This window comes from Roseateles sp. AC306 (assembly GCF_979253795.1).
This window is the reverse complement of the sequence record NZ_CEEDEB010000001.1, coordinates 739530-852502: the sequence shown is the minus strand read 5'-3', so window position 1 is coordinate 852502 and position 112973 is coordinate 739530. Positions and strand designations below refer to the sequence as shown.

Genomic DNA, 112973 nt, shown 5'->3' with positions numbered 1-112973 from the left:
GTATGCCGACGCCATCAACCTCAACAACGAGCGCATGCATGAGTACGCGAACAACGAGTCGCAGTTCCTGACCTTGGAGGACGTCGGCCGCCGCTTCAACGTGGGCGTGCGGGTGGCGTTCTAGGAAGGCCGCGCGAGAGCCCTTCTCATCAATGACTCGATGTCTCTCCGGGCCGCGCTGAGCGCGTGCCTTTGCCCTGTCCCGCAGCCGCGGGGCAGGGTTTTTTCGATCAAGACCTCACGGAACCACCCATGACCGTTCTTCTCCCTCGTCGCCGACTGTTGGGCGCGGCAGCATCCGGCGCCACGCTGCTGCTGAACCCACCGTCAGCCAGCGCGGCCACGCCCCGCTTTGCCATCGGCGAGAACGACTTCCTGCTCGACGGTCAGCCGCTGCAGATCCGCTGCGGCGAGATGCACTTCGCCCGCGTGCCGCGCGAGTACTGGCGCCACCGCCTGCAGGCCATCAAGGCGATGGGCATGAACACGGTGTGCGCCTACCTGTTCTGGAACTATCACGAATGGCGCGAAGGCCAGTACCAATGGGAACGCCAGCGCGACGCTGTCGAGTTCTGCAAGCAGGCGCAGGCGGAAGGCCTGTGGGTCATCCTGCGTCCGGGCCCATATGCCTGCGCCGAATGGGAAATGGGCGGCCTGCCGTGGTGGCTGCTGAACAAGCATCCGGGCGACGCCTTCCTGCGCAGCCGCGACGACGCCTTTGTGCAGCCGGTGCGGCGCTGGATGAAGGAGGTCGGCCGCGTGCTGGGCGACCAGCAGATCAGCCGTGGCGGCCCCATCCTGATGGTGCAGGTGGAGAACGAGTACGGCTTCCTCAGCGACGACAAGGACTACATGCGCGTCATGCGCGGGGCCGTGCTGGGTGGTGGCTTCGACGTGCCGCTGTTCCAATGCAACCCGACCAATGCGGTCGGCAAGACGCACATTCCTGAGCTGTTCACGGTGGCCAACTTCGGCAGCGACCCGGTGACCGGCTTCAAGGCGCTGGCCGCCTTGCAGAAGGGGCCGCTGATGTGCGGCGAGTACTACTCCGGCTGGTTCGATACCTGGGGCTCACCACACAAGCGCGGCGACAACGCCCGCGCTATTTCAGACATCGACATGATGCTGAAGGCCAACGGTTCGTTCAGCCTCTACATGGCCCACGGCGGCACCACCTTCGGCCTGTGGGGCGGCTGCGACCGGCCCTTCCGCCCGGACACGACGAGCTACGACTACGACGCGCCGATCAGCGAAGCCGGCTGGGTCGGCGAGAAGTTCCGCACCTACCGCGACTGCCTCGCCAAGCACCTCAAACCCGGCGAAGTGCTGCCCGACCCGCCGGCCCCGCTGCCGGTCATGGCCATCCCCGCGTTCACGCTCGCCGAGACCGCGCCCGTGCTGGCCAACCTGCCCGCAAAAGCGATACAGGCCGAGTCGCCCAGGAACATCGAGCAGGACGACATCAGCCGTGGTCTGGTCGCCTATCGCGTCACGCTGCCGGCCGGCCCCGCCGGCAAGCTGGAGGCGGCCAATGCACGGGACCTGGCCTGGGTGTTCGTTCGCGGCCGCCTGGCTGGCACCATGGACACGCGGCACCGCCGTTTCAGCGTCAACATTCCGGCGCGCACACGGGACACCACCGTCGAGATCCTGCTCTACACGATTGCCCGCGTGAACTTCGGCATGGAGGTGCACGACCGCAAGGGCCTGCGAGGCCCGGTGCTGTTCCGCACGAAGGGTGGGGCGCAGGAACTCACCGGCTGGGAGATCCGCGCCATCGACTTCGGTGCCGACGGCGACCTGCCGCCGCTGCAATGGCAGGCCAGGAAAGCCGCCGGCCCCGCCTTCTGGCGCGGCAGCTTCGACGCGACGACCACGGCCGACACCTTCCTCGACATGTCGACCTGGGGCCAGGGCGTCGTCTGGATCAACGGCCGCTGCCTGGGCCGCTACTGGAGCATCGGCCCGACGCAGACGATGTTCCTGCCGGGGCCGTGGATCAACGCCGGCCGCAACGAGGTGGTGGTGCTGGACCTGACCGGGCCGCGCGCCAACCGCATCGTGGGCAAGACCGCACCCGTCCTCGACCGGCTGCGACCCGAGCTCGACCTGCCGCGCCCGCCCAGCACGGCCCGCCCGCGCCTGGCCGGTTTGACGCCGGTGCATGTCGGCCAGTTCGCCAGCGGCTCCGCGACCCAGGACGTGCGCTTCGCCGAACCGGCGCGCGGCCGCCAGCTCTGCATCGAGGTGCTCGATGCCTTCGACGGGAAACCGCACGCAGCCATCGCCGAGCTCGCCGTGCTCGACGCCCAGGGCAAGCCGCTGAACCAGACGGCGTGGACCATCGCCTATGCCAGCAGCGAGGAGGCACGCAAGGAAGACGGTGGCGCGCTGAACGCGATCAATGGCCAGGCGACGGACTACTGGCACACCGCCTACAGCGGCGCCGTCAAGCCTGCAGGCCCGCCGCGCCTCATCATCGACCTGGGCAGCCCGACCGACATCGCCGGCCTGCGCTACACGCCGCGCCAGGGGCCGGACGGCGTCACCGGCCGCATCCGGCGCTACCGCGTCTTCGTCGGTGACAAACTAGTCACCGACTGAACTCAGAACTCAACCATGAATCCACAAGTCATCGGCAAGTACAGATGGACCATCTGCGCGCTGCTGTTCTTCGCCACCACCGTCAACTACCTGGACCGCCAGGTGCTGAGCCTGCTGGCGCCGTCGCTGTCCAAGGAGTTCGGCTGGTCCAACACCGACTACGCCAACATCACCGCCGTCTTCCAGTTCGGCTACGCGATCTCGATGCTGTTCGCGGGCCGGTTCATCGACGCCATCGGCACCAAACGGGCCTTCACCATCGCCGTCGTCGTGTGGTCGCTCGGCGCCATGATGCATGCCTTCTCCGTGCCCATCGGCACCGTGCTGGTGGCGCTCGGCGTCGGGCTGCCGGTGTCGGTGATCGGCTTCATGGTGTCGCGCGCCGTGCTGGCGCTGGGTGAGGCCGGCAACTTCCCGGCCGCCATCAAGGCGACCGCGGAATACTTCCCCAAGAAGGAGCGCTCCTTCGCGACCGGCATCTTCAACTCGGGCGCCAACATCGGCGCCATCCTGGCACCGCTGACGGTGCCGTGGATCGCCGTCACCTGGGGCTGGCAGATGGCCTTCATCGCCATCGGCGCCATCGGCTTCCTGTGGGTCGCGCTGTGGCTCACCTTCTACGACGCGCCGTCCCGCCAGCGCCGTCTGGGCGCCGCCGAGCTGGCCTACATCAACAGCGACCGCGAGACGACCGAGCCCGCCGTCGACGGCGCCAAGGTGCCGTGGTTCCGCCTGCTCGCCCACCGCCAGACCTGGGCCTTCGTCGCCGGCAAGTTCCTGACCGACGGCGTCTGGTGGTTCTACCTGTTCTGGCTGCCCAAGTACCTCACCAGCCAGTACGGCATGAGCACGACGGACATCGCGCTGCCGCTGACCGTGCTGTACAGCATGACCATGATCGGCAGCATCGGCGGCGGCTGGTTCCCGACCTACTTCATGGAGCGCGGCTACAAGCCCTATGACGGCCGCATGCGCGCCATGCTTGTCATCGCCTTCTTCCCGCTGGTGGTGCTGCTGGCCCAGCCGCTCGGTGGCATCAGCTACTGGTTGCCCGTGCTGTTGATCGGCGTCGGCGCATCGGCGCACCAGGCCTGGTCGGCCAACCTGTTCACCACCGTGTCGGACATGTTCCCCAAGCGGGCCATCGGCTCGGTCGTCGGCATCGGCGGCATGGCCGGCGGGCTGGGCGGCGTGGCCGTGTCCAAGCTCGGCGGCTGGATCTTCGACGCCTACGGTGCGCGCGGTGACCTGACGACGGGCTACATGATCATGTTCTCCAGCTGCGCACTGGCCTACCTCGTCGCGTGGGGCGTCATGAAGGCGCTCGTGCCCCAGCACAAAGACATCACCGTGCTTTGAAATTCCTGGAGATGCCTGTGCAAGCAAGACGGATGGCGCGACTGATGGCGCTGTTGTTGGGCGCCGCAGCGGCGGTGGTGCAGGCGCAGGCGCCCCAGGTGCAGCCCGTGCAGGTGGACGCCTCGCGGCCCGACTGGGAGAACCCGGCGGTGTTCGCGCGCGGCAAGCTGCCGGCCGTGGCGACCCACTTCCCGTTCGAGAGCCGCGCGGCAGCGCTGGCCGGCGACAAGACCCGCTCGGTGCGCTACCAGTCGCTGGACGGCCCCTGGTCGTTCAGCTTCTCGCCGTCTGCGGACAACGTACCGACGGGCTTCGAGAAGCCGACCTACGACGTCTCCGGCTGGAAGACCATCAAGGTCCCCGCCATGTGGCAGGCCGAAGGCTATGACCAGGCCCGCTACAACAACATCACGTATCCCCACCCGGCCAACCGGCCGCTGATCCCGCACGCCACCAATCCGGTGGGCTCCTACCGGCGCACGGTCGAGGTGCCGGCGAGCTGGGCCGGACAGGACGTCATCCTGCACATCGGCGCGGCCGGCTCGGCCTACCGGGTCTGGGTGAACGGCGCGGAGGTGGGCTATTCGGAGGACTCCAAGCTGCCCAGCGAGTTCGACGTGACGGCGCTCCTCAAGCCCGCTCAGAAGAACGTCATCGCCGTCCAGATCCACCGCTGGTCCGACGGCTCCTACCTGGAAGACCAGGACTTCTGGCGCGTCTCCGGCATCGAGCGTTCGGTGTACCTGAAGGCAGTACCGAAGGCCCGGCTGACTGACCTGTTCGTCCACGCCGGCCTTGACAAGGACTATCGCCACGGCCTGCTGTCCACCGACGTGACGCTGACCGAGCGCGCCCAGCCGCTGCAACTGCGCATGACGCTGCTGGACGGCGACCAGGTGGTTGCCACGCAAGCCGGCACGGTCGCCGCCGGCGCGGCCCGCACCGAGACGCTCGTCGCGCCCGTGCCCAACGTGCGCCAATGGACGGCCGAAACGCCCAACCTCTACACGCTGCTGGTGGAACTGCTCGACGCCGACGGCAAGCTCATCCAGGCAACGCCGCAGCGCATCGGCTTCCGCACGGTCGAGATCAAGCGCGGCCTGGTCATGGTCAACGGCCGGCCCATCGTCATCCGCGGCGTCAACCGCCACGAGCATGACCCCGAGACCTTCCATGTCATGTCGGAAGCCTCCATGCGCCGCGACATCGAGCTGATGAAGCGCAACAACATCAACGCCGTGCGCACCTCGCACTACCCGAACGCCGAGCTCTGGTATGCGCTGGCCGACGAGTACGGCCTCTACGTCATGGACGAGGCCAACATCGAGAGCCATGCCTACATGGACTATGGCAACAGGTTTCCGGAGCTGCGGCAGAAATTGCAGCTCGGCTTCGACCCGGCGTGGGAGGCCGCGCACGTCAGCCGCGTCATGAACATGGTCGAGCGCGACAAGAACCACCCCTCAGTGATCTTCTGGTCGCTCGGCAACGAAGCGGGCATCGGCCCCACCTTCGAAAAGGCCGCCGCGGAAGCACGAAAGCGCGACCCCTCGCGGCTGATCTCCTATCTCGGCTGGGGCACGCTCGACTGGGAGCACGCACCCAACGCCTATGTCGACATCTACGCGCCGATGTACGACGACATCGAGAAGATGGTGGACTGGGCGACCGACCCGAGCCGCACCCAGCCCATGATCCAGTGCGAATACGCCCACACCCAGGGCAACTCGGGTGGCAACTTCAAGGACTACTGGGACACGATCTACCAGCACGAGAAGCTGCAGGGCGGCTTCATCTGGGACTGGGTCGACCAGTCGATGTATCGCACCACCAAGGACGGCAAACGCTACTGGGGCGACGGCGGCGAGTACGGCCCCAACCCGGGTGGCGACATCGAGTTCGGTGACGGCCTCATCCAGCCCGACCGCACGCCCAACCCGCACGTCTACGAGGTGCAGAAGGTCTACTCGCCGATCCAGTTCGAGGGCTTCGACGCCAAGGCGGGCACGGTCGTGGTGCGCAACCGCCATGACTTCCGCGACCTGTCGGGTTTTGCCTTTGAGTGGGTGCTGCTGGAGAACGGCATGAGCATTGCCACGGGCACCATGAAGGGATTCAAGACATCGGCGCGTGCGACGCAGACGCTGGCGGTGCCCGTCCACCTGCACAAGCGCAAGCCGGGTGCGGAGTACCTTGTCACCATCCGCGCCAGGACCCTCGCCGGCGCGGTACCGCTGGTGCCCGAAGGCCATGTGGTCGGCTGGGAGCAGTTCGCCGTCGAGCCGCACGCCATCACGCTGGCGCAGCCTGCAAGCGGCTCAGTCACGCTGACCGAGAGCGCCGACGCCACCACTTTGTCGGCCGCCGGCGTCACGCTGACGCTGGACCGCAAGACCGGCTTGCTGGCCGGTTATGGCAAGGCCGGCCAGCCGCTGCTGAGCGGTGGTCGGCCGAACTTCTTCCGCGCCGAGACTGACAACGACACGCTGACCGGCACGGTCCGCCAGCAGGCGCCCTGGAAGCTGATGACTGGCGAACGCCAGGTCCGCTCGGTGGTGAGCCGCCGCCTGGCGGGGGGCGGCGCGGAGGTGATGGTCGACCACCACCTCGGCGCCGGCGCGGCCCGCTTCACCACCACCTACACGATGGGCGGCGACGGCAGCGTCGACGTGGCAGCGCTGTTCACCCCACTCAAGAGCGACCTGCCGCCGCCGGTGCGCGTCGGCCTGTGGTTCGACATCCCGCTGACGATGGCCGATGTCGGCTGGTATGGCCGCGGCCCGCACGAGAGCTATGTTGACCGCAAGACCAGCGCGGCCGTCGGTCTGTGGCGCGGCGCCATTGCCGAGCAGAACCACGACTACATGCGTCCGCAGGACACCGGCAACAAGGTCGACGTGCGCTGGCTGGAGGTCTCCGGCGGCGGCCACGGCCTGCGCGTGGAGGGCAAGCAGCTTTTCATGGCCAACGCGCTGGCCTTCCCCTACACCGACCTCTATCGCCGCCCGCCCGGCACCTGGAAGAGCAGCGACATCGTCCCGCGCAGCCACGGCACGTTGCTGATCGACGGCGCGCAATGGGGCGTGGGCGGCGACAACTCCTGGAGCCCTGTCGGCCAGCCGCATATGCAGTACCGCACGAAGCTGGAACCCGTCCGCGTAGCCTTCCGCCTGCGGCCGTTCGACGGTATGGGCAGCACGGCGGAGCACGGCTTGCCTGCACAGGCGACGATGCCGCAATAGGAAGCTTCGCTCAACCGCTTGCGCGTTGTGGGCCGAGAGACCGGATAGCCTGCCGCAGCCTTGGCCCCTTCTTTCCTGGACCGCACCATGACCCTCAGCCGCCGCACGCTGGCATTTGCCGTTTCCGCCGCCGCCCTCTCTTTGGCTGCCCAGGCCGCGCAGGCCGCCGACAAAATCGCCCTCGTCGCCAAGAGTTCCGGCAACGGCTTCTTCCTCGCCGCCCACCAGGGCGCGCTGGAAGCGGCCAAGGCGCTGGGCGGCGTGGAGATCGTGCTCGCCAGCCCGTCCAAGGCCACCGCCGAGGGGCAGATCGAGGTCATCAACACGCTGATCGCGCAGAACGTGAAGGCGATCGTTGTGTCCGCCAACGACCCCGACGCGCTGGTGCCCGTGCTCAAGAAGGCCATGGCACGCGGCATCAAGGTCGTGTCCTTCGACTCGGCGGTGCGCAAGGACGGGCGCCTCGTGCACCTCGCGCCGTCGTCCAACGCGCTGATCGGCCAGAAGCTCGTCAGCCTGACGACCGATGCCATCGGCAGCAACGGCGAGATCGCGGTGCTGTCGGCCACGGCCCAGGCGACCAACCAGAACCTGTGGATCGCCGAGATGAAGAAGGCGCTGGCCCAGCCCGCGGCCAAGGGGCTGAAGCTGGTCAGCGTGGTCTACGGCGACGACCAGACCGACAAGAGCTATCGCGAGGCCCAGGGCCTGCTCAAGAGCTACCCCAACCTCAAGGCCATCGTCGCGCCGACGACGGTCGGCGTCGCCGCCGCCGCCAAGGCCGTGCAGGACGAGAAGAAGGTGGGCCAGGTCTTCGTCACCGGCCTGGGCCTGCCGTCCGAAATGGCCGGACATGTGCGCAGCGGCGCGGTGAAGAGCTTCGCCATCTGGAACCCCATCGACCTGGGCTACGCCGCCGTCACCATCGCCCACGGCCTTGTCACCGGCAAGGCCACGGCGAGCCCGGGCGCCAAGATCAGCGTCGGCCGCGTCGGCACGGTCACGCTGGACGCGAACACGGAAGGCGTGATGGCGGAGCCCTTCACCTACGACGCCGGCAATGTCGACAAGTTCGCCAAGTTCTTCTGATCCTGCCGCCGTGCTCAGCCTGCGCGGCATCCACAAGCGCTTCGGCCCGACGCATGCGCTGCGCGGCGTCGACCTTGAACTGAGACCCGGTCAGGCGCTGGCCGTCATTGGCGAGAACGGCGCGGGCAAGTCGACGCTGGTCAAGATCCTGACCGGCGTGCATCAGGCCGACCAAGGCGAGCTGTGGCTGGACGGCCAGCCGCTGCGCCTGCAAGACACGCATGCGGCGCAAGCGGCGGGCATCGTCGCCGTGCACCAGGAAACGGTGATGTTCGAGGAGCTGACGGCGGCCGAGAACATCTTCATCGGCCGGCAGCCCATGCGCGGGCCGGCGGGCCTGCGGGTGGTCGACTGGGCGACGATGAACCGGCTGGCCCAGCAGGTGCTGGACGAGGTGGGTGCGGGCTTTGCCGCCACCACGCCGGTCAGCCAGCTCAGCTTGGCGCAGCGCCACCTGATCGAGATCGCGCGGGCGCTGTCGCACCAGGCCCGCGTCGTCATCCTGGACGAACCGACCGCCGCGCTGTCGCAGGCCGAGATCCGCGATTTCTACGGCCTCGTGCGCGGCCTGCTGGCGCGTGGCGTGGCAGTGCTGTTCATCTCGCACAAGTTCGATGAGCTGTTCGCCGTCTGCGACAACTACGTGGTGCTGCGCGATGGCGCCTCGGTGGGCAGCGGCCGCATGCAGGAGGCCAGCGAGCCGGAGCTGCTGCGCCTGATGGCCGGCCGCAGCATCGAGCAGGTCTACCCGCGTGTCGACACGCTGCCGGGCGAGGTCGTGCTGGAGGCGCGCGACCTCAGCCACCCGACGGAGTTCGACGGCATCGGCTTTGCGCTGCGGCGCGGCGAGATCCTGGGCTTCTACGGCCTCGTCGGCGCGGGTCGCAGCGAGGTCATGCTGGCGCTGATGGGCCTCAAACCGCTGGCGCGGGGCAGCATCACCATCGATGGCCAAGTTAGGCGCATCCGTGATGCGGCCGACGCGATCTCTCTGGGCCTCGCCTATGTGCCCGAGGAGCGCCAGCGCCAGGGCGGCATCCTCGATTTCTCGGTGCGGCACAACCTCAGCCTCGCCGCGCTGGCCGGACCCCGGCATGCGGTGAACGGCCAGGTCTCGCGCGGCCCCTGGCTGTCTGCCGTGCGCGAGAGCGCGCTGGCGCAGCGGCTGATTGAGCGGCTGAAGATCAAGACCGAGAGCCAGGACACGCCGCTGGCCGGCCTCTCGGGCGGCAACCAGCAGAAGGTCGTCATCGGCAAGTGGCTGGGGCTGCACCCGCGCATCGTCATCCTGGACGAGCCCACCAAGGGCATCGACGTCGGCGCCAAGCAGGCCGTCTATCAACTGGTGGCGGAGATGGTGGCGCAGGGGCTGGCTGTCATTCTGGTGTCGTCCGAACTGCCCGAAGTGATGCACCTGGCCCATCGCGTGATCGTCATGCGGCGCGGCAGGCAGGTCGCCGAGTTCCAGCGCGGCGAGGCGGATGCAGAAGCCATCGTGGCGGCGGCTTCCGGCCTGAGCAGGCAAGCCGCATGACGCGGCGAGATTGGGCGCTGGCCGCCGTCATCGTGGCCATCACTCTGGCCGTGGGCTTGCGGGCCCCTGTGTTCCTCACGCCGCGCAATGCGCTGGACATCGCCAACGATTCGGCGCTGCTCGCCATCCTCGTCATCGGCCAGATGCCCGTTCTGCTCACGCGCGGTATCGACCTGTCCGTGGCGTCCAACCTGGCCCTGACAGGCATGCTGGTGGCGCTGGCCGGCAAGCTCTTACCCGGGGTAGGCGCGCCTGTGTTGATCCTGCTGGCGCTCGCACTCGGCGCAGGGCTCGGCGCTCTCAACGGCTGGCTGATCACGCGCTTCGAGCTGCCGCCCATCGTCGTCACGCTGGGCACGATGTCGGTGTATCGCGGCGCCATCCATCTCGTCAGCGGCGGCGCCTGGGTCAACGACCAGGACATCCACCCGGCCATCAAGGCGCTGCCTCGCGCGGAGCTGCTGGGGCTGCCGCTGCTGGTGTGGCTGGCGGCGGTGGTCGCAGCGCTGGGATGGTGGCTGCTGCGGTGGCGCCGGGAAGGACGTGACCTCTACGCCTGCGGCGGCAATCCCGCTGCGGCGCGGGTCGTCGGCATCCCGGTGGCGCAACGCGTTCGGCTGGCCTACACGCTGTCGGGCGCGCTGGCCGGGCTCGCCGGCGTGCTCTGGGTCGGGCGCTATGCGATTGCCTTCACCGAGCTGGCCGCCGGCTTCGAGCTGACCGTGATCGCAGCCTGCGTCATCGGCGGCGTCAGCATCGCAGGCGGGGTCGGCACGGTGGCTGGGGCGCTGCTGGGCGTGCTGTTCATCGGCGTCATCAATGCGGCGCTGCCGGTCATCCACGTCTCGCCGTTCTGGCAGCAGGCGATTGCCGGCGCGGTCATCCTGGTGTCGGTGCTGCTGAATTCGCGGGTGCAGCGCCAGCCGGGGCAGCAGATCCTGGAAAGGCGAACGCCATGAAAGCCTGGGGTTCCTGGGAAAGGGTGCTGATGGCGCTGATCGTCGCCGTCTACGTCGGCTTCGGGCTGGGCATCGACGGCTTCGCGTCGCCTTATGCCGTGGCCGACAGCACGACCAACATGTCGGAGAAAGCCTTGATCGCGCTCGCCATGGCGCTGCTGATCATCGCCGGCGAGATCGACCTGTCCATTGCCGCGACCATGGCGCTGTGCTCGCTGGCCATGGGCCATGCGATGCAGGCCGGTGCGGGCGCTGTCGGCATGCTGGCCGCCGCCCTGGGCTGCGGCATCGCCTGCGGCGCCCTCAACGGCTGGCTGGTCACGCGCTGGCAGCTGCCCTCCATCGTCGTCACCATCGGCACGCTGTCGCTGTACCGCGGGCTGGCGCTGGTGCTGCTGGGCGACCAGGCCATCACCGGCTATCCGGAGTGGCTGAGCCAGTGGGGCAACGGCACGCTGGGCGACCTGGCGGGCCTGCCCTGGCTGATCGTGCCGATCGAGTTTGGCGTCATGCTCGCCGTGGCCGTGGCCTTCATCCTGCTGCAACACCGCACGGTCCATGGCCGCCGCATCTACGCCATCGGCGCCAACCCCGTGGCGGCGCGCTTCTCGGGCATTGCGGTGCAGCGCTACCGGCTGGGGCTGTTCACGCTGGCGGGCGTGATGGCGTCGCTGGCGGCGGTGCAGCTGACCGGCCGCATCGGCAGCACCCGGCCCAACCTCGCCATGGGCTGGGAGCTGGAAGCCATCACCCTGGTCATCCTCGGCGGCGTGGCGATCAACGGCGGGCGCGGCAGCATCGTCGGCGTGCTGCTGGCGACCGTGCTGCTGGGCGGTTTCACCTTCGCGCTGGGCATGCTGAATGTGTCCGGCATGGTGATGACCCTCGTCGTCGGCGCGCTGCTTGTCGGCGCGATGGTGCTGCCGCAGTTGACCAGCAAGCGCGACAAGTCTGCCCGTCAGCGGTGAACTAGGCCAGCACGACCTCGATGCCGCGCCCGCGCAGCTGATCGACGATGGCCTGGTCGGCGCCGCTGTCGGTGATCAGCATGTCCAGCTGTTCCACCGGCGCGATGACGGAGAGGTTGCGCTTCATGAGCTTGGAGGCGTCGGCCACGGCCACCACCTGGCGGCTGATCTTCATCATCTGCGCGTTGAGCTGGGCCTCCAGCAGGTGCGGCGTCATCAGGCCGATGTCGGGGTCCAGGCTGTCGACGCCCAGGAAGAGGCGGTCGGCGTACAGGCCTTGCAGCGCGGCCACGGCCTGCGGGCCCGACAGCGAGTAGGAGTTGGGCCGCAGCTGGCCGCCCGGCATGATGAGGGTGACGTGCGGCACCGTGGCCAGCAGGCCGGCAATGTTCAGCGCGTTGGTGATGACGTTCAACGACGTCAGCTTCAGGCCGCGGATCTGCTTGGCGATCTCTTCAGTGGTGGAGCCCGAGTCGAGCAGGATGGTCTCGCCGTCGCGGATCAGGCGCACGGCCTCGGCGGCGATGCGCACCTTCTGCTCGTGGCGCAGCTTCTGCTTCACGCCGATGGGCACTTCCTCGGTGTCACGCTGGGCCAGCGCGCCGCCGTGGGTGCGCAGCACGGCGCCGGTGGACGCCAGTGAGTTCAGGTCGCTGCGGATGGTGACGACCGAAGTGCCGAAGCGCTCGGCCAGCTCTTCCACCGTGACGCGGCCCTGGCTCTGCACCAGCTCGCGGATGAGCCGGCGTCGCTCGTCGATGAGCAGCGGGCTTTCGGTTTTCGCGGGGGAGGTGGTGGGGGCGGGCATGAAGGGGTCGAGAGGCGGAGCCGACTTTCGAATGATATCGACGAGAAGCTCAGCCGAGCCTGGCCAATGCGGCGGGTGCAAGCGACTGGCCGGCCAGTCGCGCGGCGTACAGCGCGGCGCCAAGTTCGGGGCCGAAGCGCGGCGTCTTCAGCACGGCACCGGGCAGGCGGCGGGCGAGGGCTGCGCTGAGCGGGCCCAACACCAGTTCGCCCGCCGCGAACACGCCGCCCGAGTAGGACACGGGCACGGCCCGGATGCCCGTCACGCCGAGGTTGCGAGCCACGCCCGCCGCCAGCGCCGCCAGCTCGTCGCCTGCGCGCACGAGCAGTTGGCGGGCCTGCGTGTCACCGGCCTTGGCGGCGGCTGTGGCCAGGCGGGCAACCTGCGCGAACTGGCTGCGCGCGGCGCTGCCGTTGATGGCGGCGCAGACGTCGAGGTCGTGCTTCAGGCCGAAATGCGCGCGCACCAGGTCCATCAGCGCGCCGGGTTCGGCGCGGCCGTCGGCCATGCGTGAGAACAGCGCCAGCACCTCGCGCGCCAGCCAGTGGGCCGAGCCCTCGTCGCCGAAGACCTCGCCCCAGCCACCACAGCGCGCGCTGCGGCCCATCCATTCGCCATAGGCGATGGAACCCGTGCCGGCGACCAGGCTGATGCCGTCAGCACCCGCCAGCGAGCCGGCCCAGCTGCAGACCATGTCGTTGCCGACGGTGCTGCGCGGCAGCAGGCCGGCCAGCAGCGTGTCGAATGGCGCGAGCAGCGCGCTGTCCTCGCCGTGCGCGGGCAGGCCGGCGAAGGCATGGGCGATGTCAGACGCGGGCACGCCGGCCTGACCGAGCACAGTTTGAACACCGTCATGCAGCAGCGTGCGCAGCGCGTCGAAGCCAATCTCGAGGTAGTAGCTCGTCGTCGACTCGTGGCGCGCGAGCAGGCTGCCGTCCGCGCTGATGAGGACGAAGGCGGTCTTGGTGCCGCCGCCGTCTATGCCTAAAAACATCGCGCTCATCCTCGCTGATGTGGTTGCGTCAGGGGATGGATGGTGACACCGCTGACGACGCGGGTGACGGTGCCCGAGGCGCTGGGGTTGTCGGGCGTGATGCCGCGCTGCAGCGATGCGAGCAGGGCCAGGCATTGCGCGAAGACGAGGGCGACCGGCGCCAGGGCCAAGTCGGGTGCCGAGGTGGGCAGGGCGAGGGTCACGTCGTCGGCATGGCCGGCGGCGTCGGTGCGCAGCGCCAGCACGCGGGCGCGGCCTTCGCGGCGCAGTTCCTGCAGCAGGTCCAGGTCGTACTGGCGCGTGTAGGGGTCGTTGGACAGGAAGATGACGACGAGGGTGCTGTCGTTCAGGATGGTCTTGGGTCCGTGGCGAAAGCCCAGCGTGGAATCGGCCAGCGCCACGAGCCTGCCGTCGGTCAGCTCCAGCAGTTTCAGCGCGGCTTCGCGGGCCAGGCCCAGCAGCGTGTTGCTGCCGAGGTAGACGACGCGCTCAAACGGCTGCTCGGCCAGCGCATACAGGCGGTCCGTCTCGCGGTCCGCGAGCGACTGCGCGGCTTGCGCCAGCGAGGTGACCGACGGCAGTGCCAGGCTGAAGGCCCAGGCGGCGGCCAGCAGCATGCCGGTGAAGCTGGAGGTCATGGCGAAGGCGCGGTCATGCGTCTCGTCGGGCAACAGCAGCACATGGACATTGGGCTTGCCGGCCAGGCGCTGGTTCAGCGTGCCGGCGGCCGCGCAGGTCACGACGAGGTGGTGGCAGGTCTTGACGAGGCGGTCGGCCAGCTCCACGGCGGCCAGGCTCTCGGGGCTGTTGCCGGAGCGCGCGAAGGACACCAGCAGCGTCGGCACTTCGGGCTGCAGGCACTGCTCGGGGCTGGAGACGATGTCCGTCGTGGCCACCGCTTCGATGCGGATGCCGGCGCGCTGGCCGAAGTGGCGCAGCAGGGCCGGCGCAATGCACTGGCCGATGAAGGCAGAGCTGCCGGCGCCCGTCAGCACGATGCGCAGGTCGGGCAGGGCCAGCAGCGGCGCCAGGAAGGCATCGAGGGCAGGGCGCTCGGCCTGCAGTTGGGCGTGGACCGTCTGCCACACAGCTGGCTGATGAGCGATCTCGCGGGCGGTGTGGGCAGCGCCCCGGTGGTCGAGGTCGGTGGGGTCGAGATGGAGCAGGGTCATGTCGAGATCAATCAAGCTGCACAGGCATGGAGATAGGGGCGCAGGGCTTGGACGGTGCCGTCGCGCAGCAACGAGTCGGTGCCGGTGGTGATCCGGCCGTCGCGCACCGCTTCGTACTGGCGCGGCAGGTACTGGCTGAGAAGCGTCAGCGGCGGCGGCGTGGCGTCCAGGCGGGCCAGCATGGTTCGGCAGGCTTCGCGCACGGCGGGGTGGGCCCAGTAGTAGCGGATGCGGTCACTCAAGCTGTAGGCGAGGTCGACGGTAAGCCGGGCGGGGTCCTGGTAGTAGCCCTTCCAATGCTCGGGCTCTTCGCGCATGACGCCCAGCACCGTGGCCACCAGGCCTTCGCCCTTGCCCACCCACTCGCGCTCGACGGCGGCCAGTGCCCACAGCGTCTCGCGCAGCGCGAAGGTCACGCCGGGGCCGACCTTGAGGATGGCGAAATGGTCGCGGGCCAGCTGGGCCAGGCGCTCGGGCGTCTGGTAATCGGTCGAGTGGGCTTCAAAGATGAGGCCGGGCTGGCTTTCGATGAAGGCGCTCAAGGCCTGCGCCTTCTCGGGGCGGTAGTCGATGACCTTGTGGTGGTCGAACTCCACGCCGGGCTGCACCACCATGGCGACGACGCGTTCCCAGGCCAGGTCGAGCCCGGCGCGTGCGAAGGCGTGGCGGTGCAGTTCCAGCGTGGCGGCGGCGGCCTCGGGCGAGGTGACGGCCAGCTCGCCCAGGTCCTCGTGCGCGCCACCCGGCACGGGCACTTCGGTGCCGATGACGTAGACGGGCGGGTCACCGCGGTCCGGTGCATCCCGCCAGGCTTGCTCGGCCGCATGGCACAGGCGCACGGCGCGGGCGGCGATCTCGGGTTCGGGCAGCGGCACGGGATCGCCGGCGCAGCTCATGGAGCAGTCCAGGTGGATCTTGCGGAAACCGGCTGCCACGTACTGCGCCACCATCACTTCCGCCTTGGCCATGGCGGCATCGGCCGTCAGCTTGCGCCAGGCATTGGGGCCCAGGTGGTCGCCGCCCAGCAGCAGCAGTTCGGGCGCCAGCCCTTCCGCTGCGGCCATGTCCATCACGTAGCGGCGGAAGTCCATTGGCGTCATGCCCGTGTAGCCACCGTCCTGGTTGACCTGGTTGGACGTCGCCTCGATAAGGGCGGGCCGGCCTTGCGCGGCGCATTCGCGCAACGTGGCGGCGATGACGACGGGGTGGGCCGAGCAAACGGACGGGATGCCGATGGCGGCGTGTTCAGTGGGGCGTGCGCGCTTGTGGCGGCGCACGAGGTCGAGCATGAGCTTCATGCCGCTTCTCCTTGGGCAGATGGGGCGGGGGTTTCGGGTTGCAGCGCCAGCAGCAGCGCGGCGAGCAGGGCCAGCGCGATGCCGGCCAGCTTGGCGCCGCTGGGCGTGGTGCCGCTGAGGGCCATGGACAGCACGGCCGTCAACAGCGGCGCACCGGCGTTGACGAGAGGTGACACGACCATGGCCTTGCCGTAGCGGAAGGCATAGACCAAGGTGAGCGCGCCGATGGCGTTCAGCACCTGCGTCACGGCCGCGAGGCCGGGGCCTTGCCAGCCCCAGTTGATGGGCTGGCTGAAGTCGGTCATCGCCAGCGCCACCGGCACACAGGCCAGCGCGCCGACGGTCATGTAGAAGAAGATGCTCTCGGCGCTGCTGCCGGCGTTCGCCAGCTTGATGAAGTAGGCCTGCAGGCCCCATGCGGCCAGCACGACGAGAGCCAGCACGAACCACAAGCCCAGGCCTTGGCCACCCTCGCCGAGCTGCAGGTCGAACAGCGGCAGCGCGCACAGCGCCAACACGATGCCCACCACGCCCAGTTTGCCGGTGCGCTCGCCCAGCAGGCCGAAGCACAGCGCGATGGTGATGGCCGGCGACAGCGACACGATGGGGAAGATCAGATAGGCCGGGCCGGACTGCACCGCGCGGAACAGCAGCATCTGGCCGCCCGCGCCGAGCAGGCCGACGGTCAGGCCGAGCACTACGGAGCGCCGGTCGCGCTCGATGCGCCAGCCGCTGCGCGCCAGCACGATGACGGCGGGCGGGACCATCGTCAGCGCCCACACCACATAGATCAACGTATCGGGGAAACCGTGTCCGGCGGGCAGGCCGGCGAAGGCGCCCCACACGCCCCAGAGCAGGGTCGTGAAGAGGGCATGGAAGAGCCATTTGCTCTGCATGGGCAGCATCTTTCGGGTTGCAGGATGACCAGCGGCCAACTTTCGTGTGAAAGCATAAACGAACGAAAACGAAAACACAACGCCGTTGGTGTTTTCGTATACGAAATTTTGCAGGTCGGTCCTAAATGTCGATATAGCTCTGGGCGTCGCCTCTATGTCAGCGCGATGGAAGCCTTTCGTGGCATGATTCATCGAAAGCATTCGGCATCGGTGAAAACCATATACGAAATCAAACGAAAGAATTCGTAGACTTGCGGCAAGCCGGTTCGGGACAGTTTCCTGAGCCGGCAAGCCCAAACCGGGGAAGCGCTTCCCTGGCCCCTGCAAGCCGATTGCTTCTGGCTGCCCTGACGGCAGCCGCGCCACAAAAAGGAACCGTTCGATGAGTCCTCGACTGCACCCCCCCGCCATCGCAGCGCAAGCCCATGCCGGCTTTGCGCTGCACCCCCTGACCGTGGCCGGCCTGCTGGCCCTGGCGGCGTTCGGCGCCCCCGCCCTGGCCCAGGAGGCTGCTCCCAAGGCCGAGATCGACACGCTGGAGCGCGTGGAAGTCACCGGCACCCGTGCCAGCCTGCAGAAGTCGCTGGCCCTGAAGCGCAACGCCGCCGGCGTTCAGGACAGCATCAGCGCCACCGAGCTGGGCCGCTTCCCGGACAACAACGTCGCCGACTCGCTCAGCCACATCACCGGCGTGTCCATCTCGCGCACGGCGGGCGGTGAAGGCCAGAAGGTCAGCATCCGCGGCCTGGGCCCCGACTACACGCTGACAACCTTCAACAACCGCCTGCTGGGCACGGACAGCGCCGGCCGCTACTTCGCCTACGACGTGCTGCCCGCCGACGTCATCAACGGCGCGGACGTCATCAAATCCGCACAAGCATCCTTGACGGAAGGCGCCATCGGCGGCCTGGTGAACCTGCGCTCCGCCAGCCCGTTCGACCAGAAGGGCCAGCGCGGCCTGCTGCGGCTGGAGGCCGACCGCAACCAGATGAGCAGCCTCAACGGCACCAAGCTGTCGGGCACCTACAGCAACACCTTTGGCAACGACTGGGGCGTGCTGCTGGGCGTGGTCTACGCCAAGCGCGACGTGCGCACCGACACGGCCGGCAACGACGGCGGCTGGAGCCGCAACCCGGCGCCGAACAAGCCGGAACTCTTCTGGCCCTGGGGCAACACCTGGGGCGGCAACATCGACCCCAATGGCAATGGCCAGCTGGACCTGGATGAGGAAGGCCTGATTGCGCCGGGGCAGTTCCGCTTCGGCTCCATCATGGAGAAGAAGGAGCGCCTGGCGCTGTCGGGCAAGGTTGAGTGGCGGCCGAGCAGCGACCTGAAGGTCGTCGTCGACGGCTTCAAGACGCGGCTGGACTCGCCGCAGGTCGGCTACCAGCTGTCGTTCTACCCGCTGTACGCGCCGGGCCGCTGGTCCAACATGAAGATCAGCAACGGCGTGGTCACCGACTTCACGCTGGCCAACCCCGACCCGGAGCTGGCGCTCAACCCCGAGCTGCTGAACAAGACCGAGTACCGCGTGGTGGACACGGCGATGTACGGCGCCAACGCGGAATGGAAGCTCTCGCCGACGCTGACGTTGACGGGCGACATCTACGAGTCGACGTCGAAGCGCCACTCCGGCGGCAACGACAGCTACGTCGTGCTGCGCATGAACCAGCCCAACACGACGCGCATCCAGCTGACCGGCTCGGCGGTGCCTGACGTGAAGACCACCTTTGCCGACGGCCGAGACCTGCAGACCGGCCTTGAGCAAGGTTTGTTCAAGGCCAGCGACTTCAACACCCACTACTACAGCCGCGCCGGTGACAACATCGACGACAAGATCAGCGGCGCCACGGCCAACCTCGACTGGAAGCTGGACCGCTTCCACATCGACCAGCTGAAGTTCGGCCTGAGCCAGACCAACCGCAAGAAGTCGCGGGACATGATCAACAACGCCTTCAATGCCGGCGCCGATCACTACTCGGGCAACTACGCGATCAACGTCGGCACGCTGGGCGGCAACGTCATCAACCAGACGTTCAGCCCCGACGGCTTCCTGGGCGGCGTCAGCGGCAACTTCCCGCGCAGCTTCCTGGGCTTCGATATCGCCAACTACGCCGAGGCGCTGAAGGCCTACGACGGCAAGCCGCGCCCCGGTGGCGGCGTCTACAGCTCGACCGCGTCCGGACCGGCCTGGAACCCGCTGGAAAGCTACCGCGTGACGGAGAAGACGACGGCCGCCTTCGTGCAGGCCGACCTGTCGGGTGACGGCTGGAACGCGGACGTCGGCGTGCGCTTCGTGAAGACCAAGACCTCCTCGCAGGCCTGGGACGCCAAGCTGACCGACATCATCGAGAACGGCGCCTTCAACTACACCGCCGTCTATGCGACGCCGACCGTCCTGAACCAGGAGGCCAGCTACAACTTCGCGCTGCCGACGGTCAACTTCACCTGGCTGTTCACCGACAACCTGCAACTGCGCCTGGGTGCGGCGAAGACCATGGCGCGGCCGTCGGTCGACAAGCTCGCGCCGTCAAGCACGACGGCCAGCATTTCCTGGGGCGACTTCACGCAGATCTACAGCGGCAACGCCGAGCTCAAGCCCTACAGCGCCCGCCAGTACGACGCCTCGCTGGAGTGGTACTACAGCAAGGACTCGGCGCTGACCTTCGCCGTCTACCAGAAGAACATCAAGAACCAGATCACCAACCTCTGGCTGGCGGGCCAGGACATCGGTGCGCCGGGCGGCCGCTTGTTCAATGTGCAGCGGCCCGTCAACGGCGACAAGGCCACGGCGCGTGGCTTCGAGATCGGTTTCCAGCACCTGTTCGACAACGGCTTCGGCGTGCGGGCGCAGTACACCCGCAACAAGTCGCGGGCCTGGGTGGGCGGGGAGGAGCGTGCGCTGGAAGGCATCGCACCGGCGACCGCATCGTTCGGCGTCGTCTACGAGAAGGGCCCATGGAGCATGAGCGCCACGGCCGACCATACCGATGCCTTCGTCACCGCTACCAACGTGCTGGGTGCCAACTTCAACGAGACGGCCAATGCCACGACCTGGGTGACGGCGCAGGTGGCCTACGAGGTGAACAAGTGGCTGCGCATCAGCCTGGAAGGCAACAACCTGACGGACGCGGTGCAGGCACCCAAGCTGGGCAACGGCAGCATCAGCCTGCCCAATGGCTACTACCGCTACGGCCGCGCCTTCACCCTGGGCGCTAGTCTGAAGTTCTGATGCGGAACGAAGCGGGCCGGCTCAATGAGCGGCCCGCGCTTGGCCCCGATGTATCCGGAATTTGCTGATGCGAAACCTTGTCTCCTCCGTTGCCGCCCTGCTTGCCGGGGCGGCCTTTTTATCCTCCGCGCAGGCGGCCGAGACGAGCTACACGATGGCCGACTACGGCCGCGTCGCGAAGATCGACGTCCACCTGCACCTGCACAACCCGGCGCCGGCCTTCATGGAAGCCGCGAAGCGCCAGAACTTCAAGGTGCTGACGATCAACGTCGACTACCCGGACTTCCCGCCGCTCGCTGACCAGCAGCGCGTGGCGATCCAGTTGCAGAAGGCGTTCCCGCAGGACGTGGCCTGGGCCGCGAGCTTCTCGGTCGACGGCTCCGACCAGCCCGCCTGGCTGCCCGCCACGCGCCAGCGCATCGACGCGGCGCTGAAGGCCGGCGCCGTCGGCGTGAAGGTGTGGAAGAACATCGGCATGAGTCTCAAGGGCGCCGACAACAAGCTGGTCATGATCGACGATGCCCGCTTCGCGCCGCTGTTCGACGACTTCGCCAAGCGCGGCATTCCGCTGCTCGGCCACCAGGGCGAGCCGCACAACTGCTGGCTGCCGCTGGAGAAGATGACGGTCAACAATGACCGCGAGTACTACAAGGCCCATCCGCAGTACCACATGCACCTTCATCCCGAGATGCCCAGCTGGGAGGCGCAGATGGCCGCGCGCGACCGCATGGTGGCGGCCCACCCGGGCCTGCGCTTCATTGGCGTGCACCTCGCTTCGCAGGAGCGTGACGTGGGGGAGCTGGCCGCCTTCCTCGACAAGTTCCCCACCGCCGTGGTGGACGTGGCGGCGCGCATCGGCCAGCTGCAATACCAGAGCCAGAAGGACCGCGAGCGCGTGCGCCGCTTCTTCGTCAAGTACCAGGACCGCATCCTCTACGGCAGCGACATGGCCCAGGCGCCCGACCAGGACGGCGCTGAGCTGAGCAAGGAAGCCGAAGGCGTGTGGCGCATGCACTGGCGCTACTTCAACACGGCGGACAGCTTCAAGGTGAGCGACCTCGACAAGCCGGTGCAGGGCCTGGCGCTGCCGCGCGCGGTGGTGGACAAGCTCTACCGCACGAACGCCGAGCGCGCCTTCCCCGGCGCCTGGGGAGCGAAGCGATGACGGCTCGCCGTGCATTCCTCCAATGGCTGGGTGCCGCGCCGCTGGCGTCGCAGCTGCCGCTCGCCCAGGCCGCCGAAGGCAAGGGCCATGTGCGCGTGCAGGACGCTGCCCTGTCCCTGCAGTTCGACGAGCAGATGCGCTGCCGCGTCGTCAGCCTGTTGTTCAAGCAGCCCGTCACGCTGACCGGCTTCGACGCGAGCGAGCATCTCGTCGTGAAGGGCAGGGCGCTGAGCCGCTTCACGCTGCAGCAAGCCGAGCCGGGCAAGGCTGTCACGCCATTCGGCGCCGGTCAGACGCTGCGCCTCGTCGGCCGTTCGCAGGAAGGCATCGAGAAGCGCGTCACCGTCACGCTGCTGGACGAACACCCCGGCGTCGCGCTGCTGGACGTCAGCTACACGAACGCCGGCGACAAGCCGATCACCATCGACGCCTGGGTCAACGCCGCCCACCGCCTGGCCGCGCCGCCGCGCCACGCGGGTGGGTGGTGGACCTATTCCGGCGCCAGCCATGCCGACCGCCGCGACTGGGTGCAGCCCGTCAAGCGCGGCTTCGAGCAGCGCAACTTCATGGGCATGAATGCGTCCGACTATGGCGGCGGCACGCCGGTCGTGGATGTCTGGCGCCGCGATATCGGCATCGCCATCGGCCACCTGGCCCTTCAACCGCAGCTGGTTGCGCTGCCCGTGAAGGCCGCCGGTGATGCCGTTGACATCTCGCTGCGCAGCGATGCGCCGCAGACGCTGAAGCCCGGCGAGGTGCTCACCACGCCGCCCAGCTTCATCGCCGTGCACCGCGGCGACTTCTTCGTGCCGCTGGACCGCTACCGCCGCCTGATGGCCGCCCAGGGCCTGGCCGCGCCCGAGCCGCCCTCCAGCGCCTACGAGGCGCAATGGTGCGCCTGGGGCTATGAGCGCGACTTCTCGCTGGCGTTCGTCCGCGCCACGCTGCCCAAGGTGCAGGCCCTGGGCTTCAAGTGGGCCGTGCTGGACGACGGCTGGCAGGTGAAGACCGGCGACTGGACGCCCGACCTGGCCAAGTTCCCACGCGGTGCGGACGACATCAAGGCCTTGGTGGCCGACATCCACGCCCGCGGCATGAAGGCCCGCCTGTGGATCGCCCCGCTGGCCGTGGCGCCGGGCAGCGACGAGCTGCACGACCACACCGACCTGCTGCTGCTCGACAAGGACGGCGCGGCACAGGACGTGACGTGGTGGAACGCCTTCTACCTCTGTCCCGCCTATGAGAAGACGCAGGCGCGCCTGGCTGCCACGATCAAGATGATCATCGGCGACTGGGGCTTCGACGGCCTCAAGGTCGACGGCCAGCACCTCAACGGCGTGGCGCCGTGCTTCAACCCGGCGCACAAGCACGCGCGGCCGGAGGAGTCGGTCGAGGCCGTCTCGACCTTCTACAAGGTCATGCACGACACGGCCCACGTGGCCAACCCGGAGGCTGTCGTGGAGGTCTGCCCCTGCGGCACCAGCTATGCCTTCCACAACATGCCGTTCATGGACCAGGCGCCCGCGTCCGACCCGCTGTCCAGCTGGCAGGTGCGCCACAAGGGCAAGACGCTGAAGGCGCTGATGGGCCCGTGGTCCGCATACGCCGGCGACCACGTCGAGCTGAGTACCGGCGGGCAGGACTTCGCGTCCAGCGTCGGCATCGGCGCCGTGGTGGCCAGCAAGTTCACCTGGCCGGTGGACCCCAAGCCCAAGGACTCCTTCCTGCTGACGCCCGAGCGCGAAGCGCATTGGCGCCAGTGGGTCGACCTCTACAACCGCCAGCGCCTGGCCGAGGGCCGCTACCGCGGCGAGCTGTATGACCTGGGCTTTGACAAGCCGGAGACCCACGTCGTCGAGCAGGGTGGGGCGCTGCACTTTGCGTTCTATGCGGAGCAGTGGGACGGCCCGGTCACGCTGCGCGGTCTGGGACATGGCCGCTGGACCTTGCGTGATTCGCTGACCGGCAAGGCGCTTGGCGTGGTGAGTGCCGACAAGCCCACGCTGCCCCTGCGCTTCACGCACAGCCTGCTCATCGAGGCCCGGCCCGAGGCCGCTGACACGCTGCCCGTCGCCTTCGCCGGCAAGGTGTCCCGAGTGGGCGCCGACGGCTTCCCGATCGCCTCGCAGTGGGCCGACGCGCCCACCACCTTCTTCCGCCACGACTGGCAGGGCAAGGCGCTCGCCGGCCCGCAGTCCACCCGCGTGCAACTGTTGCGGACGCCAGGCCAGCTCTACCTGCGCTTCATCTGCAAGTACGAGGCGCTGACCACCTTCGAGCGCGCAGGGTCCGCGACAGACATCTGGCCGCTGTGGGAGCGCGATGTCGTCGAGGTCTTCCTGCAGGCGCCGGACCGTGCGGGGCTGAAGAGCTACCGCGAGGTGGAGGTGTCGCCCAACGGCCTGCTGCTGGAGATCGCCGTCGAGGCCTCTGGCAAGAAGCGCCTCGTCGGCGAGAGCCGTGCCAAGGCGGTTGTCGACGCCAAGCACAAGGTCTGGACGGCCGAGCTGGCTGTACCCATGCAGAGTGCGGGTGGCGCGGACGAGGGCTGGCGCCTGAACCTGTTCCGCGTGGAAGGGCAGGGAGCAGGCCGCGTCTATTCCTCCTGGAGCCCGACCAAGACCGCCAGCCCCGACTTCCACGTCCCCACGGCCTTTGGCCGCCTGCTGAACCTGAAGCCTGACACCGCCGCATGAAACTGCTTGCCCTCGCCCTTGCTGCCGCGACCTTCACCGCGCAAGCCCAGCAGCCGCTGGCAGCCACCGGCCGCTGGCAGCACCAGCCGGTCGGCAGTGCGCCGACGCCGCCCATGGGTTGGTCGAGCTGGAACGCCTTCCGCGTCGACATCACCGAGCAGAAGGTGCTGGACTCTGCCAAGGTCATCGTCGACTCCGGCCTCGCCAACGCCGGCTACCGCAGCATCAACGTCGACGACGGCTGGTGGCTGAAGCGCCGCACGAGCGACGGCCGGCTGCAGGTGCGCACGGGCCTGTTCCCGAGCGCCGCGACGGGTGGTGACAAGGGCTCGTCGCTGCGCCCCTTCACCGACAAGATCCACGCGATGGGCCTGAAGGCCGGCATCTACACCGACATCGGCCGCAACGCCTGCTCGCAGGCCTACGACGCCGACAGCCCCAACCTGCCCGAGGGCACACACGCCGAGCGCGAGGTGGGCCTGATGGGGTTCATGAAGCAGGACGTGGCCCTGTTCTTCGGCGAGTGGAATTTCGACTACCTGAAGGTGGACGGCTGCGGCCTGTCCTCCTATGGCCGCGACCGGCCGCACGTCGCCTCGGGCCAGTACCGCGAATACAAGCCGACCATCGTCGAAGGCAACATCAACCAGTCCGACATCGATGGCACCAAGGTGCTCTACGCCGGCCTCAAACAGGCTTTGCACGACGTACGACCGCGTGGCGACTACGTGCTGTCGGTCTGCCTGTGGGGCACCGTCAACGTGAGAAGTTGGGGCCAGGACTACGGCACCATGTGGCGCAGCAGCCGCGACATCGCCAACAGCTTTTCGCAGATGGTCCACAACTTCGACTCCGTGGCCACGCGCGAGTTCTACGCCGGCCCGGGCCGCTGGAACGACCCCGACATGCTGGAGATCGGCAACGGCGACTTCGATGGCAGTCACCTGCTGGAGGCCCGCACCCACATGGGCCTGTGGGCCATCGTCAGCGCGCCGCTGATGATCGGCACCGACCTGTCGAAGGCGTCGCCCGCGCTGATCGACGTGCTGAGGGCGCCCGAGGTGGTCGCCATCAACCAGGACCCGGCTGGCCATCAGGGCGTCATCGCCTATGCGGACAGCGACCGGCAGATCCTCGTGAAGGCGCTCGCCGATGGTCGCAAGGCGGTGCTGCTGTTCAACCGCACGGGCGCCGCCGCCAAGTTCACGCTGACCGCCGAGCACCTGAAGATGGACGCGACGGCGCCCATCGCGCTGCGCGATGCGTGGGCGCGTGCCGACGCTGGCACGCTCACGGGCCGGCGCGAGTTCGAGCTGCAACCGCGCGAGGCGCTGCTGTTCACGGCGACGGGCAAGCATGCGCTGCCACGCGGCTACTACCTGTCCGAGCGGCCGGGCAACGTCTACGTGGCGCGCGACGGCATCCGTGCGCTGGAGCAGGACCCCATCGGCTACCGCGCGCTGGCGTCCTGGTCCACCACCGACAACGGCGGCACCCGCCCGGCCTACGCCGGCTGGGGCGGCCCGCGCGCCGATTCGACGCCGTATGACCAGGGCTTGAGCGTGCAGCGCCAGGCGTTTCGCCATGGGCTCGGCGTGTTGGCCGACTCGCGGCTGCAAGTCAAGCTGCCTGCCGACCCGCAGCGCTTCACGGCCAAAGTGGGCGTGGACGACTCCACGCGCGGCAAGACGGCTGCGGTCAGCTTCGAGGTCTGGGGCGATGGCCGCAAGCTCGCTTCCACGGTGCCGATGAAATTCAACCAGCCGGCGCGCGAACTCAGCGCCGACTTGCGCGGCGTGAAGCTGATCGAGCTGATTGCGCGCCAGCACGGGGCCGACACCGCCGGCCCCCTCGTCGTGACCTGGGGCGAGGCTCGCATCGAGTAGCCCGGTCGCGCGGCACGTCCTTCTCTGCACTGTCTTTTGGCACCGGTCGCGCCGGTGCCCAGGCTGCGCTCGCGCTGACGCGGCCTGGTTCACGCTGTCCAGCGCACTGTGTGCCCAAACCTTCGGGCCTGACGCCCGATCCATCGAGGAGAACCAGATGCCTTCCATGAGCCCCTGCCCCCTGCCACGCAGCCGTCGCGTGTTGAAGCTTGGCGCCCCTCTCGCCGGCTGCCTCGGCTCGGCCCTGCTGGCCGCCTTGCCTGCCACCGCAACCGCGTCGCCGGTGGTCGCCAACGCGCTGAATGCCTGCATGGAGGCGAAGGTGGACACCTGGGACATCCGCCTGGCCACGTGCAACGCCGGCGCGCTTCAGGACTTCACGCTCGCGCCGGTCAGCACGGGCAGCGCCATCGTCACCCTCAAGAACGCCCAGGCCAACCTGTGCGTGGCTGCCACCGGCAGCAGCTCCGGTGCGTTCGTGGAGCTCAACACCTGCTCTTCCACCAACACGCGCCAACGTTTCCAGTCGGTGGCGCTGGCCGGCGGCTCGACGTCGCAGCTCAAGCTCGCGGCCAACAACCTCTGCCTGACCGCGCCAGTCCAGGTCGGCCAGGTCGGCTTTTCGGTGGCGACCTGCAACACCGGCAATGCAAGCCAGGCCTGGCGGTTCACGGCAGCCACACCCACCCCAACGCCGCCGCCGCCGCCCGCGCCCGGCCCCTCGCCAACGCCGGCACCCGCGCCGGTCGAAACGAGCTTCACCGTCAGCACCGCAGAGATCGCGAATCCCGAGCGCGGCATGTATGTGTGGGCGGCCGACAACCTGCTGCTGTGGACGCAGGCCGATGCCAACGCGCAGTTCCAGGCCGGCTACCGTGTCGTCTACGCCGCCGTGCGCCTGGACGCCTATGCCAACAGCGCGCTGCCGGCCAGCCTGCTCACGCAGCTCACGGAGCGTTTCGCGATGGCGCGCAATGCCGGCCTGAAGCTCGTGCCGCGCTTCCTCTACAACTACCCGGAGAACGAGACCGAGTACCAGAACGTGAAGGACGCGCCGCTCACGCGCGTGCTCGGTCACATCGACCAGCTCAAGCCCGTGCTGACGGCCAATGCGGACGTCATCGCCTATCTGCAGGCCGGCTTCATCGGCGCCTGGGGCGAGTGGCACACCTCGTCCAACAACCTCACGGCCGCCGGCCCGCGCACGCAGATCCGCGACGCGCTGCTCGCTGCGCTGCCGGCCGACCGGTTCCTGCAGCTGCGCTACCCGGCCTATCTGATGGAATGGGCGCCGCAGGTGCCGAGCTGGCGCGACGGCTCGGCGGCCTCGCGCATCGGCGCGCACAACGACTGCTTCCTGGCCTCGGCCACCGACGTCGGCACCTACAGCGAGAACGCCACGACCCGCCAGACCGAGCGCAACTACATCGCCGCGCTGTCGCGCGTGGCGCCTTTTGGCGGTGAGACCTGCAACCCCGCCGATGAGTCGAACGCGGTGCCGCGCTCCACCTGCAACGACATCCTGACCGAGGGTCGGCAGTTCGGCCTGAGCTACCTCAACAACGACTACTACCGCGAGCTGTTCCACACCAGGTGGGAGGCGCAGGGCTGCATGGCTGAAGTGAGGCGCAGCATCGGCTACCGCTTCGAGCTGGCCACGCTGCGGCACAGCGCGGCGGTAACGGCGGGGCAGTCGGGCGACATCCTCATGACGGTGCGCAACAGCGGCTGGGCGCGCGCCTTCAACCCGCGTGCGGTGCAGCTGCTGCTCAAGCACAAGACCACAGGTGCCGTCGTGCGCATCTCGCTGCCGGCGGTCGACCCGCGGACCTGGCTGCCCAACAGCACCAGCACCGTGTCGACGGCATTCACCGTGCCGGCAGGAACGCCAGCGGGTGCCTATGACCTGCTGCTCAGCCTGCCCGACGGCGCCGCATCGCTGAGCACCGACGTCCGCTACAGCGTGCGCCCGGCCAATGCGGACAACGCGGCCAAGGCCCAGGTCTGGGATGCGGCGTTGGGTGGCTTCCGCACCGGGACGACGTTGACCGTCCGTTGACACCAGGAGACCTGACCATGAAACCTTTGAAAACCCTCATCGCCACGCTGGCCCTCGCCACCGCAGCGCCTTTCGCGTCGGCCATCGAGATCATCGTGCCGGCCTATTTCTATCCGTCCTGGATGCCGTCGCTCAACGAGTGGCACCAGCTGACCGCCGCAGCACAACAGGGTGCGCAGGTCACGGCCATCATGAACCCGGGCAACGGGCCGGGCACGGCCTCCAACAGCGACTACGTGACAGCCGTCAACGGCTTTCGCGCGGCAGGCGGCAAGGTGCTGGGCTATGTCTACACCTGCTACGGCGTCAACCACTGCACGGCCGAAGTGCCGGCGACGCGGTCGACGGGCGAGGTGCTGGCCGATGCGCAGAAATATGCGAACTGGTACGGCGTCGACGGCGTCTTCCTCGACGAGATGGCCACCCAGCCGAACGCCTTGCCGTTCTATCAGACCGTCAGCAATGGCTTGAAAGCAGCGCACCCCGGCTGGGAGATCGTCGGCAACCCGGGCGTTGCGCCCACCGCCGGCTACACGGCGCTGGCCAACACGCTGATGAGCTTCGAGGGTTCGTACAGCGACTTCATCAACGGCTCTTTCCTGGGCGGCCTGACAAATGCGGCATCCACCGGGGCGATCGTCCACACCGTGATGACAGTGGCGCAGATGCAGGAGGTGATGGCCCTGGCCAGGCAGCACGGCCTGGGCGCCATCTACATCACGGACGGCACGATGGCGAGCGGCAACCCGTATCTGCACCTGCCGAGCTATTGGTCGGCGGAGGTGTCTGCGGCCGCCGTGCCTGAACCGGCATCGGCAGCCATGCTGGGCGCCGGCTTGCTGGCGCTGGTGGTCGGCGCGGCTCGGCGGCGTCGCATGTAGGCATCCGTCGGGCCGCTTCTGATTCACACTGCGTTTCTTAAGCAAGGAGTGAATCGATGGCAAAGGCAGGCAGGACGTTTTGGCGCGGCGGCATCGCTGCATGGTTTGTCGCGGGCTTCGCCTGTGCGGCGCAGGCTGGCCCGGTGACGGACTGCCCGCTCCGCGACGCACCTTTTTCCGTCGACAGCCCCCTCATCGATGTGCTGCTGTCGCCTCAGGCACTGGCCGTGTGGCCCGAGCGGTCGGTGCCTGAATGGATGGCGAAGACGGAGGTGCCCAGCTTCGCGGTCATCGTCACCGTGCGCTCCATGGCGAACCGCCCCGGCTTTTCAGTTGAAAAGCTGGACGCGGCACTCCGGTCCGTGGCCGTGACAGACGCCGACCGCATCGCCCGCTGCGCCCGCTACGACAACGACCTCCCGCAGGCCAGCGTGCCGCCCGGCTCACCCCGGCTGCTGATGTTCGAGAAGGTCAACGGCTTCCTGCACGGGCCGGCCGTGCAGGCGGCGCGCGAGGCCTTCCAGGCGATGGCGCAGCGGCGCGGCTGGTCGCTGACCGTCACCAACAAGGGCGGCGCAATGACGCCGGCCTTCCTGCGCCAGTTCGACGCCGTCATCTGGAACAACGTCAGCGGCGACGTGCTGACGCTGTCGCAGCGGGCGGCCTTTCGGGCCTATGTGGAAGGGGGCGGCGGCTTCGTCGGCATCCACGGCTCGGGCGGCGACCCGGAGACGTTCTGGGACTGGTATGTCGACACGCTGATCGGCGCGCGCTTCAAGGGCCATCCGATGGATCCGCAATTCCAGCAGGCGCAGGTCGTCGTCGAAGACACCGCCAGCCCGATTGCCGCCGGCCTGGGCAAAGGCTGGCAGATGAGCGACGAGTGGTATTCATTCAAGAACAACCCGCGGGCCAGCGGCGCGCGCGTGCTGGCCACGCTGGACGAGAAGACCTATGCGCCGGGCGACCTGACCATGGGCGACCATCCCATCGCCTGGACACGCTGCGTCGGCCGCGGGCGTTCGTTCTATTCGGCAATAGGCCACCGGCCCGAGGCCTACGCGGACCCGCTCCATCTGAGGCTGCTTGAGCAGGCCACCGAGTGGGCCGCCGGCAAGACGAAGGCCGCCTGCGAGCCTGGCCGGTAGGCCGCTGAAACGGCGTTTGTCCGACACCGTCGATGGCGCGCCCCGGATAGCGTTGCCCGCTGACTCATCTGAAGGACTTCCATGGCACTCACTCCACTGCTGCTTCTGCCCGGGCTGATGAACGATGGGCGCATGTGGGACCCGATCCTGCACGCGCTGTCGCGTGAGCGCCTGGTGGTCATCGGCCAGACGCACATCGCCGACAACATGGCGGACCTCGCGGCCGCCGCCATCGCCAACATGCCCGACGGGCCCTTCGCGGTCGCCGGCTTCTCGCTGGGCGGCTATGTCGCGCTGGAGCTGTGCCGCCAGGCGCCGGATCGCGTCGCCGGCCTGGCCCTGATCGACACCAGTGCACAGGCCGACAGCGCAGAGGCGAGGCAGAACCGCCAGCGCATCGTCGACGGCCTGGTCTCAGGCAGCAGCAGCTTTGCCGAGGCGATCGCGCCATTCCCGGCCAAGCTCTTCCACCCGGCGCATGCCGATGACCCCGGGCTGCGACGCCTGCTGGAGGGCATGGCGCGCAGCGTGGGGGAGGCCGGCTTCGTGCGCCAGCAGAAGGCGGCGATGGACAGGCAGGACCGGCGCGATGTGCTGGCCGCACTGCGCTGCCCGGCGCTGGTGGTCTGCGGCAGCGAAGACAAGGTCACGCCGCCGGAGCGAGCCGAGGAAATGGCACGGCTGTTGCCGGGCGATGTGGAGCTTGTGCTGGTGCCCGACTCGGGCCACATGACCACGCTGGAGCAGCCGGCCGCCGTCGTGGCGCCTTTCCAGCGCTGGTTGGCCAAGGTGGACAGCGCGCCGGCTTGATGGCCCGGGCTCAAGCCTGGCGCAGGTAGTCGACGAAAGTGAAGCTCAGCCCGTTCGCGCTGGTGCGCGGCTCGCGAGCGACTTCGCTGAACTGTTCGCGCGGCCAGGGCGGGAAATGCCGGTCCGCGTCGGGAAAGGCGGCGTCCACTTCGGTCAGGGCCAGTTTGTCGGCGAGCGGCAGCGCGAGGGCGTAGATCTCGCCGCCGCCGATGACGCAGACCTCGGGCTCGGCGCAGGCGGCCAGCGCAGCGTCCAGGCTGTCGAAGACCTCGGCGCCGGGCAGCTCGGTGGTCGAGCGGCTGACGACGAGGTTGCGCCGTCCCGGCAGCGGGCGGAACTTCGCGGGGATCGAATCCCAGGTCTTGCGGCCCATGACGACGGGCTTGCCCAGCGTGATGGCCTTGAAGCGCGCCATGTCCTCGGGGATGCGCCACAGCAGCGCGTTGTCGCGGCCGATGGCGCCGTCCTTCGCAACCGCAGCCACCAAAGTGATCGAGCTCATACCGCCACCGGCGCCTTGATCGCCGGATGCGGGTCGTAGCCGCTCAGCTCGAAGTCCTCGAACTCGTAGTCGAAGATCGATGCCGGCCGGCGCTTGATGGTCATCGTCGGCCAGGCACGCGGCTCGCGGGCGAGCTGGGTCTGCACCTGCTCCACATGGTTGTCATAGATGTGGCAGTCGCCGCCGGTCCAGATGAAGTCGCCGAGGGCCAGGTCGCATTGCTGGGCCAGCATCATGGTCAGCAGCGCATAGCTGGCGATATTGAAGGGGACGCCCAGGAAGATGTCTGCGCTGCGTTGATACAGCTGGCAGCTGAGTTTGCCGTCCGCCACATAGAACTGGAAGAAGGCATGGCAGGGCATCAGCGCCATCCTGGAGAGATCGGCCACGTTCCAGGCGCTGACGATGATGCGGCGGCTGTCGGGGTTGGTCTTGAGCGTCTTGACGACGTCGGCGATCTGGTCGATGTGACCGCCGTCCGGCGTGGGCCAGCTGCGCCATTGCACGCCGTAGACCGGCCCAAGGTCGCCGTCCTCGCGCGCCCATTCGTTCCAGATCGTCACGCCCCGTTCCTGCAGCCACCTGACGTTGCTGTCGCCGCGCAGGAACCACAGCAGCTCCAGCACGATGGATTTGAGGTGCACCTTCTTGGTCGTCACCAGCGGAAAGCCGGCGGCCAGGTCAAAGCGCATCTGGTGGCCGAACACGCTGCGCGTGCCGGTGCCGGTGCGGTCGCTTTTCTGCACGCCATGCTCGAACACATGGCGCATGAAATCTTCATAGGGCTGCGGAGGGCGGGGGGCGGTGCTCATGGGCGACATTCTCTCCGCTGAGGCACGGGCGGCACCCCTCAGCGGGTTCGGCCTGATCGCGGGCCGGTGCAGCTCAGCCCCCACAAACCGCGTTTCGTCACACCGACGCTGCGCGGCGAGCCGCAGATTTCTAGACTGCAAAGGTCTCGAAACTGAAGGTGTCTGGGGGAGTCATGCGCAAATCCGTGAAATTGGGTGGCATCGCAGCCGTTGTGCTGCTGGTGGGTGGTGCCGGCGTGGCGGTCATGGCGAGCAAGGGCGACGGCCCCAAGAAGCCCGGTGACGAAAAGGCCAAACCGGCGCTGGAGTTCGTGGCCAGCGAGGTCGTCAAGCCCGTGATCACCGCCATGCCGGGCCAGATCGAGTTCAGCGGCCCGCTGGTGGCACCTGGCTCGGTCGTCGTGCGGGCCAAGTCCAACGGCACGCTGCTGAACCTGGCGGTGGGCGAGGGCAGCCGCGTGAAGGCAGGGCAGGTGCTGGGCCAGGTCGACCTGGAGGAACTGCGTTACCGGATCGCCGAGCGCGGCGCGAGCGTCGAGGCGATGCGCGCCCAGATGGACCAGGCGGCCCGCACGCTCAAGACGAACGAAGACTTGGCGGCCAAGAATTTCATCGCTCAGACCGCGCTGGACAATTCCCGCGCCGCCTATGAATCCGCCCGCGCCAACTGGAACGCCGCCAAGGCCCAGCTCGACACCAGCCAGGTGACGATGCGCCAGGCGGCGCTCGTTTCGCCCATCAACGGCGTCGTCGCCAAGCGCCACGCGCTGCCTGGCGAGAAGCTGGCGGCGGAGCAGCAGATCCTGTCCATCGTCGACTTGGCCAAGCTGGAACTGGCCGGCCTGGTGGGCACGCATGAAGTGAGCCGCCTGCAGCCGGGCATGGCCGTGCAGGTGACGGTGGAGGGTGTGGACCAGCCGGTCGAGGCCAAGATCGCCCGCATCGCGCCGGCCGCCGAGCCGGGCACGCGCTCCATCGGCGTGACCCTGGTGCTGGACAACCCCAAGGAGCTCTACCGCGCCGGTCAGTACGCCGTCGCCAAGGTCGTGCTGCAGGACGACACCCAGCGCCTGACCGTGCCTATCGCCGCCATCAGCCGGAACTCCGGCCAGGAGCAGGTCTGGATGATCGAGAAGGGCGCGCTGGTGCGCCGTGTCGTGACGACCGGCCGGAGCGATGCCCGCGAGGGTCGCGTCGAGGTGCTGAACGGCCTCAAGCCCGAGGCCCAGGTGCTGGCCGCGCGCTTCGACAACCTGCGCGAGGGCGACGCCGCGCAGATCGTGGCCGCCAAGTCGGGCAAGGTCGCCAGCGCGGCCGCCTCGGCGCCGGCGCAGCAATAAGGAGCGCGCCATGTGGATGACCCGCGTTTCCATCCAGAACCCGGTCTTCGCGACCATGGTGATGGTGGCCCTGTGCGTGCTGGGCCTGTTTTCCTATTCCAAGCTGGGTGTCGAGCAGATGCCCGACATCTCCTTCCCCGGTGCTCAAGTGGACGTGCGCTATCCCGGCGCCTCACCCGAGGCTGTCGAGCGCGAGATTGCCAAGCCGCTGGAGGAGGCGCTGAACACGATTGCCGGCGTGGAGCGCATCCAGTCGCGCAGCTTCGAGGGCCGTGTGCAGGCGAGTGTCGAGTTTTCGCTGAACGCCGACATGGGCCGGGCGATGCAGGATTTGCGCGACCGCGTGGCCGCAGCGCAGGCGCGGTTCCCGCGTGACGCGAAGCCGCCGACAGTGCAGCGCTTCGAGAACGACAACTCGCAGCCCGTCGTCGTGATGGCGTTGCTGAGCCCGACGCGCGGCTCGCGAGAGCTTTCGATGATGGCCGACCTCATCGTCTCCAAGCGCCTGGGCCGCGTGGAAGGCGTGGCGAAGGTGGACGTGGGCGGCATGACCACCCGCGAGGTGCGCATCGACCTGGACCCGATGCGGCTGCGCGCCTACGGCGTGACGCCGGCCGAGATCGCCAAGGCGCTGGCCGAGGCCAACACCGACCAGCCCGTGGGCTTGCTGTCCGACCAGACCTCCGACGCCATCCTGCGTGTCGAGGGCCGCGTGAAGGACCCCAAGGCCTTCGGCCAGATGGTCGTCGCCCGCCGCGGCAACCTGGCGCTGACGCTGAACGACCTCGGCACCCTCGTCGAGCGCGAACGCGAGCAGGACAGCATCGCCCGCATCAACGGCCAGCCCGCCGTTAGCTTCAACATCTTCAAGCAGCAGGACGCCAACATCGTCAAGACCGGCGAGGCCGTCAAGGAGGCGATGGCGGAGCTGCGCAAGACGCTGCCCAAGGACGTGGAGCTGCGCATGATCTACGCCGCCAGCGACTTCGTGAAGGGCTCGCTGACCGGCCTGCAGCACACGCTGATCGAAGGCGCGCTCTTGACGGTCGCCATCGTCTTCCTGTTCCTGCACAGCTGGCGCTCCACCATCATCACGGGCCTGACGCTGCCCATCGCCGTCATCTCCAGCTTCATTGCCGTGCATGCCTTTGGGTTCACGTTGAACTTCATGACGATGATGGCGCTGAGCCTGTGCATCGGCCTGCTGATCGACGACGCCATCGTCGTGCGCGAGAACATCGTGCGCCACGTCGGCATGGGCAAGGACCATCGCCAGGCATCGTTCGACGGCACCAACGAGATCGGCCTGGCCGTCATGGCGACCACCTTTGCCATCTGCGCCGTGTTCGTGCCGGTCGCCTTCATGGGCGGCATCATCGGCAAGTTCTTCTATCCCTTCGGCATCACGGTGGCGGTGGCGGTGCTGGTCAGCCTGTTCGTCAGCTTCACGCTCGACCCGATGCTGTCCTCCGTCTGGCACGACCCGCCGAGCACGCGCATCAAGCACTGGCCCGTGATCGGCCATCTGATTCGCGGGACCGACTGGGGCATGGACCGCCTGCACGATCTGTACGCCAGGACCATCGACTGGGCGTTCTCCGGTCGCCGCTACCGCGTGTTCGTGCCGCCGGTTCCTGCGTACGGCCATCCCTTTGATGCCGAAGGCAAACGTGACAAGGCCGCCAAGCGCGTGTTCCGCTTCGCAACGCTGACACCGCGTGGCCTGGTGATGTGGGGCGCCGTCGCCAGCTTCGCCGCGGCGCTGATGCTGGCACCGCTGGTGGGCAGCGAGTTCGTGCCGCAGACGGACAACGGTTTCACGCAGGTCAACCTGCGCATGCCCGTGGCCAGCAGCATCGAGCGCGGCAGCGCCAAGGTCGCGCAGATCGAGGAGATCCTCAAGACCTACCCCGAGATCAAGACTGTGTCCTCCGTCGTGGGCAGCACCGGCGAAGGCCTGGCCACGGGCCGCAACCAGGCATCGCTGAACATCACGCTGACCGACCGCAGCGAACGCAAGCGCTCGCAGAAGGAGATCGAGGACGCCATCCGCGCCGACATCGCCAAGATCCCCGGCATCGAGGTCAGCGTGGGCTTTGATCGCCCGATCTGGATCACCCTGCTGGGCAACGACCCCGAGGTGCTGACGCAGGCGGCCAAGGACCTGGTCGAGCAGATCAAGAAGATCCCCGGTGCGGTGGACGTGGACACGACCGTCAAGCCCGGCCTGCCCGCCTTTGCCGTGCGCCTGAAGGACTCGGCCATCCGCGAACTGGGGCTGACGGCGCCGCAGGTGGCGTCCAGCCTGCGCGCCTACGTCAATGGCGAGATCGCGACCTACTGGACCACGCCGGACGGCAACCAGGTCGAGGTGCTGCTGCGCCTGCCGCGCGAACAGCGCGAGCGCATCGAGCAGATGGCCAAGCTGCCGGTGGCGTTCTCGGCCACGGGCGCGCCCATCACGCTGGACCAGGTCGCCACCATCGAGCCCGTGTTCAACCCCGAGGTCATCCGCCGCGAGAACCTGCAACGCCGCGAGGCCGTGTTCGCCGGCGTGCAGGGCCGCCCGGGCGGCGACGTGAACGCCGACGTGCAGAAGCTGATCAAGGCCACGCAGCTGCCCCCGGGCACCAGCTTCAAGGTGGACGGCGCCGGCAAACAGCAGGCGGAGGCTTTCAACGGCCTGCTGGCGGCCATGGCGCTGGCGGCCATCTTCATCTACATCGTGCTGGCCAGCCAGTTCGGCAGCTTCCTGCAACCCATCGCCATCATGGCGAGCCTGCCGCTCGCGTTGATCGGTGTGATGCTGGCGCTGCTGCTGTGGCGCTCGACACTGAACGTGTTCTCGATGATCGGCCTGGTCATGCTGATGGGCCTGGTGACGAAGAACGCGATTCTTCTCGTCGACTTCGCGAACCACGCCCGCAAGGCCGGCGCGACGGTGGCCGAGGCGCTGCGCGAGGCCGGCCTGATCCGCATGCGCCCGATCATCATGACGACGGCGGCCATGGTCTTCGGCATGCTGCCGATGGCCATCGCGCTGAACGACGGCGGCGAGATTCAAGCCCCCATGGGCCGCGCCATCATCGGCGGCGTCATCACATCGACGCTGCTGACGCTGGTGGTGGTGCCGGTGCTGTACAGCTATCTGGTGCGGGACAAGAAACCTGCGGCCAAGAAGGCGGAGCAGGGCGGTGCGAGTTCGCTGCCGCTGCACGGCATGCCTGGGGCAATGCCTGCCGACAAGGATTAAACGATCTCCCTCGAGCGCTTCAGCGCTTCGGGCCGGCTGCGCGAGTGGTCGGCTCTTTTTAATGACCGATGCCGAAATGCGTCGAATTACAATAGGCGGAAATGTAAGGAGAGGCCATGGCTGAATCCACCGTCACCGCCAAGGGCCAGACGACCGTTCCTGCGGACATTCGGGCCCTTATCGACGCCAAGCCGGGCACCCGTCTGGTGTGGTCCGCCATGCCGGACGGCACCATCATCGTCCGGGCCAAGACCAAGTCCATTCTGGACATGGCCGGCATGCTCAAGCCCCCCAAGGGCAAGCACGTCGGCGTCGACGACATGAATCCCTGGCGCTGAAGGGGGTCCGCGCGATGGCAGCGCTGGACACGAACGTGCTGGTTCGCTATCTCGTCGAAGACGACGCCGCGCAACTCGCCGCTGCGCGCCGGCTCATCAGTCGTTGCGTGGCCGAAGGCGTCACTCTGTTCGTGCCCGTCACCGTCGTGCTTGAGCTTGAATGGGTGCTTCGCAAGAGCTTCGGCTTTGCCAAGGATGACGTGCTGGTCGCGCTGTCGCATCTCTTTTCGGCAGCGGAACTAAGCATCGAATCGGAGCGTGCGCTGGAAGTGGCGCTGCAACTGTTCCGCCAGGGCTCGGCTGACTTTGCCGATTGCCTGCACATCGCCCTGGCCGCCCAGGCCAGCGAGCAGCCGCTTTGGACGTTCGACAAGGGCGCGGCCAAGGTGGATGGGGCGCAGCTACTGAAGGGATAAGTGCTGCGCTGCTGTTGGCCGTGACTGAACGAAGGTGCGATCGAGGCGCCCGGTGCTGCGCTGTCAATGGTGGCGTAGTCCCAGTGGGCTCGCGTTGATGCGAATCGCAGCGACCTTGAGTTCACCGCGAACAAGCCTCGCGCACGCATCCCCGCAACCAACGATGCGCCGCATCCCCGTCCATCCTCGGATGCCACAGCAGCGAGACGGTGAACGGCTCCCGCGCCAGCGGTAGATCGACAGTCAGCAGGCCATCGCGCAGATGGCCGGTGTGCCGCTCGGGCACCGTGGCAATCAGGTCCGTGGCGCGCGTCAGCGCCAATGCCTCGGAGAACCCCGCCACCGTGACGACGATGTCGCGGGCAAGGCCCAGGGCGGCCAGCGCCTCGTCGACAGGTCCTGACACCTTGCCGCGCCTTGAGATGGCGACGTGCCGGCCCGCCGCGTAGCGCTTCGCCGTTAGTTTGCCGCTCGCGAGCGCGTGACCTTGGCGGACGACGGCCACGAAGCGGTCGCGGAACAGCGCCTGGGCGCGCAGTTCCGGTCCCGTCGTCGAGCCGATGACGCCGGTCTCCAGATCCACGCTGCCGTCGCGCAGCGGCCCGCTGTCACGATCCGGCTTGGGTACGAAACGCAGGCGTACACCGGGCGCCTCGGCGGCGACGCGAGCGAGCAGGGCGGCGCCGAAGTTCTCGACAAATCCCTCGCGCGTGCGCAGCGTGAATTCGCGCTCCAGCCGGTCCAGCTTCAGCGCATCAGCCGGCCTCAATGCCGCCTGCGCTTCCAGCACCAGCGCCCCGATCCGCTCTCGCAACTCCAGCGCCCGCGGCGACGCCACCAGCCTACGCCCGGCGCGCACCAGCAGCGGGTCGCCGGTCGCCTCGCGCAGCCGGGCCAGCGACCGGCTCATGGCCGACGGGCTCAGTCGCAGCCGACGGGCGGCGCCGGCCACGCTGCCCTCGGCGAGCAGGGCGTCCAGCGTCAGCAGCAAATTGAGATCCGGATCTGACATGGCGTCTCGTGCAGGTATGAAGTGCAGATGATGCGTCTTCCGCCAGGCCCGGCCAATGTCTAAGGTCTGGGCATGAACACCACGACCCTCACCAATCCCGCTGAAACCGCCCCAGCGCGCCTCACTGGCGTGCTTGCCAGCCTCGCGCTGTGCACGTTGCTGCCGTCCCTGGCCATCAGCAGCGCCAACGTCGCCTTGCCGACGCTGGCGACGACCTTCCACGCCGGCCTGGCTCAGGTGCAGTGGGTCGTGCTGGCCTATCTGCTGGCTACGACGACGCTCATCGTCGGCGCCGGCCGGCTCGGCGACCTGATGGGCAAGCGCCGCCTGCTGCTGGCCGGCATCGCACTGTTCACGGTCGCTTCGGCACTCGGCGCACTGGCGCCCACGCTGCCGCTGCTGATCGCCGCCCGTGCGCTGCAGGGTGTGGGCGCCGCCGCCATGATGGCCTTGACGATGGCGATGGTGGGCGCGGCCCTGCCCAAGGCGCGCACAGGCAGCGCGATGGGGCTGCTGGGCACGATGTCAGCGGTCGGCACGGCGCTGGGGCCGTCGCTGGGCGGCGTGTTGATCGGCACGTTCGGCTGGCAGGCTGTCTTAGTCGTCAATCTGCCGCTCGGCTTGCTGGCCCTTGCCATGGCCTGGCGTTGCCTGCCGGCGGACCGGCAGGAGGGCGGTGCAGCGGGCTTCGACGTCCCCGGCACGCTGTGGCTCGCGCTGACTTTGGCGGCCTATGCGCTGGCAATGACACGCCATGTCGGCTGGCTCGCCGCCGCTGCGATGGGCGTGCTGATCTTCTTGCGCACCGAGGCGCGCGCCGCGTCGCCGCTGGTGCGGATGGACCGCCTGCGCGACCCGACCCTGAGCGCCGGCTTGGCCATGAACGCCCTCGTGTCCGCCGTCATGATGGCCACGCTCGTCGTCGGCCCCTTCCACCTGAGCGGCGCGTTAGGCCTGGGCGCGGTCACGGTCGGCGCGCTGATGTCCATCGGCCCCATCGTGTCAGCGCTCAGTGGCGTGCCGGCGGGACGCCTGGTCGACCGTCTCGGCGCGCGACGCATGACGCAGGCCGGTCTTGCGCTGATGGCGCTCGGCTGCCTTCTCATTGCCGTGCTGCCAGCATCGCTTGGTGCCATCGCCTACGTCGGCCCACTCGTCATCGTCACGCCGGGCTATGCGCTCTTCCAGGCCGCCAACAACACCGCCGTCATGGCCGATGTGGCGGCCGAGCAGCGTGGGGTCGTGGCTGGCCTGCTGACGTTGTCGCGCAACGTGGGCCTCATCACCGGCGCCTCGGCCATGGGCGCCGTGTTCGCTGCGGGTGGGCTGCGGTTGAGCTTCGTGGTGGGCACCGCGCTGGTCCTGCTCGCCCTCGTTTTGGCCAGTCGGCCATCAAACGAGAATCGTTCTTGTTAGCATGCGGCCTCTTCAATTCCTTGCCGAGCCCTGTCGATGCTGCGTCGTGCCCTGCTCTGTGTTTCCCTCTCCCTTGCGGGCCTGAGCGCCGTTGCCCAACCCGCCAAGGAGGCCGTGCTCAATGTCTACTCGGCGCGGCACTACCAGACGGACGAAGCGCTCTACGCCAATTTCACGAAGCAGACCGGCATCAAGATCAACCGGCTGGACGGCAAGGAGGACGAACTCGTCGAGCGCATCCGCAACGAGGGCACGGCCAGCCCGGCCGATGTGCTCATCACCGTGGATGCCGCGCGGCTCGAGGTGGCCGACAACCTCGGCCTGTTCCAGCCCGTCAAGTCCAAGCTGCTGGAAGAGCGCGTGCCCGCCGGGCTGCGCACGGCCACCTGGTTCTCGTTCTCGACCCGCGCCCGCGTCATCGTGCACAACAAGGCGGCCGTGAAGAGCGACTGGGTGCAGACCTATGAAGACCTCGCCGACCCACGCCTGAAGAGCCAGGTCTGCGTGCGTTCGGGCTCGCACCCCTACAACCTGTCGCTCGGCGCGGCGCTGATCGCCCACAACGGCGAAGCCAAGACCGAGGCCTGGGCCAAGGGCTTGGTCGCCAACTTCGCGCGCGCGCCCAAGGGCGGCGACACCGACCAGCTGCGCGCCGTGGCCGCCGGCGAATGCGGCGTGACCATCTCCAACAGCTACTACCTGGCGCGCCTGATGCGCTCCACCAAGCCGGAGGACCAGGAGGTCGTGAAGGCGTTGGGCATCGTCTGGCCCAACCAGAAGACTTGGGGTACGCATGTCAACGTCTCCGGCGCCGGCGTGCTCAAGCACGCGCCCAACAAGGAAGCGGCCGTCAAGTTCCTGGAGTACCTGGCCAGCGACGAGGCGCAGGGCTACTTCGCCAACGGCAACAACGAGTGGCCGGTCGTGAAGTCGGCGGTCATGAAGAACCCCGCGCTGGACGCGATGGGCAGCTTCAAGCCCGATGCGCTGCCCATCGGTGACCTGGCCAAGACGACCACTGCCGCGCAGAAGGTGTTCGACAGGGCGGGTTGGAAGTAAGTCAAGTCGATGGGTGGTGGGTGCCGCGCACGATGTGCCGGCACAGCACCACCATCGGCAGCAGGCCGACGGCGACGATGGCGAGCGCCGAGGTCGAGGCCTCGGCCAGGCGCTCGTCCGACGCCAGCGTGTAGGCCTGCGTGGCCAGCGTGTCGAAGTTAAAGGGGCGCATCACCAGCGTGGCGGGCAGCTCTTTCATCACGTCGATGAAGACCAGCAGCCCGGCCGTCAGCGCGCTGCCGCGCAGCAGTGGCAGGTGCACGCGCCACAGCGTCTGCGCGGGCGTGTGGCCCAGCGTGCGCGCCGCCTGCTCCATGCGCGGCGTGATGCGCGCCAGGCCCGCATCCATGGCCTGCAGCGCGGCGGTCAGGTAGCGCACGACGCAGGCGTAGACGAGGGCGGCGATCGTGCCGGTCATCAGCAGCCCGGCGTCGATACCGAAGCTGCGCAGCAGCGCGGCGAGCGCGTGGTCCAGCTGCGTCACCGGGATCAACACGCCCACCGCGATGACAGACCCCGGTAGCGCATAGCCCAGGCCGGCCACACGGTGCGCCCAGCGCGTCGGCGCGCCCTTGTCGACGCGCGCCGCATAGGCGATCAGCAACGCCAGCGCCGTGGCCAGCAGCGCCGTGGCGCCGGCGACGAGGATGCTGTTGCCGGCCAGCGTGAAGAAGCGGGCGCCCCATTGCGCATCGCCTTCGGTCAGCGCCATGTGCAGCATCACGCCCGCCGGCAGCAGGAAGCCGCCCGCCAGCGGCGCCGCACAAGCCAGCAGCGCCAGCACCGCACGTGGCCCGCGCAGCGGCACGCGCCCAACGCCCCGGCTGCGCAGCGTGCTGTCGGCAAACCGCGAGCCGCCGCGCGACAGCCGCTCCAGCGCCAGCACCGCGATGACGAAGGCCAGCAGCACCATCGCCAGCTGCGCTGCGGCCGTGCGGTCGCCGAGCGAAAACCAGGCGCGGTAGATACCGGTGGTGAAGGTCTGCACGGCGAAGTACGACACCGTGCCGTAGTCCGCCAGCGTCTCCATCAGCGCCAGCGCCACGCCGCCCGCAATGGCCGGCCGCGCCAGTGGCAGCGACAGGCGGCAAAAGGCCTGGAACGGCGACAGGCCCAGCGTGCGGCCCACCTCGATCATGCCGCCCGCGCGCTCCATGAAGGCCGTGCGAGCCAGCATGTAGACGTAGGGGTAGAGGACCAGCGAGAACATCGCCACGGCGCCGCCGAGCGAGCGCACATCGGGGAACCAGTAGTCGCCGCGCCGCCAGCCAAAGCTCTCGCGCAGCCAGCCCTGCACCGGGCCGACGAACTGCAGCAGGTCGGTGTAGGCATAGGCCATCACGTAGGCCGGCATGGCCAGCGGCAGCAGCAGCGCCCACTCGAAGGTCGCGCGTCCCGGGAACTCGTAGCGTGTCACCAGCCAGGCCGCGCCGACGCCCAGCGCCGCCACGCCCGCGCCGACGCCCACGCACAGCCACAGCGTTGCAACGACATAGTCCGGCAGCACCGTCGACAGCAGGTGCCGCCATGTGCCGGCGGTGCCGGGCGAGAAGACATTGACCGCCACCGACAGCAGCGGCGCGGCGATCAGCGCGGCGGCCACCAGGGCCAGTGCGCGCAGCGAGGGCAGGCGACGTCGGGGCGTTGTGGCGGGGAGGTTCAGGGCCGATTGCATTGCGGGCAATTATCATGACCGCGACCCGCTCGACATGACCCCATCTCCCGACACGCCGCCCTGGCTCGCCCTCGACAACATCGACATCGCCTATGGCGCGCGCACGGTCGTCGAGCGGCTGTCGCTCACGCTCAAGCGCGGCAGCATCGGCTGCCTGCTCGGCCCCTCGGGCTGTGGCAAAACCACCGTGCTGCGGGCCATCGCCGGCTTCGAGGCGGTGCATGCCGGCGAGATCAGGCTCGATGGCGAAAGCGTCAGCCGACCCGGCTACCAGCTGCCGCCCGAGCGACGCCGCATCGGCATGGTGTTCCAAGACCATGCGCTCTTTCCCCACCTGACCGTGGCCGAGAACGTCGGCTTCGGCCTGCGCGGCCTTCGCGGGCTGGGCGAGGCCAAGCTGCGCATCCAGCAGATGCTCGACACGGTCGGCCTCGCGCATGCGGCGGCGCGTTATCCGCACGAGCTGTCGGGTGGCCAGCAGCAGCGCGTTGCATTGGCTCGCGCGCTGGCGCCGCGGCCGCAGCTGCTGCTGCTCGACGAGCCCTTCGCCAACCTCGACGTGGAGCTGCGCGAACGGCTGGGCGCCGAGCTGCGGGGCCTGCTCGCGCCGTCTGGCACGACGGCGCTGCTGGTCACGCACGACCAGCACGAGGCCTTCGCGATTGCCGACGAGATCGGCGTCATGTCGGAAGGGCGCATTCAGCAATGGGACAGCGCCTACCAGCTCTACCACCGCCCGGCCAACCGCTTCGTGGCGGACTTCGTCGGCCAGGGCGCCTTCCTGCCGGCGCAGGTCGAGAGCGAACTCGAGTTGCGCGTGGAACTGGGCATCGTGCGCAGTGCGACGCCGCTGCACGGCAGCGCCGTTGACGTGCTGCTTCGCCCCGACGATGTCGTGCATGACGACGACAGCCCCATCACCGCCGAGGTGATCGCCAAGGCCTTCCGGGGTGCGGAGTTCCTGTACACGCTGCGCCTGCCCAGCGGCGCGACTGTGCTGTCTGTCGTGCCCTCGCATCACAACCACGCCATCGGCGAGCGCATCGGCATCCGGCTTGAGCTGGACCACGTCGTCACCTTCCCGCGTTGACAGCGCGGCCGGCGGGCCGCTACATTCGCCCCCGCTCCGGGGTGCTCGGGGTCTGGCCTGCCAGACCTCGACGCTGAGACAGTCAACGAAGACTGAACCCGTGAACTTGAACCGGTTAGTACCGGCGTAAGGAGAGCGCATGCCTCGCGGCGTGCGGGCGCGGCCACTTGATATGGCGGTGCCCTCGCACACCCACAGGCGGCCCCCCGGAGCACACCTTCAGCTGCCCCAGGAGACCGCCGTGAACGCCCCCGAACAAAACATCTCGCTCGACGAGCGCCTGTCGCTGACGCGCGCGCCTTTTCCGGCCTCATCCAAGATCTATGTGGCTGGCAGCCGGCCCGACGTGGCCGTGCCCATGCGCGAGATCGCGCTGACCAACGGCGAGCGCGTGGTGCTGCATGACACCTCCGGCCCCTACACCGACCCTAACGCCCAAGTTGACGTGCGCCGCGGCCTGCCGCCCATCCGCTCCAGCTGGGTGGCGGACCGCGCCGACACCGAGGCATACGCGGGCCGCACCCGCGTCGCGCTGGACGACGGCGGCAAGGAGGACAACGAGCGCATCGCCCAGCTGCGCGCCGAGGCCGCCGCGCTGCAACGCCAGCCCCGCCGCGCCCAGGCCGGCGCCAACGTGAGCCAGATGCACTACGCCCGCCGCGGCATCGTCACACCGGAGATGGAATACGTCGCGCTGCGGGAGAACGGCAGGCGCGAGTGGATGCGCGAGTACCTGTCGGATGCCGAACGCGAGCAGCGCCTGCGCGGCGACCCGCTGGGCGCCGCCATCCCGGAAATCATCACGCCGGAGTTCGTGCGCCAGGAGGTGGCCCGCGGCCGCGCCGTCATCCCGGCCAACATCAACCACACCGAGCTGGAGCCGACCATCATCGGCCGCAACTTCCTCGTCAAGGTCAATGCCAACATCGGCAACTCGGCCGTCACGTCCAGCATCGAGGAGGAGGTCGAGAAGCTGGTCTGGTCCATCCGCTGGGGCGCTGACACGGTGATGGACCTCTCCACCGGCCGCAACATTCACACGACGCGCGACTGGATCGTTCGCAACTCGCCGGTGCCCATCGGCACCGTGCCCATCTACCAGGCGCTGGAGAAGGTCGGCGGTGTGGCCGAAGACCTCTCCTGGGCCGTCTTCCGCGACACGCTCATCGAGCAGGCCGAGCAGGGGGTGGACTACTTCACCATCCACGCCGGCCTCCGCCTGCCGTTCATCCACCTGACGTCCAAGCGCCGCACCGGCATCGTGTCGCGCGGCGGCTCCATCCTCGCCAAGTGGTGCATCACCCATCACCGCGAGAACTTCCTGTACACGCACTTCGCAGAGATCTGCGAAATCATGAAGGCCTACGACGTGACCTTCTCGCTCGGCGACGGCCTGCGCCCCGGCAGCGGCGCCGATGCCAACGACGAGGCCCAATTTGCCGAGCTCAAGACACTGGGCGAACTGACCAAGGTGGCCTGGAAGCACGACGTGCAGACCATGATCGAAGGCCCGGGCCACGTGCCCATGCACCTCATCCAGGCCAACATGGCCGAGCAGCTGAAGCACTGCGACGAGGCGCCGTTTTACACGCTGGGCCCGCTGACCATCGACATCGCGCCGGGCTACGACCAAATCGCCTCGGCAATAGGCGCGGCCATGATCGGCTGGATGGGCACGGCCATGCTCTGCTATGTGACGCCCAAGGAGCACCTGGGCCTGCCGGACCGCAACGACGTGAAGCAGGGGCTCATCGCCTACAAGATCGCCGCCCATGCGGCGGACATTGCCAAGGGCCACCCCGGCGCCCGAGCGCGCGACGACGCGATGAGCAAGGCGCGCTTCGAGTTTCGCTGGCACGACCAGTTCGCATTGGGGCTGGACCCCGACACGGCACGCGACTATCACGACGAGACCTTGCCCAAGGACTCGTCCAAGGAGGCGCACTTCTGCTCGATGTGCGGGCCGAAGTTCTGCTCGATGAAGATCACGCAGGACGTGCGCGATTACGCCGCGACGCGCGGGCTCGAGGCGGCCGATGTGGTGGCCGACGGCATGGCGCGCAAGTCCGCCGAGTTCCGCAAGGGCGGCGGCGAGCTCTACATCCCCATCAAGCCGCAGGCGTGATGCAGATCGCCATTGCAGGCGCCGGCGTCATGGGCCGGCTGCTGGCCTGGCAGCTCGCGCGGGCCGGGCACCGTGTGACGGTTGTGGACCGCGCCGAAGGGCCGGCACAAGCCGGCGCGGCGGCCTTCACGGCGGCGGGCATGCTGAGCCCGCTGGCCGAGCAGGCGCATGCAGAGCCGGAGATCGCCACGCTGGGCTGGCGGTCTCTGGCGCTGTGGCCGGCCATTGCCGACGCGCTGGGCCAGCCCGGCCTCGTCAGGACCGACGGCAGCCTGCTGCTGACGCACGGCGGCGACGAGGGCGCCGCGCAGCGCGTGCTGGCGCGGCTGGGCGACGGCCCGGAGCCGCTGAACCGCGCCGCGCTCCACATGCTGGAGCCCGAACTGGCGCCCGGCCTCAAGGCCTGGTGGCTGCCGGGCGAAGGCCAGTTGCTGCCGCGCGAATTGCTGCTGGCGTTGGCGCAACAGGCGCCCGGCGTCGAATGGCTCTGGGGCCGCCGCGCGGTCGTGGTCCGTCCCCATGTGCTTGAACTGGACGATGGCCGTCGCCTGGATGCCGATCTCGTCATCGACACGCGCGGCCTCGGCGCCAAGCCCGACAGCCCGGACCTGCGCGGCGTGCGCGGCGAGATCCTGTGGCTGCATGCGCCGGGCGTCGTGCTGAACCGCCCCGTTCGCCTGCTGCACCCACGCCACCGCGTCTACCTCGTGCCCAGGCCGGGCGACGTCATCGTTGTCGGCGCGTCCGAGGTGGAGAGCGAGGACCGCTCTCCCGTCAGTCTGCGCAGCGCCGTCGAGCTGATGGCCGCGGCGCACAGCGTGCTGCCGGCGCTGGCCGAGGCGCGCATCGTCCACATGGACACCAACCTGCGCCCGGCGCTGCCGGATCACCGCCCGCGCATCAAGCATGAGCCGGGGCTGCTGCGCATCAACGGACTGTTCCGCCACGGCTGGCTGCTGGCGCCGGCTTTGTCTGAGGAGGCGCTTCGCCATGTCTGAATTCACCTTGAACCACCAACTCCAGCCCTGGCGCGAGGGCCTGAGCGTCGCGGTGCTGCTGGCCGAGCAGGGGAGGGCGCCGGATGCCGTCGCCACCGCGCTGAATGGCGCCTTCCTGCCTCGTGGCCAGCGCGGCACCACGCTGATCCAGCCCGGCGACGAGCTGACGCTGATCCAACCCATCACCGGAGGATGACGATGTCGTCCCTGACCCTCTACGGCCACGCGCTGGCCAGCCGCTTCCTGCTCGGCACGGCCGGCTACCCCTCACCCGACATCCTTCGCCAAGCCGTTCACGCCAGCGGTGCCCGCGTGCTGACCGTGGGCCTCAAGCGCACGCTGGCCGCAGCCGGCGACAACGGCTTTGTCGCCACCATCCGCGAGACGCTGCGCGAGACGGGCGGCCACCTGTTGCCCAACACCGCCGGCTGCTGCACCGCGCGCGAGGCCGTCACGCTGGCGCAGATGGCGCGTGAGCTGTATGACACGCGGTGGATCAAGCTCGAAGTCGTCGGTGACGAGCACACGCTGCAGCCCGACCCGTGGGAGCTGGTCACCGCAGCCGAAGCGTTAGTGAAGGACGGCTTCCAGGTCTTCCCCTACTGCACCGACGACCTCGTCACCTGCCGCCGCCTGCTGGACGCGGGCTGTGAGGTGCTGATGCCCTGGGGCGCGCCCATAGGCTCGGGGCAAGGCCTGCTCAACCCCTTCGCGCTGCGCACGTTGCGCGATCGTCTGCCCGGCGTGCCGCTGATCGTGGATGCCGGCATCGGCGCGCCGTCGCACGCGGCCCAGGCCATGGAGCTGGGCTACGACGGCGTGCTGCTGAATTCGGCCGTTGCGCAGGCCGGCGACCCCGTCCGCATGGCCGCTGCCTTCGGCCAGGCCATCGAAGCCGGGCGCCTGGGCTTCGAGGCCGGCGTGATGGCCCGGCAGGACATGGCCGTGCCCAGCACGCCGGTGGGTGGCAGGCCCTTTCTGATTTCATGACGAAACCCATCATCTGGAGCATTGCCGGGCTGGACAGCGGTGGCGGCGCGGGGCTGTCAGCCGACCAGCGAGCGGCGGACGCGATGGACGTTCATTTGTGCCCCGTCGCCGCCGCGTTGACGGCGCAGAACAGCGTGGCCGTGGAGGCCGTTTTCCCCGTACCGCCCGAGCAGTTGGATGCGCAGCTCGCGGCGCTGGCGCAGGACCTGCCCCCCGTGGCCATCAAGACCGGCCTGCTGGGCGGCGTCGAGCAGGTGCGCGTCGTCACGCGCTGGGTCGACCGGCTGCGCGAGCGTGGGCCCGTGGCCCTGGTCGTCGACCCCGTGCTGCGCGCCTCCACCGGCGCCAGCTTTGCAGATGATGACTTGCTGCGCGCCTACCGCGAGGAGCTGCTGCCGCGCGCCACGGTCGTCACGCCCAACCGGCGCGAAGCCGAGCGCTTGGTGGGCGAAGGCTGCCCGCAGCAGCAGGCGCCTGCATTGGGGGTGGAGACAGTCTGCATCACGGGCGGCGACGAGGTCGGCGCGTTGGCGGTGGACTGGCTGATGAGCCCGCAGGCCAGCGGCTGGCTCGCGCTGCCGTGGCGCGCCGCGCGCAATAACCACGGCACGGGCTGCTGCTTTGCAACCGCATTGGCCGCCGCGATTGCCAGGGGTTTTGTGCCCGCTGACGCAGCCGTGCTCGCCAAGATGCTGACGACGTCGGGCCTGTCGAAGGAATCGTCGCCCGGTGCCGGCGCGGGCCCCGTCCGGCCCGTGGCCGGCTTCATCACCGATGCCAGCCTGCTGCCGGCGCTGTTCGATCACCCGCCCACCGCCTGGCCCGCTCGGCCCGCTCGGCCCTTTGGCCCGCCGGCCGTCGAGGGCGTCTACGGCATCACCGCCAGCGGCGCCCATGCGGCCGATCTGTTCGATGCCGGCCTGGCCACCGTGCAACTGCGCCTGAAGCGCGCCGAAGGCGAAAGCGGCGCCGCCTGGCACACCCGCCTGGCCGCCGAAGTGCAGCCGGCCCGCGACGCCGCGCATCGCCACCGCGCGACCTTCATCGTCAACGACCATTGGCGCGCGGCGCTCGCCCTGGGCGTCGACTTCGTCCACCTCGGCCAGGAAGACCTGCTGGCGCTCGATGCCTCGGCCCGGTCCGACCTCGCCCAGGCCCGCGCGCGCGGCCTGCGCCTGGGCCTCAGCTCGCACAGCCTGTGGGAGCTGGCCCGCGCGATGGCCTGGGCGCCCGACTACATCGCCTGCGGCCCGGTCTGGCCGACGCTCACCAAGGCCATGCCCTGGCGGCCGCAGGGGCTGGACAACCTCGCCTGGTGGGCGGCGATGTCACCGGTGCCGGTCGTCGGCATCGGCGGCGTGCTGGCGCCCGAGCAGCTGATACAGATCGCGACCTGCGGCGCCAGCGCGGGCTGCGTGGTGCGCGGTTTGCTGGACCTGCCGGCTCGCGAGTGGCGGAACGCCTGGCGCAGCGGTGCGGGCATGCCGCTGACGGCGGAGGCCGGCTGGCCTCATCCCTCGCTCAAGGCCTTGTAGACCAGCAGCGACGCGTGAGCGTCGTTGGCGGCGTATTGCAGCTGCTGCGGCGTCAGCGTCCGGTTGGCCCAGTTGGATGTGGTCGCCTTCTTGGACTTGGCGAACCGCCGGCCCAGCACGACGGCCACGGCGACCTTCAATCCGACCGCGTCCTTGAAGCCCAGCCGCTTCACGAGCTGCGAAACATCGATGGACTGGCCCAGGTTCAAGCCCAGCTTGCGTTGGATCTGCGGCCGGTCCGAGGCCAGGCCGAAGCCGACCTTGACGACCTCGTCAGACTCGATCATGGCCTGCAGAAAATCGTGCACGCCCGGCGTGGCGGTCTGCACGATGAAGGCATCGGTCAGCGTGGCGAACTGGATGACCTCGGGGCCGGTCTGAGGCATGCCGGCGACGAAGGTCGGCTTGCTCTCGGTGTCGAAGCCGACATGCCCGGCCTGCCGCAGCGCGGCTTCAGCGAACGCCAGCTGCTCGGCGGTCTTCAGCACATGGATGCGGCTGGCCGGCAGCGCTGCGTAGGCCGGCATCGCCGCGATCTGCTCGAGGGTGGGGCGCTGCAGCGGTGAGGGTCTGTGCATGCAACAGTATGGCCGCGCCGGTTGGTCTCTTCAGTCCTTCAGCCCGCGCTGCCACAGCCGGTCCGCCGCCTCGAAGATCGTCTTGCCTTGAAGTGACTCGGGGTCGCGTGCCAGAGCGAGCCAGTCCAGCGTGTCGTGGTGGCTGCCCGGCACCAGCTCGGCCGAGCGCTCGGCCATCAACCAGGCGTGCAGCCGCGTGTACAGCTCGGGGTGGTGCTGGCGTGTCCAGGCCAGTCCGACGAGATCGCCGTAGCCTTCCTCGCGGCGGGTGGAGCGCATGTCGAGCCAGGCCTGCCGCATGTCGGGCGACAGCATGTCGGGCACCTGGGCGGCCATAAAGCCGGCCGGCAGGCGGTACCAGGCACCGTCGAGATAGCGACGGCAGTGGCCCAGTTCGTGCGCGGCCATCAGCTCCAGCGCGGCGGCACGCAGTTCGGGGTCGAGCCTGTCGATCTGGCGCTGGCCCTCGGGGTTGCCGCGCATCGAGAACACCAGCTTGCAGCGGCCGTCCGCATAGCCGAGCGACAGCGGCGCAGCGCCGGGAGCGTCCTGCGGCTGCACGACGAGGTCCAGCGGGAGTGCCAGGCTCTGCTTGGCATGCAGGACGACCGGCCAGACGCCCTGCAACCAGCGGGTTTCGAGCGAGGTGAGGTCGGCGGTGTGAGCGCTCTGCGACAGCGCGGCGGACAGCAGTGCGATGAGGATGGGCAGTCGGCGCGGCACGTCGGAGGCTCCTTTCAGAGCATCTTCGGCGGGCAGATGTGCCGCTTGACGGGGGCGCTGGAGGTGGGTCGTGAACTATGGAGACCAGTTCCTTACGAAGCTGTAACCGCAGCCCTGAGCGGATCGTCAATCCATCACGACCGGCGTGAGAACCCTGACGGATCAACTGCGTGAGCGTTCTCGGCAAGGCCCGGCGCCGGCCGCGTCTCGTCGCTAGCATCGTCCGCTTCGCAAGACAGCGCCTGCGGGCGGCCACGATGATGAATCCCTCGTTCCACCGCCGGCAGCTGCTTGCCGCCGCATTGCTGGGCGCCGCGCTGCCCGCCCTGTCGGCAGTTGCCCAGCCCGAGCCCACCAGCTGGCGCGATGCAGTCACCGGCCGGCGCATCGTGCGCGTGGACGACAGCCCCGGCAACTACGGGCTCTACTTCAACTACAACCCGTTCACGCCGCAGGGCGACCTGATGATCTACCTCACGGCCGAGGGGATACGCGTGGCCGACACGCGCAGCTGGCAGACGCGGCTGGTGCTCAAGGGTCCCGTGGACCGGCTGCTGTTCGCCGGGCCGAAGTCGCGTTCGGCCTACTACACGACGCGCGACGCGAGCGTGGAGGAGGGTGGCCCCTTCACCGTCTGGTCGGTGGACCTGGACAGCGGCAAGACGCGCCGGATTGCAGACCTGCCGGGCGGGCGCATCCAGACCATCAATGCCGACGAGACGCTGCTGGCCGGCGCCTACGAGACCGAGCCGCCGCCACCTGCGATCGCTGCCCAGGGCAAGCGTGACCCGGCAACGGGCTCGCCCTCGTATGCGGGCGTGGGCGCCGACGGCAAGCCGCTGTCCTTTGCCGCAGCCAAGGGCAAGTGGATGGCCGACCGCCTGGCTGCCCGCGTGCCGATGGAGATGTACAGCGTGGCCATCCGCAGCGGCGAGCGCAAGCCCATCCACCGTGCGACCGACTGGCTGAACCACCTGCTGTTCTCGCCCAGCGACCCGACGCTGCTGATGTTCTGCCACGAGGGCCCCTGGCACGAGGTCGACCGCATCTGGACCATCCGCAGCGACGGCAGCCAGCTCACCAAGATCCACACCCGCACGATGTCCGGCGAGATCGCCGGGCACGAGTTCTGGGGCAGCGACGGCAGGACGGTCTGGTACGACCTGCAGATGCCGCGCGGCGGCATGACCTGGCTGACCGGGCGCAACCTCGCCACCGGCGAACAGTGGCGTTATGAAGTGAGCAAGGACCAGGCTTCCTATCACTTCTCGCAGTCGCCCGACGGCCAGCTGTTCTCGGGCGATGGTGGCAATTCAGGCAAGTGGATCAGCCTGCTCAGGCCCGTGGTGCGCGAGAAGGTCGTGCCCGGCCTCATCACGCCGGGCCGCCTGGAGACGGTGCGCGTGGCGGACCTGAGCAAGCAGGACTACACGCTGGAGCCCAACCAGCACTTCACGCCAGACGGCAAATGGCTGGTCTATCGCGCCAACGTGGAAGGCAAGCCGGCCATCTACGCGGTGGAACTTGAGGCGCCTCGCCCGGACTCGGCGCGCTGAACGCCGGAGGGCCCCGGTCGTACCTGGCGCTGCCGTTGCGGCGCGCATGCCGTCATGGCTGCGTCTTGTCTGACGCAGCGTTGGCGGAGCCGCGCCTAGGCTCGCGCCATGACTCACTACATCGGCACGGCGGGCTGGTCCCTGCCGGCGGCGCATGCCGGCGCCTTTCCGACCGAAGGCTCGCAGCTGGAGCGTTATGCGGCGGTGCTGAACGGGGCGGAGATCAATTCCTCCTTCTACCGGCCGCACCGGCCGCAGACCTACGAGCGCTGGGCGGCCAGCACGCCGCCAGGCTTTCGGTTTGCAGTGAAGCTTCCAAAGACGATCTCGCACGAGGCGCGGCTGGAGGGCGCCGGCGAGGCCTTGGCGCGCTTTGTCGGCGAGGCCGGCGCGCTGGGCAGGAAATGGGCGGTGCTGCTGGTGCAGTTGCCGCCTTCCCTGAGTTTCGATGCTCGTGTGGCCGGCCGCTTCTTCGACGACGTGCATGCGGCTTTCAGCGGCGCCATCGTCTGCGAGCCGCGGCACGAGAGCTGGTTCAAGCCCGAGGCCGAGCAGTTGATGCGCACCAGCAAGGTGGCGCGCGCTGCGGCTGACCCGGCGAAATTTCCTGCTGCCGAAATGCCGGGCGGACATCCATCGGTCTTCTATTTCCGCTGGCACGGCTCGCCGCAGATGTACCGGTCGCCCTACGACGAGGCCTGGTTGCAGGAGCGGGCCAGTGTGTTGCAGGCACTGCCCAAACGCGTCGCGCGCTGGTGCATCTTCGACAACACGGCCTCGGGCGCGGCTTTGGGCAATGCGCTTCAGTTGCGCGAGATGCTGTGAGCGGTGCTCCGTGCGCCGGCGCACTTCACGAGCAAGGTCACTGAGACGGCTGGGTCGTCCGCAGTGACGTGGCTTCAGCTGCGTGCACCTTTCGAGCGGAGTCCCTTGCGATCTCTATCCTTTGCCGCTGTGCCCACGTCACCCGTCTTCGCGAAGTTCCTGCTGTGACAGCCAACAGTCGACAAACCATACTGTTCCAGCGCGGTCGTCCACCCGGCGCCGCAGGCGACATCTGCTATTGCTTCAAGCACCGTTCGCTCGCCATCACCAGTGGGCATCCGGACCAGAACACGACGAACGATGACTTGAGGCTCAGGAAACGCAAATGGCTTGAACTGCTGCGCGCAACGTACATGGGGTTGCGTTCCAGCGAGCTCGGACTTGCTGATGACGATGAAGTCGACGCGCCCCAGACACAGCTTGTGCAAGTTGCTGACGTGGTCCGCCGTGTCCTCGCGCTCCAGCTTGCCGGCCTCGATCGCGGGACCCAGCAGGCGGTAGATGTGCCCTGAGACGCCTCCGAGCTTCAGACCGTGCAGGTCATCCAGGGCAGCTACTTTCAACGGTCGCACGCTGACCAGCAGGTTTTCGTCGACCATCACCGGGACAGACCACGCGCCGCCGCGCTGGGCCGGCGCCGCCAGGAATTCGGGGGCGAGGAACAAGGCCACGCCTGAGAACGTCCGGTTTCCGAGCGCCATCTCCAAGCGACGCCGAGGGAGGATCTCCAGACGAAGCTCCGGGCGCCTGGCCAGTGCCTCGTTCAGCAGATCCACGAAGGTTCCTGCCAGGCCGGCGCCTCGTTCATTGCCAGCCGGAACATAGGGCGGCTGACCATAGCTATTCACAGCCGGCAGCGTCGGGCCAGCCAACGACTGTTGGGCAGCGATCACGAGAGCCAGTGCTGCCGCGCGCAATGCCACCTTGACCATGGACACACCCCCTGTTGGCATCGGTGCCTGGCTGCTCATGAGAGCGATTCCACACATTCAGAGCTGGATGGTGGATCTGCGGCGCGCCACGAGCTGCCAGAGCGCATGCGCCTACCGGGTAGGACATCGCGCGCCGTGCCTGCTGACGCTGGATGACCAGCTGCCGGGTCAGGGCTTGTTTACCAGTTGCAACCCTTGCCGCGTGCCGCGTCGACGGCCAGCGGCACGACGGCCAGGATGCCCGCGCCGCTGTAGGCCTTGCGGCAGTCCTTGTTGGCGGCGTCTTCCATCGCCTGCTCCAGCTTCGACTTCCGATCGGGCGGTGGCGGGATGAGGTCGATGACGCCGGTGCTGCGCTTGGCGGACATGTCGCCGCGGGGCAGCGACAGGTTCAGTGGCGTGCGCGCCGGCGTGCTGGCGGCGGCGGTGGGTGGCGAGGGCGGCGCGGGCAGGTCCGGTCCCAGGCGCGAGCCAGCATCCGGCGAGCCGGCCGAGGCCTTGGGTGCGGCATAGGGGTTGGCCGTGGGGTCACCGCGCGCCGGGCCTGCCGGTGCGTTGACCTGGCCGGGCAGGGCGCCCGTCAGCTCGGACAGCGTCGCCCCGGCCGGCGCGGCTACCGCCGCACGGGCGTTGGGGGCAGGCTGCAATGGCGCGACGGAACTGCCGCCTTCGGCCGCTTCCATGCGGCGTACCGGCGTGGGCAGGTCCTGCGTCGCTTGCAGTGCCGCCGTTGGCGCGGCCGGAGTGCTCGCACGCAGCTCGCTGGAGCGGGCCAGCGGTGTAACGGCGCCGTCATCGGCCGTCGCCGATTCGAGGCGCTGCACCGGGGACGGCAGCGGCGTCGCCGGCGTCAGCGAAGGCGTTGCGGCGGTGTTGGCGCGCAGCTCGGCCGGCCGGGGCAGCGGGGTGGCAGCACCGACGGCGGCAGGGGCTTCGAGCCGGTGAACCGGCGCCGGCAGTTCGGCGCCAGGTGCCAGGGTGGCCGTGGGGGCGGGCAGCATGCGCAGGTCGGCGGGTCGGGGCAGCGTGGCGGCGGCCGGCGTGGCGGGTGCGGCCTCCAGCCGGTTGACGGGCGCGGGCAGGTCGCTGGCCACCGGCGACCGTTCCGCCGCGCGGCTGGGCGTGCGCAGGTTGGCAGCGGGCTGCACCGGCGTCACTGCAGCCTCGGGCAGCGCCTCCAGCCGGCCGAGTGTGGCCGAGGGCAGCTCGGGCGTCGGCATCTGCGGTGGCGCGCTGCGCGGGGCCGGGCTCAGGTCCTGGCGCTCCACCGGGCGAAAGCCTTCGGGCAGGTCGAGGGTGGCGGTGTTGGGGGGCGCAGGGGATGCTTCGTCGGTGCGGGCGGCCTCGGGCGGCACCTCCTGCGGGTTGAAGCGGCCGACCTCGGCGGCGCCGGGCGCGGGGCCGGTCGGGCGCTGCGGGGTTCCGGCACCCGCCGTGCCGGCTTCAGGCGATTGGGCCGGCGGGGCGCTGGCATCACCGCCGCTCTTGCCGAGCAGCTTGACGGTCAGGCTGCCCCACACGCCCTGGCCGGGCGCGGCAGTGCCGGTGGCGTTGCCAAACATCAGCACCAGCCAGACGTGCAGCAGCACGGCCAGCAGCAGGCAGCGCTGCAGCTGGCGGGCGTCGGGCGGCGGGCGGCGGAGGGCTACAACAGTCACTGCGGGCGCATTGTGTGTCAGCCCGCCACCGCCTTCGTGAGAGGGGCATTGCCGATGTGTGACGGTCGACAACGTTGTCCAATGCCAAGAATTGCCTACCCGACGGACCGCCATGATTCGCTTCGCTTTCTCCGCCTTTTCCGTGCCCACGCTGGGCCGTGCGGCGCTGACCTTGGCGGTCGTGCTGGTGATGGCATGCGGCGGCGGCGGCGGCACGGCAGAGGCGGCTGGCGCCAGCCCCGTCACTCCGGCTACACCCGGCACGCCGGCCGCGACGACCTGCGCCAACCCGACGACGGTGATGCCCAACCAGAGCAGCAGTGCGCTGCCCTTCTGCGCCTCCCTGAGCGCCGACCCCGATGGTGATGGCCAGGGCAGCGAGGGCGGCAAGGCCTGCCAGATGCGCACCGGCTTCGACATCACCGCCGCAATGGGCAGCGGCTGGAACCTGGGCAACACGCTGGACGCGACGGGCCAGACCGCCGACACGCTGGCCGACGAAACGAACTGGGGCAACCCACGCACGACGCAGGCCATCGTTGACGCCGTCAAGAAGGCTGGCTTCAGCTCGCTGCGCCTGCCGGTGAGCTGGGACGACCATGTCTCCGGCAGCGGCTGGGCCATCCACAAGCCTTGGCTGGACCGCGTCGAGGAGGTCGCCGGCTATGCGCTGGCCAGCGGCATGACGGTCATCGTCAACATCCACCACAACGGCGGCTGGGAAGCGCCGACGCTGGCCAACGAGGCGCGCGCTGCCGACGTGCTCGGCAAGCTGTGGCCGCAGATCGCGCAGCGCTTCGAGAAGTACGACCACCGCGTCGTCTTCGAGACGATGAACGAGCCGCGCGTGTCGGTCGCCGGCGTGGACGACTGGTGGGGCAAGCCGGAGTACTACGCCGTGCTGAATCGCCTGAACGTGGTGGCACTGAACGCCATCCGCGCCACGGGGGGCAACAACCTGCGCCGCCTGGTCATGCTGCCGGGCTATGCGGCCACGGCCACGGCCGAGCAGACCAACGCCATCGTGCTGCCGAAAGACAAGAACATCGCGCTCTCGGTGCATGCCTATTCACCATACGACTTCGCGCTGAACCAGAAAGGCGGCTCGGTCTTCAGCGGCCAGGCCGAGCTGGACGAGATGTTCACGCGGCTGAACACCAAGTTCATCCAGAACGGCACGCCGGTCGTCATGGGCGAGTGGGCATCGACCGACAAGAACAACCTCGCCGAGCGCGTCAAGCACGCGGCCTACTTCGCGCGCGGTGCCCGCAAGGCCGGCATCCCGGCCTTCTGGTGGGACAACGGCAACATGGTCTGGAGCGCCACGTCCACCGACATCATGGGCGTCATCGACCGGCGCACGCTGGCGGTGACCCGGCCGGAGATCGTCGACGCCATCATGTGCGCGGGCCGCTGATCGGCCTCAGGGCCACGCGGCCATCGTGTGGGTGACCGGCGACAGCCAGCGCCCCTCCGCCGTGACGCTGCGTTCGACGATGTGCGTCGCGCCGCCGGCTTCGCGGATCAGCACCGTGGAGCAGCGCGTGCCGTAGCCGACATCAGGCATGCGGATGAAGCGCGGTGACAGCAGGCGCTCGCGAGCCAGGCCGACGCCGGTGTCGGGCAGGGCGGCATCGGGCGCGGGAGTGGGGTCGGCCAGCGCGGCGATAAGTCGCTCGATCAGGTCGGCGGCATCGGCCGCCCCTTCAAGCGCCTCGGCCATGCCGGCGCGCAGGCCGATGGTCTTGGGCCAGGGCGTGTCGAGTGCTGCATTGGACAGCGTGTGGATGCCGGCGCCGAGCGCCACGGGCGCAGGCGCGCGGTTGCTGAGCCAATGCCAGTCGTTGCGCGTCAGATCGGCGGTGACGAGATTGAAGCCGTTGAAACCGTCGGGCAGTTGCTGTGTGAAGGCGGGCACGGTTTCCTTGCTGTCGAGCCAGTCCACGACGAGGGCGCCGCGTGACGGTGCATCCGGGTTCTGCCGGCCCGGTTCGCGCACGTTCGTCAGCAGCGCCAGCCGGCCGGCACGCGTCAGGCCGAACCAGGTGCCGCCAGCGCTGAGGTCGCGGCCGGCGAGGATGTCCGGCTGGCCGGCCCACCAGGCCATCGGCGCCGCCGCGCGGGCGAAGAACTCGTCTCTGTTGGCCGCAATGACGAGAGGAAAGCGCGGATGGGCGTTCAGCGCGAAAGCGGCGAGACACATGGCTTGAGCCGCGTCAGCACTCGACGATGTTGACCGCCAGGCCGCCGCGCGCCGTTTCCTTGTACTTGGTCATCATGTCGGCGCCCGTGTCGCGCATGGTCTTGATGACCTTGTCCAGGCTGACGAAATGCGTGCCGTCGCCACGCAGCGCCATGCGCGCCGCGTTGATGGCCTTGACCGACGCGATCGCGTTGCGCTCGATGCAGGGGATCTGCACGAGGCCGCCGACCGGGTCGCAGGTCAGGCCCAGGTGGTGCTCCATGCCGATCTCGGCGGCGTTCTCGACCTGCTCCGGCGTGCCGCCCATGACGGCACAAAGCGCGCCCGCCGCCATTGAGCAGGCCACCCCCACCTCGCCCTGGCAGCCGACCTCGGCACCACTGATGGATGCGTTTTCCTTGTAGAGGATGCCGATGGCCGCAGCGGTCAGCAGGAAGTCGACGACGCCACGGTCCGTGGCGTGGTGGACGAAGCGCGTGTAGTAGTGCAGCACCGCCGGCACGATGCCCGCAGCGCCATTGGTGGGCGCCGTGACGACGCGGCCACCGGCGGCGTTCTCCTCGTTGACGGCCAGCGCGTAGAGGTTGACCCAGTCCATCACCATCAGCGGGTCGCGCAGCGCGGCCTCGGGGTTGGCGGTCAGGTCGCGGTGCAGCTGCGCGGCGCGGCGCTTGACCTTGAAGCCGCCCGGCAGGATGCCTTCGGTCTTGCAGCCGCGCGTGACGCAGGCCTGCATGACGCCCCAGATCTTCATCAGGCCGGCGTCGATCTCGGCCTCGCTGCGCCAGTGGCACTCGTTGCGGCGCATCAGTTCGGCGATGGAGATGCCGTGGCGCTGGGTCAGCACCAGCAGCTCGTCGCCGGACTTGAAGGGGTAGGGCAGCACGGTGGTGTCGGGCGCGATCACCTTCTGCTTGCTGCCGTCCGCGGCCACCTCGTCGCTGACGACAAAGCCGCCGCCGACGGAGTAGTAGACGCGGTTGGCGATCTCTGCGCCTTCGGAGTCGAAGGCGATGCAGCGCATGCCGTTGGCGTGGAAGGGCAGCGTCTCACGACGCTTGAAAATCAGGTCCTTGGCTTCGTCGAACTTGACGGCTTGCTGGCCAACCAGGTTCAGGTCGCCGGCACGGATCGTCTCCATCAAGGCCGGGATGGCCTCGATGTCGACGCTGTCGGGTTCATGCCCGGCCAGACCCAGCAGCACCGCCTTGTCGCTGCCGTGGCCCTTGCCGGTGGCGCCGAGCGAACCGTAGAGGATGACCTGCACCCGCGCGACGTTGGGCAGCAGGCCGTCGTGCTGCAGGCGCAGGCCGAACAGCCGCGCCGCGCGCATCGGCCCGACGGTGTGCGAACTGCTCGGGCCGATGCCGATCTTGAAGAGGTCGAAGACGGAAACGGCCATGTGTGCCTCGATTCAGTGGCGGGCGGCTTGTGGCCGCCCGAATCTGCGGAGATCAGAAACCGGTTCTGCCGGACTGATCTGAATGGAGCGGGTTGCTTCAGGCCTCTTCGTATTCGCTCAAAGGCACGCAGCTGCAGAACAGGTTGCGGTCACCCCAGACGTTGTCCACACGGCCCACTGGCGACCAGTATTTCTGGCGGCGCAGCGAGGGCAGCGGGAAGGCGGCGGCTTCGCGGCTGTAGCCATGCGTCCACTCGGTGGCGCTGACGACCATCGACGTGTGCGGCGCATTCACCAGCGGGTTGTCCTCGCGGCTGACCTTGCCCGACTCGACGTCCGCGATCTCATGGCGGATCTGGATCATCGCGTCGATGAAGCGATCCAGCTCGGCGCGGGACTCGCTTTCGGTCGGCTCGACCATCAGCGTGCCAGCGACCGGGAAGCTCAAGGTCGGTGCGTGGAAACCGTAGTCGATGAGGCGCTTGGCAACGTCTTCTGCACTGACGCCGCTCGTTTCCTTCAGCGGCCGCAGGTCCAGGATGCACTCGTGGGCGACGCCGCCGCCCTTGACGCCATCAATGCCGCCGCTGAAGTGGATGTCGTAGTGGTCGCTCAGTCGTGCCGCGACATAGTTGGCCGACAGGATGGCAACCTCGGTGGCCTTCTTGAGACCCTCGGCGCCCATCATTCGGATGTACATCCAGGAAATCGGCAGCACGGCCGCGTTGCCCAGCGGCGCGGCGCTCACCGCGCCGATGTTGGTCTCCTTGCCAAGGCCCGCCGTGCGGTGTGCCGGCAGGAAGGGCACGAGGTCGTCCACCACGCAGACCGGGCCGACGCCGGGGCCGCCGCCGCCGTGCGGGATGCAGAAGGTCTTGTGCAGGTTCAGGTGGCTCACGTCGCCGCCGAACTCCCCGGGTGCCGCCACGCCGACCAGCGCATTCATGTTGGCGCCGTCCACATAGACGCGGCCGCCGTGGGCCTTCACCATCGCGCAGATCTCCTTCACGTGCGTGTCGAACACGCCGTACGTGGAGGGGTAGGTGATCATGATCGCGGCGAGCTTGTCGGCGTGCTGCTCGCACTTCGCCTTCAGGTCGACGAGGTCAATGTTGCCTTCCTTGTCGCACTTGGTGACGACCACCTGCATGCCGCACATCTGCGCGGAAGCCGGGTTGGTGCCGTGGGCGCTCTCGGGGATCAGGCAGACGGTGCGATGCGCCTCGCCACGCGACTCGTGCCAAGCCTTGATGGCCAGCAGACCGGCGTATTCGCCCTGCGAGCCGGCGTTGGGCTGCAGGCTGATGCCGGCGTAGCCGGTGCACTCGGTCAGCCAGTTCTGCAGCAGCGTGTCCAGCTCGGTGTAGCCGGCCAGCTGGTCCTGCGGAGCGAAGGGGTGCACGCCCGCGAACTCGGGCCAGGTGATGGGGATCATCTCGGCCGTGGCGTTGAGCTTCATCGTGCAGGAGCCCAGCGGGATCATGCTGCGGTCCAGCGCCAGGTCCTTGTCCGACAGGCTGCGGATGTAGCGCAGCATCTCGGTTTCGCTGTGGTGGGTATTGAAGACCGGGTGGGTCAGGTAAGCGCTGCTGCGGCGCAGGTGTGTCGGGATCAGGCTTTCGACGCCGGCGGCGAACTCGTCGACCTTGGGCGTGGTGGCACCAGCGGGCGCCAACCAGCGCCAGATGGCTTCAATGTCGGCGCGCGAGGTCGTCTCGTCCAGCGCGATGCTGACGTGCTTGTCGCTGTGCCTGCGCAGATTGGCCTGAGCAGCGACGGCCTTGGCCGTGACGGCCGCGGCGTCGCACTCCACCAGCAGCGTGTCGAACACCTGTGGCGTCAGCACCTTGACGCCCATCCGGGTCAGGCCGGCATGCAGGATGGCCGCGTAGCTGGCCACGCGCTCGGCGATGCGCTTCAGGCCTTGCGGGCCGTGATAGACCGCGTACATGCTGGCCACGACGGCCGGCAGCACCTGGGCCGTGCAGATGTTGGACGTGGCCTTTTCGCGGCGGATGTGCTGCTCGCGGGTCTGTAGCGCCAGACGCATGGCGGGGTGGCCTTGCGCGTCCTTGGACACGCCAACCAGGCGGCCGGGCATTGAGCGCTTGAACTCGTCCTTGCAGGCCAGGAAAGCGGCGTGCGGGCCGCCAGCGCCCATCGGCATGCCGAAGCGCTGGCTGTTGCCGGCGACGATGTCGGCACCGAACTCGCCGGGCGAGACCAGCAGCGTGAGCGCGAGCAGGTCGGTGCAGACGATGAACGCGGCCTGCTTGGCGTGCGCCTGGTCGGCGAAAGCCTTCAGGTCATGGATGAGGCCGGTGGTGCTGGGGTACTGGCAGACGACGGCGAAGTAATCGTTCTCGGCCATCAGCGTGGGTGCCATGCCGACCTTGACGTCGATGCCGAGCGGCGCGCAGCGCGTCTGGATGACCTCGATGGTCTGCGGGTGCACGTCGCCGGCGACGATGAGCGTGTTGCTCTTGCTCTTCACGCCGCGCTTGGCCAGCGTCACCGCTTCGGCTGCGGACGTGGCTTCGTCCAGCATCGAGCCGTTGGCGATGTCCATGCCGGTCAGGTCGGTCACCATCGTCTGGAAGTTCAGGATGGCTTCCATGCGGCCCTGCGAAATCTCGGCTTGGTAGGGCGTGTAGGCCGTGTACCAGGCGGGGTTCTCCAGGATGTTGCGCAGGATGACGCCCGGCGTGTGCGTGCCGTAGTAGCCCTGGCCGATAAAGCTCTTGTAGACCTTGTTCTTGCTCGCAATCGCCTTCAGCTCGGCCAGCGCGCCGGCTTCGGTGATCGGCGCCGGCAGCTTCATGCCTTGCGAACGACGGATCGACTTGGGCACCACGGCGTCGATCAGCGCGGCGCGGCTGGCCACGCCGACGGCGGCGCACATCAGGGATTCATCGACGGCATCCGGCCCGATGTGGCGGGCGTGGAATTCGGAGGCGTCTTCGAGTTGAGAAAGCGGCGTCGGCATGGCAGGTCTGCTTCGAGGAATTACAGGGTCTTTAAAAGGGCGTCGTAGGCGGTCGAGTCCATCAGCGCATCGAGCTGGCCGGGGTTGCTCAGCTTGACCTTGAAGAACCAGCCGGCCTTGAGCGGGTCGGAGTTGGCCAGCGCCGGGTCGTCGCGCAGGGCTTCGTTGACCTCGGTGATCTCGCCATCGACGGGCATATAGACGTCGGCTGCGGCCTTGACGGACTCGACGACGCCGGCGACTTCCTTCTCCGCGAAGGTCTTGCCCACTTCGGGCAGGTCCACGAAGACCACGTCGCCCAGCGCATCCTGCGCATGCACGGTAATGCCGACGGTGGCCGTGCCATCGCCGTGCACGTCAAGCCATTCGTGATCGGGGGTGTACTTGATGCTCATCGCGTTCAGCCTCTGTAGTAGCGGTTGGGGGTGAAGGGGGTAGGGGAGACGACCATCGGGGTGCGCTTGTCGCGCACGATGGCGAAGACTTCGGTGCCAGCGGCGGTGTGGGCCTTGTCGAGGTAGGCGAGGGCGACCGGCTGGTTGACCGTGGGGCCCAGCGTGCCGCTGGTGACGACACCGACCTCGGTGCCGTCGGCCGTCACGATCCGGGCGCCTTCGCGCACGGGCATGCGCTCCTTGCCGGTCAGCCCGACGCGCTTGCGAGCAGCACCATTGGCGAGCTGCTCATCGATGACAGCAGCGCCCGGGTAGCCGCCGGCACGCGCGCCGCCGGCGCGGCGGACCTTCTGGATGGCCCAGGTGATGGAGGCCTCGACGGGCGTGGTCGTTTCATTGATGTCGTGGCCGTACAGGCAGAGACCGGCTTCCAGGCGCAGCGAGTCGCGCGCGCCGAGGCCGATGGGCTTGACCTCAGCATGGCTCAGCAGCTTGCGGGCCAGCGCGACGGCGTCGTCCTCATGCACGGAAATCTCGTAGCCGTCCTCGCCGGTGTAGCCCGAGCGGGTCAGGAAGGTCTCGATGCCGTCGAGCTTGAAGAAGCCGCCAGTCATGAACGTAAGCTTGGCGACGTCGGGGTTCAGGCGGGACAGCACGTCCACCGCCTGCGGGCCTTGCAGCGCCAGCAGCGCGCGCTCGGGCACGGGGATCACTTCGCAGCGCGCGCCGATGTGCTTTTGCATGTGCGCAATGTCCTGCTCCTTGCAACCGGCGTTCACGACGACGAAAAGGTCGTCGGGGCGCTTGCAAACCATCAGATCGTCCAGCAGGCCGCCCTGCTCGTTCGTGAACAGCGCATAACGCTGCTTGAAGACGCCCAGGTCGACGATGTCGACCGGCACCAGGGTCTCCAGCGCCGCGGCGGCGTCCGCACCGACCAGCCGCACCTGGCCCATGTGCGACACGTCAAACAGCCCCGCAGCAGCGCGCGTGTGCTTGTGCTCGGCCATCACGCCGGCGGGGTATTGCACCGGCATGTCGTAGCCGGCGAAGGGCACCATCTTGGCGCCGAGTTCGACGTGAAGGGCGTGAAGAGGCGTTTGCAGCAAAGAGGACATCAGAGCTCCGACGGATTTCGGGTGTGGATGTCCTCGCTGTCCGGGATACCTGAGAGATTGACAAGGCGGTGTGCAGTCCCGCGCAAGCTTGCCCCTTCGGTGGACCGATTCAAGGATCGGCCTCTCTCCAGTGAGGAACGCCGCCAGTGTCAGCCACTGGGGGCGTTTTGTCAGTCCTTTTGCCTGAGCGTTCGAGCAGTTACGCCCTGCGCCTTCGGCGGCCCCCAACATCACCGGGGCGCTCTCCTGACAGAGCCGGCATTCTAGCCACGCTCATGCCCGTCGGCACGCAGGCCGCCGGTCCTTCGCTCGGCGTCGGACAAGCCGCAGGGCTTGTCCTCGGTCCGAGCTCAGTCGCCCAGATGGCCCGACTCCAGCGCCTCGCTGTCGATGGGCATGGTCTTGCCGTCGGTGCCGTCGAAGAACAGCGGCTTGCGGGCTTTGGCGACGGGCGCGACCTGGTTCATCGTCATGGCGTCGAACAGCCGACCGTTCTGCATCACCTGCGCGATGCGGTCGCTTTGCCGGATATCGGCCAGCGGGTTGCCGTCAATGACGACGAGGTCGGCCAACTTGCCGGGCTCGATGGAGCCCAGGTCCTTGTCGAAACCGAAGTTGCGCGCCGGGTTGATGGTGGCGGTGCGCAGCGCCTCGTGGGGCGTCATGCCGCCGAGCACGAACATCCACATCTCCCAGTGCGCGCCCAGGCCCTCGCGCTGGCCGTGCGCGCCGATGGAGGTGTTGACGCCCGCGCGTGACAGCGCCGTCGCCGTGCGGGCCACGCGCAGGATGTTGAAGTCCTCCTCGGGCGCGGTCTCGCGGCGCACCGCGCGCGGCTCCAGCACGGAGCGCGGCACGTAGCGGCTCAGCAGCGGATGCTTCCAGACCTCCGTGCGGGCATACCAGTAATGCTCGCCGTCCAGGCCGCCGTAGCCGACGTTCAGCGTCGGCGTGTAGCCCACCGCCGTCTGGCTCCACAGCTGCTTGACGTCGTCCCACACCTCGGCCAGCGGCAGTGAATGCTCCACCGTCGTGTGGCCGTCCACCACCATGCCCATGTTCATCTGGAACAACGAGCCCCCCTCGGGCACGACCATCATTCCTGTGCGGCGCCCAGCCTCCAGCACCTGCTGGCGCTGGTCGCGGCGCGGCTGCTGGTAGCTCTTGACGCTGATGGCGCCCTCGGCTTTCTGGCGGTTCAGGTGAGTCAGCGCGTCATCCAGGCTGTTGATGTTGGACGTGACAGGCGTTTTTGCGCCGTAGAGGATGGTGCCGGTCGAGTAGATGCGCGGGCCCAGCACGAGGCCGGCGCGCTGCATCTCGCTCTGGGTGAAGATGGCCGCGCTGTTGTTGGACGGGTCGTGCAGCGTCGTTACACCGAAGGCCAGCGAGGCGAGGTTGATCCAGCTCTGCTGCGGGATCAGCCCGCCGTCGTTCATCGCGCCATGCCAGTGCGCGTCGATGAAGCCGGGCACGATGGTCTTGCCGTCGGCGGCGATGCGCTTGGCGTCGGCCGGGATGGCGATGTCCTTGCCGACCGCGACGATGCGGTTGCCGTCGACGATGACCGTGCCGCCCTCGATGACTTCATCGCCCTTCATCGTCACGATGCGTGCACCGGTCAGCGCGATCTTGCCGCTCGGCCTGTCGCTGGCCTGCTCGAAGCCGATCTTTTGCGCCGTGGCCTTGTCCTTGCTCTCGGCATTGGCGGTGAACAACTCGTCGCCTAGCGTGAAATGCAGCCGCTTGCTGTCGCCGCTCCAGTGCAGGCCTGAGCCCGCGTTGACGTCCAGCTGGCGCACCGGCAGCGCGTCCATCTTGGCGCCGACAGTGAGGGTCCTGCCGGCCTGGCCCTGCACATTCGGCAGCGGCGTCACATAGGCGTGGAAGCGCTCGACGAAGCCCAGCCACTGGCCATCGGGCGACACGCTGTATTCGCTGGCCACGTCGCTGCGCGCCACCTCGGTTTCGCTGCGGTCGCGCAGGTTCAGGCGCGTCAGTGCAAAGCGCTGTTCCACCTCGCTGGGGCTGCTCGTCTTCGTGAAGAACAGCTCGTCGCTGCGCGCGCCGAACTGCGCGCCGCTGCCTTCCTTGGCGATGCGCTCCGCCTTGCCCGAGCCATCGGCCGCGGCGAGGTAGAGGCCGGTGTCCAGGCTGTACCAGGGGCTGGTCAGGCCGCCGCCCTTGATCTTGCGGTAGACGACCTGTTGGCCGTCCGGCGACAGGCGCGGCTCCAGGTATTTGCCGGGCTCCTTGACGAGCACAGTCTCCTTGCCGGTGGCCATGTCCAGGCGCCGCACCGTGCCCTGCGTGTCATCGCGCCAGGTCGCGTAGACGATGGATTTGCCGTCGCGCGACCAGCTCGGCGCGAACTCGAAGGCCTCGTCCTGCTTCGTCAGCCGACGCGGTTGACCGTCTGGCAAGTCCTTGACGTAGAGCGAGCCCAGCGCCGAGTAACTGACGCGCCTGCCGTCCGGCGAGACCTGCGCACCGCGCAGCTGGTGCACGGCGAACTTGTCCGGCGCGACGTTCTGCGCAAAACGCATCGGCTCGCGCAGCTCGCGCGTGTCCTTCACATGGAAAGGAATGTCAGCGGCCGTGCCCTTGAACGGGTCCACGCGCCAAATCTTTCCCTCGGCCCAGACAACCAGTTCCTTGCTGCCCGGCATCCACGCGAAGCTGGGGTAGACACCCCACATCGCCCAGATCTCCTGCAGGTCGCGCGACAGGCCGCTCCAGGCCGGGCGCTCGACACCGGTGCTCAGGTCCTTCAGGAACAGCGTGCTCTGGTTGCGCACGCGGCGCACGAAGGCGAGGTACTTGCCGTCCGGCGACGGCGTCGGCCGCACGGCGCCGCCGGCGCCTTGGACGAAGGCCTCCACGGACCCATCCGACAAGTCCTGCCGGTAGATCCTGTAGATCTCGCCGTTGCTGTTCTTGTTGTATTCAAAGACCCGGCCGGGCGTCGCGTCCTGCGAGTAGTAGAGGTACTTGCCATCCGGCGAGATGGCCGGCTCGCCGAGGTCCTTCTGCCAGTTGGGCTTCTCGTTGAGCTGCACGCCCTTGTTCTTGGCCGCCTCACCGTCGATGTGGAACAGCCAGATCTCGCCTGACCCCGCGCTGCGCGTGCCGGTGTAGTGCTTCCGCGCCAACAGGTATTTGCCGTTCGGGTGCCAGGCCGGGTTGTTCAGCGTGCGGAAGTCCTCCGCCGTCACGGCGCGGGCGCCGCTGCCGTCCACATTCATGACCCAGACGTTGTCGCCGCCGCCGGCGTCGCTGAGAAAGGCGATCTGCTTGCCATCGGGTGAGAAGCGGGCCTGCTGCTCCCAGGCGATGGAATGCGTCAGCGGCCTGGCCTCGCCGCCAGCGATGGGCAGCGTGTAGAGGTCGCCCAGCAGGTCGAACACGATCGTCTTGCCGTCGGGGCTGACGTCCACGCTCAGCCAGGTGCCGGTCTTGACGTCGATGCTGGCCGTCTTGGCCACGCCGGGCGGCGCGTTGACGTTCCAGGCGGGCGTGGAACTGGGCTTGGGCGCATCCTGCGCGTTCGCAGCAAGGGCTGCGGCCAGCATCAGGGCGGGGGCGGCGGTCAGACGGAGCATGGAGGAGGGGTGTTTGAAAGACCAAAGCCTTCGATGCTAACGAAGGAAGACTTGCTCTTCCGTTCGTCACGCCCGGTCGTTGCGTTTCACTTCGCGTAGAAGTCGGCCTCTCCGGGCGGGCGCGACTTGAAGCGCTTGTGCAGCCAGAAGTACTGGTGCAACTGCCGCCGTGCCATGCCTTCGATGATGGCGTTCATGCGCGTGGCGTCGGCCGCGAGGTCGTTGCTCGGGAAATGCTCCAGCGGCGGCTCGATGACCAGCGTGTAGCCATCGGCATCGCGGCGTGGGTAGCAGGGCAGCACGGCGGCGTTCGCGACGGTCGCCATGCGTGACAGCCCGGTGATGGTGGCCGCGGGCACGCCGAAGAAGGGCACGAAGATCGAATCGCGGTGGCCGAGATCCTGGTCGGGCAGGTAGTAGAGGCGGTAGCCGTCCTTCAACGCGCGCAGCAGCGGCCGCGAGCCGTGATGGCGGGCGAACATGACACCGGAGTTGAAGCGCGTGCGCTTGGCGAGGAAGAAGGCGTCCAACCAGGGGTCCTTCTGCACCGAGTAGAAGCCGGCGACGGGCGTTTCCAGCGAGACGCGCACGCCGGCCAGATCCAGCCCGGTGAAGTGCGCCGCCAGCAGGATGGCATTGCGGCCCTCCAGCGCGCGCAGGTGTTCCACGCCTTCGATGCGCATCAGGCGTTGCAGGCGTTCCTTCGAAGAGAACCAGCAGTAGCCGTACTCCAGCAACATCTGCACCATGGCGACGAAATGCCGGCGCAGCAGCTTGCGGCGGGCGGCGGGTGTCCAGTCTGGCAGCGCGAGCCGCAAGTTCACTTCGCCGATGTGCCGGCGCGACGTGGGCACGGACGCGACAAGGTTGCCGATCAGCCAGCCCAGCGCCGCCAGGGCGCGGAACGGTAGCCAGCTCAACAGCCAGAGCAGGCCCACGACCAGCTTCATGCCCATGCGCTGCCCTCAGAAAAAACCATTCGTGCCATCACCTGCAACCCTTGTTCTAGGGGCGGCATCGTAGTGGCTACGCGATTTCTCGATCCACCAGCACCTGCACTGCCTCGGCGAGCAGGATTCCACCCAGGCTAGCCGGAAGCAGGCGAGGGCGTCTGTGGTCGCGAGGATCCGTGCAATGCAGGCACGACGGCTGATTCGGGTCGGCCCTCGACCAGGCTTTGCCAGCGTTCCCGCAGAATCCGTCAAGACCACCGACGACGCGGCAGGGGACACAAATGGCGCAACAGAGCAGACCGGCTAAGACCGCCGCGATCAACGCGGCCTTCAGGAAGGTCACCGGCGGCGACTCGAAGCCGCGCGTCGATGCAGACGACCTGGCGCGGGTCAACCGCCTCGTCCTCCCCGTGGTCCTCGTTGCTCTGGCCGCCGCAGCCTGGGTCGGGTGGCGGGCCGACTCGGTCGGGCCCGTCCTGCTCTGGGTCTTCGCCTCATTGGCGGCAGGGAGCGCCATGGGCTTTCTGTTCGGCATTCCCAAGTCTGGCCTGCCATCCAGGGCGGACCCGCCGTCCGGCGGCGCGCCGAAGACGGCAGCAGCGGCGCAAACCCCGCGCGCACGGCCAAACACCAACCTCGAGGAGGTCTCCGACTGGGTGACCAAGATCATCGTCGGTCTGACGCTGGTTCACCTCGAGAAGCTCCAGGTTGAGATCGGGCTCATCTGCCCGAATGCAGCGGCAGCGATCCGGCCCCAACCGACGGCGTCGGACATCTCGGCAGCCACCGCACTCGTCGTCGGCTTTGCACTGATCGGCTTCCTGGCGATGTACCTCTACATGCGGCTGTTCGTGCAGGGAGCGATTGCACGATCTGACGGCAACCTCAGCAGCTATCTGGAAGCCGTCAAAGAGGCGGAACGCATCGGCGCCAACGATGCGTCGCCGGCTTCGGACATCGGACCTGACGAGGCCGCGCCTTTGCCTGTCGTCCCGTCGGCAGCGAGCCTGAGCGCCGCGCAGGCGGTCGCCGATGCCGCGCCGGCCGATCCCGAACTTGTGCTCCAGCCGTTGCGGCAACTGGCCGGTGAGTACGAGCTGCTGCGAGGCCAGCAGGAATATTCCAAGGAGCGCACCCGGCAGATGGCCGACATCGTCCGGCGCATGCGGCCCCACGCCATCGCAGCCGCGCCCTATATCGGTGAGCTGATCCGCAGTGCTTCGACTGGCGAGCATCTGGCGGCCACGGTCATTCTGCAGATGAAGTACATGCCCGAGCACCTGGCGTGGCTGGCGCGCCGGCTCGTGGAGGAGCGCGCCTTCGTCGGCTACCAGGCGGCCAGTGCGCTGCTGACTCGCGTGCGGGTGGCCGGGCAACCGGAGTGCAAGGCGATCCAGGCAGCGGTACGAGCCGCCCAGGCCGACCGTCAGCAAGCCGAGATATCTGAACCGTCGCTCGATCACCTGATCGACCAGATTGTGGCGACCCGATAACAGCGCGCTTATTGTCGACAATGTGCATTATGTTAAATAACATCATCTCACCATGACCCACCACTGCGATGTCGCGATTATCGGCGCCGGCACGGCCGGCATGGCGGCTTACCGGGCTGCGCGTGTCCACAGCGACAAGGTCTTGCTCATCGAGGCGGCCCATTACGGCACGACCTGCGCGCGCGTCGGCTGCATGCCCAGCAAGCTGCTCATCGCCGCCGGCGACGCGGCGCAGGCGGTGCGCGATGCCCATCGCTTTGGCGTGCAAACCAGCGCCCCGCGCATCGACGGCCGCGCGGTCATGGCACGCGTGCGCAGCGAGCGCGATCGCTTCGTCGGTTTTGTGCTCGACACGGTTCAAGGCTGGCCCGAAGCGACACGCCTCATGGGCCGCGCCCGTTTCATCGACGCCAACACGCTCGACGTCGATGGCCAGCGCGTCATGGCAAGGTCGGTCGTCATCGCCACCGGCTCGCGGCCGCGCATCCCGGTCGGCTGGAGGGAGCGGCTGGGCGACAGGCTGCTCGTCAATGACGATGTCTTCGACTGGACCGACCTGCCGCAGTCGCTGGCCGTGGTCGGCGCCGGCGTCATCGGCCTGGAACTGGCCCAGGCGCTGCACCACCTGGGCGTGCGCGTGCGCCTGTTCTCGCGCAGCGACCGGGTCGGCCCGCTGACCGACCCGGAGCTGCAGGCGCTCTCTCAGAAGCTCTTCACCGAAGCCATGCCGTTGACGCTGAACGCCGCCGCGCTGGACCCGGTGCTGGATGGCGACCAGGTTGTCATCGGCGGCGAGCGCTTCGACGCCCTGCTCTGCGCTGCTGGCCGCGAACCCAACCTCGACGGCCTTGGCCTGGAAGCGCTGAATCTGCCGCGCGATGCCGCCGGCCACCCCGACCTTGACCGCCATACCGGCCAGTGGGGCGACAGGCCGCTCTTCATCGCCGGCGATGCAACGAATGACCGGCCGCTGCTGCATGAGGCGGCAGACGCCGGCCGCATAGCCGGTGACAACGCGGCGCGCTGGCCCGATGTGCACCGCCGCCCACGCCGCGCGCCGCTGGCCGTCGTCTTCAGCGACCCGCAGATCGCCGTCGCCGGTGCCAGCCATGGCGAACTGACTGCGGCTGGCGTCGCCTTCGACACCGGGCGCGTCAGCTTTGCGGACCAGGGGCGCAGCCGCGTCATGCTGGTCAACCGCGGTAGCCTGCATGTCTATGCCGAGCGTGGCAGCGGCCGGCTGCTGGGCGCGGAGATGATCGGCCCGGCGGCTGAGCACATCGGCCATCTGCTGGCCTGGAGCGTGCAGCGCGGCGACACGGTGCAGCAGATGCTGAGCAACGCCTTCTATCACCCGGTGATCGAGGAAGGCCTGCGCACGGCGCTGCGCCAGTTGCACAACGATCAGCACCTGCCCGACCCGCCGCTCGAGGATTGCCTGGACTGCGACACCTCGGCCGAGGTGGGCGCCTGAGTAGGATGCGCGGATGAAAAAGTTCGCGACCTGGAATGTCAACTCTCTGGCTGTGCGCCTGCCTCAGGTACTCGACTGGCTCGCTGCCCACCCCGTCGACGCGCTGGTGCTGCAGGAGACCAAGCTGACGGACGACAAGTTCCCGACGATGGAGATTGGCGCGGCCGGCTACCAGGTGCAATGGTTCGGCCAGAAGACCTACAACGGCGTGGCGCTGATCAGCCGTGAGCGGGCGGACAACGTCGTCAAGAACATCACCGGCTTTGCCGACGAGCAGGCGCGCGTCATTGCCGGCACGGTGGGCGGCGTGCGTGTCATCGGCGGCTACTTTCCCAACGGCCAGGCGCCCGACAGCGACAAGTTCACCTACAAGATGAACTGGCTGACCGGACTGCGCGGCTGGTTGATCGAAGAGTTGAAGCAGCACGAGCAGGTCGTGCTGATGGGCGACTTCAACATCGCCCCCGAAGACCGCGACGTCTATGACCCGATCGCCTGGGCCGGCCAGATCCACTGCACACCCGAGGAGCGTGAGCACTTCAGGCAGCTCATCGCTCTGGGTTTCACGGACGCGTTCCGCCTTTTCGAGCAGGCGCCCAAGAGCTGGAGCTGGTGGGACTACCGCAACCTGGCCTTCCGCAAGAACCAGGGGCTGCGCATCGACCACATCCTCGTCAGCGCGGCGCTGAAGGGCCGCGTGACGGCCTGCGAGATCGACAAGCTGCCGCGCAAGAACGAGCGCCCCAGCGACCACGCGCCGGTGATCGTGACCATCGACGGCTGATCTACTTCTTGGCCAGAAACCAGGCCACCAGCGCGTTGGCGTGGCCGTGGCCCATGGCGTGCTCGGCCTTGAGCTTGTTGACCAGCTCCATGTGCTTGAGCGGCCCCGCCTGGGCAATGACCTGCTCCCAGTGGGCGATGGGCTGGCCGTAGTTCTTTTCGATGGACGGGAAGTAGGAGGCCGGGCCTTTGACTTTCTCTTCGCTGGGCATGGGGGTTCCTTTCAGTGGCTGTCTCGCACGACGGTTGGGCCGCCGCGATTTCGACACCGGCGGCTAGAACGCGTCGAGGTAGGCCTGGAATCGCTCGAAGAAGTGGCCCACGTGCACGCCGTCGCACAACGCATGGTGCACGTCCACGGCCACCGGCATCAGCAGCCGGCCGCCCTCCTCCTTGAACCGCCCGAAGGCGACCTTGGGCCGGTCGTCGCCCACCCCGCGCGCATGGGTGAAGGCGGTGAAGGCGAGCCAGGGCAGCGCGGTCATGTGCACCAGGGTCTCTTCGCGCACATCACCGGGCTCGTCGGCTGCGAAGAGGTCGCCACTGGCGCGGCGCACCCGTTCGACATTTGGCCTGGCGCGCGCCGCAAAGGCGGCCAGTGAGGCCTCGCGCGGCAGGGTCACGAAGCCGAAGCTGCCGTCATCGCGCAGCACCGTCGTGCTGGCATGGATGGTGGCGAACTCACGCACCCCGCTGCCGTCGGCCAGCATGGACTGGCGCATGCCGTCGATGGTGTTGGCAGCCTCCAGCGCGGCGTGGTGATAGGCCAGCCAGGGTGTGGCGCCATGGTTGGCGGCGCGGTCGCGAAGGCCGGTCACGTCCACGGGCACGGTGACGCTGAAGGCCGGCTGGGCCATGGTGCGGAAATGCTGGAGCGCAGCGCGGCGCGGCCAGTCGGCCAGGGGGATGTCACGGTCTTCTTGCATGGGCCCGCATGCTCGCATGCCAGGCGCAAAAAAACCCAGATCGCCGGAGCGACTGGGCTTTCGAGCAGCAATTCGGCAAGACGCAGTTCGGGCCGGGCCATCAGTCGGCGGTGCCCATCTGCCTCATGCCGAAGTCGTACAGCGCCCGATGCAGTTCTTCGGCGCGATCCTCGCCCAGGTCGTCGACAAGCCGGTCGGCGGGCGTGCTGCGGATCTGGCCGATCTGGTTGTAGCCCAGCGTCTTCGCGCGGTTCAGGGTCCGTGAAGTCAATGGCAGGCAGTCGAGGGGCGCCTGATCGGCGAGGCTCAACAGCCGGGCATAGGTTTCGGAGGAGATGGACACAGTGCCGTCAGGTCCAGGCAGATGGCGGGAAGGCAACTGCGCGGGTGCCAATAACAAATCAACCTGGGGGAGCATCCAGTTTGGGGTTCTCAGCTCTCAGGCTTAAAAGCCCAGGCGAGGAATACCAAGGATTTCGTAGACAAGGTCGATAAGGCTCATTTGAGGGCTCCTGCAAGGACGGTGGCGGGAAATCGCTGAACCGAACTGTCCCTGTTTTCGCCCCCCTAGAAACCTAGCAAGTCTTCCAGGTTGTGGCAGTCACAGGATGCCTGCGGCCACGCACTTCAGCACCGCCTGATGCTTGGAATTGACGCTGAGCTTGCGCATGACATTGCCCAAATGGAAGTTCACGGTCTTCTCGCTCATGCCGAGAATGACGCTCACTTCCCAGGCCGTCTTTCCCTGCGCCGTCCAACTGAGCACGTCCAACTCGCGTTTGGTCAACTTTGGCTTTTCGCCTTTGTAAAGCTGGGGGCTGAGTAACCGATCAGCTGCCGTCATCGCATGGGCTGCGAGCAATTGCACATCGGCAATCATGCGCATCAGCTCCATGCTGCCCGGTGGAGGCAGCGCCTCCTCGCGATCCAAACCCATCAGGAAGTGCTTGTCCCCCGGTAGATGCAACTGGACGGCGATGCCGGTCTTGTAGCCGTAGGGCGCCTGCGTTTCCCACAGTTCGCCAACCCCTGCCGCGACATAGGTGTTCTGGTCGTAAACGACGGGAAGCGATTGCAATGCCAGCCGATCAAGCACGGGATCCCTGAGGGCATCGCCGAGATCCTTCTGCGCTTCAATATGACCTTCAGGCGTGTTGCCGAAGGCCATTCCGCGAACCTCGTCATCCTTCAGCGCGCCGCGCATGAGCCCACCTGAAATGATCGGAAAGCCCATGGCATGGGCGGTTGCGACGAGACGCCGCTCGAAGCTTGCAAAGTCCTCGCTCAGACCGACGTCGATCAGCTGCTGATAGTTCATTTCAGGAACGCCCATACCTGCCAAGTCTGCCAGCTTGTTCCGCCGACCCTGTGACTAGAGACTGCCTCCCGTTCGAATCACACGACCGCGAGGTACTCAAATGTCGACTCTGATCCGCTTGCCCGAAGGCAGCGTCTGCTGGCCCGTTTCTGCGCTCTCCAGCGCCGCTCAGGATGTCCGCCACGCCCAGACCCGCGTCGTCCGCTCCTCCACAGGCGAGCGCACCGTCGGTGGCATGACCCGCTGGGAGCGGCGCTATGCCGATGTCAGTGCCTGGGTGGAGTGGGACTGGGTGCAAATGGACGAAGGCACCGTCTGCCAGGCCGACCCGCTGAACGTGCGCTCCAACGTGCTGCTGCTGGACGATCGTGGCCGTCCGCTGCTGTCGTCGCGGCGACGCGCGACGCTGGCGACGCTGGTCTATCTGCTGCCCTGGCAGGGGCCGGTGTTGGACGAACTCCGTCTCGGCGCACCACGTCGCCGCGCCGTTAGCGAACCGATGCGTCTGGCCGCCTGAACCCAGGCGACAGCGCCACTCGGCGCGTTTGCGCAGAATCGGCGGCTCAACCCTTTGAGCTGCCGCCATGACGATCTCAGCGCCCTCTTCCCCATCTCCCGAAGACATCCTCGGCCAATGGCGCGCCGACGAGGCCGCCGTCATGCTGCGCCAGCAGCGCGAGGCCGGCCTCGCTTCGCGCGCCATGCTGGCCGGCAAGACCGGCCTGCAGCAGATGCAGGCCATGCTCGATGGCCTGGCACCGCGGCCGCCGATCAGCGAGACGCTGGACTTCATGCTGATCTCGGTGACCGACGGCGAAGCTGTCTTCCAGGGGCGACCGCAGTTCAAGCACTACAACCCGTTGGGCAGCGTGCATGGCGGCTGGTTCGCCACATTGCTGGACTCAGCGCTCGGCTGCTCGGTGCACACGACGATGCCTGTGGGCCGCGGCTACACGACGCTTGAGTTCAAGGTGAACCTCGTGCGCGCCTTGACCGAGCAGGTGCCGCTGGTGCGTGCCATCGGCCACGTCGTGCATCGCGGCCGGCAGGTGACGACGGCCGAGGCCACGCTCGTCGGCCACGACGGCAGGCTGTACGCGCATGCGAGCACGACCTGTCTGCTGTTCGACCTACCGCAGGGCTGAAGCTTCAGCGGCCAGCTTGGTGATGCGCGCCCAGTCCTTCGCATCGACGGCATCCTGCGGCGTCAGCCACGAACCGCCACAGACCTTGACGTTGGGCAGTTTGAGGAACTGCGGCGCCGTTTCCAGCGAGATGCCACCGGTGGGGCAGAAGGCCACGTCCGGGAAGGGGCCGCCCAGGGCCTTCAGCAGGTTGACGCCACCCACGGCGACGGCTGGGAATAGCTTCAGGAAACCGAAACCGGCCGAGTTGGCCTGCATGACTTCCGACGCGGTGGAAACCCCGGGCAGCAGCGGCAGGCCCTCGGCCTTGCAGGCGGCGGCCAGCGCGTCGGTGTAGCCGGGGCTGACGCCGAACTGGCAACCGGCGTTCTTGGCGTTGATGACGTCCTGCGGGCTGCGCAGCGTGCCGGCGCCGACGATGGCGCCGGGCACCTTGGCCATGGCTTCCATGGCCTGCAGGGCGACGGGGGTGCGCAGCGTCACTTCGAGCACGCGCACGCCGCCGGCCACGAGGGCTTCGGCGAGCGGCACCGCGTCTTCCAGGCGCTGGATGACGATGACGGGAATGACGGGGCCGTGGCTGGCCAAGCTCAGGGTTTCAAGCATTTTTTTTCCTTGGTCAGTGGATGCCAGAGCTACTCGCTTCGCTCGGGCGGTCTGGCACCCAGTATCTTCATAGCCAGGTAACGGCACCTTCTTCGGCACTCAAGACATTGCGTCGCAGACCCGCGAAGAGTTCGCGGCCGAGGCCGTGGGCATTGACGTCGGCTTCCGCCGGATCAAGCTTGGCAACTTCTCGTGCGGCCCACTCGGCCTCGCTGACGAGGGCCGAGAGCGAGCCCGTGACGGCGCAGACGCGCACGACATCGCCGTCGCGCAGGCGTGCCAGCGGGCCGCCGGCCAGCGCTTCTGGGCTGACGTGAATGGCGGCCGGCACCTTGCCCGAGGCGCCACTCATGCGGCCATCGGTGACGAGGGCGACCATGAAGCCCTTGCCTTGCAGCACGGCCAGCGGCGGCGTCAGCTTGTGCAGCTCGGGCATGCCGTTGGCGTGGGGGCCCTGGAAGCGCACGACGACGACGACATCCTTCTCCAGCTCACCGTTCTTGAACGACGCCAGCATGGCTTCCTGCGTCGCGAAAATGCGGCAGGGCGCCTCGACGGTGTGGCGGTCTTCCGGGACGGCCGAGACCTTGATGACGGCGCGGCCCAGATTGCCGTCCAGCAGCTTGAGGCCGCCGGTCGGGCTGAAGGGCGCCGCCGCGCCGCGCACGACGCCGTCGTCGCTGCTCACGGCCGGCAATGCCTGGCGGACGACTTCGCCGCCCTGCCCCACCGCATTCGGCACGAAGGTGTAGGGCCGCAGGCTGTCGCCGCCGACGCTGATGACGTCCTCGTGCATGAGGCCGGCATCCAGCAGCTCGCGGATGACGAAGCCCGGGCCGCCGGCGGCCTGGAACTGGTTCACGTCGGCGCTGCCGTTGGGGTAGACGCGGGCCAGCAGCGGCACGACGGCGGAGAGGTCGGAGAAGTCCGTCCAGTTGATCAGGATGCCGGCCGAACGAGCGACGGCGACCCAGTGGATCAGATGATTCGTCGAGCCGCCGGTGGCCAGCAGCGCGGCCATGGCGTTGACGATGCAGCGCTCGTCGACCAGCTTGCCGATGGGCTTGGCGGCCTGATCAATCACGCGGCCGCTGATGTTCAGCGCGGTGGCCACGGCCTCGCGCGTCAGCGCCGTGCGCAGGTCGTCGTGCGGGTGCACGAAGGCACTGCCGGGCACGTGCAGGCCCATGGCTTCGAGCAGCATCTGGTTGCTGTTGGCGGTGCCGTAGAAAGTGCAGGTGCCGGCGCCGTGGTAGGCGGCGGACTCGCTCTTCAGCAACTCGTCGCGGCCGACCTTGCCCTGGGCGTAGAGCTCACGAACCTTGGCTTTTTCGCTGTTGGAGATGCCCGAACTCATCGGGCCAGCCGGCACGAAGACACAGGGCAGATGGCCGAAGTGCAGCGCGCCGATCAGCAGGCCTGGGACGATCTTGTCGCAGATGCCCAGCAGCAGGGCCGCGTCGAAGACGTCATGCGTCAACGCGATGGCCGTGCTCATGGCGATGGTGTCGCGCGAGAACAGGCTCAGCTCCATGCCGGGCAGGCCCTGCGTGACGCCGTCGCACATGGCGGGCACGCCGCCGGCCACCTGCACCGTGGCGCCAAGGCGATGGGCTTCGACGCGGATCTGCTCCGGGTAGCCCTCGTAAGGCTGGTGGGCCGACAGCATGTCGTTGTACGACGTGACGACGGCCAGATGCGGCGCCTTCTCGGCAACGATGCGCAGCTTGTCGTTGGCCGGCATGGCCGCCACGGCGTGCGCCACGTTGGCACAGCCCATGCGCTCGAAGCCGCGCTGGCGATTGCCCATCTGGGCGATGCGGGCAAGATAGTCACCGCGCAGCTTGGCGCTGCGCTCGCGGATGCGCTCGGTGACTTCGTTCAGGGTGGAATTCATCTGGGTCTCCTGGCGCCTCGGTCTCGTAACCGGACCTTGAGAATTTAGGTAACCATATTACTTCCCTACGAACGGTCGCGGGTTACGGCCTGGGTACCTGCGTGAGAATATGGAAGAGATGGCGTCACAGGCAATCCATATTCCCCACGGCCCGGAGCGCAGCAGTCATCTGCTCCAGCGCACGACGGCCGAATGGCGCGCCAGCGGCGATGACCTGCTGCTGTTCGCCTACGGTTCGCTGATCTGGCGGCCCGAGTTCGAGTACGCCCAGGCATTGCCCGCCAAGGTGCTGGGCTTTCACCGCGTGCTGCGCATGAGCTCGCGCGTGAACCGCGGCTCACCGCAGCAGCCGGGGTTGGTATTGGCGCTGATCTCGGGCGGCAGCTGCCGTGGGCTGGTCTACCGCATCCCAAGGGCGGCGGCCGAGGAAGTGCTGCCGCTTCTTTGGGCTCGCGAAATGCCCAATGGCGTCTATGAGCCGCGCTGGTTGAACTGCGACACGGAAGCCGGCCGGCTGAGGGCGCTGGCCTTCACGCTGTCGCGCCAGAGCCCCAACTGGACCGGGCCGCTGCACGAGCCCGAACTGCTGCACATCTTTCAGCATGCGAGCGGCCGCTACGGCACGACGCTGGACTATCTGCTGCGCACCGTTCAGGGTTTGCGTGAGCATGGGATCCGCGACAGGGAATTGGAGCGCCAGGCCCATCTGGCGGCCCGACACGGGCTTTGCGGGCCGCTTTGAGTCAGCTGACCAGTCGCGCAAGGTCCTCTGCGGTGTCGACGTCGATGTGCACACCGGGGTCGTCCACCGTGATCGGCTGGGCCGCATAACGGGCCACGATGCGCCGCGCGCCCTCGTCGCCATGCAGGGCCATCAGCTCTGAATACAGCTCCGTGCCGAACCCCACAGGGTGGCCCTGGATGCCGCGATATTGCGCGTAACAGACCGGGTAGCGCTCCAGCCCTTCGGCCACGGCCAGGATGGTTGCGGGCTGCACCAGCGGCATGTCCGCCGGCAGGATGAGCCAGCCATCCGCCCCACCCGCCGCACTGACCCCCGCCACGATGGAATGCCCCATGCCTATTGGGTGCGGCCGGCCTTGCTCGTCTTGCTCGGGCAGCGTCACGACATCGCGCGCGGCGATGAAACGGTGCACCGAAGGCGCCAGTGCCGCAGTCGTCACGACGACCACCGGCAGGCGGGTCGCGATGGCGTGGCGCAGCGTGCGGGCCAGCAGGGTATCGGTGCCGTTGGCGCCGTCCAGCCTCTGTTCCAGCTTGTGTCCCGAGCCGCGGAATCGAGTGCCACGTCCTGCGGCGAGCACGACAACGGCGGGGCGTCGTTTGATCATCAAAAGGGTCTGCTCAGATTTGCTGCAGTGCGCAAGCATGCCGGTCGCGTCCGGCATCTAGAAACTGGGGCGTTCACTTAAGGGAAGGTCTGCATACTTCGGGTGATGAGCAAATTGAGCGACTTCCGCAAGAGCTACGAACTGGGCGCGCTGGACGAGGCTGAGGCCGCAGACGGCCCGCTGGCGCTGTTCAACCGCTGGATGGATGAGGCCATTGGCCACGACATCTCCGAGCCGACCGCGATGACGGTGGCGACTGTCGGCGCCGACCACCGGCCGTCGACGCGCGTCGTGCTGCTCAAGGGCTTCGATGAGCGCGGCTTCGTCTGGTTCACGAACTACGAAAGCCGCAAAGGCGCGGAGTTGGCGGGCAACCCTTTCGCGGCCCTGCAGTTCCATTGGGTGGAGATGGAGCGCGTCGTGCGTATCGAGGGCAGCGTCGAGAAGACCTCGGCCCAGGAATCAGACGAGTACTTCAAGAGCCGGCCGCTGGACTCGCGCCTGGGTGCCTGGGCATCGCCGCAAAGCCGCGTCATCAGCTCGCGAGCGGTGCTGGTGGCGAATGCCGCCAAGGCGGCAGTGCAGCACGGACTCAACCCGGGCCGGCCGCCGCACTGGGGCGGCTACCGCCTGGCGCCGGAGCGATTCGAGTTCTGGCAGGGACGCCGCTCGCGGCTGCATGACCGGCTGGTGTTCAGCCGCGACGCAGACCGCTGGGTGCGCGAGCGTCTGGCGCCCTAGTTCACGGCGTTGCCGTCTTCGACGCGGTAGTAGAGGCCGTAGGGGTCGTCCGTCAGCACGGCGAGCTGGCCTTCGACGACGACCGCCTCCAGCGTGTAGCGCACCGGCTTCCTCGTGCGTACTTCGATGAGGCCCTCGGGGCCAGCCGGCACGCAGAAGGAGCAACTCGTCGGCACGGCGGACAGCAGGAAGTGCTGCTGCTTGTCGCCCGCCTCCAGCGGCATCATGAAGCCCTGCACCTTGACGGTCTTGCGGTCCAGGGCCTGCACCGAGGCCGGGAAGGTCGGCACGAGCTTCTTCTTCTCGGCCTTGGCAGTGACCTGCGACAGCAGCTTCCAGGACAGGATGTCGGCCCGTTCTTCCAGCGGTTTGAAGGGGCTGCGCGGGTCGTGATAACCGGCGCCCTGGCCGATGCCGGAGGGCGTCTGGGCAAAGGCCGCCGTCGTGGACAGGCAGAGTGCGAGAAGGAGCTTGAACTTCATGATGGCGGGATTGTCGGCGTCAGCGCGGAGCTTGCAGCAGTGTCGTGACATCCAGACGATAGGCCCGCCACGCCGGCCACGCAGCGGCGAGCAGCGCAAGCCCTGCGGCGAGCAAGGGCACCAGCCATTCGGCCTCGCTGAAGCCCAGAGACCCCAGGCGCAGTGACTGGCGCTCGGCCAGCAGCCGCTCCAGTCCAGCGACGAGACCATGGCCGGCCGCCAGGCCCAGCACCGTCGCCAGGCCCGCCAGCAGCAGCGCCTCCAGCGCGATCAGCGTGGCCACGCGGCGGGCCGGTGCGCCGAGCATGCGCAGCATCGCCAGGTCGCCCTGGCGGGCGCGCACGGCATGCAGCAGCGCGACCCACACGGACAACGCGGCAGCCGCCAGCAGGACGATGCCAAAGCCACGCAGCACCTCGGTGCCGGCGCCCACCAGCCGCATGAGCCGCGCGGTTTCCAGCGCCGGCGCGGCGGCCTGCAGGCCGTCCTGCGCGTTGACCCAGCGCGGCAGCATGACGGCCGCCAGCGGGCTGCGGTAGCGCACCAGGGCCAGCGTGATCTCCCTGGGTTCGTCCTCGTCGTGGGCGGCGTGATGGTCTTCGTGCACTTCCCACACCGAAGCCAGATCAGTCAGCACGAGGCGGTCCAGCACGCTGCCCGATTCGGCCAGCACGCCGACGACCTCGAACTCGTGTTCGCCATGTGCGCCGCCACCTGAGGCCAGGCCATGACTGCCGGCGAAATGGCCGCCGACCTTGAGCCCGCTGGTGCGCGCCACCTCCGCGCCCAACACAGCCTGCATGGGCTTCGTCCACACGGCGCCCGAAGACATCTTTGCGGCGTACAGATCGAGGTAGTCCGGCGTCGTGCCTGCGATGCGGTAGCCGCGAAAGGAGTCGCCCAGCGACAGCGGCACGGCCTGGGCGACGAGGGGCTGTGCCTTGAGCAGGTCCAGCGTGGCGAGGGGGATGTTGCCGGTGGGCGCGTCGAGGTGGAAGACGCCGGCCAGCATGATCTGCATCGGGCTGCCCTTGGCGCCAACGACGAGATCGATGCCGGCGAGGTCGCGCTTCAACCCAGCCTCGACCTGAGCGCTGGCACGCAGCACGAAGGTGACGGCGGCCAGGCCGAGCGTCAGCAGCAGCAGGTTCAGCGCGGTGGTCAGCGGGCTGGACCAGAGATAGCGCCAGGCCAGGCGGATCATGCCGTTCCCTCGTCGGACCAGTAGGTGGTGCGGTTGCCCGTGGGCAAGGCAGGCGCGCCGGTGGGCAGCTTGCCCCACAGCACCACTTCCGCCACGTCGTCCCGCGCACTCAGCGCCTCGATGACGCGGCCATCATGGCTGGCGATGACCAGGGTGCAGCCCTCGCGCTCGGCGGCGTCCAGCAGCAGGGCCAGCATGTGCAGCGTGTGCTCGTCGTCCAGGCTGGCGCTGGGCTCGTCGGCTAGCAGCAGGCGCGGGCGGCGCATCAGCGCCCGCGCCAGCGCCACGCGCTGGGCCTGGCCGACGCTGAGCTGGTGCGGCCGGCGTGGGGCCAGTTCGGCAATGTCCAGCGCGGTCAGCAACTCGGCAGCGCGGGCTGGGTTGGCGCCCTGCCCTGCGGCCATCGCTGGCAGCCCAAGGTTCTCGGCCACGGTCAGCGCCTCGCTCAGGTGCAGCCGCTGCGGCACGACGCCCAGCGTCGCGCCACGCCAGGCATCCAGCGCTCGCGGGCTCAAGGCCGCCAGGTCTGTCCCTGCGACGTTCAACTCGCCCTGCTGCACGCGCAGCAAGCCCGACAACAGCGCCAGCAGCGTCGACTTGCCCGACCCGGAGGCGCCGCGCAGCAGCAGGTGCCGGCCGGGGCTCAGAGAGAAATCGGCGTATCGGACGGCCTCCGGCGCGCCCGGGTACTGGTGTACCAGCCCGCCCCAGGCCAGCATCACTTCACCAGGCGCTTGAAGCTGGACAGGAACTTGTCGACCTTGCCCGCGACGACGAAGGCGCAATAGCCCTGCTCCGGGTTGCGGGCGTAGTAGTGCTGGTGGTAGGCCTCGGCCGGGTGGTAGTCGGTCTCGGGCAGCAGCTCGGTGACGACGCGGCCAGCGTGGTGGTCGTTGGCTTCCTTGAGCACCTCAGCCGCCAGCTGGCGCTGCGCCTCGGTGTGCCAGTAGATGGCCGAGCGGTATTGGGTGCCGACGTCGGCACCCTGGCGGTTCAGCGTCGTCGGGTCGTGGATGGTGAAGAACACCTCCAGCAGCTCGCGCAGCGAGACCTCGGCAGGGTCGAAATCGATGCGCACGACCTCGGCATAGCCGGTCTTGCCGCCACAGACCGCCTCGTAGCTGGGCGCCGGGCCCTGGCCGTTGCTGTAGCCGTTTTCGACACGGTGCACGCCGCGCACCCGCTCGTAGACGGCCTCCAGGCACCAGAAGCAGCCGCCGGCCAGGGTGATGCGTTCGAGATTGGGGTCAGACATGGGGACCTTTCAGTGGGCGCCGAGGGACAACTCGACATGGGGGCGCCAGCCGCTCCGGCAAGCCCCGTTGCAGAGCTTGGGAGCGGCCAGGAAGACGCGGGCATTGGGAGCACCGCGTGCCAGCAGCGCATCGCGCACGGCCACGGCGCGGGCGACGGCCAACTGGCGCAAGGCCTCGTCGTCTACTTCGTAGCTGGCCATCAGCAGGCCACGCATCTGGGCGGGCGGCAAGTCCTTCGTCAGGCCGAGGGCGCTGCGGGGCTTGTTCGGCAGCTTGGTCGCTTCATACAGCCGCTTGAGCGCAGCCTCGGGCGTCGCGGCCGTTTCGCCCTTCAAGGCCGCGTCCAGCCGCTGTTCGCGCAGGGCCGGCACCTCGGTCTCGGAGTCGGCCCAGCCGGTCAGCGTGAGCTGCACGCCCGGCTTGTCCGCCAGCTGTTTGGCGATGCGGTCGAGCTTGTCGGTGGCGCCCAGCTCCGCACTGGCGGGCGCGAAGGCGATCTCGGCTTCCTCGGGCGAGTCGCTGCCGGTGAACAGCGAGAACGGCGATGTGATCGCCTTGCCGATGAGATTGAGGAAGAGCTTCCAGGCCAGGCCGGCAATGCTGAAGTCGGGGTCGTTCAAGGAGCCGCTGACGGGCAGATTGACGTCGATGACGCCGTTGCCGTCCTTCAGCAGCGCGGCGGCGAAGCGCACCGGCAGCGAGGTGGCGTCCGGGCTGTCGACAGCTTCGCCGAAGGTCAGCTGGTTCAGGATGATCTGGTTGCTGGCCACGAGCTGGCCGCCGGGTTCGACCTTGTAGTTCAGCCTGGCCGACAGCTTGCCGCGCTCGATGGCATAGCCGGCGTACTTGCCGGCGTAGCCCGACAGCGGCGCCAGCTCGATGTCCGTCGCGTTGGCCTGCACGTCCAGGGCCAGCGGCGCGCCGGGCTTGAGCTGGCCGTCGATCTCCAGCAGGCCGGTGCCGGCAACCTTGCCGCGCACGGTCAGCGGCGCCATGGCCGTGCTGGTGGACGAAAAGGCGCCGAGTGAGCCCCGCAGCTCGGTCAGCCGGGCGCTGTAGCTGGGTTTCACGAAGCGGTCATTGAAGTCCAGCGTGCTGCGGTTGACGCTGATGCGTTCGATAGCCAACTCCAGCGCTGGGGCAGACGCGGCGGCAGCAGGCGCGGACGCCGCCTCGGCCGGGCCGATATCGCGCAGGTTGAAGCGGCCCTGCTCGTTGATGATCAGCCGGGCATAGGCATCGTCCAGCTGCGCCTCGCGCACGGCCAGGCGCGGCGGCGCGCCGGGCGCCAGGGCCAGCTTGACGCCGCCGAGCTGCAGCATCTGCCAGCTCAGCAGGTCTTCACCGACGACGCGCTGACCGTCGACGATGCGGGCCTGCGCCAGGGCCAGCGGGCCGACGTGCACGTCGCCCCCCAGCGTGGCCTGCCAGGTGCCGCTGGCCAGCCGGGTCGTGTCCAGGTCGGCCTTGAGCCCCAGTTCGGCGCGCTGCATCTGCAGGCCCCACGCCGGGTCCAGATAGGCGTTGAGCAGGCGCAGCGGCAGGGCCTGGGCCTGCAGGCTGCCGGTGGCCGACAGCGGCGCCAGGCCGATGCGGCCGTTCCACTGCAGGCTGCCGGCGCTGGCGGTGATGGGCAGATCGTTGTCGCCCAGCGCGGCCAGCTGGGTCGAGAACTGGGCCTGCAGCGGCTCGGCAGCGGGCCAGGCAAGCGCGCCGATCTGGAGGCGCAGCGGCTCGACAGCCAGGGCCACGGATGCTACGCCGGGCGGCACAGCGGCATCGCGCCAGCGCAGCGCGCCGCGTTCGACCTGCAGGGCGGCGAGCTGCAGCTTCCAGGCCGGCGTGGCTGCCGAGGCGGCGGGCTCGGCCGGCAGCAGCGGCGCAATGTTCAGGCTGCCATCGGCCTCGCGGGCGAGCTGGGCACGTGGCGCGTCCAGCTTGAGCGTGCCCAGGCGCAGCGCGCGGTTGCCGGGGGCGACCTCGACCTGGTCGAGCCGGGCGGACGCGAGAGTCAGCAAGGGTTTGGCGGACAGGGTGAGGCGCAGGTCGTTGACCTCTAGCTCGCGCAGCGTCAGCTTGGCGCGGTCGGCGGCGCCGTCGGCAAGCGGCTCCTGAAGGCTCAGCGACGCCTTGGTGGAGACGGCGGCCACCAGCCTGGCACCCGTCGGCAAGGGCAGCCAGGCGGCCAGGCGTTCAATGGCCAGGCCCTGCAGCTCGGCCTCGGCCTCAAGCGCCTCGGGCGCCAACCTGGCCTGGGCGCTCAGCGTGCCCTCGCCCAGGCGCAGGCTGGCGTCGAGCTGGGTGGGCGCCTTCAGTGGCCAGGCGGCGGCGGCGAGCTTGATCTGGATGGCGTCCAGCTCAAGCTTGCCGATGTTGAAGCGGCCATCGTTGACGTCCAGCCCCGCCAAGCTGATCTGCCAAGGCGCACCACCACCCTCCGCTGACGCCTTCGACGCTGGCAGCGCGCGCAGCCACACGCTGGGCGAATCCAGCACGATCCGGCCGAAAGCGAGCTGGCGCCGCAGCGGCTGCGCGTCGGCCAGCGGCAGGCTCAGGTGCTTGAGGCCGAGCAGGGGCTGGCCGTCGGGCTGGGTCAGGGACAGCTCGTGCAGCTGCAGCCCGCCGCTGAGCTTGACGCCGGGCGGTTGCCTGGGTCGCTCGGCAAAGTCGAGCGCCACATCGGCGTCGAGCCGGCCCCCGGCCAGGCGCAGCGGCAGGCTTTGCGGCACATAGGCCGCCAACGGCGCCAGGTCCAGGCCGGCCAGCTTGAAGGACAGCCGCGCGCTGGCATCTTCTTCAAACGGCAGCGCTTCGGCACGGCTGTCGAAGGCGACGCCGTCGAGCTTGCCGCTGAGTTGCGGCTGCACCTTGACCTTCACGTCCGACGCCAGCGTCGACACGAAAGGCAGGGCCAGATGCAGGCCTGCCAGCTCGTGCTTGCGCTGCACCGGGCGGTCGTCGAAGAACACGCGGCCGTCGGTCAGCTCGATGTTGTAGACGGCAAACTCGGGGTCTTCACCTTCCGGTGCGCCGGGTTTGGCGGCAAAGCGCTGCAGCAGGTCGTCGAAGTCATAGCGCCCCTCGGCGATGCGGGCAAGGCGCAGCTCGGGTCGGGTCAGTTCCAGCGATTCAACGACGGCGTGGCCGCGTAACAGCGAGCGCAGCGACAGGGCGGCATCCAGCTTGGTGAGCGTCAGCAGTGGCGGCTGGCCGGCAGGGCCGGCGATGCGCAGGCCGTCGATGACGATGGCGAGCCGCCAGGGCTGGAAATGCGCCTGCTCGATGCTCACCGGCCGGCCCAGCGCCTCGCTGGCCAGCGCCACGCCGCGGCCGGCGATCCAGCCCGGCAAAGCCAGCGTGACGATGATCAGCAGGAGCGAGACGAGAGCCGACAGTGCGACCAGGGTCCAGACAGCGATACGGATGGGGGAACGGGGAATCGTCATCACGGCGGACGCATTATTCCTGTCGGCGATGATGCAAATGTGAGCTTCGCCCTCGACTATTCCGGCTTCAAGACCCTGTTGCTCTCCGCCCTTCTGCCGCCGGCGCCGATGCTGCTGCTGGCCGCCTGGGGTGGCTGGCGCCTGAAGCGCGCCCGGCGTGGCGGCGGCTGGATGCTGGGGGTGGCGCTGGTGGGGGTCTGGCTGTCGACCACGGAGGCGGCGGGCGAGCTGCTCAGCCAGGCCGCCGGCCAGCCCCCACTGCTGCGCCCTGCGCAAGTGGAGGCACTGCGCGCCCACAAGGATGGCGCGGTGCTGGTGCTGGGCGGCGGTGTGCGGCGCTACGTCCCCGAGTTCGGCTACGGCCGTGCCGGTGACCTCACCAGCGAGCGCCTGGCCTACGGCGTCTGGCTGGCGCGGCGCAGTGGCTGGCCGTTGGGGTTCTCTGGCGGCATCGGCTGGACGGCGAAGGAGCTGCAGCAGTCAGAAGCCAGCATCGTGGCTCGCATGGCGGCGCAGGACTACGGCCTGCCGCTGCGCTGGGCCGAAGGCAGTTCCCGCGACACGCGCCAGAACGCCGCCAAAACGCTGCCGCTGCTGGCGCAGTCCGGCGTCAGGCACATCCTGCTGGTCACGCACGAGGAGCACATGGCGAGAGCGCTGCGCGCCTTTGAAGCCGAGGCGGTGCCGCTGGGGATCAGCGTCCGGCCGGCGCCGGTAGGCCTGAGCGCGGAGGGCCGGTTCAATTTCGACGACTGGTGTCCCTCGACCGGCGGCTTCGAGCGCGTGCGCTACGTCGTCTATGAAGCGCTGGCGCGTTGGGCGGGCCGCTGAAAATAGAAACCCCGCCGGGCTTGGAGGCCGGGCGGGGTCGGGTGGCTAGGCCACCATGGGGCTCAAAGGCGATTTGCCGATGGGCTCCTGGCGCGCAAGGGATTGCGCCAGAGGTTGTGCCTGAAAAGGCATATCAACAGTAGGCGAGCGCCGTCAGGCCTTCAAGAAGAGTTGCCCGAATAGCGCGTCGGCCCGCGCGGCCACCTCGGGCGGCAGCGTGATGCCACGGCCCCATTCTCGGCTGGTCTCGCCGTGCCATTTGTTGGTGGCATCCAGCCCCATCTTGCCGCCCAGGCCACTGACGGGCGAGGCGAAGTCCAGGTAGTCGATGGGCGTGCTGTCCACCAGCGTGGTGTCGCGCACCGGGTCCATGCGGGTGGTGATGGCCCAGATCACCTCCTGCCAGTTGCGCGTGTCGATGTCGTCGTCCACGACGACGATGAACTTCGTGTACATGAACTGGCGCAGGAAGCTCCAGATGCCGAACATCAGCCGCTTGGCGTGGCCGGGGTAGGCTTTTTTGATCGAGACGACGGCCATTCGGTAGCTGCAGCCTTCGGGCGGCAGGTAGAAGTCGACGATCTCGGGAAACTGCTTCTGCAGGATGGGCACGAAGACCTCGTTCAGCGCGACGCCCAGGATGGCGGGCTCGTCCGGCGGCTTGCCGGTGTAGGTCGAGTGATAGATCGGGTTCTTGCGCTGGGTCTGGCGGCTGATCTCGAAGACGGGGAACCAGTCCTGCTCGTTGTAATAGCCGGTGTGGTCGCCAAACGGCCCCTCCAGGGCGTGCAGGTAGCCGCCCTTCTCCTTCAGCGGCACGCCGCGCTCGCTGATGCCGGTGTAGCCGGGCGCGGCGGGCGGGATGTGGCCTTCCAGCACGATTTCTGCCGAGGCCGGCGCCTGCAGGGGCTGGCCGCTTCCGACGCCGGTGTTGACCAGCTCTGTACGGGAGCCGCGCAGCAGGCCGGCGAACTGGTATTCGGACAGGCTGTCCGGCACCGGCGTGACGGCGCCGAGGATGGTGGCCGGGTCGGCGCCCAGTGCGACCGCAATGGGAAACGGCTGCCCAGGGTGGGCCAGCGCGTGGTCGCGAAAGTCCAGCGCACCACCCCGGTGCGCCAGCCAGCGCATGATGACCTGGCGCGGCCCGATCAGCTGCTGGCGGTAGATGCCGAGGTTCTGCCGCGTGCGCGTCGGCCCACGGGTGATGACCAGACCCCACGTGATCAGGGGGGCTGCATCGTCAGGCCAGCAGGTCTGGATGGGCAAGCGGCCTAGGTCGATGTCGCTGCCCTCAAAGACCTCTTCCTGACACGCCGCACGACGCTGCACGGCGGGCTTCATGTCCCACAGCGCCTTGACCATCTGGAGCAGCTTGCCGGCGTCTTTCAGGCTCTTCGGAGGGTCGGGTTCCTTGAGGCTGGCGAGCACCCTTCCGACATCCCGCAAATCGGCCAGAGAGTCAGCGCCCATGCCGAGTGCGACGCGACGCGTTGTCCCGAAAAGATTGGTCAAGGCTGGGGTGGAAAACCCAGCCGGCGCCTCAAACAACAGAGCCGGTCCGCCGGCCCGCAGGACGCGGTCGCTCAGCGCCGTCATCTCCAGCACGGGCGAGACTTTTTCACGCACACGCTTGAGCTCGCCAAGCCCTTCCAAGCCGGCGATGAAGTCCCGGAGGTCGCTGTATTTCATAACCAAAAGTAGTTTTGATTGGCCGAAACAACCTTGACTGGTTATCTTCGGACCGTAAAATCTGCCCGCTTCGGGTTTCTACCGAAGTTCAACCGGCCGGGTCCACCGGGCACACAGATGCCACAGACCCAAGCCAACGGCCGGGAAATTATGACCGTCGCCCCGTCCAGACCGTCGCTCAAGCGGCAGCCTGTGGCGGGTCGTGACACAAGGAGTCGAATGACGACACGTCGAGACCTCATCACCTTCGCTGCCCTCCTGCGGGATTCGGCGTCGCTGTTCGTCAAGGACATCGGCAACGGCCTGCTCGTCGTCAGCCACAACACGCTGGCCCTGGTCGGGCTGGCGGTGGTGTCGGTCTTGCTGGTGTTCACGAGCCAGGCCGGGCTGCGCGAGAAGCTGGAATCCGCCACCCTCGGCTGGCTCAACGCCCGCCACGAGGCTCGCGCCGAGGCCGAGGGCAACACGCTGCTGGCCAGTGCGGAACCGGACGCCATCGCCCGCGCCACGGCCACCGACCCCCGTGACCTCAGCCGCCAGCAGGCGGCAGTGGCCCACTGGCTGGCCCGCCGCTACAGCGTGGCGCCCGAGCCGATCAGCCGCCTGGTGCAAGAGGCGTGGGCCGTGGGTAACCGTGCCAAGGTCGAGCCGACGCTGATCCTGGCCATCATGGCCATCGAATCGCGCTTCAACCCGTTCGCGCAGAGTTCCGTCGGAGCCCAGGGCCTGATGCAGGTCATGACCCGCGTGCACGACGACAAGTACGAAGCCTTCGGCGGCATTCATGCGGCCTTCGACCCGGTGACCAACCTGCGTGTTGGGGTGCAGGTGCTCAAGGAATGCATCCAGCGCGCTGGCAGCCTGGAAGACGGCCTGCGTTTCTACGTCGGCGGCGCCAATCTGGCTGAGGACACGGGCTACACGGCCCGTGTGCTGGCGGAGCACGATCTGTTGAAATCGGTGGCGTCCGGCCGTTCGGTGCCGGCCAACACCATCACGAACATCGTGCGCCCGGTGCGCGAGGCCGCGTCCGCCCCCACCGGCGGCGATTCCGCTCAGATTGCGCTGCTCCGCTGAATTACACTGGCCGCTCACGCGACTGGCGATCAGGGTCACAAGCTGACCTGAGGTGGGCCACCACCGGGGAGCGTGAGGCGATTCCTCAGTCTTTGCGGGAGCCGCTTTCAGCCGTTCGCCTGGGCAGCCTTGGACGTCACGCCAGCCGTGAGCGCCTTGGATTTACCGCCTGACCTTCGGAAACACCGCCATGTTTGACCGCAACACCTCCACCCTCGCCCTGGTCGATCCCGAACTCTGGGCCGCCGTGCAGAACGAGACCCGCCGCCAGGAAGATCACATCGAGCTGATCGCCAGCGAAAACTACACCTCGCCTGCGGTGATGGAAGCCCAAGGCAGCCAGCTCACCAACAAGTACGCCGAGGGCTATCCGGGCAAGCGCTACTACGGCGGCTGCGAGTATGTCGACGTGGCCGAGCAACTGGCCATCGACCGCGTCAAGCAGTTGTTCGGCGCCGAGTTCGCCAACGTGCAGCCCAACTCCGGCTCGCAGGCCAACCAGGGCGTGTTCTTCGCGCTGCTGCAGCCTGGCGACACCATCATGGGCATGAGCCTGGCCGAGGGCGGCCATCTGACCCATGGCATGGCGCTGAACATGAGCGGCAAGTGGTTCAACGTCATCAGCTACGGCCTGGACGCCAACGAAGCCATCGACTACGACGCGATGGAAGCCCTGGCCCGCGAGAAGAAGCCCAAGCTCATCATTGCCGGCGCGTCGGCCTACTCGCTGCGTATCGACTTCGAGCGCTTCGGCAGGATCGCCAAGGAGATCGGCGCCTACTTCATGGTCGACATGGCCCACTACGCCGGCCTGATCGCCGCGGGCGTCTACCCGAATCCGCTGCCGCACGCCGACGTCGTCACGTCCACCACGCACAAGAGCCTGCGCGGCCCGCGCGGCGGCATCATCCTGACGAACGACGAGGCCGTCGCCAAGAAGATCAACTCGGCCATCTTCCCCGGCATCCAGGGCGGCCCCCTGATGCACGTCATCGCCGGCAAGGCCGTGGCCTTCAAGGAGGCGCTGACGCCCGAGTTCAAGGCCTACCAGGAGCAAGTCGTCAAGAACGCCAAGGTCCTGGCCGAGACGCTGATCGAGCGCGGCCTGCGCATCGTCTCCGGCGGCACGGAGAGCCACGTCATGCTGGTCGACCTGCGCCCCAAGAACCTGACGGGCAAGGAAGCTGAGGCCATCCTGGGCGCCGCCCACATGACCTGCAACAAGAACGGCATTCCCAACGACCCGCAGAAACCGATGGTCACGAGCGGCGTCCGACTGGGCACTCCTGCGATGACGACGCGCGGCTTCAAGGAAGAACAGGTTCGCCAGACGGCGCACCTGATAGCCGACGTGCTGGACAAGCCGCACGACGAGGCCAACCTGGCCGCCGTGCGCGAGAAGGTCGCCGCGCTGACGGCCGCCTTCCCGGTCTACCGCGGTTAGGTCCGACCGCCGTGCGCTGCCCTTTCTGCTCTCACACCGAAACCCAGGTCGCAGAGACCCGGGAATCGGACGAGGGCGACGTCGTCCGGCGCCGGCGCCGCTGCCTGTCCTGCGACAAGCGCTTCACGACGTATGAGCGGCCGGACATCGCCATGCCGTCGGTCGTCAAGAAGGACGGGCGGCGGGCCGATTTCGACCCATCAAAGCTGCGGGCCTCCATGCAACTGGCGCTGCGCAAGCGGCCGGTCAGCGTCGAGCAAATCGACGCTGCCATCAACCGCATCGAGGAAAAGCTGCTCGCCAGCGGCGCTCGTGAGCTTGCGTCCACGCGGCTGGGTGAGCTCGTCATGCGCGAGCTCAAGCGCATCGACAAGGTCGCCTATGTGCGCTTCGCGTCCGTCTATCGCAGCTTCGAGGACGTGGATGAGTTCCGTCAGTTGATCCGCGAGATTTGACTAGGGATTTCCCTATCCCTCTTCAGGGGGAGCGCGGGGGACGCCACCTGCCCTCCTCCCCCTCCGTCCCGCCCTAAGGGGGAAAGACGCGCGGTGCCCCGCTTCCTAGAGTTCGTTCATCGACAACGAACCGCAGGAAGCCACCATGAACCGCACCGCCAACCTCCTCCGCAATGCCCGCCGCACGAGCCTCGGTTTCACCCTCGTCGAGTTGTGTGTCTGCGTCAGCATCGGCGCAACCCTGGTCAGCCAGGCAGTACCCAGCCTGAGCAAGATGCGCCAGGAGCGCGCATTGCGCGCCACCTCCGAAGCCCTTGCCAGCGACTTGCGCTTTGCGCGCAGCGAAGCCGTCCGCATGGCAGAACCGGTCTATTTCCGCATCAGCGGCAAGGGCGCCCAGGCTTGCTACCTGCTGCACACTGGCGCCCGCAACGATTGCGACTGTGCCGGTGGCAAGGCCGTCTGCAAGGTGCCGGGCAGCGCCGTCATCAAGGCTGAATGGCTGACGGCCGGCAAGGCCATGCATCTGCGCAGCAATGCCGAGACGCTGGAGTTCCAGCACCGTCAAGGCCTGGTCACGCAGACCGGCAGCATCGAGACCTATCTGGACAACGGCACGGGCATCCGCCAAGTGGTTGCCATCACCGGCCGCGTTCGCAGCTGCTCGACCGGCGTCAAGCTCTCCGGCATGACGAAGTGCGCCTGATCCCCTGTTCGTGGTGGGCGGCGACCAGCGGTAGACGAGCGGCGACGAGCGGCGTTCCAGTAACCTTTCATCTGAACGTCACCACTGAAAATCGGACCGCTATGCGACTTTTGACACAACGCCACCTCAGGGGATTCACGCTCATGGAGCTGATGATCGCCGTCGTGGTGGCCGGCATCCTGGCTGCAGTGGCCTATCCCTCCCTCACCTCCATGCTCGCGCGTGGCCGCCGCGCAGATGCCATCGCCTTGATGACCGGCATCGTGCAGGCCCAGGAACGTTGGCGGTCCAACCGCAATGCCTACTCGGATTCATTTGGCGCTGACGGCCTGAAGATGAGTACGGGCTCCGGGGTTTCCAAGATCACGACGATCTCGAAGTATTACGACCTCAGCCTGACCGGTATCGGCGCGACGCCCAGCTTCATCTCCGGGTACATCGTCACCGCCACCCCTAAGGAGGGCAGTCCGCAGAACAAGGACAAGAACTGCCAGGTTCTGATCGTGTCCCTCGAAGGTTCGATGTTCAAGTACCTGTCTACCGATCTGAGTGGAACGGACACCACGGCAAATGCCAACTGCTGGAGTCGTTGACCATGCAACGCCTCCTTTTCCAAAAATTCCGCTCTGGGGTCACGTTGATCGAGTTGCTCATTGGGGTGGCTGTGGTCGGCGTGGTGCTTGCCGTGGCTATCCCGTCGTTGACCGGCGTGGTCGAACGGCGGCGCGTCGTTGCAGCAGCAGGGGAGATTGCCAGCTTTTTTGCCCAGGCGAGAGCGGAGTCCGCCGTCGTGGCGGACAAGATCAGTGTGCATCTCGAGGACGTGCCTTCAGATATCGGCGATTTCAGCTGCATTCGCATGAGCTCGCATGCCACGACCGATGTTTGCAGGTGCAATCGGCGCGCCACTAGGGTGTGCTCCATAGGCGAAGGCAGATTGCTGCGCGAGTACCTGCTGCCGCGCAGCACGTCGGTTCGCTTCGATGTGAACGAAAACGCCACCTGGGGGTTCGAGTCGCAAGTCCTCACCTTCGAGCGAGGCTCATTCCCCACAGACGTGAGCAACGTCTTTATCAAGGTGAAAGGGGTGCGGACGGGTGCCCTGCTGCACGTCGAGTACAACCAGGCCGGACGGGTGCGTACATGCTCCCCCGACGGCAGCATCGGTGGGTTCCCTCTATGCGGATGATTTTTTTGCCCCAGCGTGGCCTGGGCCTGGTCGAGCTGATGGTTGGCATCACTGTCGGACTGATCGTGGCAGCGGGCGCGTCCATGGTTGCCGTCAACCAGATCAACGAGCACCGTCGGCTGATGCTGGAAACCCAGATCCAGCAGGATCTGCGCACGGCGGCTGACTTGCTGCAACAGGATCTGCGCCGCGCGGGCTTTCGGGGATTGACGGAGCAAGGCGTCTGGGCGCCGCCGGCTGCCGTGGGTACGGCAGCCGAAGAGAGTTCGAAAACAGCTTCCGCCAATCCTTACATCAGCGTCGTCAAAGCGGATACCCCTGGCGCCCTCTCCCTGACCTATATGTATGCGCGGTACAGCGGCGGCGGTCTGTATGGCGCCGAAGTGCCGCGGGATGCCGAGCATTTCGGTTTTAAGTGGGACAAGTCCAACAAGACGCTCTATTTGCGCATAGGGAGCGCGGATGGCCAGGACAACTGGCAGCCGATCACCGATCCGGACAGCGTGCGCATCACGAACTTCGAAATCGACGTCACGTCACAGCCGACCAGTGTGGGCGACTTCTGTGACAAGTCCTGCGGCACGGGCGGCACGGGCGGCACGCCGGCTTGCCCGATTCATGAGGTGCGACAGGTGAAGTTCACCCTCGTTGGCGAAGCGCGCCATGACTCCAATGTCAAACGCACGCTGTCGGGTGTTGAACGCCTGCGCGCGGACTCGATCAGCGGAGTCTGCCCGGCATGAACACTTCGTCAAGCCCACTGAAGCTTCGCCAACATGGTGCGGCAACACTCGTCGTCGTCATGGTGCTCTTCCTCGTGATGGCGCTGCTGGCGGCCTATGCCAACCGGAGCCTGCTGTTCGAGCAGCGCGTTGCTGGCAGCTATTACCGCTCCAGCCTGTCTCAACAAGTCGCCGAAGCGGGTGTCGAATGGACGCTGGCTCAGCTCAACGGCAATGCCATGGACAACGCCTGCAAACCGGTCGACAGTGCAGGGCAGCGCTTCGCCGACAAATACCTGCAGATCAGCCCAGCGGATCGCACCATCGCCTCGAAGGTCACTGACGGCATCTACGGTGTGATTGACTGCACACGTGACACGGGCACAGAGGGCTGGTCCTGCCGTTGCCCTGCCGCAGATTCGGCTCACACCGCACGAGCCGCAGTGGTGGCGAACGAGCTGACTCCGAGCTTCGCCGTACAGCTCGAAGCGGGCAAGCGCGGCGGCACCATGGCGCTTAAGGTGCTGGGCTGCACCGACAGCGTTCCGGACAGTTGCGTCGGCGTTGGTGGTGTCACGGTTGCCAACATCAGCAAGGCCCAATTGGCGCGGACATCGCTGACCGTGGCGGTAGGTCTCGTTAGTGCGGTGCGCAGCCCGCCCGCCGCGCCGCTGGTGGTCAAGGGCGACATCCAGTCCACGGGTGCAGGTGGCCTCGGCCTGCACAGCGCCGATGCTCGCTCGGCCGGCATGCTGGCGACCATCGGTGGCACATGGACCGGCATGGTCGACACCCGGCTTGAAACCGTGCCGGGGGCCAGCGGCAGCGAGGCCGTCGTGCAGGCCGATCCGACGCTTTTGCAAGCCGATGCTCCAGCTGTGTTCAAGATGTTCATGGGCACGAGCGTCGCCCGCTACCCGCAACACCCGGCCGCGCGAACGATAACCTGCGATGGCGACTGCGGGCCGACTCTCGAAGCCGCCTACACAGCCGGACAGCGCATCGTGTGGGTGAATGGTGACCTGATCCTCAGCAGCAACAAGGTGCTCGGCAGCGTGAGCGACCCGCTGCTCGTCGTGGTGAATGGCAACGTCACGCTGACCGGGCCGTTCCAGCTCAATGGCATGCTGGTATCGACAGGGAATTTGATCTGGACCAACGCCAGCGCCATGCCATCGCTCGTCAACGGCATCGTGCTGGTGGGAGGTGGCATGCAAACCATTGGCAGGGTTGACATCGTTTACCAGCAGACCGTGGCTGACCATGTGCGCAACCGTCTGGGCAGCTATGTGCGGGTTCCCGGCGGCTGGAACGATTCCACCAACTGATAATGGCCATGAAGCCTCTCCAACTCAAGACCCGGCGCCCCAGCCGCACGCAGCGCGGCGTGACGTTGATCGAAGCCTTGGTGGCCCTCGTCGTCATGTCGTTCGGCATGGTGGCGCTGGTCGGTCTGCTGAGCAATCTGCGCTACAGCGGCGACATCGCCAAGCAGAGAAGCGAAGCCATGCGCCTGGCGCAGGAGGAGTTGGAGAAGCTGCGCTCGTTCTCGGTGCTCGATAAGCCAGGCGATGCAAGTGCCAGCGTCAGGGACTACGAGAACGACATCGTCTCGCTTGCCGAGGCCAAGTCCTTCAATCTAACCAACGGCAACACCACCTTTGTACTCACGCGTGAGGTGACGCCTCTGATCAAGGACCAGACCGAGCCTCAGGCCAGAACCATCAGAGTGACTGTGGCATGGAAGGACCGCGGCAACGTTGAACAGAAGCTCTTTCTCGACACCGTCATCTCCCGCACCGATCCGGTCTTCGCCCTCGCCTTGGGTGTCACGCCGCCTGTCAACGGAGTGCGACAGCCCGAAAATCGCAATCCGGTGATCCCTCCGACCGCCAAGGACCTGGGCAACGGTTCCAGCGCTTTCCGCCCGGGCGGCGGCACTACGGTGGTCTGGGTGTTCAACAACGTCACAGGCGTCATCAGCGGTAAATGTGAAGGGCTTGGCGAGACGCCGGTTTCGGAACTCGAGGCGAGCAGCGTCGAGTCCTGCAAGAACACCTCGGGTGGTTATCTTGTAAGTGGTGTCATTCGTTTCTCCAAGCTCGACTCGCCCGACCCATCGGTCCCCGATGCTGATGCCCTGCCGAAACCCTTGTCCGCCTCGCTGCGTCTGACTCCCAGCCAATTCCAAATCAGGGATGCGAGTGGCGCGCTGGTGCTGGCCCCCGGTCGCGACTATCCAACGCCAAATCATGAGTGCTTCAGCGACGCCCCTGTGTCCAGCACGGCTCTTCAGAAGCTGGTGAACTACTACTGCATCGTCTATCCCAACACCCAGTCCCCTCGCAACTGGTGGGGCCAGGTGCTGTTGACCGGACTGGATATCGGCACGGGCGCGACGCAGTACAAGGTCTGCCGTTACAGCGGCGACTACAACGGCAACACGAAGATCGACAACGAGGAGCACCCCGAGTCGTACAGCGCCGTGAGCTACTCGCTGGCGCGGCAGAACTTCCTCGTCATGCCTGGCAAGACTGCCGGTCTGTGCCCGACCCTTCCCGCTGATGTCAGTGCCGCCCGCTTCATTGACTACTCGACCTACCAGATCCAGCCCTGATCGCGCGTGATCGCTGGCTAGACTGGGCAGATGCCCGCTTCCCATACGTCCGCCGCGCTGCAACGCGCTCTCGCACTGGCCGCCCAGGCCATAGGCCTGAGCGACCCCAACCCTCGGGTTGGTTGCGTCATCCTGGCGGCAGACGGCCGTGAACTGGGTGCCGGCCATACGCAAGCCGCCGGTCAGGCGCATGCCGAGGTCATGGCGCTGCGCGATGCAGCAGCGCGTGGGCATGACGTACGCGGCACAACGGCGATCGTCACGCTGGAACCCTGCTCCCACCACGGCCGCACGCCGCCCTGCTGCGATGCCCTGATCGGTGCCGGCATCGCCCGCGTCGTCGTCGCGGTCCAGGACCCGAACCCACTGGTTGCCGGCCAGGGCCTGGCGCGGCTGCGTGCGGCCGGCATCGAGGTCGAACTGGCCGACGAGGCGTTTGCCGACGCTGCACGGGAACTCAACATCGGCTTCTTCTCGCGCATGCAACGCGGTCGGCCTTTCCTGAGGCTGAAGTCGGCCGTCTCGCTGGACGGCCGCACCGCCCTGGCCGATGGGCGCAGTCAGTGGATCACCGGCGAGGCCGCACGCGCCGACGGCCACGCCTGGCGCCGCCGCGCTGGCGCCGTGCTGACCGGCATCGGCACCGTGCTGGCCGACGATCCGCGCATGGACGTGCGTCTTGTGCCCACAGCCCGCCAGCCGCTGCGCCTCGTGCTGGACCCACAAGGGCGCATGCCGGCCGGCGCCCGCATCATGCAGCCGCCGGGTGAAGCCCGCGTCATCGGTGCCCACCGCGCCGATCTGCCGGCGCTGCTGCATGAGCTCGGCGACCAGGGCATCAACGAACTGCACGTCGAAGCCGGCCCGACTTTGTCCGGCGCCTTCCTTGACGCCGGCCTTGTCGATGAACTGCTGATCTACCAGGCGCCGATGCTGATCGGCGAAGGCCGCCCTCTCGCGGCACTGTCGCCCTTGGCCCAGTTGGCCGACGCCCAGCACTGGCGCTTGATCGAAGCCACACCGATCGGCCAGGATCTGCGGCTTCGCCTGCGTTCAATCTAGATATCCGCGCGGCGCAAGCCGCTAGGGTCGACACCTACAATCGACGGCTATGCCCATCTCCCCCATTCCCGAGCTGGTGGCCGAGCTGGCCGCCGGCCGCATGGTCATCCTGGTCGACGAGGAAGACCGCGAGAACGAGGGTGATCTCGTGCTGGCGGCCGACCTCGTCACGCCCGAAGCCATCAACTTCATGGCCAAGCATGGCCGCGGCCTGATCTGCCTGACGCTGCCGCGAGAGCATTGCGAGCGCCTGCAGCTGCCGCCGATGACTCGCCGCAACGGCACGCAGCACGGCACCGCGTTCACCATCTCCATCGAGGCCGCCACCGGCGTGACGACCGGCATCTCGGCCGCCGACCGCGCCCGCACCGTGCAGGCCGCCGTTGCGGCAGACGCCAAGGCCAGTGACCTCGTCCAGCCCGGCCACATCTTCCCGCTGCAGGCTCAGGATGGCGGCGTGCTGATGCGCGCCGGCCATACCGAAGCGGGCTGCGACCTGGCGCGCATGGCCGGGCTGTCGGCCACCTCGGTCATCTGCGAAATCATGAAGGACGACGGCAGCATGGCGCGCCTGCCCGACCTCGAGATCTTTGCCGCCGAGCATGGCCTCAAGATCGGCACCATCGCCGACCTCATCGAATACCGAAGCCGCCACGAAAGCCTGGTCACCCGAGTCGCCGAGCGGCGGCTGAACACAGCCCAGGGCGAGTTCGACTGTCAGGTCTTCACCGACCGCACCGGCGGCACCCACCTCGCTTTGAGCCGCGGTTCCTGGCAGGCTGCGGACGAAGTCCTGGTGCGCGTGCATGAACCGCTGTCGGTCATGGACCTGCTAGAAGCCGGATCCTGCGGCCATTCCTGGGGCCTGCCTGCGGCGCTCGCTGCCGTGCATGCCAGCCCCGCCGGCGTCGTCGTGCTGCTGAACTGCGGTGAAGACGCCGCCGGCGTGCTGGCCCGCGCAACAGCCGAAAAGGCCGTGGCACCCGTCAAGAGCGCGATGGACCTGCGCACCTACGGCGTCGGCGCCCAGATCCTGAAGGCGCTGGGCGTGCACCACATGAAGCTGCTCGGCAGCCCGCGTCGCATGCCGAGCATGGTCGGCTACGGGCTCGAGGTCACCGGCTTCATCGCCGCCCCTTCCTGCTGAAACCAGAGACGAGAGACACGCGATGCAAGACTCCACCCAAGGCCTGCCCGGTTTCGAAGGCGCTCTCGATGGCAGCGAGCTGGTGATCGCCATCGTCCAGGCGCGCTTCAACGATGCCGTCACCTCATCGCTGGCCAGTGCCTGCCTGGCCGAGTTGTCGGTGCTGGGCGTGCCGGCCGAGGCTGTCCGCCACGTGACCGTGCCCGGCGCACTCGAAGTGCCGCTGGCCCTGCAGGCACTGGCGGAGACCAACGACTACGACGCTCTCATCGCGCTGGGCTGCATCATCCGCGGCGAGACCTACCACTTCGAGCTGGTCGCCAACGAGAGCGGCGCCGCCGTCACCCGCGTCGGCCTGGACCACGGCATCCCGATCGCCAACGCGATCCTGACCGTCGAGAACGAAGCCCAGGCCTGGGCCCGTGCCGAACCCAAGGGCCGCGACGCCGCCCGTGTCGCCGTCGAGATGGCCAATCTGCTGAAAGAGATCGCGTGAACGCACCCCAAAAGACCGCCACCAAGACGGCCACCCAGACTGGCAAACCCGCCGCGGGCAAGAAGGCACCTGCCAAGTCCGCCCGCCGCCGCTCCCGCGAGGCCGCGCTGCAAGGCCTCTACCAGTGGCTGCTGACCGGCGAGGACATCGGCGCCATCGTCGCCCTGGGCCGTGAGCAGGACGGCTACGCCAAGCTGGACCTGAAGCACTACGACGCGCTGCTCAACGGCTGCGTCAGCGAGGCCGCAGACCTGGACGCCATCCTGTCCCGACACGTCGACCGCAAGACGACGGAGTTGTCTCCCATCGAGCACGGCATCCTGATGATCGGCGCCTACGAGCTCAAGCATTGCGTCGACATTCCTTACCGGGTCGCCATCAATGAGGCCGTCGAACTGGCCAAGTCCTTCGGCGGTACGGACGGCCACAAATACGTCAACGGCGTGCTGGACCGTGCGGCCGGCGACCTGCGACCCACCGAGGTCGCCGCCAAGCGCTGATGAAAAGTTGATGAAGCTGGCCGCCCGGCTCGACCGCATCGAGCCCTTCTATGTGATGGAGCTGGCCAAGGCTGCGGCGCAGATCGCGGCCGGCCCGCTGTGCGACCCGGCCGTCGGTGGCCGGCGGATGATCCGCCTGAACGTGGGCGAGCCCGACTTCGGCGCCGCGCCAGCGGTGCGCGAGGCCGTCACGCGAATCGCTCAGGGCCCCACGCCCTACACCGATGCCCTTGGACTGCCCGCGCTGCGCGAAGCCATCTCACACTGGTACGAACAGCGCTTCGGCCTGAGCATCGCGCCCGAACGCATCGCCATCACGGCCGGGGCCTCCGCCGGCCTGCAGCTCGCCTGCCTCGCCCTCTTCGAGCGTGGCGACGAGGTGTTGATGCCCGACCCCTGCTACCCCTGCAATCGCCATTTCGTGACGGCGGCGGACGCCACGCCGCGTCTGCTGCCCACTGGCGCGGCGGAGCGCTTCCAGCTCGGCGCCAGCCAGGTCCGCGAGGCATGGACGCCGGCCACGCGCGGCGTGCTGCTGGCTTCGCCAAGCAATCCGACGGGAACATCCATCGCGCCCGAGGTGCTGGCCGACATCGCCGGCTTCGTGCGCAGCCAGGGTGGCGTCACGGTTGTCGACGAGATCTACCTGCCACTGAGCTACGACGAGCACTTCAGCCACAGCGCCTTGGCGCTCGGCGACGATGTCGTCTCCGTCAACAGCTTCTCCAAATACTTCGGCATGACCGGCTGGCGGCTGGGCTGGCTGGTGCTGCCGCCGGACCTCGTGCCCGCCATCGAGCGCTTGGCGCAGAACCTCTACATCTGCCCGTCCACGCTGGCGCAGATGGCGGCACTCTCGGCCTTCGAGCCCGAATCCATCGCAGAGTTCGAACGCCGCCGCAGTGTGCTGCGCGAGCGCCGTGACTACGTCGTGTCGGCACTCAACGACCTCGGCCTGGCCGTGCCGGTCGCTCCCGACGGCGCCTTCTATGCCTGGATGGACATCAGCCGGCACCACGCCGACAGCTGGGCCTTCGCCCACGAGCTGCTGCACAGCGCCCAGGTCGCGCTGACGCCCGGTCGAGACTTCGGTGCCACCGACCCGCGGCGCTGGATGCGTCTGTCCTTCGCGTCGTCCATGGAAGACCTGCAGGAAGCCATGCGTCGCCTGCGCGAGGTGCTGGTGTGAGCTTTCGGTTCCCCATCCGCGTCTATTGGGAAGACACCGACGCCGGTGGCATCGTCTTTTACGCCAACTACCTGAAGTTTTTCGAGCGCGCCCGCACCGAGTGGCTGCGCGCAGCCGGCGTGGAGCAACACCAGCTGCGCCAGGACACCGGCCTGATCTTCGTCGTCGCTGCCACCAGCCTGCGCTACGCAGCGCCGGCCAGGCTCGACGACCTGCTCACCATCACCGTCGAACCTGAACCCGCCGGCCGCGCCAGCCTCACTGTGCGTCAACGCGCACTGCGGGGCGACACGTTGTTGGCCGAAGGCGAGATCCGCATCGGCTGCGTGCGCGCCGACGACCTGAAACCCCAACGCCTGCCCGACTCCGTCGTGGCCGCGATCACCGCATGAACCAAGACCTCTCCATCGTCTCCCTGATCCTGCATGCGAGCTTTGCCGTGCAGCTCGTCATCGCGGGCCTGCTGCTCGTGTCGCTCGCGAGCTGGAGCGTCATCTTCGGCAAGCTCATCGGCCTGGGCCAGATCAAGCGCCGCAACGACGCCTTCGAGGCGGAATTCTGGAGCGGCAAGAACCTCAACGAGCTCTACCAGGCCGTGGGCAACCGCACCGACGGAGCGCCGCTGGAGCGCATCTTCGCCTCCGGCATGCGTGAGTTCATGAAGCTGCGCGAGAAGCGCGTCACCGACGCCAGCGCCCTGCTTGATGCGGCCCGCCGTGCCATGCGCGCCAGCTTTCACCGCGAGCTCGATGCGATGGAGCACAACCTCTCCTTCCTCGCCTCGGTCGGCTCGGTGTCGCCCTATGTCGGCCTGTTCGGCACGATCTGGGGGATCATGCATGCCTTCGTCGGCCTGTCCAACCTGACCCAGGTGACGCTGGCCACGGTGGCGCCCGGCATCGCCGAAGCGCTGGTCGCAACGGCCATCGGCCTGTTCGCGGCCATCCCTGCCGTGCTGGCCTACAACCGGTTCGCCCGCCAGATCGACCGCGCCGCGATCACGCTGGAGACCTTCATCGAAGAGTTCTCCAACATCCTGCAACGCAACTCGACGCAAACCTGATGGCGTCCATCTCCACCCGTGGCGGCCGCCGGCGCCGCACGATGAACGAGATCAACATGGTTCCGTTCATCGACGTGATGCTGGTGCTGCTCATCATCTTCATGGTCAGCGCGCCCCTGATCACGACGGGCATGGTCGACCTGCCCAGCGTGGGAAAAAGCCGCCAGCAGCCCGAGCACGTCATCCAGATCATCGTCGGCACCGACGAGAAGCTGAAGATCAAGGTCGACCAGCTTGAGCCGGAATCCATTCCCGCCAACCGGTTGGCCGAGCGCGTGAAGAAGGCGCAGGGCAAGGACGCGAACAGCCCTGTCGTCATCTCCGCCGACAAGAACGTCAAGTACGAAGCCGTCGTGCAGGTCATGGACACCCTGCAGCGCGCCGGCATCCAGCGCGTCGGCCTGGCCGTGAAGAGCGGCGCTTCGAGCAACTGAGCCCATGTCTGCTGCGACCCTGCGCCCCCCCGAGGCCGCCGGCATTGGCCGCGGCCTGACCTTTGCGCTGATCGCCCACGGCCTGCTGATCCTCGCCCTCAGCTCCGGCCTGAACTGGCGCAGCGACTCGTCACCGTCCTTCGAGGCGGAGCTGTGGTCGTCCGTGCCAACCGTGGCCGCGCCACGCGAAGAGGCCCCGGTCGAACCGGAGCCGGAAGCGCCCAAGCCGCAACCCGACACCCGCGCCCAGCAGCGCGCCGCCGAAGAGGCCGCGGCCGAGCAGCGCGACGCCGAGATCGCCATCGCCAAGGACAGGAAGCGCAAGGAAGACAAGGCCCGCGAAGACGCCGCCAAGCTGGAGCGCGAGAAGGCAGCCAAGGAGAAAGACGCGAAGGACAAGGCGGCCAAGGACAAGGCGAAACAGGAAGAGCAGGACCGCAAGAAGGACAAGACGGCCAAGGACGCCAAGGAGGCGAAGGAAGCCAAAGACGCCGACGCCCGCCGCGAGTCGCAGCGCCAGGAGAACCTGCGCCGTATCCAGGGCATGGCCGGCGGCACGCCGGGCTCCACGGGCACTGCGGCCCAGAGCGCCGCGCCGTCGGCCGGGTGGGTGGGCAAAGTCAAGGGCAAGATCCGGCCCCTGATCATCTATTCGGACGGCGCGGCCAACCCGACGGCGGAGGTGAAGGTGACGCTTTGGCCTGACGGCCGCATCCAGGGCGCAACCCTGGCCAAGGCGAGCGGTGACGAGGAATGGGACCGCGCGGTGGTTCGCGCTGTCGAAAAGGCCGAGACGCTGCCGCGCGATACCGACGGCCGCGTGCCGTCGGTCATCATCCTCACCTTCCGTCCACGCGAATAGTCGCTAAGCCCAGAGGCTTCAAAGCTCCACGGAGATCGGCCGCCCCGGCAGCACCCGGTGCAATTCTTCGGCCAGTGCTTGAAGGTCCATGGGTTTGCTGAGGAGGGGTGATCTCGGTTTCGGTGCAGGAACTGGGATTAAGAACCTAGGGTAAGCCCGCGCAAAACACTGCCTCCTTCTCAAGGTGGCCGCCGTGACCGGCGACGCCTTGCCGGACCTCAGCAATGGGTTTGCGAGCAAGCGCCAGAGGCGCCGAACCGCAGCTGTCAGCTCGGCTCCCTCCAAATAGTCCGCTTGTACTCCGGTCTGGCGGAGATTAGCCCCGCTTCCCTGATGAGCCTCGCCACGTCCTCCTGGCTCAGCTGGATGCGGCGCTCAAGGAAGAGCCTGGGTTCAGGAGCTCTGCGGAGTAACGCTGGCCAAGGCGCCTTGTCCTGGACCCAGGAAATGTCGAGCTGTTCCGTCCAGACTCGATCGCGCGTCGGCGTCACGGTCAGCACGCCAGCTAGGCAGTGGGCCAGCTCCCGCAGCGGTCCCGGCAGCAAATGCCACATGACGCGTGTCAGGGCCGCGTTTTCGCCACCGAGCGTGCCGGGCATGTTCTCGTCAAGCGTGATGAGGCACCAATACCGACAGGCCGCCGGACGATGAGCGAACTCCGGCACCACCTGCCAATACGCCATGCCTGCGCCGCCCTGGCGCGTGTCGATTGCGATCGACGACCACCCCGAGGCAGTCAGTCTTGCGGAGTCGGCGACCGTCGCTGCGCTCGCATGCCACGGCTCCCACCGTCCGGTGATCGCGTCGAAGACTTCCACGTGCTCCAGCAGCACCCCGCCGACATGGAAGTCGCTGCTGTCCTCTTCGACGCCGCCCACCTTCCAAATCAGCTCGGCTCGGCCGGGCAAGTGATCGTCGTCGGCAAAGGTCCATCCCTCAAGGGACCGATGAACGATGCCGCGAGGAACCCTCATGAAGACCATCGGATGCTGTGATGCCCGAGTGCGCCAGTCCTGAACGCCGTCCTTGAAGGTGCGCCAGAACGACAGACGGAAGATGGCTTGGTGGGCAGCGCGTCGCTCATCCGCGGCGAGCAGCTCAACGTGCGGATGCCGGTCGCCGGTGTCCCAGCGTCTGGGCCGCAGCAGCGTGTCTCGCCGGATGGTGCGTACTCCCATCAACGAATCGACCCTGTAGAAGAAGTCGTCGGGCTGTTCGGTATCGACGTCTTGAATCTGGCGCCAGAACTGAGCTTCGGCGTTGGTCCTCATGTCCTAACTCCCATGACCAAGTGAGTCCCCCGGAGGGTCGTCGGAATGACGCCGTGGCGACGATAACGCCGCGTGGATCGCTTCGGACCACGGACATCACGATGTGCGAGGACCGCTCGGTAAATAGCCCGCGTCGTTTTCGGTGCAAAAACTGGGGTTAAGGCGGCGCGCAGTCCAATTAAATCAACAACTTACGAGATTCGCCAAAAACTGCCCGCGTCGTTTTGCGTGCAAAACATGGGGTTAAGGTCACCAGCCATGGGGTGTCAGCCGGTCGACGCTGCCTTGTCTTTGGACTTGTTCGTCGGCGGCTGCCCGATGCGTTCCAGCACGCCCTTCACGACGTCGGCTTGCGTCTGGGCGGCTGCCTCCGCGGCCGCCAGCAACCGCTCAAGTTCGCCGTTTCGGCGCTCCAGCGCCTCGGCCCTTGATTGGAGGGTTTCGTACTGCTGCACGGCCTGAAGGGCTTGGGCGCGCAGGTCTTCGACGAGCTGGTTCTGGACCGCCAGGCGCTCACCGGCCGTCTTCAGGTCACGGAGCTGCTCATCGAGCTGCCTGCGCTCAGCACGCGCGGCGGTCAGCAGCGCCAAGGCGTCTACCTTTTCCTGCAGCGCCGTCCGAAGTTCGCCCTGTTTGCTGGCCAGTGCTTCAGTCGCCGTCGCCACCTCTCGCTGCAGGTACTGCAACTGCTGCTCATGCTGACGTGCTTCGCGATCCCGCTGCTCCTTCGATGCCGCCCGGAAGTGTTCGAGCGCCTGGTGGGCGTGCTCGTGTTGCTTGCCGAGTTCCGCGGCATGGGCCTTGGCGGCTGCAAGCTGTTCCTGGAGCGCGGCCACCTGCGTCGTCAACTGTCCCGTCGTCTGAGCGTGCTCAAGGCGAAGGGCATCCAGCTCGCCCTGGATGCGCAGGCGCGCCGTCTTGGCTTCAGCCGCCTCAACTTGTCGGGCTTCAGCTTGGCGCAGTGAGGCTTGTGACTCGGCCAGCGCTTTGTCACGCGCCTCGGTGAGGCGCTTCACCTCTGCAGCGTGCCCTTCCTTCAGCACGTCGAAGCGCTCTTGCGATTCGAGCTCCAGACGCGCCGCCAGGTTGTTCACCAATGCCTGCAGCTGCTCGCTGACGGAGGTCTGTGGTGCCTGACTACCCCCGCCACCTTCTTCGTCCTCGATTTCCTTGACCAGGCGCGAGATGGTGCTTTTTGAGCCGGTGTTACCGAGGTGAATGCGGATGGCATCAATGGACGGGTGGTGCCCGGCCTTCAACAACGCCAGTCTCGCCGCCTGCACTTCGCGCTTCGTGATGCCTGATCTTGCCATGTCTGCCACCAATTACGTATGTGGTACGTAACGCAAGTATTACGTAACACGATATGTGAGTCAACGGCGAACAGAACGACTCGAAGGCACATTAGATAATTGGAAGTTATCTATTCTGCTGGGGCTCGAGCCCGGTACGTGGACGCTTTGCACGCACGAAACCCTGAAAATCTCAATGTTGAGAAGACGGGGCGAACGGCATGGGGAGTCCGGCGGCCATCGCGGCAGCGAAGAGGCCGGTCAGAATCGATGGGACTTTAAAAAGGTGCCAGTCCGCAGGATTCGCTCGCTACCCGCCAACGCTTAGCCGACGTTTTCCTGGTGCGTCTTGACGGCGCTGTAGACCTTCATGCAGACAGCTTGAATGGCCTCGATCGCCTGGTTCCTGTCGGGTGGTGGAGGATTGCCCTGGTTCGTCACCGAGTGCTGAAGCGCGCCGCAGTACTCGGCCAGCACGTCGTCGATCTCTTCCAACATCCCGGTGATCGACGCGCGCAACGGCTGGTCGATGAGGTTGAAGGCCATGAAAGCGACCGAGAGCTTCCCGCTCTCTTCCATCTGATCCGTCCAAAAGCTCTGCACGGCGTTGGCGGCCCACTTGCTGTCCGGCAGCGTCGCGCACAGCGCGGTTGTGGACTTCAGGAAAGGCTCGATGGACACCGGCGCCACGACCTTGCGCAGCCAAAAGTCGTCGACGATCGACTGACGTCGGGCCCGGCCGTCCTTCTTGCGGTTGTAAAACAGAGTACCCAGCGACACAGCCAAAGCAAGCACACTGACCGACAACGCCGGAACCGTCGGCAGCATCTTGTCCCAGGCGCTCTCACGGGCCGGCTGACAGATGACCACCTGCTGGACACCACTGCCAACGGTCGAGCAGCCGTCCGGCAGAACGAGTTGGGCTGGCGGTGTGGGAGTGGGTGGCGGTGCCGGCGCTGCGGCGACCGCACCTGGAGCTGGCGGCGCGGGGCTCGTTGCGGATTGAAGCCCTGGGTTGGGCGCTGCGGCTGTGGCGGACTGCGCGGCTGGCGCCGCAGCTGTCGTCAAGACGGCGCCTCAGCTGAAAAGGTTACGGCTCTGAAGCGCGCGCAGCACGTACCCGTCCATCACCTCCCGCAGGAACTCGGGAGAATCGAAATGGAACCGGCGGTAGAAGGCTTCCTTGGTACCAGCACGAACGACGCTCGGGCCGAACAGGCCGAGAAAGAACGAGCTGCTGATGGTGTACGTGGACGTCGGGATCCGGACCTCCACGGGCGAACCGTTGGAGTCCAAGGTATCCAGGTCAAGGTCGCGGCGCAGTGACGCGCCACGGTCCCGTCCGGTGTAGACCGGGCCTTCTATGCGGCCGAAGTCGATCAAGTTTGCGGTTGTCATGTTGCGTCTCCCGCGCTAGTGGCCTGTGTGCTCTTTGCAGTCGAGAGGGGGAACTTCACGCTGATGAGCGTACCAGGGAAGGATACCCCGGCAAGCTGACGGACATATGTAGGATCGGGCCGCTCTCGAAGATCGTTCTTGTCGTTGAAGGCAATCGTCCTCAAACCGGTGTCGCTCGTGATCATCTTGTACTTGCCGTCGAAGGCGATGTAGGTCGACCCGGACAGGATGATCATGCGGGCCTGGGCCGAGTCGCCGTTCGAACATTCCGAATGTACGCGCTGGAAAAACTCGATCAGATCCCCTGAACCGTTGCCCCGTGTGCTGTCGGCGGACACGTTCTTGGTGCTGACCCCACCCTGCAGCGACAGCAGGGTGTACAGGTCTTCCTTGCGCCAGGTCTTCCCGAAGAGCCGCTTTTTGGTGTGCAGGTCCATGTAGGTCTGAATCTGGTCGCGCGTCCAGTGGCCGTCAGGCAACCGTTCGAACGTTTCAGCAATGCTCGCCCCGAAATTGAAGATCGTGATCTCACACATGGGGGTGGCGAGCTGGGTATCCAAGTACCCCTGGATGGACCAGTCGAACATGCCCGAGTGCTCCTCGACGTTGTCCAGGATCTCGCCGACGTAGTTGCACAGCCGCCCGCGCGCCGCCGGCGTCATGGTGCGGCCGATGGTCTTGAGGCACTTGTTGATGTGGTCGGAGAACCTCACCGTGACCTTCGTCTTGCGGTCGGCCTCCCGCGGGCGCATTGCCCGCACGTAGTGCTTGCAGCGCTCATCGAACAGCAGCAGCCGGTCGCCGTCGACCTTGGAGAGGTACTCGTGCTCCACCTTCAGCCGTTTGATGACGCCGAGCGCCCGGACGAAGCGGACATGGGCCGGGTCGCTGGGAAAGTTGCCGCGCCACCGGATCACCCGCTTGCTGCGCCGAGCCTGCGTGTCCAGTTCGTCGACGAGGACATCCAACAGCGCGTTGGCGCCCAGGTCGTACTGGGTCAACCGGCTGAAATCGATGTAGACGTCGTTCAGCCCCTCGTACGCCATGGCCCGCGCGAGATGAGACAGGCTGCCCAGCGCCTGTTCGGGCGACTCCATGACCGAGAAGCCCGGCGGCAAGCGGAAGCCGACGCGACGCTTGATCTTCGTGGGCTTGGCGGGCTGCGGTGCCATGCCAGCGACCATCCGCACAATCACGGAACGTCGGCCGAAGGCTGCACTCAACGCCAAGTCAGACTGCAGTGCGCGGACGAGGGTCTTGGCGCGGCGACGCAGCCAGCGGGCATCCTTGTTGGCCCGCTTGTTCCGTAGGTAAAGCGGTATGTTGCGCTTGGCGAGATGCATGCGATGAAAAGGCGCAGCGGTCGGGCGTTCAGACTCTGCCGGCTTTTCCTCCCTGCCTGGCATGCCCGTCGCCGGCATCAGGTGCGATGCCTGAAGCCTGACCTTGTTCTAGGGGTGGCCGAGTGTAGGACCGCCGGCATCGATGCCTGGTGGCGCGCGCCTAGGCATTTCCCGATGCTCTAGTAGGTGCCGTACGCGACCCTCGTCAGGTGGTCGCTCAGCAACGCGATGCCGGCGGGCTGGTCGACGAGGTCCAGCGGCGTGCAGCCCAGCGTGACGGCAGGCTGGATGAGCCAGTCTGCCAGCCATGCCTCAGTGTCGTGGGCGCCGAGCGTCTTGGACGCATTGAGCAACTGCGCATAAGCAGGGGTGGCAGCGAACGCCTCCAGCCGGCGCATCAGCGAGCGCTGAGCTACCAAGAAGGTATGGATCTCGCTGGAGATGGCCGGCTTGGGCCTGTTGCGGCGAATTTTGGCAGTGCGGGCGCATGACGAGCGGCGCAGTCCGCAGGCCTCGCGCAACTTCCTGACGTCGGCCTTGAGCTCGAGTCGTTCGCTGAAGGACAGGCGCTGGGCCGCAGGACGCCAGAACTGCTCGGCACCCACGGCGGGCATGGCGTCCCAATCCACCTCCTCCCTACGCTCGGCGACCGCGGCCTCCCAGACTTGCAAAAACCCCAGCGACACCGCGCGGCGGGCGCCAACGTGCTCGAGCAGCGCGCCCAGCAGAAGCAGCCGCTGGGTGTCGTCAAGACACAGCTTGCCGCCGACCATCTCCAGCCGGCCGGGCAAGTCGTGGTGGCGGTGCATCTCGTCGGCGCTCCAGGGCCGGCCCAGCAGGCGTATGTCGAGCGGTTCCAAGTCCTCAACTCCTTGAAGAAGCTATTGAGTGTTCAAGTAGCGACTCGTCTGTTCATTTCTTCCCTCGTGGCGTCGCTGACAACGAGGGCGTCAGTGCGCCCGAGGATCTGCGCGGCAGCAGCGTTCAGCACGTCCCTCTCCGGTTGGCCAGCTTCTGGTGGCGCAAGGAGCTTGTACAGGCGGCCGGACGTCGTGGTGACGGTCCCGCTCGCAAGGTCGACGGATTCGACGGCCGACGTCACGCGGGCGATCCCGCCGTTTCTCAGGGTGACGAGGTGCCGATCTCCACAAGGCAGTCTCACCAGCCGCCAGGAATGCACCTTCATGTCCGGCTGTTCCTCGACCGGTGGCACGTCACGCTCGTTGACGAGAATGAGTCCGAGGCTACGGCTTTCTGAGGGCATCGTCAGGCCTCCGGGTTACGGGCGCGGCTAGCCGGACGCGAACGTCGAGCCCTGGGAACCGGTGGGCTCGCGTTGGCGACGCCCACCTTCAGAAGCAACTCCCTTTGAACAGGTTCAACGTGCTCGGGGATGAGCCCACAATCAAACGGCTCCCCCGAAACGTCGTACAGGGCGACGTGCTGACCACTGACGGAGCGATGCAGCCAGACCTCTCGAACCTCCCGCGAGGACCACTGACCCGACGGTGATTGCCAGGCCGGCATCATGCAGATGATGCCCTTGACCTGCTGGGCATCCAGCGATCGCAACAGCTCTGCCAGGTCGATATCCCAGGCGATGCACAAGGTGCGGGTCATGCTGCACTCGGGTTCGTCTGCGTCGGCGATCTCCACGGACAGCAAGAACCAAGGGGCATGGAGCGTCAGCTCGACCATTCGCCAGTGCTGTGAGCCGGGGCGATCCAGGGCCGGCGGCATCGGAAACTGGTACTCGGGGTGGGAGACAAACATGCAGGAAGCAGCGACGGATGGTGCCATCCGTCGGTGGAAGGGTTGAGCTGGCGCGCATTGTTCGGACGTCGTGGTCAGATTCAGTTTCCGAATACGGTTGAACTTCGAATACGGTGTCGCCGCTCAAAAGCGTCCCCATGGCCAAGACCCTGCACACCCGACACAACAAGATCTTCCTGAAGATGCTCCGGGAGCTGCGCGAGTCCCGCGGCCTGCGCCAGACTGACCTGGCGGACCTGCTCGGCCACAGCCAGGCCACGGTGAGCAACGTCGAACGCGGCGAGAGGCGGCTCGATGTCATCGAGTTGCGCGACTGGCTGGATGCGTTGAACGAGAAGTTCGCTGATTTCACGTCCAAGTTGGACGACGAGCTCCTTCGCCTGGGTGGACCGCGGCTGCGGATCGTGCACCCGAAGGGCAACCGTGCACGTCATGTGCTGAGTCAGATGCTGAGGGTGGTGCGGTCGAAGTGAGCCGCTGGAAAACGCCGATGGTCAGTGCAGCCGGTCGGGTCTGCGGCCGACGCACTCGTCCAGCCTGCCCATGAACTCGGTGAGGGATGACCCACAGGCGAACGCCCATCGCTGAAGCTCAAGGACGTCAACGCGACGCTGGCCGGCCTCACCCGCAGCTACGTTGGCTGCCGGCACACCGAGTCTGCCGGCCAGCGCTTGGTGACTGAGGCCGGCTTGCTCACGAAGCTGAATGAGCGCTTCCAGAAACGCCGCGTAGGCTGCACGGGACCTGCGCGCCGGTGTCACGCTACCGAGCGGGGACGCCGCTGGCGCATGTCCAACCGCAGCTTGTCGAACGAGGCGATTTCGTCGCGGACGCCTGACAGCAACCGCTCGACCTCGGCCGGCGTGCCCTTGTTGCAGAACGTCAGCGTCAGCAGGGTCAACGGGTGAACGTCCAGGACTTGCGCCAGCTGGACCGTCTTGGCCAAGGTGGGATCGGCGCCGTCGTTCTCGAGCCGACTGACGTAGGTGCGGCCGGACACCTCGTAAAAATCTTCCTGCGACAGGCCACGCTCGATCCTCACGGCGCGCAGCGCCTGGGCGAATTTGGGTGCTGTTGCCTTGGGACTCATCGCGGGTCGTTTCCGGCCCGCATTGGCTCATCGCGCACCTCAAAGGACTACACCCGATAAGGTGAGTTAGCAAGGTGTCAATCATTCGTTGGCGCCCAGGTGGCGGCGTGCTGGGCGTTGCATGCGCCTTGAGCGCCACCGTAGCTGCGGCCGATCAACGTCGCCACTACCAATGCCTGTAGGCGGTGACCGCTCGTCCAATTTGGCTTGCGAACTTTACGAGATAACCGAAATAACCTAGACTGCCAGTCATGGACATCAGTCTCCGCCATTGCTTTGCCGAGCACGACGCCCGTCTTGACGACGTGCTGCTCCTGCTGCGTGGTGAGAGCCGCCATGGCGACGGCCGGCGGGCGCGCGGCTTGGCAGCCCGAGCGCTCCAGCAGGTAAAGCGCCAGCGCCACATCTTCAGCCTGGACGGAGTCGAGTTGGACGATGTGGCAAGGCGCGTGGCCAGAACGTCCTTCCGCCAGGAAGTCCGGCGGGACATTGAGTTTTGGATTGGCGGTCAGGCCAAGCAGCTTCGGCTCAACCCCGTCATGGAGGCGCTCGACGCGACGTGGCACGCCGTTGAAGAGCGCCGCGTTGTCCGTCATCTGCTGGTCTTCCACCTCAGTCAGGCCGCCAAGGTCGCCAGCAAGTCGGCGCTCTTGATCTGGGCGTTGGCGCGGGACGTCTGGCGCAAGCTGGCGGCGCAGGCACGCATCCGGTTCCCCAAATTGAGAGCCAACGGCTTCTTCGGCGCGGACAAGGTCGATGGCCGAAATCTTCCATGACCCCTTCAGGGCGAAATCATGAAGCAGACCGCAACCACTACCTCCGCGACGCGGCCCCGCACGGGGTCGCCGACAGCAAGACAGTCTCCCTATGTGTCAGCAGCAGCAACCAAGGCGCTCCTCTCGGGC

The 112973-nt window shown here is 67.7% G+C and carries 102 protein-coding genes and 4 riboswitches (1 of these 106 only partly in view); of the genes, 59 read left to right on the top strand and 43 right to left on the bottom strand.

Translation table 11 applies throughout. The annotated features are described in order from the left end of the window. The 8 genes from AC0IZJ_RS03575 to AC0IZJ_RS03540 all read left to right on the top strand — a co-directional run. Positions 1-124, top strand: the end of a protein-coding gene (locus AC0IZJ_RS03575; RefSeq protein WP_471846716.1) for a TonB-dependent receptor. Its footprint begins 2633 nt before the window's first position; 124 of the gene's 2757 nt are visible here — the last part of the coding sequence; its start codon lies off the left edge, out of view; the stop codon is at positions 122-124. A 128-nt stretch (positions 125-252) separates the two neighbouring features. Beyond that, complete coding sequence (locus AC0IZJ_RS03570; protein ID WP_471846714.1) at positions 253-2604, top strand: beta-galactosidase; 2352 nt, start codon at positions 253-255, stop codon at positions 2602-2604. Positions 2605-2619: 15 nt separating this feature from the next. Further along, on the top strand, positions 2620-3963 hold the full coding sequence (locus AC0IZJ_RS03565) for an MFS transporter (RefSeq protein ID WP_471846712.1): 1344 nt from the start codon (positions 2620-2622) through the stop codon (positions 3961-3963). A 44-nt stretch (positions 3964-4007) separates the two neighbouring features. Continuing rightward, positions 4008-7205: a glycoside hydrolase family 2 TIM barrel-domain containing protein gene (locus AC0IZJ_RS03560; protein WP_471846710.1), complete on the top strand. Its 3198-nt coding sequence runs from the start codon at positions 4008-4010 to the stop codon at positions 7203-7205. 87 nt (positions 7206-7292) lie between these two features. After that, positions 7293-8294, top strand: coding sequence for a rhamnose ABC transporter substrate-binding protein (rhaS, locus tag AC0IZJ_RS03555; protein WP_471846708.1), 1002 nt, complete (start codon positions 7293-7295; stop codon positions 8292-8294). 10 nt (positions 8295-8304) lie between these two features. Further along, entirely contained in the window at positions 8305-9828 is a 1524-nt protein-coding gene (locus AC0IZJ_RS03550) for a sugar ABC transporter ATP-binding protein (RefSeq protein WP_471846706.1), read from the top strand. Beyond that, the gene (locus AC0IZJ_RS03545; RefSeq protein WP_471846704.1) at positions 9825-10787 is read left to right on the top strand and encodes an ABC transporter permease; all 963 of its coding nucleotides are present in this window, start codon (positions 9825-9827) and stop codon (positions 10785-10787) included. Before AC0IZJ_RS03550 ends, AC0IZJ_RS03545 begins: the two co-directional genes overlap by 4 nt. Next, entirely contained in the window at positions 10784-11755 is a 972-nt protein-coding gene (locus AC0IZJ_RS03540; protein ID WP_471846702.1) for an ABC transporter permease, read from the top strand. Before AC0IZJ_RS03545 ends, AC0IZJ_RS03540 begins: the two co-directional genes overlap by 4 nt. 1 nt (position 11756) lies before the next feature. On the opposite strand, the gene AC0IZJ_RS03535 is transcribed toward AC0IZJ_RS03540, so the two are convergent. From AC0IZJ_RS03535 to AC0IZJ_RS03515, 5 genes are read right to left on the bottom strand one after another with little or no spacing between them, the layout of a single operon-like run. Next, positions 11757-12563: a DeoR/GlpR family DNA-binding transcription regulator gene (locus AC0IZJ_RS03535; RefSeq protein ID WP_471846700.1), complete on the bottom strand. Its 807-nt coding sequence runs from the start codon at positions 12561-12563 to the stop codon at positions 11757-11759. 49 nt (positions 12564-12612) lie between these two features. Next, positions 12613-13557, bottom strand: a complete 945-nt coding sequence (locus AC0IZJ_RS03530; protein WP_471846698.1) for an N-acetylglucosamine kinase — start codon at positions 13555-13557, stop codon at positions 12613-12615. 5 nt (positions 13558-13562) lie between these two features. Then, positions 13563-14729, bottom strand: coding sequence for an AgaS family sugar isomerase (locus tag AC0IZJ_RS03525; RefSeq protein WP_471846696.1), 1167 nt, complete (start codon positions 14727-14729; stop codon positions 13563-13565). Between the two features lie 11 nt (positions 14730-14740). Next, positions 14741-16027, bottom strand: a complete 1287-nt coding sequence (locus AC0IZJ_RS03520; RefSeq protein WP_471846694.1) for a D-tagatose-bisphosphate aldolase, class II, non-catalytic subunit — start codon at positions 16025-16027, stop codon at positions 14741-14743. Continuing rightward, on the bottom strand, positions 16024-16923 hold the full coding sequence (locus AC0IZJ_RS03515; RefSeq protein ID WP_471846692.1) for an EamA family transporter: 900 nt from the start codon (positions 16921-16923) through the stop codon (positions 16024-16026). The genes AC0IZJ_RS03520 and AC0IZJ_RS03515 overlap by 4 nt, the downstream gene beginning before the upstream one ends. A gap of 382 nt (positions 16924-17305) precedes the next feature. Between AC0IZJ_RS03515 and AC0IZJ_RS03510 the strand changes: the two genes are divergently transcribed. The 8 genes from AC0IZJ_RS03510 to AC0IZJ_RS03475 all read left to right on the top strand — a co-directional run bounded on the left by AC0IZJ_RS03510 (position 17306) and on the right by AC0IZJ_RS03475 (position 30800). After that, positions 17306-20155, top strand: a complete 2850-nt coding sequence (locus AC0IZJ_RS03510; RefSeq protein WP_471846690.1) for a TonB-dependent receptor — start codon at positions 17306-17308, stop codon at positions 20153-20155. Between the two features lie 67 nt (positions 20156-20222). Next, positions 20223-21320 carry an amidohydrolase family protein gene (locus AC0IZJ_RS03505; protein ID WP_471846688.1) on the top strand — a complete coding sequence of 366 codons (1098 nt, stop codon included), beginning with the start codon at positions 20223-20225 and terminating at the stop codon, positions 21318-21320. Further along, positions 21317-24016, top strand: coding sequence for an alpha-galactosidase (locus AC0IZJ_RS03500; RefSeq protein WP_471846686.1), 2700 nt, complete (start codon positions 21317-21319; stop codon positions 24014-24016). The genes AC0IZJ_RS03505 and AC0IZJ_RS03500 overlap by 4 nt, the downstream gene beginning before the upstream one ends. Continuing rightward, the gene (locus AC0IZJ_RS03495; RefSeq protein ID WP_471846684.1) at positions 24013-25902 is read left to right on the top strand and encodes an NPCBM/NEW2 domain-containing protein; all 1890 of its coding nucleotides are present in this window, start codon (positions 24013-24015) and stop codon (positions 25900-25902) included. The genes AC0IZJ_RS03500 and AC0IZJ_RS03495 overlap by 4 nt, the downstream gene beginning before the upstream one ends. Before the next feature lie 166 nt (positions 25903-26068). Then, the gene (locus tag AC0IZJ_RS03490; protein ID WP_471846682.1) at positions 26069-27961 is read left to right on the top strand and encodes a DUF4832 domain-containing protein; all 1893 of its coding nucleotides are present in this window, start codon (positions 26069-26071) and stop codon (positions 27959-27961) included. Positions 27962-27978: 17 nt separating this feature from the next. Next, a complete protein-coding gene (locus tag AC0IZJ_RS03485) occupies positions 27979-28842 on the top strand; it encodes a spherulation-specific family 4 protein (RefSeq protein WP_471846680.1) in 864 nt (287 codons plus the stop codon). Between the two features lie 56 nt (positions 28843-28898). Continuing rightward, on the top strand, positions 28899-29990 hold the full coding sequence (locus tag AC0IZJ_RS03480) for a ThuA domain-containing protein (RefSeq protein WP_471846678.1): 1092 nt from the start codon (positions 28899-28901) through the stop codon (positions 29988-29990). An 81-nt stretch (positions 29991-30071) separates the two neighbouring features. Beyond that, positions 30072-30800, top strand: a complete 729-nt coding sequence (locus AC0IZJ_RS03475; RefSeq protein ID WP_471846675.1) for an alpha/beta fold hydrolase — start codon at positions 30072-30074, stop codon at positions 30798-30800. Positions 30801-30810: 10 nt separating this feature from the next. Here the strand turns inward: AC0IZJ_RS03475 and AC0IZJ_RS03470 are convergent, their stop codons facing one another. Continuing rightward, entirely contained in the window at positions 30811-31302 is a 492-nt protein-coding gene (locus AC0IZJ_RS03470) for a dihydrofolate reductase (protein ID WP_471846673.1), read from the bottom strand. Then, entirely contained in the window at positions 31299-32114 is an 816-nt protein-coding gene (locus AC0IZJ_RS03465) for a thymidylate synthase (protein ID WP_471846671.1), read from the bottom strand. Before AC0IZJ_RS03465 ends, AC0IZJ_RS03470 begins: the two co-directional genes overlap by 4 nt. 173 nt (positions 32115-32287) lie before the next feature. On the opposite strand from AC0IZJ_RS03465, the gene AC0IZJ_RS03460 reads away from it, so the two are divergent. The 4 genes from AC0IZJ_RS03460 to AC0IZJ_RS03445 all read left to right on the top strand — a co-directional run bounded on the left by AC0IZJ_RS03460 (position 32288) and on the right by AC0IZJ_RS03445 (position 37461). Next, positions 32288-33454, top strand: coding sequence for an efflux RND transporter periplasmic adaptor subunit (locus tag AC0IZJ_RS03460; protein ID WP_471846669.1), 1167 nt, complete (start codon positions 32288-32290; stop codon positions 33452-33454). Positions 33455-33464: 10 nt separating this feature from the next. Further along, positions 33465-36707, top strand: a complete 3243-nt coding sequence (locus tag AC0IZJ_RS03455; protein ID WP_471846667.1) for an efflux RND transporter permease subunit — start codon at positions 33465-33467, stop codon at positions 36705-36707. A gap of 116 nt (positions 36708-36823) precedes the next feature. Further along, a complete protein-coding gene (locus AC0IZJ_RS03450) occupies positions 36824-37045 on the top strand; it encodes an AbrB/MazE/SpoVT family DNA-binding domain-containing protein (RefSeq protein WP_471846665.1) in 222 nt (73 codons plus the stop codon). Between the two features lie 14 nt (positions 37046-37059). After that, positions 37060-37461: a PIN domain-containing protein gene (locus AC0IZJ_RS03445; RefSeq protein WP_471846663.1), complete on the top strand. Its 402-nt coding sequence runs from the start codon at positions 37060-37062 to the stop codon at positions 37459-37461. Positions 37462-37582: 121 nt separating this feature from the next. On the opposite strand, the gene AC0IZJ_RS03440 is transcribed toward AC0IZJ_RS03445, so the two are convergent. Continuing rightward, on the bottom strand, positions 37583-38473 hold the full coding sequence (locus tag AC0IZJ_RS03440; RefSeq protein ID WP_471846661.1) for a LysR family transcriptional regulator: 891 nt from the start codon (positions 38471-38473) through the stop codon (positions 37583-37585). A 72-nt stretch (positions 38474-38545) separates the two neighbouring features. Between AC0IZJ_RS03440 and AC0IZJ_RS03435 the strand changes: the two genes are divergently transcribed. Next, the gene (locus AC0IZJ_RS03435) at positions 38546-39889 is read left to right on the top strand and encodes an MFS transporter (protein ID WP_471846659.1); all 1344 of its coding nucleotides are present in this window, start codon (positions 38546-38548) and stop codon (positions 39887-39889) included. A gap of 36 nt (positions 39890-39925) precedes the next feature. Beyond that, positions 39926-40948 (top strand): extracellular solute-binding protein, encoded by a 1023-nt coding sequence (locus AC0IZJ_RS03430; protein WP_471846657.1) that lies wholly within the window; start codon positions 39926-39928, stop codon positions 40946-40948. Between the two features lies 1 nt (position 40949). Here the strand turns inward: AC0IZJ_RS03430 and AC0IZJ_RS03425 are convergent, their stop codons facing one another. Next, on the bottom strand, positions 40950-42623 hold the full coding sequence (locus AC0IZJ_RS03425) for an ABC transporter permease (protein WP_471846655.1): 1674 nt from the start codon (positions 42621-42623) through the stop codon (positions 40950-40952). A 34-nt stretch (positions 42624-42657) separates the two neighbouring features. Between AC0IZJ_RS03425 and AC0IZJ_RS03420 the strand changes: the two genes are divergently transcribed. The 6 genes from AC0IZJ_RS03420 to AC0IZJ_RS03395 all read left to right on the top strand — a co-directional run bounded on the left by AC0IZJ_RS03420 (position 42658) and on the right by AC0IZJ_RS03395 (position 49361). Further along, positions 42658-43713 carry an ABC transporter ATP-binding protein gene (locus AC0IZJ_RS03420; RefSeq protein ID WP_471846653.1) on the top strand — a complete coding sequence of 352 codons (1056 nt, stop codon included), beginning with the start codon at positions 42658-42660 and terminating at the stop codon, positions 43711-43713. Positions 43714-43740: 27 nt separating this feature from the next. Further along, a riboswitch (TPP riboswitch) is annotated at positions 43741-43863 on the top strand. A gap of 91 nt (positions 43864-43954) precedes the next feature. Next, entirely contained in the window at positions 43955-45838 is a 1884-nt protein-coding gene (gene thiC, locus AC0IZJ_RS03415; protein WP_471846651.1) for a phosphomethylpyrimidine synthase ThiC, read from the top strand. Continuing rightward, positions 45838-46836, top strand: coding sequence for an FAD-dependent oxidoreductase (locus AC0IZJ_RS03410; protein WP_471846649.1), 999 nt, complete (start codon positions 45838-45840; stop codon positions 46834-46836). Before thiC ends, AC0IZJ_RS03410 begins: the two co-directional genes overlap by 1 nt. Beyond that, positions 46829-47032 carry a sulfur carrier protein ThiS gene (gene thiS / locus AC0IZJ_RS03405; protein WP_471846647.1) on the top strand — a complete coding sequence of 68 codons (204 nt, stop codon included), beginning with the start codon at positions 46829-46831 and terminating at the stop codon, positions 47030-47032. The genes AC0IZJ_RS03410 and thiS overlap by 8 nt, the downstream gene beginning before the upstream one ends. 2 nt (positions 47033-47034) lie before the next feature. Continuing rightward, positions 47035-47826, top strand: coding sequence for a thiazole synthase (locus AC0IZJ_RS03400; RefSeq protein WP_471846645.1), 792 nt, complete (start codon positions 47035-47037; stop codon positions 47824-47826). Continuing rightward, positions 47823-49361: a bifunctional hydroxymethylpyrimidine kinase/phosphomethylpyrimidine kinase gene (locus AC0IZJ_RS03395; protein ID WP_471846643.1), complete on the top strand. Its 1539-nt coding sequence runs from the start codon at positions 47823-47825 to the stop codon at positions 49359-49361. Before AC0IZJ_RS03400 ends, AC0IZJ_RS03395 begins: the two co-directional genes overlap by 4 nt. Here the strand turns inward: AC0IZJ_RS03395 and AC0IZJ_RS03390 are convergent. Further along, entirely contained in the window at positions 49337-49939 is a 603-nt protein-coding gene (locus AC0IZJ_RS03390) for a 3'-5' exonuclease (RefSeq protein ID WP_471846641.1), read from the bottom strand. The two genes, AC0IZJ_RS03395 and AC0IZJ_RS03390, sit on opposite strands and share 25 nt — an antisense overlap. Positions 49940-49969: 30 nt before the next feature. Continuing rightward, entirely contained in the window at positions 49970-50662 is a 693-nt protein-coding gene (locus AC0IZJ_RS03385) for a hypothetical protein (RefSeq protein WP_471846639.1), read from the bottom strand. 257 nt (positions 50663-50919) lie between these two features. Here AC0IZJ_RS03385 and AC0IZJ_RS03380 point away from each other — a divergent pair, with 257 nt between their 5' ends. Both AC0IZJ_RS03380 and AC0IZJ_RS03375 read left to right on the top strand, forming a co-directional pair. Next, complete coding sequence (locus tag AC0IZJ_RS03380) at positions 50920-52218, top strand: oligogalacturonate lyase family protein (protein ID WP_471846637.1); 1299 nt, start codon at positions 50920-50922, stop codon at positions 52216-52218. Positions 52219-52326: 108 nt separating this feature from the next. Then, entirely contained in the window at positions 52327-53043 is a 717-nt protein-coding gene (locus AC0IZJ_RS03375; protein ID WP_471846635.1) for a DUF72 domain-containing protein, read from the top strand. A gap of 74 nt (positions 53044-53117) precedes the next feature. Here AC0IZJ_RS03375 and AC0IZJ_RS03370 read toward each other — a convergent pair whose 3' ends face one another. Continuing rightward, the gene (locus AC0IZJ_RS03370) at positions 53118-54014 is read right to left on the bottom strand and encodes a hypothetical protein (RefSeq protein WP_471846633.1); all 897 of its coding nucleotides are present in this window, start codon (positions 54012-54014) and stop codon (positions 53118-53120) included. A gap of 140 nt (positions 54015-54154) precedes the next feature. Further along, positions 54155-55633 (bottom strand): hypothetical protein, encoded by a 1479-nt coding sequence (locus AC0IZJ_RS03365; RefSeq protein ID WP_471846631.1) that lies wholly within the window; start codon positions 55631-55633, stop codon positions 54155-54157. 112 nt (positions 55634-55745) lie between these two features. On the opposite strand from AC0IZJ_RS03365, the gene AC0IZJ_RS03360 reads away from it, so the two are divergent. Beyond that, complete coding sequence (locus tag AC0IZJ_RS03360; protein ID WP_471846629.1) at positions 55746-57050, top strand: glycoside hydrolase family 5 protein; 1305 nt, start codon at positions 55746-55748, stop codon at positions 57048-57050. Between the two features lie 6 nt (positions 57051-57056). On the opposite strand, the gene AC0IZJ_RS03355 is transcribed toward AC0IZJ_RS03360, so the two are convergent. The 7 genes from AC0IZJ_RS03355 to AC0IZJ_RS03325 all read right to left on the bottom strand — a co-directional run bounded on the left by AC0IZJ_RS03355 (position 57057) and on the right by AC0IZJ_RS03325 (position 68295). Next, positions 57057-57836, bottom strand: a complete 780-nt coding sequence (locus AC0IZJ_RS03355) for an NRDE family protein (RefSeq protein WP_471846627.1) — start codon at positions 57834-57836, stop codon at positions 57057-57059. 13 nt (positions 57837-57849) lie between these two features. Further along, positions 57850-59238, bottom strand: coding sequence for an L-serine ammonia-lyase (locus tag AC0IZJ_RS03350; protein WP_471846625.1), 1389 nt, complete (start codon positions 59236-59238; stop codon positions 57850-57852). Positions 59239-59335: 97 nt separating this feature from the next. Further along, positions 59336-62224, bottom strand: coding sequence for an aminomethyl-transferring glycine dehydrogenase (gene gcvP / locus AC0IZJ_RS03345; protein WP_471846623.1), 2889 nt, complete (start codon positions 62222-62224; stop codon positions 59336-59338). A 20-nt stretch (positions 62225-62244) separates the two neighbouring features. Then, positions 62245-62619 carry a glycine cleavage system protein GcvH gene (gene gcvH / locus AC0IZJ_RS03340; RefSeq protein WP_471846621.1) on the bottom strand — a complete coding sequence of 125 codons (375 nt, stop codon included), beginning with the start codon at positions 62617-62619 and terminating at the stop codon, positions 62245-62247. Between the two features lie 5 nt (positions 62620-62624). Then, a complete protein-coding gene (gene gcvT / locus AC0IZJ_RS03335; protein WP_471846619.1) occupies positions 62625-63737 on the bottom strand; it encodes a glycine cleavage system aminomethyltransferase GcvT in 1113 nt (370 codons plus the stop codon). Between the two features lie 26 nt (positions 63738-63763). Further along, positions 63764-63878, bottom strand: a riboswitch (glycine riboswitch). 20 nt (positions 63879-63898) lie between these two features. Then, positions 63899-63996: riboswitch (glycine riboswitch) on the bottom strand. A 91-nt stretch (positions 63997-64087) separates the two neighbouring features. Further along, a complete protein-coding gene (locus AC0IZJ_RS03330; protein ID WP_471846617.1) occupies positions 64088-67339 on the bottom strand; it encodes an amidohydrolase family protein in 3252 nt (1083 codons plus the stop codon). 86 nt (positions 67340-67425) lie between these two features. Beyond that, positions 67426-68295: a lysophospholipid acyltransferase family protein gene (locus tag AC0IZJ_RS03325; protein WP_457424163.1), complete on the bottom strand. Its 870-nt coding sequence runs from the start codon at positions 68293-68295 to the stop codon at positions 67426-67428. Positions 68296-68573: 278 nt separating this feature from the next. Here AC0IZJ_RS03325 and AC0IZJ_RS03320 point away from each other — a divergent pair, with 278 nt between their 5' ends. From AC0IZJ_RS03320 to AC0IZJ_RS03310, 3 genes are read left to right on the top strand one after another with little or no spacing between them, the layout of a single operon-like run. Next, on the top strand, positions 68574-69785 hold the full coding sequence (locus AC0IZJ_RS03320) for a hypothetical protein (protein ID WP_471846615.1): 1212 nt from the start codon (positions 68574-68576) through the stop codon (positions 69783-69785). 52 nt (positions 69786-69837) lie between these two features. After that, positions 69838-71259 (top strand): dihydrolipoyl dehydrogenase, encoded by a 1422-nt coding sequence (locus tag AC0IZJ_RS03315; protein WP_471846613.1) that lies wholly within the window; start codon positions 69838-69840, stop codon positions 71257-71259. Positions 71260-71272: 13 nt separating this feature from the next. Then, positions 71273-72043: an exodeoxyribonuclease III gene (locus AC0IZJ_RS03310; protein ID WP_471846611.1), complete on the top strand. Its 771-nt coding sequence runs from the start codon at positions 71273-71275 to the stop codon at positions 72041-72043. A gap of 1 nt (position 72044) precedes the next feature. Here AC0IZJ_RS03310 and AC0IZJ_RS03305 read toward each other — a convergent pair whose 3' ends face one another. The 4 genes from AC0IZJ_RS03305 to AC0IZJ_RS03290 form a co-directional block, all read right to left on the bottom strand. Beyond that, positions 72045-72254, bottom strand: a complete 210-nt coding sequence (locus tag AC0IZJ_RS03305) for a DUF4287 domain-containing protein (RefSeq protein WP_471846609.1) — start codon at positions 72252-72254, stop codon at positions 72045-72047. 63 nt (positions 72255-72317) lie between these two features. Then, positions 72318-72968 (bottom strand): CatA-like O-acetyltransferase, encoded by a 651-nt coding sequence (locus tag AC0IZJ_RS03300; RefSeq protein WP_471846607.1) that lies wholly within the window; start codon positions 72966-72968, stop codon positions 72318-72320. 100 nt (positions 72969-73068) lie between these two features. Next, positions 73069-73311 carry a hypothetical protein gene (locus AC0IZJ_RS03295; RefSeq protein ID WP_471846605.1) on the bottom strand — a complete coding sequence of 81 codons (243 nt, stop codon included), beginning with the start codon at positions 73309-73311 and terminating at the stop codon, positions 73069-73071. A 258-nt stretch (positions 73312-73569) separates the two neighbouring features. After that, complete coding sequence (locus tag AC0IZJ_RS03290) at positions 73570-74301, bottom strand: helix-turn-helix transcriptional regulator (protein ID WP_471846603.1); 732 nt, start codon at positions 74299-74301, stop codon at positions 73570-73572. An 85-nt stretch (positions 74302-74386) separates the two neighbouring features. Here AC0IZJ_RS03290 and AC0IZJ_RS03285 point away from each other — a divergent pair, with 85 nt between their 5' ends. Beyond that, positions 74387-74803 (top strand): hypothetical protein, encoded by a 417-nt coding sequence (locus tag AC0IZJ_RS03285; RefSeq protein ID WP_471846601.1) that lies wholly within the window; start codon positions 74387-74389, stop codon positions 74801-74803. Positions 74804-74870: 67 nt separating this feature from the next. Then, the gene (locus AC0IZJ_RS03280; protein ID WP_471846599.1) at positions 74871-75431 is read left to right on the top strand and encodes a PaaI family thioesterase; all 561 of its coding nucleotides are present in this window, start codon (positions 74871-74873) and stop codon (positions 75429-75431) included. On the opposite strand, the gene eda is transcribed toward AC0IZJ_RS03280, so the two are convergent. Together eda and edd are read right to left on the bottom strand one after the other, a co-directional pair. Next, the gene (eda, locus tag AC0IZJ_RS03275) at positions 75417-76037 is read right to left on the bottom strand and encodes a bifunctional 4-hydroxy-2-oxoglutarate aldolase/2-dehydro-3-deoxy-phosphogluconate aldolase (RefSeq protein ID WP_471846597.1); all 621 of its coding nucleotides are present in this window, start codon (positions 76035-76037) and stop codon (positions 75417-75419) included. The two genes, AC0IZJ_RS03280 and eda, sit on opposite strands and share 15 nt — an antisense overlap. Positions 76038-76104: 67 nt before the next feature. Next, the gene (edd, locus tag AC0IZJ_RS03270) at positions 76105-77934 is read right to left on the bottom strand and encodes a phosphogluconate dehydratase (protein ID WP_471846595.1); all 1830 of its coding nucleotides are present in this window, start codon (positions 77932-77934) and stop codon (positions 76105-76107) included. Positions 77935-78052: 118 nt separating this feature from the next. Here edd and AC0IZJ_RS03265 point away from each other — a divergent pair, with 118 nt between their 5' ends. Continuing rightward, entirely contained in the window at positions 78053-78676 is a 624-nt protein-coding gene (locus AC0IZJ_RS03265; RefSeq protein ID WP_471846593.1) for a gamma-glutamylcyclotransferase, read from the top strand. A gap of 1 nt (position 78677) precedes the next feature. Here AC0IZJ_RS03265 and AC0IZJ_RS03260 read toward each other — a convergent pair whose 3' ends face one another. Beyond that, a complete protein-coding gene (locus AC0IZJ_RS03260) occupies positions 78678-79286 on the bottom strand; it encodes a nucleotidyltransferase family protein (protein WP_471846591.1) in 609 nt (202 codons plus the stop codon). Positions 79287-79391: 105 nt separating this feature from the next. Between AC0IZJ_RS03260 and pdxH the strand changes: the two genes are divergently transcribed. Beyond that, positions 79392-80027: a pyridoxamine 5'-phosphate oxidase gene (gene pdxH / locus AC0IZJ_RS03255; RefSeq protein ID WP_471846589.1), complete on the top strand. Its 636-nt coding sequence runs from the start codon at positions 79392-79394 to the stop codon at positions 80025-80027. Here pdxH and AC0IZJ_RS03250 read toward each other — a convergent pair. From AC0IZJ_RS03250 to AC0IZJ_RS03230, 5 genes are read right to left on the bottom strand one after another with little or no spacing between them, the layout of a single operon-like run. Next, positions 80024-80509 (bottom strand): DUF3299 domain-containing protein, encoded by a 486-nt coding sequence (locus tag AC0IZJ_RS03250; protein ID WP_471846587.1) that lies wholly within the window; start codon positions 80507-80509, stop codon positions 80024-80026. The genes pdxH and AC0IZJ_RS03250 overlap by 4 nt on opposite strands. Before the next feature lie 19 nt (positions 80510-80528). After that, positions 80529-81713 carry an ABC transporter permease gene (locus AC0IZJ_RS03245; RefSeq protein ID WP_471846585.1) on the bottom strand — a complete coding sequence of 395 codons (1185 nt, stop codon included), beginning with the start codon at positions 81711-81713 and terminating at the stop codon, positions 80529-80531. Beyond that, on the bottom strand, positions 81710-82432 hold the full coding sequence (locus AC0IZJ_RS03240) for an ABC transporter ATP-binding protein (RefSeq protein WP_471846583.1): 723 nt from the start codon (positions 82430-82432) through the stop codon (positions 81710-81712). Before AC0IZJ_RS03240 ends, AC0IZJ_RS03245 begins: the two co-directional genes overlap by 4 nt. Beyond that, entirely contained in the window at positions 82432-82968 is a 537-nt protein-coding gene (gene msrA, locus AC0IZJ_RS03235) for a peptide-methionine (S)-S-oxide reductase MsrA (RefSeq protein WP_471846581.1), read from the bottom strand. The genes AC0IZJ_RS03240 and msrA overlap by 1 nt, the downstream gene beginning before the upstream one ends. A 9-nt stretch (positions 82969-82977) precedes the next feature. Continuing rightward, positions 82978-86415 carry a DUF748 domain-containing protein gene (locus tag AC0IZJ_RS03230; protein ID WP_471847137.1) on the bottom strand — a complete coding sequence of 1146 codons (3438 nt, stop codon included), beginning with the start codon at positions 86413-86415 and terminating at the stop codon, positions 82978-82980. Between the two features lie 39 nt (positions 86416-86454). On the opposite strand from AC0IZJ_RS03230, the gene AC0IZJ_RS03225 reads away from it, so the two are divergent. Then, positions 86455-87246: a YdcF family protein gene (locus tag AC0IZJ_RS03225; RefSeq protein WP_471846579.1), complete on the top strand. Its 792-nt coding sequence runs from the start codon at positions 86455-86457 to the stop codon at positions 87244-87246. A gap of 153 nt (positions 87247-87399) precedes the next feature. On the opposite strand, the gene AC0IZJ_RS03220 is transcribed toward AC0IZJ_RS03225, so the two are convergent. Further along, entirely contained in the window at positions 87400-88938 is a 1539-nt protein-coding gene (locus AC0IZJ_RS03220; RefSeq protein ID WP_471846577.1) for a UbiD family decarboxylase, read from the bottom strand. A gap of 219 nt (positions 88939-89157) precedes the next feature. On the opposite strand from AC0IZJ_RS03220, the gene AC0IZJ_RS03215 reads away from it, so the two are divergent. The 18 genes from AC0IZJ_RS03215 to tolA all read left to right on the top strand — a co-directional run bounded on the left by AC0IZJ_RS03215 (position 89158) and on the right by tolA (position 103901). Then, a complete protein-coding gene (locus AC0IZJ_RS03215; RefSeq protein WP_471846575.1) occupies positions 89158-90015 on the top strand; it encodes a lytic transglycosylase domain-containing protein in 858 nt (285 codons plus the stop codon). Between the two features lie 8 nt (positions 90016-90023). Further along, a riboswitch (ZMP/ZTP riboswitch) is annotated at positions 90024-90147 on the top strand. Positions 90148-90205: 58 nt separating this feature from the next. Beyond that, positions 90206-91459 (top strand): serine hydroxymethyltransferase, encoded by a 1254-nt coding sequence (gene glyA / locus AC0IZJ_RS03210; RefSeq protein WP_471846573.1) that lies wholly within the window; start codon positions 90206-90208, stop codon positions 91457-91459. An 11-nt stretch (positions 91460-91470) separates the two neighbouring features. After that, positions 91471-91914, top strand: a complete 444-nt coding sequence (nrdR, locus tag AC0IZJ_RS03205; RefSeq protein ID WP_471846571.1) for a transcriptional regulator NrdR — start codon at positions 91471-91473, stop codon at positions 91912-91914. Between the two features lie 145 nt (positions 91915-92059). After that, on the top strand, positions 92060-92620 hold the full coding sequence (locus AC0IZJ_RS03200; protein WP_471846569.1) for a GspH/FimT family pseudopilin: 561 nt from the start codon (positions 92060-92062) through the stop codon (positions 92618-92620). A 101-nt stretch (positions 92621-92721) separates the two neighbouring features. Beyond that, entirely contained in the window at positions 92722-93213 is a 492-nt protein-coding gene (locus AC0IZJ_RS03195; protein ID WP_471846567.1) for a type IV pilin protein, read from the top strand. Between the two features lie 2 nt (positions 93214-93215). Then, positions 93216-93809: a pilus assembly FimT family protein gene (locus tag AC0IZJ_RS03190; protein ID WP_471846565.1), complete on the top strand. Its 594-nt coding sequence runs from the start codon at positions 93216-93218 to the stop codon at positions 93807-93809. Then, positions 93800-94552, top strand: coding sequence for a PilW family protein (locus tag AC0IZJ_RS03185; RefSeq protein ID WP_471846563.1), 753 nt, complete (start codon positions 93800-93802; stop codon positions 94550-94552). Before AC0IZJ_RS03190 ends, AC0IZJ_RS03185 begins: the two co-directional genes overlap by 10 nt. Beyond that, positions 94549-95859, top strand: coding sequence for a PilX N-terminal domain-containing pilus assembly protein (locus AC0IZJ_RS03180; RefSeq protein ID WP_471846561.1), 1311 nt, complete (start codon positions 94549-94551; stop codon positions 95857-95859). Before AC0IZJ_RS03185 ends, AC0IZJ_RS03180 begins: the two co-directional genes overlap by 4 nt. 8 nt (positions 95860-95867) lie before the next feature. Continuing rightward, entirely contained in the window at positions 95868-97148 is a 1281-nt protein-coding gene (locus tag AC0IZJ_RS03175) for a type IV pilus modification PilV family protein (RefSeq protein ID WP_471846559.1), read from the top strand. Positions 97149-97178: 30 nt separating this feature from the next. After that, positions 97179-98210: a bifunctional diaminohydroxyphosphoribosylaminopyrimidine deaminase/5-amino-6-(5-phosphoribosylamino)uracil reductase RibD gene (ribD, locus tag AC0IZJ_RS03170; RefSeq protein WP_471846557.1), complete on the top strand. Its 1032-nt coding sequence runs from the start codon at positions 97179-97181 to the stop codon at positions 98208-98210. A gap of 49 nt (positions 98211-98259) precedes the next feature. Then, positions 98260-99357, top strand: a complete 1098-nt coding sequence (gene ribBA, locus AC0IZJ_RS03165) for a bifunctional 3,4-dihydroxy-2-butanone-4-phosphate synthase/GTP cyclohydrolase II (protein WP_471846555.1) — start codon at positions 98260-98262, stop codon at positions 99355-99357. A 22-nt stretch (positions 99358-99379) separates the two neighbouring features. Next, a complete protein-coding gene (gene ribH, locus AC0IZJ_RS03160; protein ID WP_471846553.1) occupies positions 99380-99853 on the top strand; it encodes a 6,7-dimethyl-8-ribityllumazine synthase in 474 nt (157 codons plus the stop codon). After that, a complete protein-coding gene (gene nusB, locus AC0IZJ_RS03155) occupies positions 99850-100353 on the top strand; it encodes a transcription antitermination factor NusB (RefSeq protein ID WP_471846551.1) in 504 nt (167 codons plus the stop codon). The genes ribH and nusB overlap by 4 nt, the downstream gene beginning before the upstream one ends. Before the next feature lie 10 nt (positions 100354-100363). Further along, the gene (locus AC0IZJ_RS03150; protein ID WP_471846549.1) at positions 100364-101542 is read left to right on the top strand and encodes a pyridoxal phosphate-dependent aminotransferase; all 1179 of its coding nucleotides are present in this window, start codon (positions 100364-100366) and stop codon (positions 101540-101542) included. Continuing rightward, entirely contained in the window at positions 101539-101934 is a 396-nt protein-coding gene (gene ybgC / locus AC0IZJ_RS03145; RefSeq protein ID WP_471846547.1) for a tol-pal system-associated acyl-CoA thioesterase, read from the top strand. The genes AC0IZJ_RS03150 and ybgC overlap by 4 nt, the downstream gene beginning before the upstream one ends. Continuing rightward, entirely contained in the window at positions 101931-102605 is a 675-nt protein-coding gene (gene tolQ / locus AC0IZJ_RS03140) for a protein TolQ (RefSeq protein ID WP_471846545.1), read from the top strand. The genes ybgC and tolQ overlap by 4 nt, the downstream gene beginning before the upstream one ends. After that, the gene (tolR, locus tag AC0IZJ_RS03135) at positions 102605-103039 is read left to right on the top strand and encodes a protein TolR (protein WP_471846543.1); all 435 of its coding nucleotides are present in this window, start codon (positions 102605-102607) and stop codon (positions 103037-103039) included. The genes tolQ and tolR overlap by 1 nt, the downstream gene beginning before the upstream one ends. A gap of 4 nt (positions 103040-103043) precedes the next feature. Beyond that, positions 103044-103901, top strand: a complete 858-nt coding sequence (gene tolA, locus AC0IZJ_RS03130) for a cell envelope integrity protein TolA (RefSeq protein WP_471846541.1) — start codon at positions 103044-103046, stop codon at positions 103899-103901. 266 nt (positions 103902-104167) lie between these two features. On the opposite strand, the gene AC0IZJ_RS03125 is transcribed toward tolA, so the two are convergent. From AC0IZJ_RS03125 to AC0IZJ_RS03090, 8 genes are all read right to left on the bottom strand, one after another. Next, positions 104168-105172: a hypothetical protein gene (locus tag AC0IZJ_RS03125; protein WP_471846539.1), complete on the bottom strand. Its 1005-nt coding sequence runs from the start codon at positions 105170-105172 to the stop codon at positions 104168-104170. Between the two features lie 266 nt (positions 105173-105438). After that, positions 105439-106485: a DNA-binding protein gene (locus AC0IZJ_RS03120; protein ID WP_471846538.1), complete on the bottom strand. Its 1047-nt coding sequence runs from the start codon at positions 106483-106485 to the stop codon at positions 105439-105441. A 303-nt stretch (positions 106486-106788) separates the two neighbouring features. Further along, positions 106789-107292, bottom strand: coding sequence for a hypothetical protein (locus tag AC0IZJ_RS03115; protein ID WP_471846537.1), 504 nt, complete (start codon positions 107290-107292; stop codon positions 106789-106791). A 249-nt stretch (positions 107293-107541) separates the two neighbouring features. Further along, on the bottom strand, positions 107542-107862 hold the full coding sequence (locus tag AC0IZJ_RS03110) for a hypothetical protein (protein WP_132572705.1): 321 nt from the start codon (positions 107860-107862) through the stop codon (positions 107542-107544). Then, positions 107859-109283, bottom strand: a complete 1425-nt coding sequence (locus AC0IZJ_RS03105; RefSeq protein ID WP_471846535.1) for a hypothetical protein — start codon at positions 109281-109283, stop codon at positions 107859-107861. The genes AC0IZJ_RS03110 and AC0IZJ_RS03105 overlap by 4 nt, the downstream gene beginning before the upstream one ends. Positions 109284-109384: 101 nt before the next feature. Further along, the gene (locus AC0IZJ_RS03100; RefSeq protein WP_471846533.1) at positions 109385-110065 is read right to left on the bottom strand and encodes an antitoxin Xre/MbcA/ParS toxin-binding domain-containing protein; all 681 of its coding nucleotides are present in this window, start codon (positions 110063-110065) and stop codon (positions 109385-109387) included. 32 nt (positions 110066-110097) lie between these two features. After that, positions 110098-110469, bottom strand: coding sequence for a hypothetical protein (locus AC0IZJ_RS03095; RefSeq protein ID WP_471846531.1), 372 nt, complete (start codon positions 110467-110469; stop codon positions 110098-110100). A gap of 2 nt (positions 110470-110471) precedes the next feature. Continuing rightward, the gene (locus tag AC0IZJ_RS03090; RefSeq protein ID WP_471846529.1) at positions 110472-110978 is read right to left on the bottom strand and encodes a hypothetical protein; all 507 of its coding nucleotides are present in this window, start codon (positions 110976-110978) and stop codon (positions 110472-110474) included. Positions 110979-111115: 137 nt separating this feature from the next. Here AC0IZJ_RS03090 and AC0IZJ_RS03085 point away from each other — a divergent pair, with 137 nt between their 5' ends. After that, positions 111116-111451, top strand: coding sequence for a helix-turn-helix domain-containing protein (locus tag AC0IZJ_RS03085; protein WP_132572720.1), 336 nt, complete (start codon positions 111116-111118; stop codon positions 111449-111451). Between the two features lie 21 nt (positions 111452-111472). Here AC0IZJ_RS03085 and AC0IZJ_RS03080 read toward each other — a convergent pair whose 3' ends face one another. Beyond that, positions 111473-111739: a helix-turn-helix domain-containing protein gene (locus tag AC0IZJ_RS03080; RefSeq protein WP_165917575.1), complete on the bottom strand. Its 267-nt coding sequence runs from the start codon at positions 111737-111739 to the stop codon at positions 111473-111475. After that, positions 111736-112020 carry a helix-turn-helix domain-containing protein gene (locus AC0IZJ_RS03075; RefSeq protein ID WP_471846527.1) on the bottom strand — a complete coding sequence of 95 codons (285 nt, stop codon included), beginning with the start codon at positions 112018-112020 and terminating at the stop codon, positions 111736-111738. The genes AC0IZJ_RS03080 and AC0IZJ_RS03075 overlap by 4 nt, the downstream gene beginning before the upstream one ends. Before the next feature lie 299 nt (positions 112021-112319). On the opposite strand from AC0IZJ_RS03075, the gene AC0IZJ_RS03070 reads away from it, so the two are divergent. Further along, entirely contained in the window at positions 112320-112844 is a 525-nt protein-coding gene (locus AC0IZJ_RS03070; RefSeq protein ID WP_471846525.1) for a hypothetical protein, read from the top strand. Positions 112845-112973 lie beyond the last annotated feature (129 nt).

Coding starts and splice junctions, on each gene's coding strand:
- tolR (WP_471846543.1), top strand. CDS start 102,605: ATGGCGTCCATCTCCACCCGTGGCGGCCGCCGGCGCCGCACGATGAAC.
- gcvT (WP_471846619.1), bottom strand. CDS start 63,737: ATGTCCTCTTTGCTGCAAACGCCTCTTCACGCCCTTCACGTCGAACTC.
- AC0IZJ_RS03230 (WP_471847137.1), bottom strand. CDS start 86,415: ATGACGATTCCCCGTTCCCCCATCCGTATCGCTGTCTGGACCCTGGTC.
- AC0IZJ_RS03120 (WP_471846538.1), bottom strand. CDS start 106,485: ATGGCAAGATCAGGCATCACGAAGCGCGAAGTGCAGGCGGCGAGACTG.
- AC0IZJ_RS03515 (WP_471846692.1), bottom strand. CDS start 16,923: ATGCAGAGCAAATGGCTCTTCCATGCCCTCTTCACGACCCTGCTCTGG.
- AC0IZJ_RS03500 (WP_471846686.1), top strand. CDS start 21,317: ATGACGGCTCGCCGTGCATTCCTCCAATGGCTGGGTGCCGCGCCGCTG.
- AC0IZJ_RS03090 (WP_471846529.1), bottom strand. CDS start 110,978: ATGTTTGTCTCCCACCCCGAGTACCAGTTTCCGATGCCGCCGGCCCTG.
- AC0IZJ_RS03325 (WP_457424163.1), bottom strand. CDS start 68,295: ATGGGCATGAAGCTGGTCGTGGGCCTGCTCTGGCTGTTGAGCTGGCTA.
- AC0IZJ_RS03070 (WP_471846525.1), top strand. CDS start 112,320: ATGGACATCAGTCTCCGCCATTGCTTTGCCGAGCACGACGCCCGTCTT.
- AC0IZJ_RS03195 (WP_471846567.1), top strand. CDS start 92,722: ATGCGACTTTTGACACAACGCCACCTCAGGGGATTCACGCTCATGGAG.
- AC0IZJ_RS03480 (WP_471846678.1), top strand. CDS start 28,899: ATGGCAAAGGCAGGCAGGACGTTTTGGCGCGGCGGCATCGCTGCATGG.
- AC0IZJ_RS03300 (WP_471846607.1), bottom strand. CDS start 72,968: ATGCAAGAAGACCGTGACATCCCCCTGGCCGACTGGCCGCGCCGCGCT.
- ribH (WP_471846553.1), top strand. CDS start 99,380: ATGCAAGACTCCACCCAAGGCCTGCCCGGTTTCGAAGGCGCTCTCGAT.
- AC0IZJ_RS03285 (WP_471846601.1), top strand. CDS start 74,387: ATGTCGACTCTGATCCGCTTGCCCGAAGGCAGCGTCTGCTGGCCCGTT.
- AC0IZJ_RS03095 (WP_471846531.1), bottom strand. CDS start 110,469: ATGCCCTCAGAAAGCCGTAGCCTCGGACTCATTCTCGTCAACGAGCGT.
- AC0IZJ_RS03430 (WP_471846657.1), top strand. CDS start 39,926: ATGCTGCGTCGTGCCCTGCTCTGTGTTTCCCTCTCCCTTGCGGGCCTG.
- gcvH (WP_471846621.1), bottom strand. CDS start 62,619: ATGAGCATCAAGTACACCCCCGATCACGAATGGCTTGACGTGCACGGC.
- pdxH (WP_471846589.1), top strand. CDS start 79,392: ATGAGCAAATTGAGCGACTTCCGCAAGAGCTACGAACTGGGCGCGCTG.
- AC0IZJ_RS03115 (WP_471846537.1), bottom strand. CDS start 107,292: ATGCTGCCGACGGTTCCGGCGTTGTCGGTCAGTGTGCTTGCTTTGGCT.
- AC0IZJ_RS03570 (WP_471846714.1), top strand. CDS start 253: ATGACCGTTCTTCTCCCTCGTCGCCGACTGTTGGGCGCGGCAGCATCC.
- AC0IZJ_RS03360 (WP_471846629.1), top strand. CDS start 55,746: ATGATTCGCTTCGCTTTCTCCGCCTTTTCCGTGCCCACGCTGGGCCGT.
- AC0IZJ_RS03315 (WP_471846613.1), top strand. CDS start 69,838: ATGACCCACCACTGCGATGTCGCGATTATCGGCGCCGGCACGGCCGGC.
- AC0IZJ_RS03245 (WP_471846585.1), bottom strand. CDS start 81,713: ATGATCCGCCTGGCCTGGCGCTATCTCTGGTCCAGCCCGCTGACCACC.
- AC0IZJ_RS03240 (WP_471846583.1), bottom strand. CDS start 82,432: ATGCTGGCCTGGGGCGGGCTGGTACACCAGTACCCGGGCGCGCCGGAG.
- AC0IZJ_RS03435 (WP_471846659.1), top strand. CDS start 38,546: ATGAACACCACGACCCTCACCAATCCCGCTGAAACCGCCCCAGCGCGC.
- AC0IZJ_RS03350 (WP_471846625.1), bottom strand. CDS start 59,238: ATGGCCGTTTCCGTCTTCGACCTCTTCAAGATCGGCATCGGCCCGAGC.
- AC0IZJ_RS03105 (WP_471846535.1), bottom strand. CDS start 109,283: ATGCCGGCGACGGGCATGCCAGGCAGGGAGGAAAAGCCGGCAGAGTCT.
- AC0IZJ_RS03535 (WP_471846700.1), bottom strand. CDS start 12,563: ATGCCCGCCCCCACCACCTCCCCCGCGAAAACCGAAAGCCCGCTGCTC.
- AC0IZJ_RS03380 (WP_471846637.1), top strand. CDS start 50,920: ATGATGAATCCCTCGTTCCACCGCCGGCAGCTGCTTGCCGCCGCATTG.
- AC0IZJ_RS03150 (WP_471846549.1), top strand. CDS start 100,364: ATGAAGCTGGCCGCCCGGCTCGACCGCATCGAGCCCTTCTATGTGATG.
- AC0IZJ_RS03320 (WP_471846615.1), top strand. CDS start 68,574: ATGGCGCAACAGAGCAGACCGGCTAAGACCGCCGCGATCAACGCGGCC.
- AC0IZJ_RS03455 (WP_471846667.1), top strand. CDS start 33,465: ATGTGGATGACCCGCGTTTCCATCCAGAACCCGGTCTTCGCGACCATG.
- msrA (WP_471846581.1), bottom strand. CDS start 82,968: ATGTCTGACCCCAATCTCGAACGCATCACCCTGGCCGGCGGCTGCTTC.
- AC0IZJ_RS03505 (WP_471846688.1), top strand. CDS start 20,223: ATGCGAAACCTTGTCTCCTCCGTTGCCGCCCTGCTTGCCGGGGCGGCC.
- AC0IZJ_RS03425 (WP_471846655.1), bottom strand. CDS start 42,623: ATGCAATCGGCCCTGAACCTCCCCGCCACAACGCCCCGACGTCGCCTG.
- AC0IZJ_RS03495 (WP_471846684.1), top strand. CDS start 24,013: ATGAAACTGCTTGCCCTCGCCCTTGCTGCCGCGACCTTCACCGCGCAA.
- glyA (WP_471846573.1), top strand. CDS start 90,206: ATGTTTGACCGCAACACCTCCACCCTCGCCCTGGTCGATCCCGAACTC.
- AC0IZJ_RS03510 (WP_471846690.1), top strand. CDS start 17,306: ATGAGTCCTCGACTGCACCCCCCCGCCATCGCAGCGCAAGCCCATGCC.
- AC0IZJ_RS03450 (WP_471846665.1), top strand. CDS start 36,824: ATGGCTGAATCCACCGTCACCGCCAAGGGCCAGACGACCGTTCCTGCG.
- AC0IZJ_RS03565 (WP_471846712.1), top strand. CDS start 2,620: ATGAATCCACAAGTCATCGGCAAGTACAGATGGACCATCTGCGCGCTG.
- AC0IZJ_RS03355 (WP_471846627.1), bottom strand. CDS start 57,836: ATGTGTCTCGCCGCTTTCGCGCTGAACGCCCATCCGCGCTTTCCTCTC.
- AC0IZJ_RS03470 (WP_471846673.1), bottom strand. CDS start 31,302: ATGAGCTCGATCACTTTGGTGGCTGCGGTTGCGAAGGACGGCGCCATC.
- ribBA (WP_471846555.1), top strand. CDS start 98,260: ATGCCCATCTCCCCCATTCCCGAGCTGGTGGCCGAGCTGGCCGCCGGC.
- AC0IZJ_RS03490 (WP_471846682.1), top strand. CDS start 26,069: ATGAGCCCCTGCCCCCTGCCACGCAGCCGTCGCGTGTTGAAGCTTGGC.
- ribD (WP_471846557.1), top strand. CDS start 97,179: ATGCCCGCTTCCCATACGTCCGCCGCGCTGCAACGCGCTCTCGCACTG.
- AC0IZJ_RS03250 (WP_471846587.1), bottom strand. CDS start 80,509: ATGAAGTTCAAGCTCCTTCTCGCACTCTGCCTGTCCACGACGGCGGCC.
- AC0IZJ_RS03180 (WP_471846561.1), top strand. CDS start 94,549: ATGAACACTTCGTCAAGCCCACTGAAGCTTCGCCAACATGGTGCGGCA.
- AC0IZJ_RS03190 (WP_471846565.1), top strand. CDS start 93,216: ATGCAACGCCTCCTTTTCCAAAAATTCCGCTCTGGGGTCACGTTGATC.
- AC0IZJ_RS03440 (WP_471846661.1), bottom strand. CDS start 38,473: ATGTCAGATCCGGATCTCAATTTGCTGCTGACGCTGGACGCCCTGCTC.
- AC0IZJ_RS03265 (WP_471846593.1), top strand. CDS start 78,053: ATGGCGTCACAGGCAATCCATATTCCCCACGGCCCGGAGCGCAGCAGT.
- AC0IZJ_RS03390 (WP_471846641.1), bottom strand. CDS start 49,939: ATGCACAGACCCTCACCGCTGCAGCGCCCCACCCTCGAGCAGATCGCG.
- AC0IZJ_RS03175 (WP_471846559.1), top strand. CDS start 95,868: ATGAAGCCTCTCCAACTCAAGACCCGGCGCCCCAGCCGCACGCAGCGC.
- AC0IZJ_RS03400 (WP_471846645.1), top strand. CDS start 47,035: ATGTCGTCCCTGACCCTCTACGGCCACGCGCTGGCCAGCCGCTTCCTG.
- thiS (WP_471846647.1), top strand. CDS start 46,829: ATGTCTGAATTCACCTTGAACCACCAACTCCAGCCCTGGCGCGAGGGC.
- AC0IZJ_RS03185 (WP_471846563.1), top strand. CDS start 93,800: ATGCGGATGATTTTTTTGCCCCAGCGTGGCCTGGGCCTGGTCGAGCTG.
- AC0IZJ_RS03520 (WP_471846694.1), bottom strand. CDS start 16,027: ATGAAGCTCATGCTCGACCTCGTGCGCCGCCACAAGCGCGCACGCCCC.
- AC0IZJ_RS03110 (WP_132572705.1), bottom strand. CDS start 107,862: ATGACAACCGCAAACTTGATCGACTTCGGCCGCATAGAAGGCCCGGTC.
- AC0IZJ_RS03215 (WP_471846575.1), top strand. CDS start 89,158: ATGACGACACGTCGAGACCTCATCACCTTCGCTGCCCTCCTGCGGGAT.
- rhaS (WP_471846708.1), top strand. CDS start 7,293: ATGACCCTCAGCCGCCGCACGCTGGCATTTGCCGTTTCCGCCGCCGCC.
- AC0IZJ_RS03125 (WP_471846539.1), bottom strand. CDS start 105,172: ATGAGGACCAACGCCGAAGCTCAGTTCTGGCGCCAGATTCAAGACGTC.
- AC0IZJ_RS03310 (WP_471846611.1), top strand. CDS start 71,273: ATGAAAAAGTTCGCGACCTGGAATGTCAACTCTCTGGCTGTGCGCCTG.
- AC0IZJ_RS03085 (WP_132572720.1), top strand. CDS start 111,116: ATGGCCAAGACCCTGCACACCCGACACAACAAGATCTTCCTGAAGATG.
- AC0IZJ_RS03530 (WP_471846698.1), bottom strand. CDS start 13,557: ATGTTTTTAGGCATAGACGGCGGCGGCACCAAGACCGCCTTCGTCCTC.
- AC0IZJ_RS03305 (WP_471846609.1), bottom strand. CDS start 72,254: ATGCCCAGCGAAGAGAAAGTCAAAGGCCCGGCCTCCTACTTCCCGTCC.
- edd (WP_471846595.1), bottom strand. CDS start 77,934: ATGAATTCCACCCTGAACGAAGTCACCGAGCGCATCCGCGAGCGCAGC.
- AC0IZJ_RS03280 (WP_471846599.1), top strand. CDS start 74,871: ATGACGATCTCAGCGCCCTCTTCCCCATCTCCCGAAGACATCCTCGGC.
- AC0IZJ_RS03410 (WP_471846649.1), top strand. CDS start 45,838: ATGCAGATCGCCATTGCAGGCGCCGGCGTCATGGGCCGGCTGCTGGCC.
- AC0IZJ_RS03370 (WP_471846633.1), bottom strand. CDS start 54,014: ATGAGCAGCCAGGCACCGATGCCAACAGGGGGTGTGTCCATGGTCAAG.
- tolQ (WP_471846545.1), top strand. CDS start 101,931: ATGAACCAAGACCTCTCCATCGTCTCCCTGATCCTGCATGCGAGCTTT.
- gcvP (WP_471846623.1), bottom strand. CDS start 62,224: ATGCCGACGCCGCTTTCTCAACTCGAAGACGCCTCCGAATTCCACGCC.
- AC0IZJ_RS03375 (WP_471846635.1), top strand. CDS start 52,327: ATGACTCACTACATCGGCACGGCGGGCTGGTCCCTGCCGGCGGCGCAT.
- AC0IZJ_RS03445 (WP_471846663.1), top strand. CDS start 37,060: ATGGCAGCGCTGGACACGAACGTGCTGGTTCGCTATCTCGTCGAAGAC.
- AC0IZJ_RS03330 (WP_471846617.1), bottom strand. CDS start 67,339: ATGCTCCGTCTGACCGCCGCCCCCGCCCTGATGCTGGCCGCAGCCCTT.
- AC0IZJ_RS03485 (WP_471846680.1), top strand. CDS start 27,979: ATGAAACCTTTGAAAACCCTCATCGCCACGCTGGCCCTCGCCACCGCA.
- AC0IZJ_RS03260 (WP_471846591.1), bottom strand. CDS start 79,286: ATGATCAAACGACGCCCCGCCGTTGTCGTGCTCGCCGCAGGACGTGGC.
- AC0IZJ_RS03420 (WP_471846653.1), top strand. CDS start 42,658: ATGACCCCATCTCCCGACACGCCGCCCTGGCTCGCCCTCGACAACATC.
- AC0IZJ_RS03290 (WP_471846603.1), bottom strand. CDS start 74,301: ATGGGCGTTCCTGAAATGAACTATCAGCAGCTGATCGACGTCGGTCTG.
- AC0IZJ_RS03200 (WP_471846569.1), top strand. CDS start 92,060: ATGAACCGCACCGCCAACCTCCTCCGCAATGCCCGCCGCACGAGCCTC.
- AC0IZJ_RS03395 (WP_471846643.1), top strand. CDS start 47,823: ATGACGAAACCCATCATCTGGAGCATTGCCGGGCTGGACAGCGGTGGC.
- AC0IZJ_RS03465 (WP_471846671.1), bottom strand. CDS start 32,114: ATGAGCACCGCCCCCCGCCCTCCGCAGCCCTATGAAGATTTCATGCGC.
- AC0IZJ_RS03475 (WP_471846675.1), top strand. CDS start 30,072: ATGGCACTCACTCCACTGCTGCTTCTGCCCGGGCTGATGAACGATGGG.
- AC0IZJ_RS03460 (WP_471846669.1), top strand. CDS start 32,288: ATGCGCAAATCCGTGAAATTGGGTGGCATCGCAGCCGTTGTGCTGCTG.
- AC0IZJ_RS03560 (WP_471846710.1), top strand. CDS start 4,008: ATGGCGCTGTTGTTGGGCGCCGCAGCGGCGGTGGTGCAGGCGCAGGCG.
- tolA (WP_471846541.1), top strand. CDS start 103,044: ATGTCTGCTGCGACCCTGCGCCCCCCCGAGGCCGCCGGCATTGGCCGC.
- eda (WP_471846597.1), bottom strand. CDS start 76,037: ATGCTTGAAACCCTGAGCTTGGCCAGCCACGGCCCCGTCATTCCCGTC.
- AC0IZJ_RS03540 (WP_471846702.1), top strand. CDS start 10,784: ATGAAAGCCTGGGGTTCCTGGGAAAGGGTGCTGATGGCGCTGATCGTC.
- AC0IZJ_RS03220 (WP_471846577.1), bottom strand. CDS start 88,938: ATGAAATACAGCGACCTCCGGGACTTCATCGCCGGCTTGGAAGGGCTT.
- AC0IZJ_RS03545 (WP_471846704.1), top strand. CDS start 9,825: ATGACGCGGCGAGATTGGGCGCTGGCCGCCGTCATCGTGGCCATCACT.
- AC0IZJ_RS03525 (WP_471846696.1), bottom strand. CDS start 14,729: ATGACCCTGCTCCATCTCGACCCCACCGACCTCGACCACCGGGGCGCT.